Annotated in this window: 112 protein-coding genes and 3 pseudogenes (2 of these 115 cut by a window edge); 71 read left to right on the top strand and 44 right to left on the bottom strand. The window is 60.8% G+C overall.

Annotated features, from left to right (window positions below; genetic code table 11):
• On the bottom strand, positions 1-759 hold the 5' portion of the coding sequence (locus tag B5E41_RS10715; protein ID WP_088393424.1) for a sensor histidine kinase. Its footprint begins 615 nt before the window's first position; the window shows 759 of its 1,374 coding nt (coding positions 1-759); it begins with the start codon at positions 757-759; its stop codon lies off the left edge, out of view.
• A gap of 234 nt (positions 760-993) precedes the next feature.
• Here B5E41_RS10715 and B5E41_RS10720 point away from each other — a divergent pair, with 234 nt between their 5' ends.
• Positions 994-1,722: a Crp/Fnr family transcriptional regulator gene (locus B5E41_RS10720; RefSeq protein ID WP_088393426.1), complete on the top strand. Its 729-nt coding sequence runs from the start codon at positions 994-996 to the stop codon at positions 1,720-1,722.
• Between the two features lie 37 nt (positions 1,723-1,759).
• Here B5E41_RS10720 and B5E41_RS10725 read toward each other — a convergent pair whose 3' ends face one another.
• Positions 1,760-2,020: a hypothetical protein gene (locus B5E41_RS10725; protein WP_088393428.1), complete on the bottom strand. Its 261-nt coding sequence runs from the start codon at positions 2,018-2,020 to the stop codon at positions 1,760-1,762.
• Positions 2,021-2,209: 189 nt separating this feature from the next.
• Between B5E41_RS10725 and B5E41_RS10730 the strand changes: the two genes are divergently transcribed.
• The 5 genes from B5E41_RS10730 to B5E41_RS10750 all read left to right on the top strand — a co-directional run bounded on the left by B5E41_RS10730 (position 2,210) and on the right by B5E41_RS10750 (position 7,193).
• Entirely contained in the window at positions 2,210-2,968 is a 759-nt protein-coding gene (locus B5E41_RS10730; RefSeq protein WP_086084051.1) for a FadR/GntR family transcriptional regulator, read from the top strand.
• Positions 2,969-2,992: 24 nt separating this feature from the next.
• Positions 2,993-3,967 (top strand): sialic acid TRAP transporter substrate-binding protein SiaP, encoded by a 975-nt coding sequence (locus tag B5E41_RS10735; protein ID WP_088393430.1) that lies wholly within the window; start codon positions 2,993-2,995, stop codon positions 3,965-3,967.
• A 198-nt stretch (positions 3,968-4,165) separates the two neighbouring features.
• Positions 4,166-4,738 (top strand): TRAP transporter small permease, encoded by a 573-nt coding sequence (locus B5E41_RS10740; protein WP_088393432.1) that lies wholly within the window; start codon positions 4,166-4,168, stop codon positions 4,736-4,738.
• A gap of 4 nt (positions 4,739-4,742) precedes the next feature.
• The gene (locus B5E41_RS10745; protein ID WP_064807345.1) at positions 4,743-6,149 is read left to right on the top strand and encodes a TRAP transporter large permease; all 1,407 of its coding nucleotides are present in this window, start codon (positions 4,743-4,745) and stop codon (positions 6,147-6,149) included.
• Between the two features lie 9 nt (positions 6,150-6,158).
• On the top strand, positions 6,159-7,193 hold the full coding sequence (locus B5E41_RS10750) for an L-idonate 5-dehydrogenase (RefSeq protein WP_088393434.1): 1,035 nt from the start codon (positions 6,159-6,161) through the stop codon (positions 7,191-7,193).
• Positions 7,194-7,261: 68 nt separating this feature from the next.
• Here B5E41_RS10750 and B5E41_RS10755 read toward each other — a convergent pair whose 3' ends face one another.
• The 4 genes from B5E41_RS10755 to B5E41_RS10770 form a co-directional block, all read right to left on the bottom strand.
• Positions 7,262-7,675, bottom strand: a complete 414-nt coding sequence (locus B5E41_RS10755; protein ID WP_176439373.1) for a curlin — start codon at positions 7,673-7,675, stop codon at positions 7,262-7,264.
• Positions 7,676-7,844: 169 nt separating this feature from the next.
• Complete coding sequence (gene csgH / locus B5E41_RS10760; protein WP_088393438.1) at positions 7,845-8,243, bottom strand: curli-like amyloid fiber formation chaperone CsgH; 399 nt, start codon at positions 8,241-8,243, stop codon at positions 7,845-7,847.
• A gap of 63 nt (positions 8,244-8,306) precedes the next feature.
• Positions 8,307-8,744 carry a curlin gene (locus B5E41_RS10765; RefSeq protein WP_088393440.1) on the bottom strand — a complete coding sequence of 146 codons (438 nt, stop codon included), beginning with the start codon at positions 8,742-8,744 and terminating at the stop codon, positions 8,307-8,309.
• Positions 8,745-8,959: 215 nt separating this feature from the next.
• Complete coding sequence (locus tag B5E41_RS10770) at positions 8,960-9,853, bottom strand: alpha/beta fold hydrolase (RefSeq protein WP_088393442.1); 894 nt, start codon at positions 9,851-9,853, stop codon at positions 8,960-8,962.
• A 300-nt stretch (positions 9,854-10,153) separates the two neighbouring features.
• Here B5E41_RS10770 and B5E41_RS10775 point away from each other — a divergent pair, with 300 nt between their 5' ends.
• Positions 10,154-10,558, top strand: a complete 405-nt coding sequence (locus B5E41_RS10775) for a hypothetical protein (protein WP_064807357.1) — start codon at positions 10,154-10,156, stop codon at positions 10,556-10,558.
• A 242-nt stretch (positions 10,559-10,800) separates the two neighbouring features.
• On the opposite strand, the pseudogene B5E41_RS10780 reads toward B5E41_RS10775, so the two are convergent.
• Positions 10,801-11,145: pseudogene (locus B5E41_RS10780) on the bottom strand (alpha/beta fold hydrolase); the annotation flags it as partial.
• Between the two features lie 126 nt (positions 11,146-11,271).
• On the opposite strand from B5E41_RS10780, the gene B5E41_RS10785 reads away from it, so the two are divergent.
• Positions 11,272-11,475, top strand: a complete 204-nt coding sequence (locus tag B5E41_RS10785) for a hypothetical protein (protein ID WP_245303075.1) — start codon at positions 11,272-11,274, stop codon at positions 11,473-11,475.
• Positions 11,476-11,586: 111 nt separating this feature from the next.
• Here B5E41_RS10785 and B5E41_RS10790 read toward each other — a convergent pair whose 3' ends face one another.
• Positions 11,587-12,885 (bottom strand): GGDEF domain-containing protein, encoded by a 1,299-nt coding sequence (locus B5E41_RS10790; RefSeq protein WP_088393444.1) that lies wholly within the window; start codon positions 12,883-12,885, stop codon positions 11,587-11,589.
• Between the two features lie 152 nt (positions 12,886-13,037).
• On the opposite strand from B5E41_RS10790, the gene B5E41_RS10795 reads away from it, so the two are divergent.
• The 3 genes from B5E41_RS10795 to B5E41_RS10805 all read left to right on the top strand — a co-directional run bounded on the left by B5E41_RS10795 (position 13,038) and on the right by B5E41_RS10805 (position 15,374).
• The gene (locus tag B5E41_RS10795) at positions 13,038-14,726 is read left to right on the top strand and encodes a sensor histidine kinase (RefSeq protein ID WP_088393446.1); all 1,689 of its coding nucleotides are present in this window, start codon (positions 13,038-13,040) and stop codon (positions 14,724-14,726) included.
• Between the two features lie 2 nt (positions 14,727-14,728).
• Positions 14,729-15,085: a response regulator gene (locus tag B5E41_RS10800; RefSeq protein WP_011428390.1), complete on the top strand. Its 357-nt coding sequence runs from the start codon at positions 14,729-14,731 to the stop codon at positions 15,083-15,085.
• A gap of 103 nt (positions 15,086-15,188) precedes the next feature.
• The gene (locus B5E41_RS10805; RefSeq protein ID WP_088393448.1) at positions 15,189-15,374 is read left to right on the top strand and encodes a hypothetical protein; all 186 of its coding nucleotides are present in this window, start codon (positions 15,189-15,191) and stop codon (positions 15,372-15,374) included.
• Positions 15,375-15,414: 40 nt separating this feature from the next.
• Here B5E41_RS10805 and B5E41_RS10810 read toward each other — a convergent pair whose 3' ends face one another.
• The 4 genes from B5E41_RS10810 to B5E41_RS10825 form a co-directional block, all read right to left on the bottom strand.
• Positions 15,415-15,933 carry a hypothetical protein gene (locus B5E41_RS10810; protein ID WP_088393450.1) on the bottom strand — a complete coding sequence of 173 codons (519 nt, stop codon included), beginning with the start codon at positions 15,931-15,933 and terminating at the stop codon, positions 15,415-15,417.
• Positions 15,934-16,018: 85 nt separating this feature from the next.
• Positions 16,019-16,561: a GXWXG domain-containing protein gene (locus B5E41_RS10815; RefSeq protein ID WP_088393778.1), complete on the bottom strand. Its 543-nt coding sequence runs from the start codon at positions 16,559-16,561 to the stop codon at positions 16,019-16,021.
• Complete coding sequence (locus B5E41_RS10820) at positions 16,561-17,058, bottom strand: metallophosphoesterase family protein (protein ID WP_088393452.1); 498 nt, start codon at positions 17,056-17,058, stop codon at positions 16,561-16,563. The genes B5E41_RS10815 and B5E41_RS10820 overlap by 1 nt, the downstream gene beginning before the upstream one ends.
• 47 nt (positions 17,059-17,105) lie before the next feature.
• Positions 17,106-17,927 (bottom strand): DUF1206 domain-containing protein, encoded by an 822-nt coding sequence (locus tag B5E41_RS10825; RefSeq protein WP_088393454.1) that lies wholly within the window; start codon positions 17,925-17,927, stop codon positions 17,106-17,108.
• Positions 17,928-18,022: 95 nt separating this feature from the next.
• Here B5E41_RS10825 and B5E41_RS10830 point away from each other — a divergent pair, with 95 nt between their 5' ends.
• The gene (locus tag B5E41_RS10830; RefSeq protein WP_088393456.1) at positions 18,023-18,496 is read left to right on the top strand and encodes an NUDIX hydrolase; all 474 of its coding nucleotides are present in this window, start codon (positions 18,023-18,025) and stop codon (positions 18,494-18,496) included.
• Positions 18,497-18,503: 7 nt separating this feature from the next.
• On the opposite strand, the gene B5E41_RS10835 is transcribed toward B5E41_RS10830, so the two are convergent.
• Both B5E41_RS10835 and B5E41_RS10840 read right to left on the bottom strand, forming a co-directional pair.
• On the bottom strand, positions 18,504-20,789 hold the full coding sequence (locus B5E41_RS10835) for a cation:proton antiporter domain-containing protein (RefSeq protein ID WP_088393458.1): 2,286 nt from the start codon (positions 20,787-20,789) through the stop codon (positions 18,504-18,506).
• 204 nt (positions 20,790-20,993) lie between these two features.
• On the bottom strand, positions 20,994-21,992 hold the full coding sequence (locus tag B5E41_RS10840; RefSeq protein ID WP_088393460.1) for a LacI family DNA-binding transcriptional regulator: 999 nt from the start codon (positions 21,990-21,992) through the stop codon (positions 20,994-20,996).
• A 442-nt stretch (positions 21,993-22,434) separates the two neighbouring features.
• Here B5E41_RS10840 and denD point away from each other — a divergent pair, with 442 nt between their 5' ends.
• The 6 genes from denD (at position 22,435) to B5E41_RS10875 (ending at position 28,845) form a co-directional block, all read left to right on the top strand.
• Complete coding sequence (gene denD, locus B5E41_RS10850; RefSeq protein ID WP_088393464.1) at positions 22,435-23,421, top strand: D-erythronate dehydrogenase; 987 nt, start codon at positions 22,435-22,437, stop codon at positions 23,419-23,421.
• Entirely contained in the window at positions 23,418-24,191 is a 774-nt protein-coding gene (locus B5E41_RS10855) for an SDR family oxidoreductase (protein ID WP_088393466.1), read from the top strand. Before denD ends, B5E41_RS10855 begins: the two co-directional genes overlap by 4 nt.
• Before the next feature lie 68 nt (positions 24,192-24,259).
• A complete protein-coding gene (locus B5E41_RS10860; RefSeq protein WP_088393468.1) occupies positions 24,260-25,327 on the top strand; it encodes an ABC transporter ATP-binding protein in 1,068 nt (355 codons plus the stop codon).
• A gap of 191 nt (positions 25,328-25,518) precedes the next feature.
• Positions 25,519-26,823 carry an ABC transporter substrate-binding protein gene (locus B5E41_RS10865; protein WP_064807389.1) on the top strand — a complete coding sequence of 435 codons (1,305 nt, stop codon included), beginning with the start codon at positions 25,519-25,521 and terminating at the stop codon, positions 26,821-26,823.
• 184 nt (positions 26,824-27,007) lie between these two features.
• Entirely contained in the window at positions 27,008-27,934 is a 927-nt protein-coding gene (locus B5E41_RS10870) for a carbohydrate ABC transporter permease (RefSeq protein ID WP_064807391.1), read from the top strand.
• Between the two features lie 11 nt (positions 27,935-27,945).
• The gene (locus B5E41_RS10875; protein ID WP_064812401.1) at positions 27,946-28,845 is read left to right on the top strand and encodes a carbohydrate ABC transporter permease; all 900 of its coding nucleotides are present in this window, start codon (positions 27,946-27,948) and stop codon (positions 28,843-28,845) included.
• Positions 28,846-29,034: 189 nt separating this feature from the next.
• Here the strand turns inward: B5E41_RS10875 and B5E41_RS10880 are convergent, their stop codons facing one another.
• From B5E41_RS10880 to B5E41_RS10910, 7 genes are all read right to left on the bottom strand, one after another.
• Positions 29,035-30,081, bottom strand: a complete 1,047-nt coding sequence (locus B5E41_RS10880) for a hypothetical protein (protein WP_088393470.1) — start codon at positions 30,079-30,081, stop codon at positions 29,035-29,037.
• Positions 30,078-30,839 (bottom strand): ATP-binding cassette domain-containing protein, encoded by a 762-nt coding sequence (locus B5E41_RS10885; RefSeq protein ID WP_088393472.1) that lies wholly within the window; start codon positions 30,837-30,839, stop codon positions 30,078-30,080. Before B5E41_RS10885 ends, B5E41_RS10880 begins: the two co-directional genes overlap by 4 nt.
• Before the next feature lies 1 nt (position 30,840).
• Entirely contained in the window at positions 30,841-31,863 is a 1,023-nt protein-coding gene (locus tag B5E41_RS10890) for an ABC transporter permease (protein ID WP_086084075.1), read from the bottom strand.
• A gap of 70 nt (positions 31,864-31,933) precedes the next feature.
• Positions 31,934-32,875 carry a substrate-binding domain-containing protein gene (locus B5E41_RS10895; RefSeq protein WP_088393474.1) on the bottom strand — a complete coding sequence of 314 codons (942 nt, stop codon included), beginning with the start codon at positions 32,873-32,875 and terminating at the stop codon, positions 31,934-31,936.
• A 95-nt stretch (positions 32,876-32,970) separates the two neighbouring features.
• Positions 32,971-33,798, bottom strand: coding sequence for a 3-methyl-2-oxobutanoate hydroxymethyltransferase (locus B5E41_RS10900; protein ID WP_176439374.1), 828 nt, complete (start codon positions 33,796-33,798; stop codon positions 32,971-32,973).
• 5 nt (positions 33,799-33,803) lie between these two features.
• Positions 33,804-34,166, bottom strand: coding sequence for a MocE family 2Fe-2S type ferredoxin (locus B5E41_RS10905; protein WP_425350124.1), 363 nt, complete (start codon positions 34,164-34,166; stop codon positions 33,804-33,806).
• Positions 34,163-35,308 carry a fatty acid desaturase family protein gene (locus tag B5E41_RS10910; RefSeq protein ID WP_088393478.1) on the bottom strand — a complete coding sequence of 382 codons (1,146 nt, stop codon included), beginning with the start codon at positions 35,306-35,308 and terminating at the stop codon, positions 34,163-34,165. The genes B5E41_RS10905 and B5E41_RS10910 overlap by 4 nt, the downstream gene beginning before the upstream one ends.
• A gap of 392 nt (positions 35,309-35,700) precedes the next feature.
• On the opposite strand from B5E41_RS10910, the gene B5E41_RS10915 reads away from it, so the two are divergent.
• The 13 genes and pseudogenes from B5E41_RS10915 (at position 35,701) to B5E41_RS10980 (ending at position 48,537) form a co-directional block, all read left to right on the top strand.
• Positions 35,701-36,726 carry a LacI family DNA-binding transcriptional regulator gene (locus B5E41_RS10915; protein WP_086084079.1) on the top strand — a complete coding sequence of 342 codons (1,026 nt, stop codon included), beginning with the start codon at positions 35,701-35,703 and terminating at the stop codon, positions 36,724-36,726.
• A gap of 342 nt (positions 36,727-37,068) precedes the next feature.
• Positions 37,069-37,953: a dihydrodipicolinate synthase family protein gene (locus tag B5E41_RS10925; RefSeq protein WP_088393482.1), complete on the top strand. Its 885-nt coding sequence runs from the start codon at positions 37,069-37,071 to the stop codon at positions 37,951-37,953.
• 7 nt (positions 37,954-37,960) lie between these two features.
• A complete protein-coding gene (locus B5E41_RS10930) occupies positions 37,961-38,638 on the top strand; it encodes a GntR family transcriptional regulator (RefSeq protein WP_170965813.1) in 678 nt (225 codons plus the stop codon).
• Between the two features lie 54 nt (positions 38,639-38,692).
• Positions 38,693-40,021 (top strand): ABC transporter substrate-binding protein, encoded by a 1,329-nt coding sequence (locus B5E41_RS10935; protein ID WP_088393484.1) that lies wholly within the window; start codon positions 38,693-38,695, stop codon positions 40,019-40,021.
• Entirely contained in the window at positions 40,021-40,959 is a 939-nt protein-coding gene (locus B5E41_RS10940) for a carbohydrate ABC transporter permease (protein WP_088393486.1), read from the top strand. The genes B5E41_RS10935 and B5E41_RS10940 overlap by 1 nt, the downstream gene beginning before the upstream one ends.
• Positions 40,959-41,774 (top strand): carbohydrate ABC transporter permease, encoded by an 816-nt coding sequence (locus tag B5E41_RS10945; RefSeq protein ID WP_088393488.1) that lies wholly within the window; start codon positions 40,959-40,961, stop codon positions 41,772-41,774. The genes B5E41_RS10940 and B5E41_RS10945 overlap by 1 nt, the downstream gene beginning before the upstream one ends.
• 19 nt (positions 41,775-41,793) lie before the next feature.
• Entirely contained in the window at positions 41,794-42,780 is a 987-nt protein-coding gene (locus B5E41_RS10950) for a sugar kinase (RefSeq protein WP_088393490.1), read from the top strand.
• Positions 42,781-42,873: 93 nt separating this feature from the next.
• Positions 42,874-43,113, top strand: coding sequence for a type II toxin-antitoxin system ParD family antitoxin (locus B5E41_RS10955; RefSeq protein WP_088393492.1), 240 nt, complete (start codon positions 42,874-42,876; stop codon positions 43,111-43,113).
• Entirely contained in the window at positions 43,110-43,442 is a 333-nt protein-coding gene (locus tag B5E41_RS10960) for a type II toxin-antitoxin system RelE/ParE family toxin (protein ID WP_088393494.1), read from the top strand. Before B5E41_RS10955 ends, B5E41_RS10960 begins: the two co-directional genes overlap by 4 nt.
• A 433-nt stretch (positions 43,443-43,875) precedes the next feature.
• Complete coding sequence (locus B5E41_RS10965; protein ID WP_088393496.1) at positions 43,876-44,538, top strand: ZinT family metal-binding protein; 663 nt, start codon at positions 43,876-43,878, stop codon at positions 44,536-44,538.
• 256 nt (positions 44,539-44,794) lie between these two features.
• Positions 44,795-45,525 (top strand): annotated as a pseudogene (repC, locus tag B5E41_RS10970) (plasmid replication protein RepC).
• Positions 45,526-45,794: 269 nt separating this feature from the next.
• Entirely contained in the window at positions 45,795-46,361 is a 567-nt protein-coding gene (locus B5E41_RS10975; protein WP_088393780.1) for a sugar transferase, read from the top strand.
• 124 nt (positions 46,362-46,485) lie between these two features.
• Positions 46,486-48,537 carry a polysaccharide biosynthesis protein gene (locus B5E41_RS10980; RefSeq protein ID WP_082929700.1) on the top strand — a complete coding sequence of 684 codons (2,052 nt, stop codon included), beginning with the start codon at positions 46,486-46,488 and terminating at the stop codon, positions 48,535-48,537.
• On the opposite strand, the gene B5E41_RS10985 is transcribed toward B5E41_RS10980, so the two are convergent.
• From B5E41_RS10985 to B5E41_RS10995, 3 genes are all read right to left on the bottom strand, one after another.
• Positions 48,513-49,787 (bottom strand): O-antigen ligase family protein, encoded by a 1,275-nt coding sequence (locus B5E41_RS10985; RefSeq protein WP_088393498.1) that lies wholly within the window; start codon positions 49,785-49,787, stop codon positions 48,513-48,515. The two genes, B5E41_RS10980 and B5E41_RS10985, sit on opposite strands and share 25 nt — an antisense overlap.
• A 357-nt stretch (positions 49,788-50,144) precedes the next feature.
• Positions 50,145-50,396, bottom strand: coding sequence for a hypothetical protein (locus tag B5E41_RS10990; protein ID WP_088393784.1), 252 nt, complete (start codon positions 50,394-50,396; stop codon positions 50,145-50,147).
• Positions 50,397-50,513: 117 nt separating this feature from the next.
• On the bottom strand, positions 50,514-50,804 hold the full coding sequence (locus B5E41_RS10995) for a DUF2934 domain-containing protein (RefSeq protein WP_245303076.1): 291 nt from the start codon (positions 50,802-50,804) through the stop codon (positions 50,514-50,516).
• A 187-nt stretch (positions 50,805-50,991) separates the two neighbouring features.
• On the opposite strand from B5E41_RS10995, the gene B5E41_RS11000 reads away from it, so the two are divergent.
• Together B5E41_RS11000 and uxuA are read left to right on the top strand one after the other, a co-directional pair.
• Positions 50,992-51,714, top strand: a complete 723-nt coding sequence (locus B5E41_RS11000) for a GntR family transcriptional regulator (RefSeq protein WP_088393500.1) — start codon at positions 50,992-50,994, stop codon at positions 51,712-51,714.
• A 44-nt stretch (positions 51,715-51,758) separates the two neighbouring features.
• Positions 51,759-52,946 (top strand): mannonate dehydratase, encoded by a 1,188-nt coding sequence (uxuA, locus tag B5E41_RS11005; RefSeq protein WP_088393502.1) that lies wholly within the window; start codon positions 51,759-51,761, stop codon positions 52,944-52,946.
• Between the two features lie 12 nt (positions 52,947-52,958).
• Here uxuA and B5E41_RS11010 read toward each other — a convergent pair whose 3' ends face one another.
• Positions 52,959-53,825: an aldose 1-epimerase family protein gene (locus tag B5E41_RS11010; RefSeq protein ID WP_088393504.1), complete on the bottom strand. Its 867-nt coding sequence runs from the start codon at positions 53,823-53,825 to the stop codon at positions 52,959-52,961.
• Positions 53,826-53,911: 86 nt separating this feature from the next.
• On the bottom strand, positions 53,912-54,241 hold the full coding sequence (locus tag B5E41_RS11015; protein ID WP_088393506.1) for a DUF6665 family protein: 330 nt from the start codon (positions 54,239-54,241) through the stop codon (positions 53,912-53,914).
• Between the two features lie 143 nt (positions 54,242-54,384).
• Between B5E41_RS11015 and B5E41_RS11020 the strand changes: the two genes are divergently transcribed.
• The 5 genes from B5E41_RS11020 (at position 54,385) to B5E41_RS11040 (ending at position 58,389) form a co-directional block, all read left to right on the top strand.
• Positions 54,385-56,007, top strand: a complete 1,623-nt coding sequence (locus tag B5E41_RS11020) for an ABC-F family ATP-binding cassette domain-containing protein (protein WP_088393508.1) — start codon at positions 54,385-54,387, stop codon at positions 56,005-56,007.
• Between the two features lie 210 nt (positions 56,008-56,217).
• On the top strand, positions 56,218-56,745 hold the full coding sequence (locus B5E41_RS11025; RefSeq protein ID WP_088393510.1) for a hypothetical protein: 528 nt from the start codon (positions 56,218-56,220) through the stop codon (positions 56,743-56,745).
• A gap of 98 nt (positions 56,746-56,843) precedes the next feature.
• Positions 56,844-57,008, top strand: coding sequence for a DUF1328 domain-containing protein (locus B5E41_RS11030; RefSeq protein WP_003571841.1), 165 nt, complete (start codon positions 56,844-56,846; stop codon positions 57,006-57,008).
• 316 nt (positions 57,009-57,324) lie between these two features.
• Positions 57,325-57,846: a DUF992 domain-containing protein gene (locus B5E41_RS11035; RefSeq protein WP_011427480.1), complete on the top strand. Its 522-nt coding sequence runs from the start codon at positions 57,325-57,327 to the stop codon at positions 57,844-57,846.
• Between the two features lie 75 nt (positions 57,847-57,921).
• Complete coding sequence (locus tag B5E41_RS11040) at positions 57,922-58,389, top strand: GNAT family N-acetyltransferase (protein WP_088393512.1); 468 nt, start codon at positions 57,922-57,924, stop codon at positions 58,387-58,389.
• Between the two features lie 57 nt (positions 58,390-58,446).
• Here B5E41_RS11040 and B5E41_RS11045 read toward each other — a convergent pair whose 3' ends face one another.
• Positions 58,447-59,376: a LysR substrate-binding domain-containing protein gene (locus B5E41_RS11045; protein ID WP_088393514.1), complete on the bottom strand. Its 930-nt coding sequence runs from the start codon at positions 59,374-59,376 to the stop codon at positions 58,447-58,449.
• Between the two features lie 73 nt (positions 59,377-59,449).
• Here B5E41_RS11045 and B5E41_RS11050 point away from each other — a divergent pair, with 73 nt between their 5' ends.
• The 10 genes from B5E41_RS11050 (at position 59,450) to glpK (ending at position 70,612) form a co-directional block, all read left to right on the top strand.
• Complete coding sequence (locus B5E41_RS11050) at positions 59,450-60,367, top strand: DMT family transporter (RefSeq protein ID WP_088393516.1); 918 nt, start codon at positions 59,450-59,452, stop codon at positions 60,365-60,367.
• A gap of 111 nt (positions 60,368-60,478) precedes the next feature.
• Positions 60,479-61,252 carry a DeoR/GlpR family DNA-binding transcription regulator gene (locus B5E41_RS11055; protein WP_004673604.1) on the top strand — a complete coding sequence of 258 codons (774 nt, stop codon included), beginning with the start codon at positions 60,479-60,481 and terminating at the stop codon, positions 61,250-61,252.
• Between the two features lie 110 nt (positions 61,253-61,362).
• Positions 61,363-62,877, top strand: coding sequence for a glycerol-3-phosphate dehydrogenase (gene glpD / locus B5E41_RS11060; protein WP_088393518.1), 1,515 nt, complete (start codon positions 61,363-61,365; stop codon positions 62,875-62,877).
• 42 nt (positions 62,878-62,919) lie between these two features.
• Positions 62,920-63,999: an ABC transporter ATP-binding protein gene (locus B5E41_RS11065; protein WP_088393520.1), complete on the top strand. Its 1,080-nt coding sequence runs from the start codon at positions 62,920-62,922 to the stop codon at positions 63,997-63,999.
• 9 nt (positions 64,000-64,008) lie between these two features.
• A complete protein-coding gene (locus B5E41_RS11070; protein WP_064812421.1) occupies positions 64,009-65,079 on the top strand; it encodes an ABC transporter ATP-binding protein in 1,071 nt (356 codons plus the stop codon).
• Between the two features lie 2 nt (positions 65,080-65,081).
• The gene (locus B5E41_RS11075; protein WP_012489874.1) at positions 65,082-65,948 is read left to right on the top strand and encodes a carbohydrate ABC transporter permease; all 867 of its coding nucleotides are present in this window, start codon (positions 65,082-65,084) and stop codon (positions 65,946-65,948) included.
• Position 65,949: 1 nt separating this feature from the next.
• Positions 65,950-66,861 (top strand): carbohydrate ABC transporter permease, encoded by a 912-nt coding sequence (locus B5E41_RS11080; RefSeq protein ID WP_088393522.1) that lies wholly within the window; start codon positions 65,950-65,952, stop codon positions 66,859-66,861.
• Positions 66,861-67,157 carry a DUF2160 domain-containing protein gene (locus B5E41_RS11085; protein ID WP_003595821.1) on the top strand — a complete coding sequence of 99 codons (297 nt, stop codon included), beginning with the start codon at positions 66,861-66,863 and terminating at the stop codon, positions 67,155-67,157. Before B5E41_RS11080 ends, B5E41_RS11085 begins: the two co-directional genes overlap by 1 nt.
• An 80-nt stretch (positions 67,158-67,237) precedes the next feature.
• Positions 67,238-68,962: an ABC transporter substrate-binding protein gene (locus tag B5E41_RS11090; RefSeq protein WP_037145939.1), complete on the top strand. Its 1,725-nt coding sequence runs from the start codon at positions 67,238-67,240 to the stop codon at positions 68,960-68,962.
• A gap of 147 nt (positions 68,963-69,109) precedes the next feature.
• Complete coding sequence (gene glpK / locus B5E41_RS11095) at positions 69,110-70,612, top strand: glycerol kinase GlpK (RefSeq protein WP_088393524.1); 1,503 nt, start codon at positions 69,110-69,112, stop codon at positions 70,610-70,612.
• A 102-nt stretch (positions 70,613-70,714) separates the two neighbouring features.
• Here the strand turns inward: glpK and B5E41_RS11100 are convergent, their stop codons facing one another.
• The 5 genes from B5E41_RS11100 to B5E41_RS11120 all read right to left on the bottom strand — a co-directional run bounded on the left by B5E41_RS11100 (position 70,715) and on the right by B5E41_RS11120 (position 76,303).
• Positions 70,715-71,560, bottom strand: coding sequence for an alanine--tRNA ligase-related protein (locus tag B5E41_RS11100; protein WP_245303080.1), 846 nt, complete (start codon positions 71,558-71,560; stop codon positions 70,715-70,717).
• 145 nt (positions 71,561-71,705) lie between these two features.
• Positions 71,706-72,692, bottom strand: coding sequence for a 4-hydroxythreonine-4-phosphate dehydrogenase PdxA (gene pdxA / locus B5E41_RS11105; RefSeq protein ID WP_088393786.1), 987 nt, complete (start codon positions 72,690-72,692; stop codon positions 71,706-71,708).
• Positions 72,693-72,722: 30 nt separating this feature from the next.
• Positions 72,723-73,856, bottom strand: coding sequence for an iron-containing alcohol dehydrogenase (locus B5E41_RS11110; RefSeq protein ID WP_088393528.1), 1,134 nt, complete (start codon positions 73,854-73,856; stop codon positions 72,723-72,725).
• Between the two features lie 346 nt (positions 73,857-74,202).
• Positions 74,203-75,390, bottom strand: coding sequence for a sialidase family protein (locus B5E41_RS11115; RefSeq protein ID WP_088393530.1), 1,188 nt, complete (start codon positions 75,388-75,390; stop codon positions 74,203-74,205).
• Between the two features lie 10 nt (positions 75,391-75,400).
• Entirely contained in the window at positions 75,401-76,303 is a 903-nt protein-coding gene (locus tag B5E41_RS11120) for a dihydrodipicolinate synthase family protein (RefSeq protein WP_088393788.1), read from the bottom strand.
• A 303-nt stretch (positions 76,304-76,606) separates the two neighbouring features.
• On the opposite strand from B5E41_RS11120, the gene B5E41_RS11125 reads away from it, so the two are divergent.
• From B5E41_RS11125 to B5E41_RS11155, 7 genes are all read left to right on the top strand, one after another.
• A complete protein-coding gene (locus tag B5E41_RS11125) occupies positions 76,607-78,244 on the top strand; it encodes an ABC transporter substrate-binding protein (protein WP_088393532.1) in 1,638 nt (545 codons plus the stop codon).
• A gap of 131 nt (positions 78,245-78,375) precedes the next feature.
• Positions 78,376-79,332, top strand: a complete 957-nt coding sequence (locus tag B5E41_RS11130) for an ABC transporter permease (protein WP_029531769.1) — start codon at positions 78,376-78,378, stop codon at positions 79,330-79,332.
• 2 nt (positions 79,333-79,334) lie between these two features.
• Positions 79,335-80,294: an ABC transporter permease gene (locus tag B5E41_RS11135; protein WP_064812429.1), complete on the top strand. Its 960-nt coding sequence runs from the start codon at positions 79,335-79,337 to the stop codon at positions 80,292-80,294.
• On the top strand, positions 80,291-81,295 hold the full coding sequence (locus B5E41_RS11140; RefSeq protein ID WP_088393534.1) for an ABC transporter ATP-binding protein: 1,005 nt from the start codon (positions 80,291-80,293) through the stop codon (positions 81,293-81,295). Before B5E41_RS11135 ends, B5E41_RS11140 begins: the two co-directional genes overlap by 4 nt.
• Positions 81,295-82,287, top strand: a complete 993-nt coding sequence (locus tag B5E41_RS11145) for an ABC transporter ATP-binding protein (protein WP_088393536.1) — start codon at positions 81,295-81,297, stop codon at positions 82,285-82,287. The genes B5E41_RS11140 and B5E41_RS11145 overlap by 1 nt, the downstream gene beginning before the upstream one ends.
• Positions 82,284-83,348, top strand: a complete 1,065-nt coding sequence (locus tag B5E41_RS11150; RefSeq protein WP_088393538.1) for a four-carbon acid sugar kinase family protein — start codon at positions 82,284-82,286, stop codon at positions 83,346-83,348. The genes B5E41_RS11145 and B5E41_RS11150 overlap by 4 nt, the downstream gene beginning before the upstream one ends.
• Positions 83,349-83,479: 131 nt before the next feature.
• Positions 83,480-84,244, top strand: coding sequence for a FadR/GntR family transcriptional regulator (locus B5E41_RS11155; protein WP_064806492.1), 765 nt, complete (start codon positions 83,480-83,482; stop codon positions 84,242-84,244).
• A gap of 84 nt (positions 84,245-84,328) precedes the next feature.
• Here the strand turns inward: B5E41_RS11155 and B5E41_RS11160 are convergent.
• The 4 genes and pseudogenes from B5E41_RS11160 to B5E41_RS11175 form a co-directional block, all read right to left on the bottom strand.
• Positions 84,329-86,113, bottom strand: a pseudogene (locus B5E41_RS11160) (thiamine pyrophosphate-requiring protein).
• A gap of 102 nt (positions 86,114-86,215) precedes the next feature.
• Positions 86,216-86,623 carry a DUF2934 domain-containing protein gene (locus B5E41_RS11165; protein WP_088393540.1) on the bottom strand — a complete coding sequence of 136 codons (408 nt, stop codon included), beginning with the start codon at positions 86,621-86,623 and terminating at the stop codon, positions 86,216-86,218.
• 44 nt (positions 86,624-86,667) lie between these two features.
• Entirely contained in the window at positions 86,668-87,195 is a 528-nt protein-coding gene (locus B5E41_RS11170; protein ID WP_088393542.1) for a DUF4142 domain-containing protein, read from the bottom strand.
• A gap of 103 nt (positions 87,196-87,298) precedes the next feature.
• Complete coding sequence (locus tag B5E41_RS11175) at positions 87,299-89,281, bottom strand: protein-L-isoaspartate(D-aspartate) O-methyltransferase (RefSeq protein WP_088393544.1); 1,983 nt, start codon at positions 89,279-89,281, stop codon at positions 87,299-87,301.
• A 356-nt stretch (positions 89,282-89,637) separates the two neighbouring features.
• Here B5E41_RS11175 and B5E41_RS11180 point away from each other — a divergent pair, with 356 nt between their 5' ends.
• From B5E41_RS11180 to B5E41_RS11190, 3 genes are all read left to right on the top strand, one after another.
• Positions 89,638-91,536, top strand: coding sequence for an APC family permease (locus B5E41_RS11180; RefSeq protein ID WP_088393546.1), 1,899 nt, complete (start codon positions 89,638-89,640; stop codon positions 91,534-91,536).
• Positions 91,537-91,612: 76 nt separating this feature from the next.
• Positions 91,613-91,858 (top strand): hypothetical protein, encoded by a 246-nt coding sequence (locus tag B5E41_RS11185; RefSeq protein ID WP_064806502.1) that lies wholly within the window; start codon positions 91,613-91,615, stop codon positions 91,856-91,858.
• Between the two features lie 32 nt (positions 91,859-91,890).
• Positions 91,891-92,154 carry a hypothetical protein gene (locus B5E41_RS11190; protein WP_088393548.1) on the top strand — a complete coding sequence of 88 codons (264 nt, stop codon included), beginning with the start codon at positions 91,891-91,893 and terminating at the stop codon, positions 92,152-92,154.
• Between the two features lie 52 nt (positions 92,155-92,206).
• On the opposite strand, the gene B5E41_RS11195 is transcribed toward B5E41_RS11190, so the two are convergent.
• Both B5E41_RS11195 and B5E41_RS11200 read right to left on the bottom strand, forming a co-directional pair.
• On the bottom strand, positions 92,207-93,007 hold the full coding sequence (locus B5E41_RS11195; RefSeq protein WP_088393550.1) for an SDR family NAD(P)-dependent oxidoreductase: 801 nt from the start codon (positions 93,005-93,007) through the stop codon (positions 92,207-92,209).
• 46 nt (positions 93,008-93,053) lie between these two features.
• The gene (locus B5E41_RS11200; protein WP_088393552.1) at positions 93,054-94,223 is read right to left on the bottom strand and encodes a zinc-dependent alcohol dehydrogenase; all 1,170 of its coding nucleotides are present in this window, start codon (positions 94,221-94,223) and stop codon (positions 93,054-93,056) included.
• A gap of 266 nt (positions 94,224-94,489) precedes the next feature.
• On the opposite strand from B5E41_RS11200, the gene B5E41_RS11205 reads away from it, so the two are divergent.
• The gene (locus B5E41_RS11205; RefSeq protein WP_064813171.1) at positions 94,490-94,696 is read left to right on the top strand and encodes a hypothetical protein; all 207 of its coding nucleotides are present in this window, start codon (positions 94,490-94,492) and stop codon (positions 94,694-94,696) included.
• A gap of 18 nt (positions 94,697-94,714) precedes the next feature.
• Here the strand turns inward: B5E41_RS11205 and B5E41_RS11210 are convergent, their stop codons facing one another.
• Together B5E41_RS11210 and B5E41_RS11215 are read right to left on the bottom strand one after the other, a co-directional pair.
• Positions 94,715-95,437 carry a metallophosphoesterase family protein gene (locus tag B5E41_RS11210; RefSeq protein ID WP_020922670.1) on the bottom strand — a complete coding sequence of 241 codons (723 nt, stop codon included), beginning with the start codon at positions 95,435-95,437 and terminating at the stop codon, positions 94,715-94,717.
• Positions 95,438-95,447: 10 nt separating this feature from the next.
• Positions 95,448-96,209: a nucleotidyltransferase family protein gene (locus B5E41_RS11215; protein ID WP_425350125.1), complete on the bottom strand. Its 762-nt coding sequence runs from the start codon at positions 96,207-96,209 to the stop codon at positions 95,448-95,450.
• A gap of 242 nt (positions 96,210-96,451) precedes the next feature.
• Here B5E41_RS11215 and B5E41_RS11220 point away from each other — a divergent pair, with 242 nt between their 5' ends.
• Complete coding sequence (locus tag B5E41_RS11220; RefSeq protein ID WP_064812439.1) at positions 96,452-96,673, top strand: hypothetical protein; 222 nt, start codon at positions 96,452-96,454, stop codon at positions 96,671-96,673.
• 190 nt (positions 96,674-96,863) lie between these two features.
• Positions 96,864-97,034: a hypothetical protein gene (locus tag B5E41_RS31650; protein WP_176439375.1), complete on the top strand. Its 171-nt coding sequence runs from the start codon at positions 96,864-96,866 to the stop codon at positions 97,032-97,034.
• 4 nt (positions 97,035-97,038) lie between these two features.
• Here the strand turns inward: B5E41_RS31650 and B5E41_RS11225 are convergent, their stop codons facing one another.
• On the bottom strand, positions 97,039-98,064 hold the full coding sequence (locus B5E41_RS11225) for a Gfo/Idh/MocA family protein (RefSeq protein ID WP_088393554.1): 1,026 nt from the start codon (positions 98,062-98,064) through the stop codon (positions 97,039-97,041).
• A complete protein-coding gene (locus B5E41_RS11230) occupies positions 98,061-99,050 on the bottom strand; it encodes an MDR/zinc-dependent alcohol dehydrogenase-like family protein (protein WP_064812441.1) in 990 nt (329 codons plus the stop codon). Before B5E41_RS11230 ends, B5E41_RS11225 begins: the two co-directional genes overlap by 4 nt.
• Positions 99,051-99,229: 179 nt before the next feature.
• Here B5E41_RS11230 and B5E41_RS11235 point away from each other — a divergent pair, with 179 nt between their 5' ends.
• The 10 genes from B5E41_RS11235 (at position 99,230) to B5E41_RS11280 (ending at position 110,983) form a co-directional block, all read left to right on the top strand.
• A complete protein-coding gene (locus tag B5E41_RS11235; RefSeq protein ID WP_064812442.1) occupies positions 99,230-100,333 on the top strand; it encodes an NAD-dependent epimerase/dehydratase family protein in 1,104 nt (367 codons plus the stop codon).
• Positions 100,330-102,372, top strand: coding sequence for an NAD-dependent epimerase/dehydratase family protein (locus B5E41_RS11240; RefSeq protein WP_088393556.1), 2,043 nt, complete (start codon positions 100,330-100,332; stop codon positions 102,370-102,372). Before B5E41_RS11235 ends, B5E41_RS11240 begins: the two co-directional genes overlap by 4 nt.
• Positions 102,369-103,481 (top strand): glycosyltransferase family 4 protein, encoded by a 1,113-nt coding sequence (locus B5E41_RS11245; protein ID WP_342588077.1) that lies wholly within the window; start codon positions 102,369-102,371, stop codon positions 103,479-103,481. The genes B5E41_RS11240 and B5E41_RS11245 overlap by 4 nt, the downstream gene beginning before the upstream one ends.
• 2 nt (positions 103,482-103,483) lie before the next feature.
• Positions 103,484-104,614: a CgeB family protein gene (locus tag B5E41_RS11250; RefSeq protein ID WP_088393558.1), complete on the top strand. Its 1,131-nt coding sequence runs from the start codon at positions 103,484-103,486 to the stop codon at positions 104,612-104,614.
• The gene (locus tag B5E41_RS11255) at positions 104,611-105,699 is read left to right on the top strand and encodes a CgeB family protein (protein WP_088393560.1); all 1,089 of its coding nucleotides are present in this window, start codon (positions 104,611-104,613) and stop codon (positions 105,697-105,699) included. Before B5E41_RS11250 ends, B5E41_RS11255 begins: the two co-directional genes overlap by 4 nt.
• Positions 105,696-106,796, top strand: coding sequence for a CgeB family protein (locus tag B5E41_RS11260; protein WP_088393562.1), 1,101 nt, complete (start codon positions 105,696-105,698; stop codon positions 106,794-106,796). The genes B5E41_RS11255 and B5E41_RS11260 overlap by 4 nt, the downstream gene beginning before the upstream one ends.
• A gap of 12 nt (positions 106,797-106,808) precedes the next feature.
• Complete coding sequence (locus B5E41_RS11265; protein WP_088393564.1) at positions 106,809-107,855, top strand: UDP-glucuronic acid decarboxylase family protein; 1,047 nt, start codon at positions 106,809-106,811, stop codon at positions 107,853-107,855.
• A gap of 20 nt (positions 107,856-107,875) precedes the next feature.
• Positions 107,876-108,610, top strand: a complete 735-nt coding sequence (locus B5E41_RS11270) for a TIGR04290 family methyltransferase (RefSeq protein WP_088393794.1) — start codon at positions 107,876-107,878, stop codon at positions 108,608-108,610.
• Positions 108,611-108,737: 127 nt separating this feature from the next.
• Complete coding sequence (locus tag B5E41_RS11275) at positions 108,738-109,649, top strand: cytochrome c (protein WP_088393567.1); 912 nt, start codon at positions 108,738-108,740, stop codon at positions 109,647-109,649.
• 194 nt (positions 109,650-109,843) lie between these two features.
• Positions 109,844-110,983, top strand: coding sequence for a helix-turn-helix domain-containing protein (locus tag B5E41_RS11280; RefSeq protein WP_088393569.1), 1,140 nt, complete (start codon positions 109,844-109,846; stop codon positions 110,981-110,983).
• 82 nt (positions 110,984-111,065) lie between these two features.
• Here the strand turns inward: B5E41_RS11280 and B5E41_RS11285 are convergent, their stop codons facing one another.
• Both B5E41_RS11285 and B5E41_RS11290 read right to left on the bottom strand, forming a co-directional pair.
• On the bottom strand, positions 111,066-111,488 hold the full coding sequence (locus B5E41_RS11285; protein ID WP_088393571.1) for a c-type cytochrome: 423 nt from the start codon (positions 111,486-111,488) through the stop codon (positions 111,066-111,068).
• On the bottom strand, positions 111,463-112,227 hold the 3' portion of the coding sequence (locus tag B5E41_RS11290; protein ID WP_088393573.1) for a cytochrome c oxidase assembly protein. The gene runs 129 nt beyond the window's last position; the window shows 765 of its 894 coding nt (coding positions 130-894); its start codon lies off the right edge, out of view — the gene reads right to left on this strand; it ends in the stop codon at positions 111,463-111,465. Before B5E41_RS11290 ends, B5E41_RS11285 begins: the two co-directional genes overlap by 26 nt.

Here is a 112,227-nt window from a genome sequence, read left to right on the forward strand (position 1 = left end):
ACGCGCGGTATCGTCCCGGAGCACTTTGAGGTAGCCGGCGCGCTGGGAGCGAAGCGGCATTGTCAATCCGCTGCCCCAGAATGTCGAACAGTCCTTGCGTAAGTGAAACCGCTCGTTCTCCGCGCGGCCGCGCTCCAACGCCGTCTTCATCTCGCGCTCCAGGGCGCCGTCGTCCCGGTCCTCGGGAAGAAAGAGTATATGGGCGTCGCAACCGAGAATCTCGTCTTGCTCATACCCGAAGATTCGGCAGGCGCCGGTGTTCCAGCTGATGATCCGCCCATCCCGGTCGAAAGCGAAGATCGCATAGTCGATCGCGCTTTTTAGAATAAGCTGGAGACGCTCTTCGCTGGCGCGCCGAGCTTCGTCCTCATGAAGCATCTGCGTCCGGTCGCGGACGATTTTCAGAAGGCCGTAAGTCTCGCCGGCATTGTTGCGAAGCGGCATCATCAGTCCCGAAGCCCAGAACGAACTGCCGTCCTTTCTCACATGCCAGCGATTGTCGTCGGCGCGTCCGGTGGTTAACGCAAGCCTGATTTCCTTGAGCATCGCCCCTGCAAGCTGATCATCGAACGTGAAGATGGCGGCACTGCTCTGTCCAATGATTTCGGGCGCCGAATAGCCGAAGAGATTTGTCGCACCGGCGCTCCACGTCACGACGGTGCCGTCGCGATCCATCGCAAAAATCGCATAGTCCCGGGCGCTCTCGACGATGTGCCGATAGATTTCCGCCTCGTCGCTCGAAAGGGGATATTGATCCATGCCTGCGCCCCATGGAATTGCCGTCAGCTACATTAGCACTTACTACAGTAAGTTCTCAACCGAGTTCGCTTCCGTACAAAAGTGGCCTCCGGAACCTTCCGTCGATCATAGGAGTTTACGGCGACGTGCCTTGCAATCGGCCATCGCGGGGTTCATAGTTTTCGTACGGTCGAGCGGACCTTGTGGCGCCGGCGGCTGGAAGACAGTGTCCTCTTGCCAAACAAGAGCAGAGCGATGCGTGCGTTCCAAAGCGAAAATCTCATTCTGTCACAGTTGGCGGATCCGGAGCTTCTGGCTCTGGAACGCATATTGGAACCGCTTCTTCTTCCACGCGATTTCGCGCTCGTCCATTTGGGTACGCCTGTCAGCCATTATTATTTCCTGGAAAGCGGCATTGCTTCCATGGTGGCGACAAGTCCCGAGGGCAGGAAGGCGGAGATCGGCGTGCTCGGCAGGGACGGAATGTCGCCGCCGGCCCTGACGGTGGGCGCGGAGCGGTTTTCATTCGACGTCATGATGCAGGTTGGCGGTCACGGGCGCCGCGTGGAAGCCGGCGCTCTGGCATGTTTCCTCGCCGACCGGCCCGCCGTCGGCCGGCTGCTCTCCCATTTTCTCCATAGGTTTTTCGTGCAGGTCGCCAATACCGCACTGTCGAACGCCGTTCACAAGATCGACGTTCGGCTGGCGAAATGGCTTCTGATGTGCCATGACCGCCTCGACAGCGAAAGAATTGAAATCACGCATGAATATATGGCCACGATGCTGGGAGTCCGCCGCTCCAGCGTCACTGATGCCTTACACATCCTGGAGGGTGAGCATCTCATTTATTCCACCCGCGGCTTGGTAATCATCCGCAACCGCGCATCCCTCGAAGCCTTCGCAGCAGACGCCTACGACCTCCCTGGCATCACAGGACGTGGCTGGCCGGTGATCGACCGCCCGTCTCTGGCACTGAGGCGCTGAAGTACGTCGCGCACCGGGATCGACGATCTCTCAAGGGTCACTTTCCCGGCAGATCCTTTTCGGTCGTCGCAGCCGCCGGAAGGTTGTTCTGCGACCCCTCCCTATCGGAGGCGCGCAATGGAGCTGTGGGCGCCTTCTGGACATAGATGCCGAGTCCGAGCGCGCCGATGGCCACCACAAAAGCGCAAGCGATGGCGGCAACCGACCGGCGCCCGTCCTGCTTGATCATTCCGAAAGCAAGCGCAATTCCGAGAAGGGCCGCCCCTCCCGCCACTGCAAAAAGCCAGAGATAATTCATCGTGATGCTCCCAATGTCGGGCCTCGAACCTGTGAAGACGGTGAAGGTTCCCACGGTCGCCGACGCCGACTATGCGCGTTCGAAGTTCATGCGACGCATTGACGCACAACCGCCACGGTGCTATTAATCGAATTGGTCAGGCCAGTTGACCAGTTGCGTGCTTGAGGAGAAGCCGCCGAGGAGGCCAGAATGTTTTCGCCCGTTGAATCGCGCCGCCTCTACAGACAGGTAGCGGATCAGATTCGTTCGATGATCGCCGGCGGCGAGCTTGTCGTCGGTCAGAAGTTGCCGGCCGAGCGCGAGCTGGCGGAGCAATTGTCGGTCTCGCGCCCGACCGTCCGCGAGGCGCTGATCGTTCTCGAGGTCGAAGGTCTCGTCAACATTCGCATGGGCTCCGGCATCTATGTGGTGCGCCGGCAGGGCATCAGCATGGCGACAAGCGAAAGCGAGCCGGTGGAGGGACCTTTCGAATTGCTGCAGGCGCGCGCCATCATCGAGTGCGCCATCGCCGAAGAGGCGGCAACCCGCGCCGGGCCGGAAGACATCGCCGTGCTCGATGAGGCGCTGATGCGCATGAGCGGTGGCCTCGACGATGCGGCGACTGTGCTCGCCGCCGACCGCGCCTTCCATACCGGAATTGCCGCCATCATCGGCAATGCCACCCTGATCCGCGTGACGGGCGAGATGTTCGACATGCGCATGACCCCTTATTTCGCGAAGCTGGCCAGCCATTTCGAGGGGCCGCCGACATGGCGCAGTGCCGTCGATGAGCACCGGGCGATCCGCGATGCAATAGCCGCCGGCGATACGGCAGGCGCAAAAGCTGCGATGCGTGCCCATCTCACCCTGTCGCAGAAAAGATTTTCCGAGAGCTTCGGGGAGGAGTTTTCGGGAGAGGAGGAGCGCGGCCGCGACAAGGCGGCTGCGAAAGGAGCCACCAAGACTTAAACCCGAGCTCGGGAGGAGAGAGCAATGAAGAGCAGACTGGCAACGATACTGTGCACTGCAGCCGCGATCATGGCGACGACAGCGGTCGCGCATGCACAGACGGTATTGAAATGGGCGCATGTCTATGAAACCTCGGAGCCGTTCCACACGGATTCCGTCTGGGCTGCCGAAGAGATCGCCAAGCGCACCGACGGGCGCTACAAGATCGAGGTCTATCCGGCCTCGCAGCTCGGCAAGGAAGCCGACATCAACCAGGGCCTCAAGCTCGGCACAGTCGACATCATCATCTCCGGATCAAGCTTTGCCGCACGCGACTACAAGCCGATCGGCGTCACCTATTTTCCCTATATCTTCCGTAACCCGGACCACCTGATCGCCTACACCAAGAGCGACGTCTTCAAGCGGCTTGCCAAGGGTTATGAGGACAAGACCGGCAACCACATCGCCGCCGTCAGCTATTACGGCACGCGCCACACCACCTCGAACAAGCCGATCGCCAAATGCGCCGATATGCAGGGCCTGAAGATCCGCGTGCCTGATGTTCCCGCCTATCTCGCCATGCCGCGCGCCTGCGGCGCCAACACGACGCCGATCGCCTTTGCTGAAGTCTATCTCGCCTTGCAGAATGGCACGGTCGAGGCGCAGGAAAATCCGCTGACGACGATCGAGGCGAAGAAGTTCTACGAGGTCCAGAAGAACATCATCCTCACCGGCCACATCGTCGATCACCTGAACACCGTGATCTCGAAACAGCTGTGGGCGAAGCTCTCCGACGAGGACAAGAAGATCTTCGGTGAAGTGATGCAGCAGGCGGCCGAGCGCACGACCAAGACGATCGCCGGCAAGGAAAACAGCCTGGTTGCGACCTTCAAGGAAAAGGGCCTCAACGTCACCGAGGTCGACAAGGGCGATTTCGAGAAGAACGTGATGGAACAGGTAAAGTTTGAGGACTTCGGCTACGAGAAGGCCGATTGGGAAGCGATCCGGGCGATTCAGTAAGCGCCTTGGGCGCGACATCCGCCAACTCTTCCTTCGTCATGCTCGGGCTTGTCCCGAGCATCTGCCTCAGATCGATGGGGCAGCAGATCCTCGGCACAAGGCCGAGGATAACGTCGAGCGAGGAGCGAGCCCAGCAGCCTCAAGCCGGGTGCCATCTGCGTCCTGCGCTCTCCTTCTCCAACCGGAACAAGACCGATCATGTCGCAAGAAATTCACACGCCAATCACGGCCGAGGAAATCGGTCACGAATTCGAAGGGCACGCGCCGACGGCGAACGTCGCGGACTATGCCGTCGAGGACTGGATCACGCTGATCGTTTTCTGGCTGATGGCCGGCTGCGTCTTCCTGCAATTTTTCACGCGTTATGTGTTGAACGACAGCTATGCATGGACCGAGGAAATCGCGATCAACTGCCTGATCGGCGTCGTCTTTCTAGGCGCCGTCATGTGCGTGCGCACCTCGCGGCATATCCAGGTCGACGTGTTCTATCACTATATGCCGTCGGGGCTGGCGCGCGTGCTCGCCACTTTCGTCGATATCGTCCGCATCGGCTTCTTCGCCTATGGTTGTTATCTGATGTGGCGTTACGTCGATATCGTCGCCGACGAGCAGATGGTCACCATCGAGCTGCCGCGCAACATCGTCTTCTACTCGGTGCTAGCCGCCTTCGTGCTGATGCTGATCCGCGCCGTGATCGTCTTCATCGCCAATATGCGCCGCGGCTACTCTGTCCTGGAGCGCCCGGAAGAATTCCAATCCGTCGAAGGATGACCCGATGCTGCTGCTTCTTGGCTCGTTTCTGCTGCTGATGCTGGTCGGGGTGCCCGTCGCCATTTCGATGGCCGTCGCCTCCGTGCTTTACATCGTTCTTTACGGCGTGGCGCCCGACATCATCGTCGCCCAGCGCATGATCGCCGGCGTCGAGAGTTTTCCGCTGCTCGCCGTGCCCTTCTTCATCCTGGCCGGCAATCTGATGAATTCCGCCGGCGTCACCGGCCGTATCTATTCCTTCGCGGTCGCGCTGGTCGGCTGGATGAAGGGCGGGCTGGCGCAGGTCAACATCATCGGCTCCGTCATTTTCTCGGGCATGTCGGGCACCGCGCTCGCCGATGCGGCCGGCATCGGCACGATCGAAATCAAGGCGATGAAGGACCATGGCTATCCCGTCGAAGCGGCGGTCGGTGTGACGGCCGCCTCCGCCACGCTCGGGCCGATCTTCCCGCCGTCGCTGCCCTTCGTCATCTACGGCATGATGGCGAACGTCTCGATCGGCGCTCTCTTCATGGCCGGCATCCTGCCCGGCGTCGTCATGACGCTGCTGATGATGATCACCGTCGCCGCCTTCGCCTATCGCAAACGCTGGGGTTCCGACGCGCCGTTCAATGTGCGCGAGCTCCTGTCGGCCGGCATGGAAATCCTCGTCGTCCTGATGGTGCCTGTGGCGATCTATCTGATGATGCGCGCCGGCCTCTCGATGAACGCCGCGGCGGGTATTGCCCTCCTCGTGCTCCTGGCGCTCGACTGGTATTTCGGCTTCTCCGCTGTCATGGCGCTGATGACTCCCGTCATTCTGATCGGCGGTATGACGATGGGCTGGTTCACGCCGACAGAGGCAGCGGTCGCGGCTGTGCTCTGGTCTCTCTTCCTCGGCCTCGTGCGCTACCGCACGATGACGCTCTCGACGCTCGCCAAGGCGAGCTTCGATACGATCGAAACGACGGCGTCGGTGCTCTTCATCGTCACCGCCGCGTCGGTCTTCGCGTGGCTCTTGACGGTCAGCCAGGCCGCGCAGCTACTCTCGGATGCGATCCTGTCGATCACCGACAATAAATGGGTGTTCCTGATCCTGGTGAACCTGCTGATGCTCTTCGTCGGCTGCTTCCTGGATACGATCGCCGCGATCACCATCCTCGTGCCGATCCTTCTGCCGATTGTCGCCAAGTTCGGCATCGATCCCGTTCAATTCGGCCTGATCATGACCTTGAACCTGATGATCGGCTTGCTTCACCCGCCGCTCGGCATGGTGTTGTTCGTGCTCTCACGGGTGGCGAAGCTTTCGGTCGAACGCACGACAATGGCGATCGTACCGTGGCTGGTGCCGCTGTTCCTGGCGCTGATCCTGATCACCTTCATTCCCGCCGTATCGCTCTGGCTGCCGCAGCAGCTAGGACTGTTGAGATAGGAGGATAGGATGCAGACGCGTCTGGCGCGGCTTTACCAAAAAGGCGATCTCCGAGTGGAAATGGACACAGTCCCGGCTCCCGGTCCAGGCGAAGTGCTTCTCAAGATGGCGGCCGCCGGCATCTGCGGCTCCGACCTCCATTACTATCAGGACGGCGGCTTCGGGCCGGTCAGGGTGCGCGAGCCGATCATCCCCGGCCACGAGGCCTCGGGGAGGGTTAGCCAGGCGGGCGAGGGGGTCGAGCTCAAAGCCGGCACACTGGTCGCGGTCAATCCAAGTCAGCCTTGCGGCCATTGCGAATACTGCGTGAAAGGACTGCCGATCCATTGCCTCGATATGCGTTTCATGGGCAGCGCGATGCGCCTGCCGCATGAGCAGGGCATGTTCCGGGAGTGGCTGGTGGTGCCGGCCCGGCAATGTTTCGAAATGGGAGCCGAGACGACCGCTGCGGAAGCGGCCTGCAGCGAGCCGCTCGCCGTCTGCCTGCATGCCGCATCGCGCGCCGGCGAGATATCCGGCAAACGCGTCCTCGTCACCGGCGCCGGCCCGATCGGCTGCCTGATGGTTGCCGCCGCGCGCCATCATGGTGCGGCCGAGATCGTGGTGACCGATCTGGCCGATGCGGCGCTCGCAAGAGCCAAAGCGATGGGCGCCAGCCGCACGATCAATGTTTCCGAAGGGGCTGCGGCACTTGCCGAATTCGAAGCGGGCAAGGGTTATTTCGATCTCGTCTTCGAATGCTCGGCCGCCGCACCCGCGATCCGCAGCGCAATCGCCGCCGTCCGGCCGCGCGGCACCCTCGTCCAGGTCGGCGTCACGGGCGAGATCCCGGTCCCGCTCAACGCCATTGTCGGCAAGGAGCTGCATATCCACGGAACGCAGCGGTTCCACGAGGAATTCGCCACTGCCGCCAAGCTGATTGCAAGCCGCAAGATCGATGTCCGGCCGATCATCAGCCACAGCTTACCCTTGGAAGAAGCCGCCGCCGCCTTCACCCTTGCCGGCGACCGTACGGCCGCCTGTAAGGTACAGCTTACATTTTAGCGGCTTAATACTCGCTGTAGAGATTCCGCATGGGGCGCTGACCGGTCGCGCCCGGGGTGTAAACTGCCTTACCAGCCATAGCTGAAGGTAGCACCACTGCCGTTATCCCCATCCTGCACGACGTCCGTTTCAGTATTTCGCCCATACTGGAAAATGCCATAGGCATTGTTGTTGCCGTTCTGCCGCAAGGTTGCGGAATGACCATTGCCCCGTTGCCTGACGAAGCCGAGATTGCCGCGGCCGGCCTGAGCGATACCAGCCGCGTTACCCCGACCCAGCTGCCGGATGTCAGCATCTTTCAGACCGCGGTAGAGGGAATAGACGCGCAGCCCGGTTGAAAAAAGTCGGGCATCCTGGGCATTGTCCGGTGCGAGGTTGAACGAGATCCGGCCGCCGGCATAGGCTGGCGCAGACAAGGCTACTTGGCCCAGGCTCCCGGCAAGAAGGGTGACGGCAAGGATCTTAAACACGTTGCGGGTCATTCTGATCTCCATTTCCGGCTGCCTCAGCCGATGATCAGCTTTCGCATCTTGCAGCTGAACCCAGTCGGAATTGCCCGTTCAGTTGTCGTTCAGTCGTTTCGGCCTGATTGAATGCAAAAGGACGCCGGAAACGGCGCCCTTTTGGAAAACTGTAGAACGTGGAGGCCGATCAGTTGCCGCCGATCTGCTTCACGCAGCTGAAACTCTCATCCCCGACGACGACGTTCAGGGTGGCTTTGTATTTGGCTCCTTTCGAGTCGAGCGAGACCGAACCAAGGATTGCCGCATGTCCCTCGATGGCATCAAAATCGCCACTCTGGTTGATCGTGGAGCTTCCGCCGTTTCCCACCTTTTCGACATGGAAGGTGTAAGTCCCGCCGACATGCTTGTCAGCGTGGACGAGCGCGTCCAGTCTCACCATACCTGCCCCAGGGGTCGCTTTGATTTCGCAAAGCTGCGCCCGGTCAGATTGGTTGGCTGTCGTCATGGCGGAAACCGCGCCGACGGGAAGCAGGACCAGCGCGAGAATCGTCATCGCGCGGCGCGGATGTTTGATGCTATTTGGCATGGTCGATTCCCCTGGTGGTCTGCTGTTGCGATCCTGACCTGTTTCACGGCATCCTGCAGCCGCTTACGGGCAGGCCTGGACGAAAGCGGCGACATTGCCGTTGCCGCCCTGGCTGACATTGGCGCTGCAGCCGTGGCCGACCTGGACGCCGGCCGCGATGTTGCCATTACCATCCTGGGTAAGGATGGTCGTATGGCTGGAGCCGAATTGGCCAATGCCCGCTACGTTGCGGTTGCCGTGCTGATAGGTGGCGCCATAGTTGTCGTTGCCTTCCTGACCGACAGCTGAAAGATTATGATGACCATATTGACGGCCGAGAATTCGGTTGTAGCCACCGTTCTGGTAGGTTCTGATCCGGTTTCCGTATCCTTCCTGTGCCCCACCGGCAGAGTTCGACCAGCCATATTGTTCGATACGAACATCATTGGCTATGGCGGGGGCTGCGGCGGTAATGCCGACGAGAGCGACGAGTGCGGTTGCAATGACAGACGTGCGGATCATGAATATGTCTCCTGAGGCGGAAAAGACCGCGGTTGAACGTCTTTCTTCTAGACGCTCCCTTCGGAACGGAAGCTGAAGGCATCATTCAGTCGGGGTTCATTCGCAGAGATCGGCGCAGTGTCAGCCATGGGTGACGAACGGCTGCAGCGTCTTTCAGCGAGATATTGTGCACCGCATCCCGCTCGAGAGTTGAGGCGAGGGATAGGAGCGCCCACTCACGCGACACCAGCCAAATGCTGCCGCTTGGAAGATTGCTGTGCTCGCTCCCTCACAAGGTCGCTCAGCATCTGTCGGGCTACGGCTGGCACAACATGATGTGGAAGGTGGCCGACGCCCTCGATCACCCTGATCATCGGCCTCGGATGTTTCTGCCGAAGGCCATCGATATGCCAGGCCGGCTGAACTATGCGATCCTCCGAACCGAACAGGACGTGCAGTGGCAGATTGCCGGGCAGCTTCGGCAGCAGTTCCATGTCTTTGTTGAAGGCCCGCAGCTCGTTAGCCATTGTTTCAATTGCGCCCGGATTGACCATATGAGCGGCCGGCAACACCGACAGCTGGGGAGGCAACGTGTTTGGAAAGGATGACGACCGCAGACCACGGTCGAGAAAAAACGCTGCCCATCGGCTGATTACATGCTGGCGGATCAAGGATCCCACAACCGGAGCAACGGATGCCCGGAGGATGGGCAGCGGTTTCGGTGGGACGGGCCTGCAGCACGGCGAAATCAGAAGCAATCCGTTCACCAGCTCCGGCCGACGCGCTGCCAGATGAAGTGCCGGCGCGCTGCCGATGGAGTGGGCTACGATCGAGACGCAATGCAGGTCCATTGCATCAATTAGGCGCTCGAGCCAAAAGGATTGGCCTATCGGTCCTCGTTCAGCAAGAGGAAGAGGGCTGCTGAAACCGTAGCCCGGGCGATCGGGGGCCACCATGCGGAACGTGCTCTGAGCAAACGGAATCAGAACCTCTTCAGCCAGGCTCCCACAGCCATGGAGGACAAGGATCGGTCTTGCGCTCAAGTCGCCGCTCTCCAGAACATGCACCTGCTGCTTGTCGAACTGGTAAATCGTGCCGATCCGGGGGCAAAATGCCTGCTGCTTCAACATGATCCAACAAACGCCCACAGTTGGTTCTCGGTTCCGTGACGCTTTTGGCTTAGTTCAACCAACCTGTTCTACCCGGAGCGTGCCTGCGGCAGGCCGCCGTAACAAATTCCATGGACACGTGCCATCCGGATTAGCCTGCTTCGCCCGTCGGCAATGTTGTTCTAGTGTCGTCTCGCCGCCCGGCAATATTTATATTCTAATATTGATAACAGGGCTGGTGCTCCAAAGATCCTCTGATGTGCTCGTTCTCAGAAGCTTGAAAACATGCTAAGTTTCGTCGGCAACAGAGGGGGAAAACCAATGCCACGCATCGCAAATCTTTACTTCAAGACCGCCATCATTTTTCTGATCGCCGGCATCTCGGTCGGCCTTCACATGTCGATCTCGGGTAATCACGCACCGACCGGGGCCCATGCCCATGCCAACCTGCTCGGCTGGGTCACCATGGCGCTCTTCGGCGTTTACCACGCGCTCAATCCACACAAGGCCGAGAAGCGCCTGGCGATGATCCAGTACGTCGTCTACACCTTCGGTGTCGCGGTGCTGATCCCGTCCCTTTATCTGCTGCTTTCTGGAAACACGGCGATGGAACCGATTGTCGCCATTTCCTCGCTCATCGCCTTCGCCGGCGTGCTGATGTTCGCCGTCATCATCTTCTCGGGCAGCGAAGCTTCGAGTCCGGCCGGCGTCTCCCGGGCGCGCTGATCCAATCGGGAAATAGACTATCTCGATTGCCACGTCGCATGTTCGAATTCTCCTCGTGCATCTCGTACTTTTGCATTGAGAATGACGAGGAGTTTTCGGGCGGCCAACGCGGATCGTGCCAAGGTGCGAGGTCTTGGATTCAGCCGATCGCCGTCACGTCGGCCCCGCGAGAGCGGAGAACTCCTAGAATGCTCTGAAGCCCGTTCAGAAATCCGATCGGCAGGACGATCAATGTGTTCGTGCCCCTGACGCCACCAGTTCTGGATCACGCCTTCCTGCGCCTTGGCGCCATCTCGATTGAAGCCGTAGAACGGCCCAGCTGGAACGTCGCGGAAGAACTGCGCGCGGTTGGCGGCAAGTGCGGAGCGGAAACCGTCGAACACTTCCATCGGCAGGCCCTCGGGATTGGCCTCGGTCTTGAGCATCAGCGGCGGCACGGCCGAAACGAGAACGGCCTTGGCGACGTGGCCGGCAGGCTCGCCATGCTTGGCCACATAATGGGCGACCTCACCGCCACCGGTGGAATGGCCGACATGCACGACATTCTTCAGGCCGAGCGCCTCGACGACGGCAAAGGCATCGGCTGCTGCGCGATGAGGTTCGCAATGCGAAAGCGCGATGCCGCGCGGAAACAAAAAGGCGGCTGTGTTGTTACTGATAGACACACGCAGGAGCGTTTCCCTTGCGAGGAAAGTAGCCGTAACCGGAGCAAGATGATGGACACAGCAACACACTGGGCGCTTCTCCTCGGCATATTGACCTTAGCGAGTTGGTTAGCCGGAGGCTTCGCGGCGGTGCTTGGAAACGTGGAGCTTGGCCATCACGGACAAAGGGCAGCCGAATATCTGACGTTCGGTCTGAGCGTCACCGGCTTCATCTCCGCCGTCGCGATGGTATTGATCCTGGTGATCCGATGACCTCGATCATCCGAGTGGCCATAGAGCCGACCTTCCCGCGATCGTCGATTATGTTGGCTACGAGTTGGATGATCGATCGCGAGAGGGAACTCTGATCGATCTGCCTATCCGCTACCCCTGGCGTCGCGCGGCGGTCTGCCCGGCGGCAGCAGGCGGACGACGAAAGATCGAGACCTGGTTGCGTCCGGCTTCCTTGGCGCGATAAAGCGCCATGTCGGCTTCGTGCTGGAGATTAGCCAGGGAAACACCGGTGTCGGCCCTCGACTTGAACGCCACGCCGACGCTCAGCGTCACCGAGGGGCCGACGCTGGAGGCCGGGTTCGGCAGGGCGGCCGCTTCTACGCTCTCGCGTATTCGCCTGGCGACCGCGACGGCCTCTTCTTCATCGACATCCGGAAGCACGACGAGAAACTCCTCGCCGCCATGTCGTGAGACGAGATCGCGATCGGCGCGCACGCAGCTCTGGATGATGCCGGCAACCTTGACGAGGCAGCGATCGCCTTCGCCATGTCCGAGCTTGTCGTTTAGCCCCTTGAAGTGATCGATGTCGCACATCAGCATGGCGACGATGCCGGTCTCACGGCCGTGGCGCCAGAGGCTCTCGAGCGTTTCCATCATCCAACGGCGGTTGGCGATCCCGGTCAGCGGGTCGGTTCTGGCCAGCCGCTCCAATCGGGCGTTCGCGTCGGCAAGCTCCGCGACACGGCGCTGATCCCTGCAGTCCAGAAGAAATGTCTTTTGCGCCAGGATGTTCATCGTGCGTCTGGCGACCACCGTCGCGATGATCCCACAGGAAAAGAACAGGGTCGCGGCGACGACACTGCCCGCTTCCAAGAGCGGGTTGTGCCATTGAAGGATGAAGTAGAGACAAAGGGCATAACAGGCGATTGCGATCGTCCAGGCCAGCGGCACGCTGAAGATGGTGATGGCGCTCGTCGCGACGAATAACATGATGCTCAGATGCCGCTCGTAAAATTCGCCGCCGGCAAAAACGCCGACGAGCCCGACCGAGAGGAGAATCAGGAACATTCCCACAAGCAGCGACGCCCGCTGAACGGCCGCCGGGCGCGGCTTGTTCCAAACGACTGCGGTCAAAATTGCCGCCGGCGGCAAAAGGCAGGCGGGAGCAATCATCGACAGAACGATCTGTCTCGGAAGCAGGACGGCGTTCAGCGCCAGCGTCAGAACATCGACAAACGCGACCCAAATCATCCAGGAGCGGATGACCTTCGCCGTCTGCCGCCACAACCTTTCATCAAAACGACGGCGCAGCTCGCCCGTCAGGCGGATATCGCGGGTTCGGCCCGATAAAAGACGTTCGACCTCATCCGCCATTGCGCCAGTCAACGGCCGTGGCGGCACAGACCCGGCTGGAGAGGTTTCATAGGAAGTGCTTTTGGCATCTCTCATCTTTGATTTAACTAGCCGCGATGCAACGCTCGGCAAGGCTTACGCAACCGCATCGGGATTCGTATGTTGATATTTTGTAAACAAGATTGCGCGCGCGGTCTGGGCCGGATCGTCGCGATCATGCTACCAACCCTCTTCCGGGAGGGGACAGTATGAGACTCAAACTGGTTGCAGTTGCGGTCGCGGCGCTGGCGCCGGTGGTTGCGATGCTCTTCTACAACGAAGTCGCGCTCCGCCGCCAGCGCAACGAGGAAGTGCGCACCTCCGCTGCGCAGGCGGCGAGGCAAGCCTCGTCGGAAGTCGAACGGATTATTGAGGGCCTGCACGCCCTTCTCGTCTCCGTGTCATCAATGCCTTCCGTCCGGCACCTCGACGTCCCGGCTTGCAACGACGCCCTGAAATCGGTTGCCGAAAACATTCCCAACATCCGCACCATCTTCGTCGCCGGGCTCGATGGGCGGCCGATCTGCGGAAGCATGGCTTTCCCGAAAGGCGTGGTCTTTTCCGACCGCGATTATTTCAAGCAGACTTTGGAGACCAAGAACTTTTCCGTCGGCACCTATACGCAGAGTCGCCTTTCCGACCGCCCAGTGCTGCCGCTCGCGATACCCCTGATGGAAGGCGATATCATCAAGGCCATCATCGTCAGCGGGATCCGGCTGGACTGGCTGCAGAACCGCATCACCGAACGCGAGGTTGCTCCCGGCAATGCGGTGACCATCGCCGACGGCAAGGGAACCATCGTCGCGCACGTCCCCTCTCCCGATCAGTTCGTCGGTACGATTTTGCCCGAGGAATACCAGCGGCTGATCCACGCCGAACAGCCTGATGTCATCGAGATCACCAGCCAGGACGGAACAGCGCGCATCCTCGGTTACCGCCCGATAGCCTTGCCTTCCAGCCCCCTCTATGTCAGCGTCGGCTTTTCGAAGACGGAGGTCTTCGCGCCGATCGATCGGGCGACGCTGATGAATACGCTCGCCATCATCGGCGGTGCGCTTTTCGCCTTCGTCGCCGCGATCTTTATCGGTAACCGCTTCATCCTGGTACCGATCTCCAGGATCGCAGATGTGATGGAAAGTTGGCGCAGCGGTCAGACGACGGCGCGGACGGGCATGAAGGGACCGGGCGAGCTGGGGCTCGTCGGCGCAACCTTCGATCGGCTGCTCGACGAACTCGAAGACCGCAGGCGCCAAAATCAGCAGGCGGAGGAGGAACGGAGCCTGCTCGTCCGCGAGCTGGCGCATCGCGTCAAGAATGGCTTCACGCTCGTGCAGGCGATTGCCAGACAAACCTTCTCGCGGTCCGATCCGGAGAGATACAATTCCTTCGCCGAGAGGCTCGCAGCCCTCGCCGGTACCTATGACCTCATCCTGTCGCGGGAGGGGTCGGCTTCGCCCATTCGGGATATCCTCTCCGCAGCCCTGCGGGCGCATGTCGCCTCGCAAGCCGAGCGCATTCTTCTCGACGGACCGGACGTGGTTCTTCCGGCGGACACCGCCCTGCCGCTCTCGCTCGTGATTCATGAGCTGGCGACCAACGCAACCAAGTATGGAAGCCTCAGCAGCGAAAATGGAACAGTCACCATCGAATGGAAACACGACGATGGACGTGTCCTCCTTCTGTGGACGGAAGCCGGTGGACCGCCGGTCTCGACGCCGACGAAAAAGGGCTTCGGCTCGGTGCTCATTGAACGTGCCTTCCCGTCGAAGGCGCAGGCGCGATCCCGCGTGGACTACCACACCGAAGGCCTCATCTTCGAAGTAATATTTTCAATCGGGGAACCGGTTGCCAGAGGCGAAGTTGACCTTCTGAGCCGGGATGTAAAGCATACGAGCTAGAGATGAAAACCAAGGTGGTCGTGGTCGAGGACGAGGCTCTGCTGCTGATGACGGCGGTCGCCATCGTCGAGGAGGCAGGCTTTGAAGCGCTGGAGGCACGCAATGCCGACGAGGCAATCATGCTCTTCGAAAGAGTGCCCGGCATCAGGATCCTGTTTACAGATATCGACATGCCGGGCAGCATGGATGGCTTGATGCTCGCAAAGGCTGTCCGTGACCGCTGGCCGCCCGTGGAAATCATCATCGTCTCCGGCATGAAGCAGCCGGACGCCGGCGCTTTGCCCGAGCGCGTCGTCTTCTTCTCCAAGCCCTACGATATCCGGCAGCTTACCAATGCGCTCGTCAGCATGGCCGCGTAGGACTTCGGCCGCGGCATGGCTGCTCGACTGGAAATGACGCGGCCGATAATGCATCCTTTTGGAATCTCCCGCGTTTTCCCTACTGCAACAGCAGGAGACCACCATGTCCAAACGCGAACTCATCGATACAGGCACAGACAAGCGCTACGTCCGCCGCGACGACCGGGGTCGCTTCACCGAGTCAGCGGACGTTAGCCGCTCGCTCTCGGCAGACAAGCGGCGCCGGGCAAAAAATGATGTGAAGCCCGGAGAAGGCGACCGCGGCGACCGTCACGCCAAAAGGCACTGAAATCGAGTCGTCGCTCCGCTGAGTGCAGCGGCCCGACCGGCTATCTTTCTGCCATGGAAGGCCGCTGCAAATCGATGCGGCTGGTTACGACCGGCTGGCCGGAAGCAGGGTCTTTGTCGACGGTCTGCAGTCGAAGCCTGTTCTGCCCGACCTTCTCAATCGTTAAAATTGCATCTCGGTCGCCGTTGACCAGCCGCGCCCAGGTCACACGCAGGTTGAGGGCGGCGCCTTTCCTGCTCCCGGCAAGCTTCGACGGCAGCCCCGATGGTCCCACGTACTTGCCGGTATAACGCTCTCCGGCGGCATTTACGGTCGCCGAGAAGCTCCTGGTGAAAACGGCAAGGCTGCGACACGTCCCATTCATCGAGACGGCAGATGCACCCGCATCAGATCGCAGGGTGCAGGAGACCTTCAGATTCGCGCCGCCTATCTTGGTGAGGACCATTCCGGTTCCGCTCCACTCACCGGCCAAAGACTGGAGAAATCCTGCCTCCGACGCCGTTGCCTCGGCCGGCAAGCAGGAGAGCGAAAGCAAAGTCGCGATCAGAGCAGCACGCATGAAATCCCCCAGGGTTGCATGGCCTAACTCACGAGAGGAGCAGATTGTTCCCCGTCGCGGCACTCGTGCAACCATTGCCCTCGCCTCATCCACTCCGTCGCTGCGATGCGGCATCGATCCTGCGGAGCTCGAAGAAATAACGACGGGCATCGCCGTCGACGCACATCATACCAGCGACCTCGTCGTCTCCCGTTCTGCGGAAATAGTCGGCGATCGGCTGCCTGTCGTAGATCATAGCAGCTGTGGCGAAGTTATCGAAGGTCTGAAGCCTCAGCGACGCGGTCGTACCCCGCGCCCGCAGCGCCTTCTGCAGGTAGGAGAACCAGTTCCGAGCGATCCGGGTGCGGCCGAACGGCGCCGCCTTGATGGCCAGGCTGATCGGGAAAATGCCGGGGTCGATCGCCACCAGCCGATCCGACCGCCACTGAAAGAGGAGGGCGTCGGCGCGCATGTCGGCGTGAAACCGCTTGCCGAACCAGCCGAGGTTCTCGAGCACACCGTCGAGCGGGTGATCCGATGGGATGCCCGCACCTCGCCACAGGCCGAGCATCTCGATCGGCTGGACCGGAGCCAGCGAAGAGAACCAGGCCGTCATTTCGTTCTGTCGCTTAGCGCTTTTCAGCGGCATCATGACCCCGGCTTCGTTGACAACAGGGCTTGCAGCGACACCGGCCTGAGGCCCTGCGCATCGACGCCGACATCGTACTGGCGGGGCAGGGGCTTGAGGCGGCCATGGGAATGTCCGTGCAGATTGATCGACTTCTTGCCCATCTTGTTCCAGGTGCGGAATGGGTAATGGCACAGGATCAGCAGATGATCGTCCAGCGTCATCTCGCTGTAGTGCTGAACGCTTGCCCAGCCTGTCGCCTCGGTCGTCGTCGGGGGATCATTATTCCCGATGATGAGGTGCTTCCGCCCGTTCAGCATCGAAAGGAGCTGGTCGCAATCGCCGCCGCGGAAGGACATGAAGTCGCCGAGATGCCAGATGTCGTCCTGCGCATCAACGATCTCGTTCCAGTTGCGGATCAGCGTTACGTCGTGGGACGCCATGTCGGGAAAGGGGCGTCGGTCGATGCGAAGGACGCGGGGATCTGCAAAGTGGGTATCGCCGGTAAAATAAATCATCTGACAGAGATGGCGCAGTCCGCCCACTTGGGAAGCCGACGTGTTTGCTAACGGCCGGATGTAGGAATCGAATGTTTCACGTCGTCAAGGGACGGGCTATGCACGACGCGATAACGCGCTTCGACGAGGTTATAGATCCCGAAGGCCGCCAGGCCGATCGCGATGGCGATGTGGAGGATCGCGCCGAAAGGAAGCCGTCTCACCCATTCGAGAGCGTCCGCCATGCTACCTGCCTGCTCAGGGTCAACACGAAAACCTGCATAGACGAAGAATATTCCGGTGATCACAAAGACGACGCCGCGGGCGACGAGGCCGTAGACGCAGACCGAGGTCACCAGGCCGCTTGTGTCGGCGAGCCTGAGATAGCGTTCGAATTTCCTGGTAATGCCCTTGGCTGCCGTCACGGCCCCGCCGATGATGAAGCCGAGACCGATGGCCATGGCCAGATAGGCGCCGAACGGCTGCGACATGATCCATTCTGCTAATCCCTTCTCACCCGATCCCTGACTTCCGCCGCCGCTGAAGAGTGCGTGCCCCAGCGCGTATCCGGCAAGCCCAAGATAGACGACGGCGCTGCCGAAGAAAACCGTGCGGATGGCGATGGCCTTGGCGTCGCGGCCGTGGCCGTCGCTGTCGGCCAGCGACTGTGCCAGTCGCCAGGCGACGAAACCCAGAAGTCCGATGCCGATGAGCCCAACCCAGACGCGGCCGAAGGGCTGTCCGAGAAGCGTCGAAAGTGCCGATTTCGTTTCCGACTTTCCCCCGGCGACGCCGGAGAAGAGGGCCAGGCCCGCCACGAGGAGGAACACGATACCGCGGGCCACATAGCCGCTCTTGGCAAGCAGGTCGAAACGAAATCCTTTGGGCATGATATTCTCCGCGTCCGTGTGGCTGTCAGCTCTAACGCGCTACCGCGTGGAAAGTTGTCATCGAGGAAAGACCATGATCATTGAGAGCGTTGCCGATGCCGGTCCGTAGCGCCGGGCTTCTCATCTACCGCCTTTGCGAGAAGAGACCGGAGGTCCTGCTCGTCCATCCCGGCGGTCCCTTCTGGGCGAAGAAGGACGAGGGCGCCTGGTCGATCCCGAAAGGATTGATCGAAGCCGGCGAAGACGAATTGTCGGCAGCGATCCGGGAGGCGCAGGAGGAGCTCGGCGTCGAAATTCAAGGAAGCTTCGCCCGGCTCGGAGAATATCGCCAGCAGGGCGGAAAAGTGGTGGTCGTCTGGTCGGTGGAGGCGGACGCCGCGCTTGACGTCGAGACAGTGCGGAGTTCGGAGTTTCAGATCGAATGGCCACCGCGATCGGGCCGCATCCAGAATTTCCCCGAGGTCGACCGCGCCGGCTGGTTTCCCATCGCAGAAGCTGAAATCAAGATTCTCAAAGGCCAGGTTGCCATGCTTGCCGATCTCGCAAAACAGCTCGGCCAGGACCAGTAAACGCTCATCATTCTGTTTCGACAAGAATAAAGGAGCGGTCGGCGGCCTCGAGCAAAGTATCAGCGATCGGTCCATATGACAGCATCTCGCCGGCCCGTCGGCTGACGCCGAGCACGATAAGATTGAACCTGCCTCGGCGCGCCTGACGCAGGATCGACAGATCGGGTGCGCCGCTCGACTGGGTGATCTTTTCGACCGAAATGTCGTTGTAGCTCGCGATTTCGTCAATCTTCCTGAATGCGGCCAGATGCGCGTTGGCGATATCGCTCACACGCGGCGCCAATGACGCCTGTTGCGGCTCACGGATGTAAATCGCAGCTACGTGCGCGCCGCTGGCCTTGGCCACGACCAACGCGAATTCCGCCGCTCGCATGGACCGTTGTGTCCCGCTGATCGGCACCAAGATGCGCAGCCTTCCGTCATCGTCGGGCAAGGCGCCACGTTGCGAACAGATGGCAGTTGTTCCTTTGAACGACTTGCTCATCCTCGAAATTTTCTGGTCAAGACCTCCCTCGGGCGCTGCGGTGGGTTCGACCCCGACAAAGAGCATGTCATGACCCTTTTCGGCACTCTCGGCCAGCAGTGCTTCGAGGTCTCCGCTCGTCCCACTCGTTGTAACGTGAAGGTCGCCATCGATGGCGGCTTCCTGACTGCCGAGGCGGCCGACGGTTCGCTGCGCGCTCTCCCTCACTTGTTCGGCAATCGCCGTGGCGGTGTTATCGATTGTCCGTCCCGCTTCGTCCCTGTTGCCGCCGGATTGGGCTTCTGGGCCTTGGGGTTTTCCATCGATGTTCAACACGGTGATCGGCATCTTTCGCAAGGCAGTAAAATGGCCGGCAATGCGGGTCGCAAGGCCGCTGCTGACGGAATTGTCGACGGCAAGAAGGATGCGTTCAAATTTCGAGAGGAAGCTTTGCTCTTCGAATCCTTGACGGGCCAAACGATCACGCTCGTCCTCCCGCATCGGCAGCCTTGCAAGCGCCCAACGCAGCGATGGCGGCATGGCCATGGTCGTGACCACCGCCATCGTCACAATGACGGAAAACAGCCGCTGATCGAGAACCCCGATGGAAAGACCGATCGATGCGACGATGACCTCGGTGGAGCCGCGGGCGTTCATTCCGCAGCCAAGCGCGACGGCTTCCGGATTGGTAAAGTCGCTGAATTTGGCGCCGGCAAAGGCGCCTCCGAACTTTCCCAAGCTCGCAATCAGGATAAGGCCGAGCGCCAGGAGCAGGATGGCGGGATCGCTGAGAACGCCGAGATCCGTCTCCAACCCGGTCAGGCCGAAAAAGACCGGCATGAACAGCGCCGTTGTCAGCGCCCGAAGCTGGCTGTCGATCTGGCGGGTCAAAATCGGCGATTGACCGACCAGAATGCCGGCGACGAACGCGCCGAGAACCGTGTGCACACCGATTAGATCAGTGATGATCGCCATGGCGCCCATGATGGCGATGATGGCGCTAAGCACCGGCAGATCGCTTTTGAACTTATCGTGCGTCAGTCGGATGATTTCGAAGACGATGCGGCGCCCGATCGTGAAGCTGAACGCCATGAAAGCGAGCGTGCCGGCTACGCTCCTCACCAATATCCACAGATCGACGGCGCCATGTTCGGCAAGGCTGAACGTCACGGCGATGATCACCCAGCCGACGGTATCGTCGATGATTGCCGACGCGACGATCAATTGGCCGATATTGCGTCGCATGAAATCCATTTCCCGGACGACGGATGCCACGATCTTGACGGAGGAGATGGAGAGAGCCGTTCCAAGAAACAGCGCCGTCACCAGCCGCGCCTGCGGATTCGGCAACAGCGAGGCAGGGAGGAGCTCTCCCAGAGTAAAACCCGCGGCGAAGGGGATGAGAATACCGCTTAACGAAACGCCGAAGGCGGCGCGGCGCAGCCGGACCGCCAGGCCGAGATCCGTTTCCATACCGGCGAGAAGCAAGAGGAACAGGATGCCGAGCTGGGCAATGGCGTCGGTCATGCTTTTTTGTGCTTCCCCCGCCGGGAATAGCTGATGCTGAAGGTCAGGCCATAGAGAGCCGAATACAGATGGCCCGAGGAGGACACCGCCGATGATCTGACCCATGATGGAGGGCTGGCCGATGCGCACCATGAACTCGCCGAGCAATCGCCCGATGGCGACGAGCACGATGATCTGGACGAGAAACAGCGTTTCGGATGGCGCGTCCCGGTCGGCGACGCCTGCTGCCGAGGCCGAGGCTGCAACGAGGAGAAGCAGGACTGCCAGTGCAACTTGCCAATGCCAGGCGCCTTTCAGGCTCATCTGCACCGACTCCCTGGAACTCCGATCACCATCAGCCTCGAAGCGACATATTCGAGCGTGGCATCATTTCAATGTTCGACACCAAACAACGTTCCGAGGACTGGCAGGGCCACGGGTCTTTGCATGCGCGCAACGGCGGCTGCAATTCTGCAAACCGACGCATCGAGCCAACTCTTCTGGAGGCGAGCACGTGGCATTCAGACTTCAATCCACGCCGGTTATCTCCGGAGTGAAGGCAATGATTTTTTCGGATATCTGGCTGCCGTCTCCGCTGCTCGCAGCGAGCAGAAGCGCGGCGGCGACTTCGCCCATCTGACGCCGTGGCGAAATCGAGGTTGCGATCCTGACGGGGAGGGCGCTGGCGACATCCAACCCGTTGAATCCGGCGATCAGGATTTCCGCAGGGCTGGCAATGCCGAGTTCCAGGCAGGCAAAGGCGCCGCCCGTCGCCATGTCGTCGTTGGAATAATAGATGCAGTCGAGATCCCTGGTCGCGGCGAGCATCGACATCGACAGCCGCTTGCCGTGCGCCACCGAGGAATAGGCGGCGTTGAACCGCTCGTCCACGAAAGCAAGGCCGCTCTCACGCAGCACTTTCTCGAAGCCGGCTTTTCGCTTGCCGGCGCGCAGATCCCTGTCGATCGCGCTGCCGATATAGCCGAACCGCCGCCGGCCGGCCGCCAACAGCGCTTTTGCCATCTCTTCTCCGGCTTTGCCATGAGAAAGACCAACGTTGAAATCGATGGGCGTGCCGTCGAGGTCCATGATCTGGATGACGGGGATCGCGGCATTCTGCAACATTCTCACCGTTTCTGTCGGCTGATCGAGACCCGTTACAATGATGGCGGCAGGGCGCCAGGAGAGCATGTCGCGGATGATCTCGCGTTCCTTCGCCATATCGTAATCGGAGATGCCGAACACCGCCTGCATGCCTGATCCACGCAGCCCGGCGGAAATGCCCGCCAGCATCTCGGGAAAGACGATGTTGGACATGCTGGGAACGACGACGGCGACGAGGTTGGTGCGCTGCGACGACAGTGAGAGCGCCAGCCGGTTACCGACGTAGTTTAGCCGCTCGGCCTGCTGAAGCACTTTTTCGCGGGTCTCCTTGGAAACGTCGGCGGCGCCGCGAAGGGCGCGCGATGCCGTCATCTTGCTGACGCCTGCCGCAGCGGCAACCTCTTCCAGTGTGGATTTACGCATCGCACCGACCCCATCGTCGAACTGCCTCGCCAGCGGGCAACGTCAGACTCATAGGCTCTTTTCCAAAAAAGGAAAACACTCGCTACTTGACATGCACGGTAAAAATAGGCGTTGTTACCGATACCGGTATCGATACCAGCCATCGGAAACGGGAGAAAAGCCGTGCGGGAGACAGGGGAAGCCGTGGTCATCGAATCGAAGTCGATGGGCGCACAGGCAGCGCTTCGGAGGGTCCGACATCTGATTAACGTTCGATAGCGATGCGGATCAGGAAAGGTGACTTGACCCGCAGGTTGCAAACCTATCTGAATTCGATCGGGCATATGCCGATCGGGCTGGTTCCAGATCGCGGCGCGAGCCGGCCCGGGAGTGACCACAAGGACAATAAGACCAGTAGCGCGATCTTGACCGAAGAGACCGGCCGACGGGAGGAAGAGCCGATATGCATGTGATGATCTTGGGAGCAGCCGGCATGGTCGGCCGCAAGCTGGTCGAGAAGATTGCGCGCGAGCCGCTCGCTTTCGGCCGGCCCATCACCCGTCTGACGCTGGCAGATGCTTTTCAGCCGCCGGTGCCGGAGACGCTCCAGTCCGTCTCCACGACGCAGACAGTCGACCTTGCCGCCGCCGGCGTAGCTGACAGGCTGATCGAAAGCCGGCCGGATCTGATCTTTCACCTGGCCGCCATCGTGTCGGGGGAGGCCGAGGCAGATTTCGACAAGGGTTACGCCGTCAACCTCGATGGCACGCGCGCTCTCTTTGATGCGATCCGCCAGCTCGGCCTCAAGAGCGCCTATGTGCCGCGCGTCGTCTTTGCATCCTCGATCGCCGTCTTCGGCACGCCGTTCCCGGAGGTCATTCCGGATGAATTCTTTACCACGCCGCTGACGAGCTACGGCACCCAGAAGGCAATTGCCGAACTGCTGCTTGCCGATTATTCCCGCCGCGGCATCTTCGATGGCATCGGCATCCGGTTGCCGACCATCTGCGTGCGCCCCGGTGCGCCCAACAAGGCGGCCTCAGGTTTCTTCTCCAATATCCTGCGCGAGCCGCTGGTCGGTAAGGAAGCCATATTGCCGGTCAGCGACAGCGTCCGGCACTGGTTTGCCAGTCCGCGCGCGGCTGTCGGCTTCTTCGTCCATGCCGCGACGATCGATACGGCGAGGATCGGCGCGCGGCGCAACCTGACCATGCCGGGCCTTTCCGCGCTGGTCTCCGAAGAGATCGATGCTCTGCGCCGGGTGGCCGGCGACAAGGCGGTCGCCCTCATCAAACGCGTGCCCGATCCTGTGATCGAACGCATCGTCGCCGGCTGGCCGACCCAGTTCGATGCGACGAGAGCCTCTTCGCTCGGTTTCATGGCGGAAACGAGCTTCGACGAAATTCTGCAAGTGCATATCGAGGATGAACTCGGCGGGAGGATTGCGTGAGCGTATCGGCGAGCGGAGAAGCAAGGATCGCGCTTGTCACCGGCGGTGGCACCGGCGTCGGGCGTGCCATATCGCGGGGACTCGGCGCGGCCCGCTACAGGGTGGTGATTTCAGGACGACGGGCCGATGTGCTTGAAAAGGCGGCGCGCGAGCTTGGCAGCGAAACGGGGGCCGAGTTTTTCGCGGTTCCCGCCGATGTCGGCGATCCCGCTTCGGTGCGGGCTCTCTTCGATGCGATCGCGGAGAGATACGGACGGCTCGACCTCCTGGTCAACAATGCCGGCGTCACCGTACCGGGCGTACCGCTCGAGGAGGTTTCCTTCGAGCAATGGAACGCCATCGTCGCCGCCAATCTCACCGGCGCCTTCCTCTGCACGCAGCAGGCCTTCCGGCTGATGAAGAGCCAGAGCCCGCGCGGCGGCCGCATCATCAACAACGGCTCCGTCTCGGCCACGACGCCGCGCCCGAATTCGGCGCCTTACACAGCGACGAAGCATGCCATTACGGGCCTGACCAAATCCACCGCGCTCGACGGGCGCGAATTCGACATCGCCTGCGGCCAGATCGATATCGGCAACGCCGCCAGCGACATGACGACGAGGATCGCGGCCGGTGTGCTGCAGGCCAACGGCAGCATTGCCGCGGAGGCGACGATCGACCCGGCCCATATTGCCGACGCGGTCGTCTACATGGCAGGACTGCCGCTCAGCGCCAATGTGCTGACCATGACCGTGATGGCGACGAAAATGCCCTTTGTCGGGCGGGGCTAAGGCCTGCTGTCGCGGCCGAAGCGACATATATGCAGTTATGCAGTGCTCATGATCTGGGAGGAGGGAGTATGGCAAACGTTCAGTTCGCGGATGTCCGGAAATCGTTCGGCGCGCATCCCGTCATCAAGGGGGTGGACATCGATATCGCCGACGGCGAATTCGTCATCCTCGTCGGCCCCTCGGGCTGCGGCAAGTCCACACTTCTCCGGATGCTGGCCGGGCTCGAGAATATTTCCGGTGGCGAGATCAAGATCGGCGGGCGCGTCGTCAACACGCTGCCGCCGAAGGACCGCGACATTGCCATGGTGTTCCAGAATTATGCGCTTTATCCGCATATGACGGTGGAGCAGAACATGGGCTTCTCGCTCATGCTCAACAAATCGCCGAAGGCAGAAGCCGAAAAGCGGGTAAAATATGCCGCCGGCATCCTCGGTCTCGACAAGCTGCTCGACCGTTATCCGCGCCAGCTTTCCGGCGGTCAGCGCCAGCGCGTCGCCATGGGCCGGGCCATCGTACGCAATCCAGAGGTCTTCCTGTTCGATGAGCCGCTGTCCAACCTTGATGCGAAACTGCGCGTCGCCATGCGCGCCGAGATCAAGGAACTGCACCAGCGCCTGAAGACGACGACCGTCTACGTCACCCATGACCAGATCGAGGCGATGACGATGGCCGACAAGATCGTCGTCATGCATGACGGCATCGTCGAGCAGATCGGCACGCCGCTTGAGCTTTACGACCGCCCCGCCAATCTCTTCGTCGGCGGCTTTATCGGTTCGCCGGCGATGAACATGATCCACGGCAGGCTCGATCCTGAGAACCCCAGCCAGTTCGTCGCCGCCAACGGTACGCGGCTGCCGGTCGCCAAACCGCCTGCAAGTGCTGTGGGCCGCGACCTCGTTTACGGGCTGCGCCCCGAATATATCTCGCTCGATCCGAACGGTGTGCCGGCCGAGATCGTGGTGATCGAACCGACCGGCTATGAGACGCATCTGACCGTCCGCCTCGGCGGCAGCGATGTCAGCTGCGTCTTCCGCGAGCGTGTCGATGCGCGCCCGGGCGAAGCCATCCGGGTGGCGATCGACGCCAAACACGTCCATATCTTCGACGCCGAAGGCGGCATGCGATTGACCGACTGACGCCATCCGGCGGGATAAGGGGAGAGGAGGAGTCTCCCGTTCCGCCGGAGCGCAAGCATTCGAGGGGTGAGCCCCACGGGAGCGCAAACCTCCCTGGGGAGCTTGCGCCCCCGGGATGCCAGGCCGCCGTTCACCAAGCGGGAGGTGAATGCCGGAGAATTGCTCCCGCTGTTTCAATGAGGAGGAATCTCATGACGATCAAGAGACGTGAATTTCTTGCTGCATCGGCAGCCGTCGCCGGTGTCGCCGGCCTCGGCATCAAGCCGTCCTTTGCGCAGGCCGAACCGACCTACACGCCGGAAAGCGGCGCGAGCCTGCGTCTGTTGCGCTGGACGCCTTTCGTGAAGGGCGATGAGGAGGCCTGGCTTGCCAATACCAAGAAGTTCACCGAAGCCACCGGCGTGGAAGTGCGCATCGACAAGGAGAGCTGGGAGGACATCCGTCCGAAAGCCGCCGTTGCGGCCAATGTCGGCTCCGGTCCGGATCTCATCATGTGCTGGTTCGACGACGCGCACCAATATCCGGACAAGCTGGTCGATCTCACGGAACTCGGCAACTATCTCGGCAACAAGTACGAGGGCTGGTACGACGGCCTGAAGGGTTATGCCACCCGTGACGACAAGTTCATCGCCATGCCGCTGACGACGATCGGTAATGCCGTGGTCTATCGCGACAGCCATGTGAAGGCTGCTGGCTTCAACGAATTCCCGAACGATACCGCAGGCTTCCTCGAGCTTTGCAAGGCGATGAAGGCAAAGGGCACGCCCGCCGGCTTCCCGCACGGCAAGGCGGTCGGCGACGGTAACAACTACGCCCATTGGCTGCTCTGGAGCCATGGCGGCAAAATGGTCGACGAAAGCGGCACGGTGACGATCAACAGCCCGGAAACGCTCGCCTCGATCAACTATGCCAAGGAACTCTACGCGACCTTCATTCCGGGCACGGAAAGCTGGCTGGATGTCAACAACAACCGCGCCTTCCTCGCCGGCCAGGTATCGCTGATCGCCAACGGCGTCTCGGTCTATTACACGGCCAAGAACGATCCGAAGCTCGCCGAGATCGCAAAGGACATTCGCACGACGAACTTCCCGATCGGACCGGTCGGCAAGAGCGTCGAGCTTTTCCAGACGAGCTCGCTGCTGCTCTTCAAGCACAGCAAATATCCGGAAGCGGCCAAGGCCTACATCAAGTTCATGATGGAAGCTGATCAGATGAATGCCTGGATCCAGGGCTCCAGCGCCTATTGCTGCCAGCCACTCAAGGCCTTCGCCAAGAACCCGGTCTGGACCGCCGATCCGGTTCACGCGCCCTATGCGCGCGCCTCGGAAAAGCTGCGCCCGAACGGCTATGCCGGTCCGCTCGGCTACGCCTCGGCGGCAACCATGGCCGACTACGTGCTGGTCGACATGTATGCCGCCGCCGTCACCGGCCAGAAGTCGCCCGAGGACGCGATGAAGGAAGCCGAACGCCGGGCAAACCGCTACTACCGCGTCTGATCCGGAGCCGGGGACATGCGGCATGCCTGATATCGGCATGCCGCAGGCCTCTAAAGCGCGTCACATCAGATTTGATCCATGCGCCGCGCTTTAGTTCCTTGTTTTTACGCATGTCGTGGTCCCGGAACCGCTGCACACTTCCGGGCGACATGCATCAGGACTGAATGCAATCTGGAGACAAGCAATGTCGACCTTGAAATCCGGGGATACGCGCGGCCCCTCGCTGATGCAGAACAACAATGTGCTCGGCTTCCTGTTCATGCTGCCGGCCGCCGTGTTCCTTGTCTGCTTCCTCACCTATCCCCTGGGGCTCGGCGTCTGGCTTGGCTTTACCGACACGCGGATCGGCAGGGATGGCATCTTCATCGGCCTGGAGAACTATGAGTTCCTGGCCGATGACGCCGTTTTCTGGCTGTCGGTCTTCAACACCATCCTTTACACGGTCATCGCCTCGGCTCTGAAATTCGCGCTCGGCCTCTGGCTGGCGCTGCTCCTGAACCAGCACCTTCCGTTCAAATCCTTCTTTCGGGCGATCGTGCTGTTGCCCTGGGTGGTGCCGACGGTGCTTTCGGCGCTGGCCTTCTGGTGGATCTACGATTCCCAGTTCTCGATCATCTCCTGGTCGCTGATGAAGCTCGGGCTGATCAGCGCGCCGATCAACTTCCTCGGTGATCCCACAAATGCGCGGATATCGGTCATCGTCGCCAATGTCTGGCGCGGCATCCCCTTCGTGGCGATCTCGCTGCTTGCCGGCCTGCAGACCATTCCGGCTTCGCTGCAGGAGGCGGCCTCGCTCGACGGCGCGACGAGCTGGCAGCGCTTCCGCTATGTGACGCTGCCGATGCTGACGCCGATCATCGCCGTCGTCATGACCTTCTCGGTGCTTTTCACCTTCACGGATTTCCAGCTGATCTACGTGCTGACCAAGGGCGGACCGGTCAACGCCACGCATCTGATGGCCACACTCTCGTTTCAGCGCGGCATTCCGGGTGGCCAGCTCGGCGAGGGGGCGGCCATCGCGGTCGCCATGATACCCTTCCTGCTCGGTGCCATCATGTTCAGCTTCTTCGGCCTGCAACGCCGCAAATGGCAGCAGGGCGGCCAGGATTAGGGAGGAAAAAGATGTCGACCAATCTCAAAACGGCCGATGAGGTCCTGACCGACAATGCCGAGGGCATGAGCTATCTGAACCGCCTGCCGCGGCGCGTAGTGATGCTCTACCTGCCGATGGCGGTCTTCGTCTTCGTTCTGCTTTTTCCCTTTTACTGGATGGCGATCACCGCCGTGAAGCCGAACGAGCAGTTGACCGACTACAACAATTACAGCCCCTTCTGGGTGGTCGGGCCGACGCTCGACCACATCAAATACCTGTTCCTCGAGACGTCCTATCCCGGCTGGCTGTGGAACACGATGCTGGTGGCCGTGGGGTCGACGGCGCTGTCGCTGGTGGCCTCGGTGTTCGGCGCTTATGCGATCGAGCGCATCCGCTTCACCGGCTCGCGGCAGATCGGCCTCGTCATCTTCCTCGCCTATCTCATTCCGCCGTCGATCCTCTTCATCCCGCTCGCCTTCATCGTCTTCAAGCTCGGGATCTACGACTCGCGCCTGGCGCTGATCTTCACCTATCCCACCTTCCTCATCCCCTTTTGCACCTGGCTGCTGATGGGCTATTTCCGCTCGATCCCGTTCGAGCTCGAGGAAAGCGCGCTGGTGGACGGCGCCAACCGCTGGCAGATCCTGGTCAAGATCATCCTGCCGCTTGCGGTGCCGGGCCTGATCTCCGCCGGCATCTTCGCCTTCACGCTCTCATGGAACGAATTCATCTATGCGCTGACCTTCATCCAGTCCTCGGAGAACAAGACCATTCCGGTCGGCGTCCTGACCGAACTGGTGCGCGGCGACGTCTTCGAATGGGGATCGCTGATGGCCGGGGCGCTGTTCGGCTCGCTGCCTGTCGTCATCCTCTATTCCTTCTTCGTCGACTACTACGTGTCTTCGATGACGGGCGCGGTGAAGGAGTAGTGCGCAGACCCACTTATCAGCGTCGGGCAGGGCAAAGTTCTCTCCTGCGGACGCTGCCGCGGGATGAAAGGCAAGCTTCCGGACGATTCAGTAAGGAGACAGCAAATACGAGAGACCAGCGCGGTCCAACGCTGACCGACCCACACGTGTTTTCAGAGAGGAGCCACTCACCGATCTTACACCTTCGCGTCAGTCGAGAAAGTGCTTGCTGAAGGCCAGGTGCCGGAACACTCCTCGATCGCCGCACACTTCGATGGCATGGTCTACCATGCGCACATCCTTCACCCGTTCACCCGAAGGCCAGCGGATGGCGCCTATGGCATGCCTGACTTCGGTTTCCCCGTCCCGGATCAGGGTGAGGGCACCCGGACCTGAGAGATCGTCTTCGCTGGAGTGGCTGAGCAAGACTGCCGCTGCACTCTCCTCGACCCCCAAACAGCCAAAGTGGCGGCCAGACCAGGGAGGATAGTCGCGGCCACCGTTGGAATGCCAAAGGACCGTCATCGGCAAGTGGCGGGCATTCCGGAGAGACAGGAACAGATCCCCCTCGATCGGCCGCGTCACCGCCGTCCAGCCTAAGCTATGCTCTCGGGCTTCGATGCCGATGACGACGTCTTCATGCCGCGGGTTCCACGGGAACCGGGTGAGATCGACCGACCCGTCGGTTCCGGGAAATCGCTCGGGCGTGGTTGATCGCTCCGGATAGCGCAGGCCGGAACGCCCGCGCGCGGACTCGGCTTCGGGCGGTGCCGGCGGCGTCTCCCAGGCCGATTTGGGCGAGCAACTGATCAATCCGCCCTGAGGCAACGACACATTGGCATGGTTCGAAATGGCAATGCGGCCACTGCCGCCGGTAAAGACATGGCGCTGGTAGACGAACGGGTGCCCGTCTTCGATCTGGAGTTCCTTGCTGACGATCGCGCCGCAGACGGTGCATTGCAGCCTCGCCCGGAGCCGCGTCGCCTCCTGTTCGACGACCTCCCACGGCGAATTGGCCGTCCAGCCATGAAGGGGCGATCCTTCTTCACTGCCCGCGAAGGGGGCGCAGAAGAAATCGCCGCCGAGCGTCGCAAGATGCGGCGGTGTGCCGGGCGGCATCGCCTCGTCGGTGCCGACCCAGGGCGCACGGTGCAACGGAGTGATCTCGTGGCCTTCATCCTCCACTGTGAAGCCGTCGAGGAGACCGGATCGCGCATCGAAGCCGAAGCGGATTCCCTTGGCGCCGAACTCGATCATGCGGCGATATGTTCGCCGGTGATGATGTTTTCGACCTCCTGGATCGATGCGGTGGCAGGGCTTAGATCGTCGGCGACGACGGTGCCGCGCCGCATCACCACCATGCGGTCTACCACCTGGAAGACATGATGGATGTTGTGTGCGATGAAAATGCAGGAGTGGCCGGTGTCGCGCGCCTCGCGCACGAAGCGCAGTACGCCCTGGGTTTCGGCCACGCCGAGATTGTTGGTCGGCTCGTCAAGGACGATCAGGTCGCTGTCGAAATACATGGCGCGCGCGATGGCCACGGCCTGCCGTTCACCTCCGGAAAGCGATCCGATCGGGGTGGTGGGCGGAATATTCTTGGAAATGCCGACTCGCTTCAGAAGATCGGCGGCAACTGCATTCATCCGCTCCTGGTCCAGCCGGTCGAGGAAGCCGGGGCCCGTCCTGAGCTCCCGTCCAAGAAAGAGGTTGCGGGCGATGGAAAGCTGTGGGACCAGGGCGGAGTCCTGATAGATGGTCTCAATGCCGCTGCCGATCGCGTCGTTGGTACTGCGCAGTTGCACTTCGCGTCCCTTGATGAAGATCTGGCCGGATGTGTAGGGAACCGCGCCCGACAGAACCTTGATCAGGGTTGACTTGCCCGCGCCGTTATCGCCGAGAAGGCCGACGATCTCGCCCTTCCTTATGCTGAGGTTGACATCGCGCAAAGCGTGGACCCGACCATAGAATTTCTCGATGTGCCGCATCTGGACCAGGGTTTCGCTATCGCTCATCTCAGACCCCCGTATTGTGCCGGCGTTCGAGACCGGCATGGAGCGCCATCATTGCCAGAATGATCGCACCGATGAAAATATTGTAGGCGAGACCGGGCACTCCGATCAGAACGATCCCGTTGCGCATCAGCCGCAGGATCAGCACGCCGAGCATGGTCCCGAGGATCGTCCCGCGGCCGCCGGTCAGCACGGTGCCGCCGATCACGACCATCGCGATGACTTCGAGTTCATAGCCGGTACCGGCATTCGGATTGGCGGCCGAGACGCGAATCGACGAGATGATGCCAGCAAAGGCCGCCATGGCCGCCGACAGCATGAACAGGATCACTTTGACCCTTGCGGTCGGCACCCCGCGGTTTCGGGCGGCGTTGGGATTGCCGCCGGTCGCCTGGATCCAGTTGCCGAACCGGGTGCGGGTCAAGACGTAGTGGAGCACCAATGCCAGCGCTACGAACCAGATCAGGCTCATGAAGACACGCAGGTTGCCGATATAGAAGTCGCCGACCAGCAATTGCGCCAGCCATTGTTCGCCGGCTTCCCAGGTGCGCTGCGGAAAGCCGGCCGTCAGCCACAAGGCCGTGCCGCGGATGACCAGCAGCGTTCCAAGCGTCACCAGGAATGACGGGATAGCCAGACGGGTGACGAAGAGGCCGTTGAAAAGACCGATCGCCAGAGCGACGGCTATTCCCGCAAGGAATGCCAACGGCAAGGGCAGGACGTCCGCATTGAACAATGTCCACATCACCACGGGGGCGAAGCCGAAGACAGAACCGACCGAAAGGTCGAATTCTCCAGCGGTCATCAGCAGCGTCATCGCCAGCGCAATGAGGCCGAGTTCGACGGTGAAGGTCAAGGCATTGCCGATATTGATCAGCGACAGGAAGGCGGGGTTAATCGCCGTGAAAACCACCAGCATCGCGATCAGAAGGACGAAAGGCCCGAATTCCGGATAGGCGATGAAGGTCCTGACAAGGCTCGGCCTTTCACGTGGCGGGGTGAGAGCATCGCTGCTTTGCTCGATCATGGTGCGCACTCGCGTTTGGGGCTGGAACAGGCATCCGCGGCAGCATACCGCGGATGCCAGGATGGCATTCTCATTTACCGCCCATGATCTTGGCGTAGAACGGCGCCTTGTCCGCTTCATAGAGAGCGCCGGTAATGATGTCGAAGTTGATCGGAATGCCGCTCGCTTCAGACATAAGTGCCGAGAGGCACATGTAAGAGGTTGCCAGTGGATCCTGCCACATGCCCGCATTCACATACCCTTCGCTGACCTCTGAGGTCGTGTCCAACGAGTTGCCCCATCCGACCACCGGAATCTCGCCCTTGGCGATGCCGGCCTGATCCCAGACGCGTTTGACCGAACCGGTTACCAGATCGCCGAGGCCGATCACGGCATTGATCTTTTTGCGGTTGGCGGTCACGTAGTCGGTCATTCGGTTGATGGCCTCGGCCTGGTCATAGGAAGCGTCCTGGATTTCCCAGGTGATCCCGAGCGGCTTGAACACTTCGTCGGCACCCGCTGATTCCTCTTCACCATAGCCTGCCCCCGGAACTTCGAGCGGCATCCAGACAAAATCCCCCTTCTTCACCAGCTTATGGTCGACCAGATACTGTGCCCACGTGCGGCCGACGACCTTGAGATCGACGCCGACATAGGCTCTCCAGGCCGGCGCCGGGTCCTTGGTGTTGAAGTTGATGACCGGGATGTTGGCCCGGTTGGCCTCGTTGACAACATCCACCAATGTGCCGGGCCCCGGGCTCGTGGTGCAGATGCCGTTCGCGCCGGCGGCGATGGCGGCTCGGATGGCTTCCTGATGGCTCGGTACATCATTCGAATGGAACGAGGTGTTTACTTTCACTCCGGTATCGGCAGCGAATTTCTCGGCACCCTGAAGAAAGTAGGTCCAGACTGGATCGGTTGGGGAGCCATGCGATATCCAGTAAAAGGTTTTGTTCGCGGCACTCTGCGCCATTGCTACTGCCGGCATCAGCGCCAACGCGGCCGCCGCGCCCAGAAAAGTTCGTCTCAGCATGTCCTGTCTCCTCCCGTTGGTGGCCGGTCTCTATGCTCCTCCCGGCCGGTGAAATCTGTTGTATGACGAGCGACGTATTGGCTCGGTCGGCCTCCTCATTGCCGATCGGCCGCGTCGATGAACTTCTCCAATTCACGCGGATCCATGCGGATCAGATGGCGCTCCTCCGGGAAGGCGCCGTCGGCGACATCCGCGGCATATTCGCTGAAAGCCGCGATCCGCTCGCGTTGCAGCCGCGCATATTCCGAGCCGAAATCGCGATAGGCTCGGGCGTGGCGCGGAACATGACCTTCGGTGTAGCCCAGTATGTCGTTGGCGAAGAGATATTGCGCATCGCAGCCCGGGCCGGCGCCCATCGACCATAACAGGATTCCGACCCGTTTGCTGATCTCGGCGGCGACCTCGGCGGGCACGACCTCGATTTCGACCGCGAAGGCACCGGCGCTCTCATAGGCCTTAACCTCCTCGAAGAGCCGCAACGCCGCCTCGGCAGTCTTGCCGACCGCTTTGAAGCCACCGGTCCAGGTGGAACGGGTGGGAACCAGCCCCACATGCCCGACAACGGGGAAATATTCACGAGAGAGCTTTTCGACCGTCGTCAGCGAGCCCGAACAGTAGACCGCGTCGGCGCCACGATTCAGCGCGTTGCCGCACCAGCGAAGATAATCGTCCGGTGTGCCCATCTCGAGATGGGTCTGCCCGGTCATCGAGAAGACGGTCGGCGCAACCGCGCGGTAGCGCGGATCAAGGACGATCTCGGTCGGCACGGAGGCGATGTCGATGCCCGCCGCTTCGGCGGCCGCCGCCTCATCGAGACTGAAATAGCGCAGCATGGTCAACTGGCGCCGGCCCTTCCAGGCGCGCAGGTCCGCTACCGTCGGCAAACGGCGCGATGTGGGCCCTTCGCCTCCATGTCGCGTCATGTCTGTCATTCGACCAGCACCAGGATCTGCCCATCCTCGCGACGGACAGGGTAAGTTCGCAGGTTCTCGCATGCAGGCGAGCGCTTGGCCTCTCCTGTGCGATAGTCGAATTGGCCATTATGCTTCGGGCACTCGATCACATAGTCGAGCACCAATCCGTCTGAGAGCTCCACCTGCTCGTGGGTACAGAGCCCATCGGTGCAGAAAAATTCGTCGTTGGGGCTCCGGAAGATTGCAAAGCTCCGTCCGCCGTGGTCCCAGCCCCAAACGTCTTCCTTGTCAATGGCATCTTCGGCGCAGGCAGCAATCCAGGGCATATGATCCTCGTCTCGATGTTGATTGGCACTCTTTGACGGCGCGGCGATCATGCGTGGGATCTTTCCGGCACCGCCGCATGCAGCTCTTCACGATAAGGCTTGGCCCCTTGCGGCAAGGCACGCTTGAGATAGTAGCCGGGCTCTCGCCTCTGCCGCATGATCGCCTGGAACATCTCGCGATAGCCGTCCCAGATCGAGGTGTTGGCGGGCGGCAGGTCGTGCTTGATCGCCTCGTGCAGCCTTGCCAACGCGTGATAGGGCACCATCGGGAACATATGGTGTTCGACGTGATAGCCCATGTTCCAATAAATGAAGCGGCTAATCGGGTTCATGTAGACGGTGCGCGAATTAAGCCTATGGTCGAGCACGTCCTCCGCAAGCCCACCGTGCTGCAGGAGCCCGGTCATCACCATATGCCAGCAGCCATAGATGCGTGGACCGCCGATCAGCAGAAGCGGGATCGTGGCCTTCCAACCTGCGCCCGCCATAAGCATGCCCAGGGCGGTCAGCACGGCGGCTGCGTAGATTGCCATATGCACCCGCGCCCAGAACACCGCCTTGGGCCATTCGCTTTCGGGTACATAGTCCTTCTCGTCCGGCGAAAGGGTCCCGGCCGCATTGCGCGCGAGGGTCCCGAGGTTCTGCCAGACCTCGACCACGCCGGTATAGGCGAGGGCTTTCAGCGTTAACGCGATCGGATGCATCCAGGCGATCTCGGGATCGCGGCCGACGATGATCGTGTCAGTATGGTGGCGGGCATGGCTCCAGCGCCAGTTCACCGGATTGCGCGCCACCTGGAACGAACAGATGTGGTAAAGCACATCGTTCATCCAGCGGGTGCGGAAGGCTGTTCCGTGGCCGCATTCGTGCCAACGCGCATCGCAGGCCGAGCCGTACATCACACCATAGGCAAACCAGAACGGCAGCGCCCACCAGCTCCCCCAAAACCAGATACCGCCACCAGCGAAAGCCATGTGGAGAATTGCCCAGAGAATCGTGTCGCGGATCGCCGGCTGGTCGCTGCGCTGCATCAACTCCTTCATCAGCTTGCGCGGCACTTCCGTATGGTACCATTCGGCCGCTGCAAGGCCGGCCTCAACGGCTCGGAGAGAAGAAGGCCCGGTCAAGCTGTAGTCGCGAGGGAGTGCTGGGTCCGGTCCAACTCTTTCGACGTCGTTCGAATGAACGCTCATGCGATCGCCTCTGGCTTTGCGGACAAATGGCTGGTGCCTAAGATGGCTCGACTGGTGTCGCCCGCGCAGGGCTGATGTGTGCTGTCCCGCTGTGAACCCGTCACCCCTTTTGCCCCTCCATACGATATTTGCCCATCACGTCGAGCGGCGGCCGGATCTGGCGATCCCGCCCGGATTACCTTCATGCTGTGATGATCCCGAGCGTGGCGCGTTGGTCGGATGTTCGCAACTCGATATCACATCACATTACATCAGAAGGTTCTTACCGCTTATGATATTTATTGGTGGTAGATCTCTAAAATTACCAGCTTTTACGGTAGTTTACGGATTTAATGTCGGTGATGGAAATTGGCTGTAGCGGCATCATCTTCTGTGGAAGCCTGAGGGAGATCATGAAGAAAACGACGATCACAGATATCGCTCGAAAATCCGGTCTCTCGACTGCAACAGTCGACCGGGCACTGAACGACCGCGGAGGTGTCACTGCCGCCAACCGCCAGAGAGTGTTTCGCGCCGCGAAGGAACTGGGCTATCTCCCGACCGAGGGAATGCTCGCCTTGCCTTCGCGACCGGCGCATCTGGAGTTCTTCATTCCGTTCGGGCACAACTCGTTCATGCAGGATGTCGCCAGGAAGATCACCGCCTTCGCATCGTCCTTGCCGCTCGTGGCGTCGTGTAACGTCACGGCCCTCGACGGCATTGATCCCGACGCGCTCGTGATGGCGCTCGAAGACCTTCCGCTCCAGACCAATGGGGTCGGGGTAATTACCGTCGACCATCCGAAGACGCGGCACGCCATCCGGCGCTTGTGCGAATCCGGGGTCCGCGTCGTCACCATCGTGACGGATGTTCTCTCGACGCCACGATCCGCATTCGTAGGCGTCGACAATCTGGTGGCGGGCCGAACGGCGGCCCTGATCATGGGGCTCATGTCACGGAAAGCGACGGGATCGATAGGGCTATTCCTGGGATCGCGAACGCTCCATGGGCACCAACAGCGGGAATATGGATTCCGGACCCTGCTGGAGGAGCAGTTCAAGCATCTGACAATCCTTCCTGCTATCGAGACCCGCGACGAGAACAAGCTGTCCCGGCCGGCGATGGAACGGATGCTGCACGACACCGACGATCTCGTCGGCGTCTATTGTGTCGGCGCAGGCAGGGCCGGCATCGCCGAAGTGCTGCAAGCGGCGACAGGAAACAAGCGTCCCTTCGTGATCATGCATGACCTGACCGATGCGACGCGGGCATGGCTCGCCGAAGATCTGATCGATGTCGTGATCGACCAGAATGCGCGCCTGATCGGCGAGCAGGTCGTCATACGGCTGCTCGGCTCGATCGCGGCAAGCACGCCGACCTTGTCTTTGAAGAATATCGAGCCACGGGTCATTTTTCGCGAGAATATACCACTCGTGTAGCGCAACGCGATTGCGTGAAAACGTGGAGGAAGCGATAGCGCTTGAAATAGACGCGCCGAATTTTTCCTTCGACAGCAACTCGTCACACAACGCGCGATGGACGGCCTCGCGGAGACATGCGCTGCGAGCGCGCGAAATCGCCGGGCACGACAACGATGCGCAGGTCGCCGAAAGGGTCCTGAAAAGAGTCCAGACAGCGAAGGAAAGACGGTGGGAGCATCGCCGGTCGCCTTGATTGCGATGACTCCGACAACAACAGCCGAGGAGAACACTGAACAATCGTCGCTTTACAACTAACATGTCAGTCTGCTACACCTGACCCATTAGCTGGGAGGAACAAAGTTGACATCAAGATTCGGGCTTTCCGTCGCTCTCGCCACGCCGTTCGACAGCGATGGCAATATTGCGATCGAGGCGATGATCGCGCAGGCGCGGCGCTGCCTTGCGGCCGGCTGCTCCAGCGTGACGCTGTTCGGGACGACGGGTGAGGGCTCCTCCATCGGGAATGGCGAACGGGAACGCGTGCTGGCGGCCTTCCTCGATGCCGGCATTGCGCCTGGCAACATCATCGTCGGCGTGTTGGTCGATGCCGCAGAGGACGCGGCGATGCAGGCCGGTCAGGCTCTTTCGCTCGGCGCCCGTAATATCCTTCTTGCCCCGCCGTCCTACTTCAAGAATGTCAGCGACGACGGCGTCTTCCAGTGGTTTTCCGCCGTATTCGCCCTGTTGGGGGACAAAGCACGCGACATTATCGTCTATAATCTTCCGTCGGTCACCATGGTGCCGCTGAGCGCGTCGCTGATCGGCCGGCTGCGGACGGCCTTTCCGCATATCGTCACAGGCGTCAAGGATTCCTCCGGCGACTGGCCCTACACCGAAGCGCTTCTCGAAGCGCATAGTGATCTCATCATCCTGGTCGGCGACGAGCGGCACCTCGCAAGGGCCGTGCGCCTCGGCGGCCAGGGCGCGATCTCGGGCATGGCGAATTTCGTGCCCCACGAACTCAAGCCGATGGCCGAAGAGGGTAAGGACGATAGCCGCGTCGCCGATTTCGTCCTTGAATTGCTGAAACATCCTGTCGTTCCGGCCGTGAAGGCGATGGTCGCGCGCACGACGTCGGAGGAGACATGGATCGCGGTCCGTCCGCCGCTTACTTCGATATCCGGTGAAGCGCGGGCGCAACTCGCTCTGGCATTCGATAATCTTTTCCGCTCGAAAGCCGCATAGGTCGGGCATGTTTCTGGAGAAGGCGATGGACGGAACGGAGGAGCAGCCGACACTGCGGGAAAAGGCGTATGCGAGCTTTACGCGCCACCTTCTTGCACGTGACGTGCGCCCTGGCCAGTTCGTGTCCCAGCGCCGTCTCGTGGAACTGACGGGGCTGCCGCTCGGCGCCATCCGAGAGCTCATCCCCAGGCTTGAAGCCGAAGGGCTGATCAAGACCGTGCCGCAGCGGGGTTTGCAGATCGCCCATATCGATCTCAACCTCATCCGCGAGGCCTTCCAGCTGCGCGTGTTCCTGGAGAAGGAAGCCGTGGCCCTCTTCACCCGGTCCGCGTCGGACGAGACGATCGCAAAGCTCGTGAAACAGCATCGGGATATCGCCGACGCCATCCGCAGCGGCGACGGATCGCACGAATTGGAGCTGCGCGCGCAGGCTGTCGACTGGGGCATGCATGATGCCTTTATCGACGCCCTTGGCAATACTATCATTTCGAACGCCTATCGCGTGAACTCGATCAAGATGCGGCTGATCAGCCAGGACCGCTTTCGCATCGACGGTCACGTCGGACCCGTCATGGGCGAGCATCTGAAGGTGCTCGAGGCGATCGAACGACGTTCGGCGGAGGACGCCGTCAACAGCCTTGTCGCACACATCAATCATGCAAGGGATCGTGCGCTCGGGATATAATCGAGAATGAACAGCCGGAGATGAGGAGATCGCCGGCAAAAGGAGGAGGATTACATGTCATCATTCTTCAACCCGACGCGGCGCGGCTTTCTGGCCGGCACGGCCGCCCTTGGGGCTAGCAGCGTGCTCGGCATGCGGCCGGCAGCGGCTGCGGTCGACTGGAAGCGCTTCGCCGGCACCACGCTCGAAGTCAATCTGGTCAAGAGCCCGCGCAGCGAAATCCTGACCAAGTATCTGTCCGAGTTCGAGGAGCTCACCGGCATCAAGGTCAATGCCGAAGCAACGCCTGAACAGCAGCAGCGCCAGAAGACGACCATCGAGCTGAGCTCCGGAAAACCGAGCTTCGACGTCGTGCACTTGAGCTACCACGTCCAGAAGCGGCAGTTCGAGAAAGGCGGCTGGCTTGCCGATATCAGCGGCTTTCTCAAGGACGCCTCGCTGACTGACCCCTCCTTGGTGGAAAGCGATTTCGCTGAAGCAGGTCTCGCCTTCGCCAAGGATGCCGACGGCGTTCTGCGTTCGCTGCCTTTTTCGGTCGATTACTGGATCATCTACTGGAACAAGGCGTTGTTCGAGAAGAAGGGGCTTGCCTACCCCACGAGCTTCGAAGAACTGGCAAGCGCCGCAGAAGCGCTGACCGATCCCTCGACCAACACCTATGGCTTCGTCGCCCGCGGCCTGAAGAACGCCAACACGCCGGTCTGGACGACGTTGCTGCTCGGCTATGGCTCGAGCCCGCTCGGCCCGGACGGCAAGCTTCGCACGACATCGCAGGAAGCGATCGACGCGGCCAAGCTTTATCAGAGGCTGATGACCAAGACCGCTCCTCCCGGCGTTTCCGGTTTCAACTGGGCCGAAGCGCAGTCGGCCTTTCTGCAGGGCAAGATCGGCATGTGGCTGGATGGCGTCGGTTTCGCCCCGCCGATCGAAAATCCGGAAAAGTCACGCGTCGTCGGCCAGGTCGGCTACGGCGTCATGCCGAAAGGACCGAAGGCGCAGGCCGCCGGCACCTTCGGCGACGGCCTCGGCGTCGTCGCGGCAAGCCAGAAGAAGGAAGCCGCCTACCTGTTCTGCCAATGGGCGATTTCGCACGACATGGGCGCGCGCCTGCTGCAAGCTGGCGCCGGCGTTCCGTTCCGCCAGTCCGTGCTCGAGGATGCGAAGGTCCGCGAAGGCGTAAAGATGCCCGGCACATGGCTGGATGCCGTTGCCGGCTCCGGCAAGATTTCGCAGCTCGCCCTGCCGGTCATCATTCCGGTCACCGAGTTCCGGGACATCTATGGCGTCGGTCTCACCAACATGATCGGCGGCGCCGATCCTGAAACCGAACTGAAGGCGGCAACGGCACAGTTCGAACCCGTCCTCGCGAAAAGCGAGGGATAATGGCTTCGGCAGGCATCGAAACGGCCGCCATGGCCAAGGCGTCGAAAGAAAGGAGCAAACCGGATCGGTTTGCTCCCAACTACTGGCCCTTCGTCATCCCGGCGCTCATCGTCATCTCAGCCGTCATCGTCTTTCCATGGGTGTTTACGGTGTGGATGAGCGTCAACAGCTGGACGCTCGGCCAGTCGCAGGTCTTTGCGGGGCTGGACAATTATATCAGACTCGCCGCCGACATGCGCTTCTGGGAGTCGCTGTGGCATACGGTGCTCTATACGGCGCTCTCCGTGCTGGTTCCCCTTTTTCTGGGGACGCTCGCCGCACTGATCTTCGATGCCCGATTCCCGCTTCGCGGCCTCATACGAGGCATATTCGTGATGCCGATGATGGCGACCCCCGTCGCCATCGCGCTCGTCTGGACGATGATGTATCATCCGCAGCTCGGTGTGCTCAACTATCTCCTCTCCTTCGTCGGCATCGGCCCGCAGGAGTGGATCTACAATCAGCGCAGCGTCATTCCCTCGCTGGTCCTGGTCGAAAGCTGGCAGTGGACGCCGCTCGTCATGCTGATCGTGCTCGGCGGCCTGGCGGCGGTCCCGCGCGAACCTTATGAAAGCGCTGAGATCGACGGCGCCAATGTCTGGCAGAAATTCCGCTATCTGACGCTGCCGATGATCGCGCCCTTCCTGATGATCGCCGTGATCATCCGCAGCATCGATGCGGTGAAGAGCTTCGACATCATCTACGCAATGACCCAGGGCGGCCCCGGCACCGCATCGGAAACGATCAACATCTATCTCTACAACACCGCCTTCGCCTATTACGACATCGGCTATGGCTCAGCCATGGCGGTCGTCTTCTTCATCCTCATCGTGCTGATTTCCTTCGTCCTGATGATGATCCGGCAGCGCGTCAACTGGTCCGACGGGGAGGCACGCTGATGAAGCGCAAGACGCTCGATCGCATCGGACTGCTGTTCGTTGCGCTGGTGATGATCTCGCCGGTCGTCCTGTTCTTCCTCTGGATGATCTCGCTGTCGCTGAAATATGAGATCGACAATGGCGCCTATCCGCCGATCTTCATCCCCGAGCGCTTCGCCTGGTCGAACTATGTAAAGGTCTTCGAGGAGAACAACTTCTTCCTCTATCTCTGGAATTCACTGCTGGTGACGGGCGCCGCCACGCTTCTGGCGCTCGTGATCGGCGTCCCGGCCGGATACGGCATCGCGCGCCTGAAGGCGGAGAAGTCGGCGATGGTCATCATGATCGCCCGCATGACGCCGGGCCTGTCCTTCCTCATTCCGCTGTTCCTGCTGTTCCAATGGCTGAACCTGCTCGGCACGCTCATGCCGCAGATCATCATCCATCTCGTCGTCACCGTGCCGATCGTCGTGTGGATCATGATCGGCTATTTCGAGACGACGCCGATGGAACTGGAAGAGGCTGCGAGCATCGACGGCGCCACGCCCTGGCAGGTTTTCCGCCTGGTCGCCCTGCCGATCGCGAGGCCCGGCATCGTCGTCGCCTTCATCCTGTCGGTGATCTTCTCCTGGAACAACTTCGTCTTCGGCATCGTGCTCGCCAGCCGCGAGACGCGCACGCTGCCGGTCGCCGTCTACAATATGCTGTCCTTCGAACAGGTCAGTTGGGGGCCGCTCGCGGCAGCCGCGCTGATCGTCACCTTGCCGGTGCTGATCTTGACCGTGTTTGCGCAACGACAGATCGTCGCCGGGCTGACGGCCGGGGCCGTCAAGTGAGCAGGTGAGGCGACCGCTAATGAGTTCCTCTGCCTTCGGACCGCCGCCAGGTCCGCCACGCCGCGTGCTTTGCATCGGCGCGGCGGTGCTCGACACCCTGTTCAGGGTGCGCTCATTGCCAACAGGGCAGGGCAAGATCTTGCCCTATGAGATGCTGCAGGTCGCCGAAGGCATGGCGTCGAGCGCGGCATTCGCCGTCGCCCGGCTTGGCGGCCATGCCAGCCTCTGGGGCGCGGTCGGCGACGACGCCACCGGCGCACGGATCATTTCCGACCTCGGCGACAGCGGCATAGACACGAGCGGCATGACGGTTGTGCAGGGCGCCCGCTCCGCCGTCTCGACGATCCTCATCGATGATGAGGGCGAACGCCTGATCGTGCCTTTCTACGACGAGAGGCTCCACGATACGGTCAGGTTGGTCACCGAGCAGGAGATGTCTGCTTTCGATGCGGTGCTTGTCGATGTCCGATGGCCGAAGCTTGCACTGCGGGTGTTGATCGCAGCTGGCAAGGCCGGCAAACCGGCCATACTCGACGGCGACGTTGCCGGCGAGGGGGTTATCGAGATGCTGGCGCCGGCCGCCAGCCACATCGTGTTTTCACAGCCCGCGGCCGAGCGGCTTGCCGGGACGGCGGATCTCGTCGAGACCGTCGGCCAGCTGAAACGGAAATTCGAACATGCCTTCATCGGCGTCACGGCTGGCGAAAACGGCTCCCTGTGGTCCGATGATCCAAGCGGCGACATCCGTCACCTTGCCGCGCCGAAGGTGAGAGCGATCGACACGCTTGCAGCCGGCGACATCTTCCACGGCGCCTTCGCGCTGGCCATCGCGGAAGGCATGCCGATCGAAGAGACGATGCGACTGTCATCTATGGCGGCGGCTCTCAAATGCCAGGTGTTCGGCGGACGCATCGGCGCACCCACCAGAGCCCAGGTCTGCGATGCCCTGCGGGATTGGAACGTCCGCGTTTTCCCGAAGGTGAGCGATATCGAGTTCAATAGATGAGGCCGGACGCCGTGTTGCCGACCGCGAGATGCGCTTCCGCCATACGAAGGGCAGATCTTGCCAAATTTTGCCATGCTAGCTATCTTCGGTCCCATGGGCACTATGAATATCTCGCTGCCGGACTATCTGAAGCACTTCGTCGACCAGCAGGTCGCCGCTAGAGGATATGGCACGAGCAGCGAGTACGTGCGCGAACTGATCCGTCGCGACAAGGATCGGCAGCAGTTGCGGAATCTTCTGCTGGAGGGCGCATCATCCGAGACAACCGAACCCATCGATACCAGCTATTTCGATAGCTTGCGCGAGCGCGCAGCGAAACAAAGCTCCAAGTGACCGCGAAACCTATCGTCCCCCGCCAGTCGGCTCGCGGGGATGTCGAGAATGCCGTGGACTATTACGCTCGCATGGCGGGAGCGCAGATAGCGGTAGGCTTCATCGATGCACTGCAATCGACCTATACTTTGATCGCAGAGCATCCTGCATCGGGCTCACTGCGCTACTCATATGAACTCGGTCTACCCGATCTGCGCTGTACGACGATCAAGGGTTTTCCCTATGTGGTCTTCTATCTTGAGCGGGCCGACCACGTCGATGTGTGGCGGGTTCTGCACGCCAAGCAGGATGTTCCGGCGTGGCTGCAGGATTCAGAAGCATCGGGTTAGCTCGGCGTATTTGTGATAGGCCTCTTCTGCTAAGTTCCATAAGCTATCTTACGCCAGATTCGCCTGTAGCCGCAAAGTTAGAATGTCCTGTTTCCGCAAAGTTGGAATGTCACACTCCCCGCATTTGCTGACGTGGGAGACAAGCGGATGGGATTGATTGCGATGAGCGAGCGCGATCTGCAGCGGATCGACGAGGAAAAGACGGCTCCTGCCTGTGATCCCGTCACTGGACCGTCCAAACACGTGCTCGCCGACCGCGCCTAGCGACGGGCACCTCCTGAATTGACTGGTGTCGTGCATGGTCACCCAAGCGATGCGTCTCACCGGTTACCGCCTTGCGCTTGCCGTCAAATGGCGCTAATTCGCGTTTGTAATGTTATTACATCACTGACCAGGCACGAACCGTGCTGGCAAATCGAAAGGGTTTCAGTGAATGAACAAGGCGATGACAACACTCAGCTACGCACTGGCTGTATCCGCAATATTGACTTTTGCAGGAATGGCAGGCGCTGAGACATCCTCGGGAAACAATCACAACCACAGCCATACCCACGATGAAAAGGGGTCGGTGTATGATGGGTATTTCGATGACGACCAGGTAAAGGCGCGTGAACTGTCGGACTGGGAAGGCGACTGGCAGTCAGTCTACCCCTATCTTGTCGACGGAACCTTGGATCCGGTGATGGCCGACAAGGTGAAACACGGCGACAAGAACGCCGGGGAATATCGGGCCTACTACGAGACGGGATACAAGACCGACGTCGACCGGATCGTTATCAACGGAACGAAGGTCACCTTTTTCCGCGGCAAGGACTCCGTGATCGGAGACTATGAGACGGACGGGCACGAAATCCTCACCTACAAGAAAGGTAATCGAGGGGTTCGTTTCATCTTCAAGAAAAGCGCCGGTGATGACGCGGCACCTCAGTTCATCCAGTTCAGCGACCACATCGTCGCCCCCGAGAAGGCCGACCACTACCATCTATATTGGGGCAATGACCGCGCCGCGCTACTGAATGAGGTCAGCAACTGGCCGACCTACTACCCCTCAAGCCTGAGTGGGAAGCAGATCGCCGAGGAAATGCTGAGCCACTGAGTTGAGCTTTTCGGGCTAGCTTGAACCACCCTGCCGGAGCAGGTTTTCGTCAGGGCAAAGGCGATTGGCGAAGGCATATCCATTGGTACGTTCGAGCCGATCGCCTTTGATCCTGGCTAGGGATGCCCGGCTAGAGCTTTTCCGGGTTAGCTTGAAGCATTCTGCCGGAGCAGGGTTTCGTAAAGGGCAGAGGCGATTGGCGATGGGCATACCTCCAGGTACGTCCGAGCCGATCGCCTCTGATCCTGGCGGAAACATGCCCGGCCCGACGCCCTTCGGGCGGCGGCCGATGACGTTTGGCATGTTGGCAAGTCAGGCCGCTGCTCGAAAAATCGAGCCGGGCGGATCGATTGATAAATGGAAACTCTATCGCGCTATGTGCGAGGCCAGGCCGCTGCTCGGCATTACCGACCGGGCGCTTTCCATCCTGAACGCCTTGCTGAGCTTATATCCAAAGGCAGAGCTCTCCGAGGACAGCGGGTTGGTTGTTTTTCCTTCGAACATGCAGCTCTCTCTGCGCGCGCATGGAATGGCGGAGCAGACGATCCGTCGCCATCTGGCGGCGCTGATCGAGGCCGGATTGCTGGGAAGGGCAGACCCGTGCCGGCGGCAAACTCAGCCTCGGTTGCCGGCGGCGGGCTCAGATCCTTCCCGCTGGGCCTAGTGCTGCAGGCCTGCCCAGAGATCACCGCCTATGGGCCGCAGGGTTCGGTGGGCACATGGCGCGATCTGATGGCGGCGGCTGTCGTCGTGCGCTCGATGCTCGGAGTGAGCCCCTCGGCCTATGAGCAGGCCTGCGAGGTCATGGGGCCTGAAAATGCGGCTACCGTCATAGCGTGCGTCCTTGAAAGGGCAGGGCACATCAATTCCGCCGGTGGTTACCTCCGTGACCTGACCCGCCGCGCCGAGAGAGGCGAATTTGCCATCGGACCGATGCTGATGGCGCTCGTCCGCACCAATTCGCCAATCAGGGGCAAGACCGGATGAAAAATGTCGTGTCATTTGTCCGCGCCGATCTATGGTTAACGAAAGGTGACGGAAATAAACAGAGAAATAACTTCTTGTTAGGATCTTTTTCCTTTGAGATCATGAAGTTACAAGATTTTTGATCGGCAAGGCGAGGGAAGGACCTGATCGACGATCGGTCGGCGTTTTCTAGAGAAACGGTGCGGTTGGAGTTGACGTGAAACGCCTTTTTGACGATAGGGCGCGGGTGGCGGAAATCCGCTGAAGAGGCAATGGAAGAAGTGCTGGGCATGGGCTTGAAACGGGCGGTGGATTTTCTCCTGGCTTTGATAGCTTCGGTCATCCTGCTCGTTCCGATCCTTGTCGTCGCTCTTAGTGTCCGGCTAACGTCGCCAGGACCGATCCTCTACTGGTCAAAACGTATCGGGCGGTTCAACCAGATCTTCCTGATGCCGAAATTCCGCAGCATGCGCGTCGACACGCCGACAGTCGCCACACATCTGCTCGAAAACCCCGAGCGGTTCCTGACGCCCATCGGCTCGTTTCTGCGCAAATCCAGCCTCGACGAACTGCCCCAGCTCTGGTGCATTTTGGCGGGCAAGATGAGTTTCGTCGGGCCGCGCCCAGCGCTCTACAATCAGTATGATTTGATCGAATTGCGGACGGCCCACGGTGTCGACAAGCTCCTGCCCGGATTGACCGGATGGGCGCAGATCAACGGGCGTGATGAATTGCCAATTCCGGAGAAGGTGAAATTCGATGTCGAATATCTTGAGCGGCGCTCCCTCGGTTTCGACATGCGCATCCTCTTTCTGACGGCCGACAAGGTAGTCCGCCGTAAGGGAATAAGGCACTAAAGTTACCTACTTCTGATAGATAGGCGGTGCGGAAGACTTTGATTTCCGATTATTTCAGTTGCGCTCGTTGTAGAAAATGACAAGAAGGTGGTTGTCTGATTGATCCGCGAGACGCTGGGAAGCAATGCCTGAAAATACCCCCACTGAGACGCCACGCTCGAGATGGTTCTTGGTGCCGATGCAGGCGCTCGTCGCCCCTCTGCTGGCCATGCCGCGTGCTGCCAAACGCGCGCTCGCCTTGCTGGTGGATTCCGGTCTTTGCGTCCTGACGATCTGGCTGGCTTATTGCTTCCGTCTGAACGAATGGACGGTGCTAACCGGCGTGCAGTGGTTGCCGGTCTTCGTCTCCTTGTGCATGGCGCTTCCTATCTTCATCGTCATGGGCATGTATCGGGCGATCTTCCGTTATGCCAACATGGCCGCTTTCATTGCCGTTCTAAAAGCAATTGCGATCTACGGCGTCGCCTTCATGACGATATTTACGGCGCTGAGCGTCCCGGGCGTTCCGAGAACCGTCGGCATTCTCCAGCCCTTCCTGCTGCTGATTGCGATCGGCCTGTCACGGTTGGGCATCCGTTATTGGCTCGGGGATACCTATCAACGTATTCTTCACCAGAATACGCTCGCCAAGGTGTTGATCTATGGGGCGGGAAATGCCGGACGGCAACTCGCCGGCGCTCTGACGAACAGCGCCGAACTCAATGTCGTCGGCTACCTCGATGATGATCCGCGCCTTAAGGGCGGCATCATGGGGGGTTTGCCGATCTATGACCCGTCGGATCTTCCGGTGCTCGCCGAAGCACTTGGCGTGCACAACGTGCTTCTTGCTCTTCCATCCGCATCGCGACAGCGTCGCAATGAAATTCTCGAGCATATCCGCAAAGCCAGGGTGAACGTCCGGACATTGCCGGATCTCACGGCGCTGGCTCAGGGACGAGTCGCGGTCTCCGATATTCGTGAGCTGGAGATCGAAGATCTGCTGGGTAGGGAAGCGGTTGCGCCACGGCAAGAGCTGCTCGACAAGGCGATGCGCAACAAGGTGGTGATGGTCACGGGCGCCGGCGGCTCTATCGGCGGCGAGTTATGTCGCCAGATTCTGCGCAACGCGCCTTCGAGCCTCATCCTCATAGATCAGAACGAGTTTGCGCTTTATAATATTCATGCCGAATTGCTGAAGCTGGCCGAAGTTTACAAGCATGAGAGCCTGCAGATCGTGCCGATCCTTTGTTCCGTCCGCGACCAGGATCGCATGGAACATATCATGCAAAGCTGGCGGCCTCAGACGCTTTATCACGCTGCTGCTTACAAGCATGTGCCTCTCGTCGAACACAATGCCGTGGAAGGCATCAAGAACAATGTCATGGGGACATTGATCACCGCACGTGCGGCAAATAAATGCGGCGTCTCGAATTTCGTGCTGATCAGCACGGACAAAGCCGTGCGCCCGACGAATGTGATGGGCGCCAGCAAGAGGCTGGCCGAGATGGTGCTGCAGGCGCTTGCGGCAGAGCTGACCGCTGACAGATTGCGGACGAACTTCTCGATGGTCCGCTTCGGAAATGTCCTCGGTTCCTCCGGATCCGTCGTGCCGCTGTTCCGGCAGCAGATCAAGGACGGCGGCCCGGTTACCCTGACGCATCCGAAAATAACCCGCTACTTCATGACCATTTCGGAAGCCTCGCAACTTGTCATTCAAGCGGGCGCCATGGCCGACGGCGGCGATGTTTTCCTGCTCGATATGGGCGAGCCCGTCCGCATTGCGGATCTCGCCCGCAAGATGGTCGAACTGTCCGGATTGACCGTCCGGGACGTTGATAATCCAGAAGGGGACATCGAGCTTGCCGTTACCGGCCTGAGGCCCGGTGAGAAGCTTTATGAAGAACTGTTGATCGGGGATAACCCCGAGACAACTGAACATCCGCGGATTATGAAGGCGCGTGAGGATTTCCTGTCCTGGGCGGAACTTTCAAAGAAGCTCAACTCGCTCAATGCGTCATTGGACCGAAACGACATGGTCGCGGCACGTGCGACTTTGGCAGAACTCGTTTCCGGCTATTCCTCGACGGGCGAGGTTTCCGATCTTGCGTTTACCGGCGCCGAAACCAATCCGGCGCATGAAGATGTCAACGCGCTAGCCTCAGCCGCAGGAAATCAGCTTCGAACGACAGGTGCATAACGCGTGCTGCCCCGGTCCGCGCAAATAAGAGTGACCATATAGGCGAAGATCGGATCCAGAGCTTTTTGGTTGAACATGATACCGAAGCTGCCCGTTATAATGTAGCTGCTCGTCAGCAAGAGAGCGAGCGCTATGGCCAAATCGCGGCCAGGGCCAGGTTCCTTTTTCCAAGCACCGATCACGGGCGTCAGGAGCAGCAGCGAAAGCGCTGCGATGCCGAAAAGGCCGGCGTCAATTCCCGCGGTCAGAAAGCCGTTATGGACATGCGAATAGGGCAGTTGCTGCCTTAGGCTCTCCGGGACTTCTGCCAAGACAGCAGCCATACGGTTTTGCGGGCCATAGCCGGTCAACGGATCCTTGGTGATTGCCGATAGGGCGCCCTTGTAAAGAGCAACCCGCGCGCTCAGCGATGTGATATCGCCATTGGTGCTTTCGAGCGATGACAGATTGTCCTGGAGCTCACGGACGCGATAGACGACCTGGTCGCTGCCCAAGGCGAGAAGTGCCAGCAACAGTACCGATCCGGTGATGGCGAGGCTGCGCAGACTGATATGAAATCGGTTTTTGGGAAAATACCAGAGAAAGATGACGAGCTGAACGGGGATGACAAGCCAGGCCGAGCGTGTTCCGGAAAGCAGCGCGCAGCCGAGGCCCGCGGCATATCCCAATATCGCGATCTTTTGCTCCATGCTTTTGGGAGATTGAATATTGAGTAGCGCGACGCCGCCGAAAAGCACGCCGATAACGCCCAGCAGCGCCGCGTTCGAGGTTCCCGCCTCCGCCCTCGGCATCAGGAACAAGACCTGAAGCAGGCTGAAAAGAAAGGTAACGATCATGCCGAGACCCGCGCCGAGGATAAAGAGCGGCATAAGGCGGCCATCGGGAGATTGACGCATACGCGGCAAAATTAGCCAGATCGAAAAGAACGGCAGGAGCCGGAAAATCCAATCCAGTTCTTCCGAGAAAGGCGGATTGACGAATATGCTGACGATCATCACCACCGGGTAAATCGTCATGCAAATGGCAACCACTCGGTCGGACTTCGACAGGTTCAGAGGAAAGCGGGCTCTTGCCAAACAATAGAGGCCCGAGACCATCGACCCGAGGAGGATGAAGGAGTTGAAGTTAGGCGAAAGTCCGGGCAGGATTGCAAAGAGAAAGACCGCAATGCCATTGGTTCGATCAAGCGCGCTTCCTGACCCGTTCCCGGGGTGAAGCACCGCAATCACGAGTTGCCTGAAATAATTCACTTTGGTAGCCCTGACGTGTCGCTTTCCAGCCTCGCTAAGGACCGTTGTCACCGCTGTCAAGCCGTGAAGACAGGAGGAACCTGCGCTTTTTTCACTGTCGTATTCCGGCAACAGCAGATTCGATGCTCATTGCTCCTGCTCGACGACGGTCGCAACAGGCTGCAACAGCAAAGCTGTTCCGAACAGAAAACACGTTTGAGGTGCGAACTATTGAGAAGCTTTGTCATCTGGCGGCGCATTCCCGCTATCAGGGAACGCCTGCAGGCACAGGATCTGAATCTCTCGCCATTCCAACCAAAGTGGCCGGCCGTTGTAGGACAGCGAAGTGCCAGCGCGCCGCCATGTTTGGGCCTGCAGCTATCGCCAATATGGGCGCGGCGCGCTTTCCACCGATGACCGGCCGAGGAGATAGCCGAACCCGAATGCGAGAATACCAATACTGAGCAACAATGCGCTGGCGGTGTGCGGGTGGTTTCTGGCCCCGGCCGTGACTGCATGGACCTCACCTTTCGCCACGCTGGCCGCCGATTGCACAACCTTGGCCAGTCCTTCCGGCGGCTCGACGGGGGTGCCGGTAAATCCGGCGTCCAAGTCCTTTTTGTCGACCATGTCGGGAGACCTTTCCTGCATTGGCTCAAGACCGCAATTTATTTCTGCTCGCGTGTGCCGGGTGAGGCTTCGCGTTGGTCCGCGTCTTCGATATCCGTCTTGACCAAGAAGGCATCGCTATGTTGGCGCGAGGCCTCTCGCAGCGCTTCCAGCTTGGGAGGATTGTCGGTCTCGCCATATTGCGGCGCGGATCCAGTGATCTCGATGCCTGCCCTCCGGCCTGCCTTCCTTCTCCCACAGCGCATGTGCTCTTTTCCGGATCTCCTCCTCGCGGAGCACCGCCGGGCCGGTTTCGTGTGTGGTTTGCCGCGCCATCTTCCCTTTCGGCGCGCCGGTGAGGGAGGATTCCTTCAGCCGTGTGTCGTCGGTCGTGTCTTCATTTTTTGTGCTTCGTACCGGGTTCTTCATCGGCGCCTCCTTGATTGGATCTCAACCAATTCGGCTGATCTAAGTTCCAACCAACAGTCTCGACAGCATCGAAACGCGCGGCGAAACGACCGCGAACCTCCAAATGTGATCCAATTCCTCCGTAGGTCTTGGCAGGGTGTTGCGACTGATATACTAGTATGCCAGAACACGATCGCTGGTTTTGATTATGCGGCAGTCCTCAGAAGCCCAAGCGCCTGCGGTTTCGATTTTTCAGGAAGTCGGTGCGAGGTTGCGACGCGTCACCACGGCCGGTGCCATCTACGAACGTCTCTATGCCGACATCGTCTCGCTCAGGATGCCGCCTGGCCTGTTGCTGCAGGAAAAGCGGATCGCCGAGGATTTCGGGGTGAGCCGCACGCCGGTGCGCGAGGCACTGCTCAGGCTCTCTGAAGGCGGGCTGGTCGACATCTATCCGCAGTCGGGCACGGTCGTATCGCGTGTGCCTGTCGCGTCGATCCCGGAGGCGGTGGTCGTGCGCAAAGCGCTCGAAGGTACGACCGTCGAGACTGCGGCCGAAACCGCCAGCGCTGCCGATATTGCGCATCTGGATGCGATCATCTCCCGGCAGCGCTCGCTTGCCGCGGTCGGCAACGCCTCGAACTTTCATGAGGAGGACGAGGCCTTCCATGAGGCGATCGCTGAGATAGCAGGTTATCCCGGCATCTGGGCGCTTCTGAAGACGGTCAAGGTGCAGATCGACCGGGCGCGGCGGCTGGCGCTGCCGGCGCTTGGGCGCATAGACAACATTGTCCGCGAACACATCGTCATTCGCGACGCGCTCGCCGCCCATGATGCTGCGGCTGCGCGCGGCGCGATGATCCATCACTTGAGCGCCGTCATTCCCGACGTCGACGAATTGCGTTCGCGCTACCCCGATTATTTCTGCTGACGGCAGGATCACTATGAAACGAAAAGGCGAGGAAAGGAACAAGGATGCGGCAGGGTTGGAGATGGTTCGGGCCGGAAGCGCCGGTGACGCTGGATGATGTCCGTCAGACCGGGGCGACCAACATCGTCTCGTCGCTGCATCAGGTGCCGATCGGCCGGGCTTGGACGGAGAAGGAAGTGCGCGAACGCCAATCGCTGATCGAGACGACGCCGGCCGATCGCTCGTCGCTCGTCTGGTCGGTCGTCGAAAGCATTCCGATCCCGGATGCCGTCAAGCGCAGGGGCGGGGAGGCGAAGGCCGAAATCGAGGCGTGGATCGCCAGCCTCGAAGCGGTCGCCGCCTGCGGCATTCCGATCGTCTGCTATAATTTTATGCCCGTCGTGGACTGGACCCGCACCGAACTCGATTACGTGACGCCGACCGGGGCCACCGCCATGCGCTTTGATCATGAGCGTTTCGCGGCCTTCGATCTTTTCATTTTGGAACGGCCGGATGCGGCACGAGACTATTCCGATGCGGATCGCGAACGGGCGCGCATCATCTTCGAGGCAATGTCGGAGGATGAGATCGCCGAAATCACCCGCATCATCACATCGGCTCTGCCGGGTTCGACCACTGAACCTCTGACCATTCCGGCCTTCCGGGAAAAGCTTGTCGCCTATAGCGGCATCGATGCCGCAAAGCTGCGCCGGCACCTGATCGAATTCCTGGAGGCGGTGACGCCGGCGGCGGAAGCACGCGGCGTCAAGCTGACGCTGCATCCCGACGATCCGCCGCGGTCGCTGTTCGGCCTGCCGCGCATCGCCTCGACGGCCGATGATTATGCTGCTCTCTTCGATGCGGTGCCATCGAAGGCGAACGGGATGTGCTATTGCACCGGCAGCCTTGGCGTGCGCGCCGATAACGATTTGCCGGCGATCGCCCGCCGTTTCGCCTCACGGATCTATTTCGCCCATCTGCGCGCAACGACGCGAGAGGGCGATGGCCGAACGTTCCATGAAAGCGCGCATCTGGAAGGCGACGTCGACATGGTCGCGGTTCTCCGGGAACTGGTCGCCGAAGACCGTCGTCGCGGTGACCAGGATACCATCGTCTTCCGCTCGGACCATGGCCACCGCATGCTCGACGATCTCGACAAAACAGTCACGCCCGGCTACCCGGCCATCGGCCGCATGCGCGGCCTTGCTGAACTGCGCGGCATCCTGCATGCGCTAGGCGCTCCGCCGAGCTGAGGGCGCGGACTGTCATGAAATCTCGACCGTAAAGGCGAAGCGCGTGCTCGCGCCGGGCGCTAATATGTTCGTGTACGGCCGCCGCGACAGTTCGCTTGAGCCTCCCGCTTCCGCAGCGGTTCCGTGCCATGGTTCGACGCAGATGAAGGGCGCCCCCGGCTTCGTCCACAGGGCAAGATTCGGCAGGTTTTCGAAATGGAAACGCAAAGTCGGCCCGCCCTCGGCGCCGTAGCGCAGCCCTTCGCCCGCGCCTTTGGGGAAGATCATCGCATCCTGGGCGAACAGGGCATGATCCAGCACCACCCGGCCTTTGTCGAAGGGCGAGGGCAACGGCGCTGGATTGATGAGGCCGCCCTCCAGCCGCACAAGCTCCGGCTCACGCTCATTGTCGAGCGTGACGGTGTGGGCGCGCCCGGAGGCACCCGGCAGCGGCCAGGCAAAGGCCGGATGGAAGCCGAATCCGAACGGTATCGCCTTCTGGTCGCGGTTGCTGACTTCGGCGGTGACGGTCAACGCGCGGCCCTCGACCGCATGTTCCACGGCCAGCAGAAAGTCGAAAGGATAGCTCCTCTGTGTAGCCGCAGAGGCGGCAAGCTCGTACCGGCAGGCCGTTGCCGTAGAGGCTGCGAGGGCAAATTCGCTGCGCCGGGCAAAACCGTGCTGCGCCAAAGGATAGACCATGCCGTCGATCGCGATTTTGTCGTCCGGAGCCTTGCCGACGATCGGAAACAGGATCGGCGAGCGCCCTGTCCAGAAGGTCGCGTCGCCCGTCCACAACCAAGAGCGCCCGTCATTGGTGGTCAGCGCCTGCATTTCTGCGCCGAGGGAAGAGATGTCGACGGTGATATCCCGATTGCCGATCCGGATTGTGCTTGACATAGCAATTCCTTTCACGCTGGTTCGGTACAAGCATAGCTGCCTGCACCGCGGTTTCTATCTGTAGGTGAGAAGACGCACGTCAGCCGTTATTTCCGTATTGCGCCCAGTCTCGCGATCACTTCGTTCGGGATGCCGTGGCGCTGGATGGCGTCGCGGTTGTTGCGCAAGCCGCAAATCTCCCGCTGAATGAAGAATGCCCAGACGGCGTCGGAGGCGTCATTGACAAGCCTCTCGCGTTCCTCTGCGCTTTGATGCTCGCCGGTCCAGGCTTTCAGCGCGGCGAGTGCCGCCTCCACCTTCAGCCCGTGACGCCCGAGCGCATCGGCGCGTTCCGACATCAACTCATATTCGAGGACGTCGAAGCCGTTTCTATCCTGCTGGGATCGTCTGAAGGATTGCGGCGGACGAACGCTCATGGGTGCGGATTCCTTGATCGGCGTAGGCCAACAACATTATCCAATGCGGCCTTCGAGATCGAGAGGGTAAGGGAACGCACCTATCCCGCCGTTTCCCTGCGTGGTAAGGGCGCCATAACTTTTTTTCAGGCCCCGCACACATCATGATTCGTATCGAAAATATCAGCAAGCAGCTCAGCCACCGCATCCTCTTTATCGAGGCTTCGGCAGCCCTCAACAAAGGCGAGAAGATCGGCCTCGTCGGCCCGAACGGCGCCGGCAAGACGACGATCTTCCGGATGATCAACGGTGAGGAGCAGCCCGACGAGGGACAGGTCTCCTGCGAGAAGGGCGTCACCATCGGCTACTTCAACCAGGACGTCGGCGAAATGTCAGGCCACAGCGCCGTCGCCGAGGTGATGAACGGCGCGGGGCCGGTCAGCGTCGTTGCCGCCGAGCTGCGGGAGTTGGAGGCTGCCATGGTCGACCCCGAAAGGGCCGGCGACATGGAGGAGATCATCGAGCGCTACGGCGAGGTGCAGGCGCGTTACGAGGAGCTGGACGGTTATGCGCTCGACGGCCGCGCCCGCGAAGTGCTTGCGGGCCTGAGCTTCAGCCAGGAGATGATGGACGGCGACGTCGGCGCGCTGTCGGGCGGCTGGAAGATGCGTGTGGCGCTTGCCCGCATCCTGCTGATGCGCCCCGATGTCATGCTGCTCGACGAACCGAGCAACCATCTCGATCTCGAAAGCCTGATATGGCTCGAAGAGTTCCTGAAGGGCTATGAGGGTGCGCTGCTGATGACCTCGCATGACCGCGAGTTCATGAACCGCATCGTCAACAAGATCCTCGAGATCGATGCCGGCTCGCTGACCTCCTATTCCGGCGACTATGAATTTTACGAGCAGCAGCGGGCGCAGAACGAAAAACAGCAGCAGGCCCAGTTCGAGCGCCAGCAGGCGATGCTCGCCAAGGAAATCAAGTTCATCGAGCGGTTCAAGGCGCGCGCGTCGCATGCTTCGCAGGTGCAGAGCCGCGTGAAGAAGCTGGAGAAGATCGACCGGGTGGAGCCGCCCAAGCGCCGCCAGTCGGTCGCGTTCGAATTCCAGCCAGCCCCGCGCTCGGGCGAGGACGTGATCAGCTTGAAGAACGTCCATAAGAAATATGGCAGCCGAAGCATCTATGAGGGACTGGACTTCATGGTGCGGCGGCGGGAACGCTGGTGCATCATGGGCATCAACGGCGCCGGCAAATCGACGTTACTGAAGCTGGTGACGGGCACCACGACGCCCGACGAAGGCAGTGTCGCTCTCGGGGCGAGCGTCAAGATGGGTTATTTCGCCCAGCACGCCATGGATATTCTCGATGGCGAGCGCACGATCTTCCAATCGCTGGAAGATCGGTTTCCCCAGGCAGGGCAGGGGCCTTTGCGGGCTCTCGCCGGATGTTTCGGTTTTTCCGGCGATGATGTCGAGAAAAGGTGCCGGGTGCTGTCAGGTGGCGAGAAGGCCCGATTGGTCATGGCGATGATGCTGTTCGACCCGCCGAACCTGCTCGTGCTCGACGAACCGACCAACCATCTCGACCTCGACACGAAGGAAATGCTGATCAAGGCGCTCTCGCAATATGAGGGCACCATGCTCTTTGTATCCCACGACCGGCATTTCCTGGCTGCCCTTTCCAACCGCGTGCTGGAGCTGACGCCGGAGGGCGTCCATCAATATGGCGGCGGTTACACGGAGTATGTGGCGCGCACGGGCCATGAGGCGCCTGGCCTGCGCAGCTGACGGCTACTTTTTCGTCGGCAGGTCGAAGCATCGAAATCGAAACGACCAGCAGAGCGCCGTCCGAAATAGTGTTGGATGGCCCGAGCTTTATCGGCGGTTTTATGTGAGCGAAGAAGAGCGCCAGCCGACATTGCCGGCGCTCTGCCACGATGATGACCCATTTCCGTGGTGTTCGGGCCTTCTTCAAACAATCGGGGCGGGCACATCAGCATGGACTGGATCAATCGTCACATCGATCAGCCGTTATTGAACGGCGCGGCAGGCTTGCTGCGGCAGTGGCACATTCGTACGCGGCAGTCGCCGGAGCTGCTGGAGCCGACATGGAATCTCGTCGTACTGTCCTTTCTCTTTATCGCGAGCGGACAGGTTATGGCGGGCAAACCTTTCGCGCTCAGCATCGCCGCGCTGATCATGCTGGCCCTGCCTTCAGCCAAAAAATTGCTTTCGGCGGTCAAGGCAGGGGGAAGCGCCTATGGCGCCCGGGAATACAAGTCGTCGAGGGCGCGCGCCGTCGCCAAACGGGAGGCGGAATGGTCGGTGCGGATTATCGTGCTGTTTTCATCCGCCTGCCTTCCATTCATCGCCCGCATCGACGATCCGGTGGGCGCCTGTTTCATGCTGGGGGCAAGTATCTGGTTCGTGCTGACCGGGCCGCTCAAGACCTATCTCGATGCCGCCGAACCTCCCGAACCGACCGAAGGCGACCGGATGTACAGCGGCGTCTTTCATTTCGGTTGAACAAAGCCAATGCCACGGTCCATCCGCAGGCCGTGAGAGTGAGGGAACCAAACCGGGCGGTCGCCGTTATCTCCGCAGCAACGTAAAAGGAGATTGCGATGCTTTACTACGCTCTGGTGTTTCTCGTTGTGGCCTTGATTGCCGGTGTCCTCGGATTTGGCGGCATCGCAGGGGCTTCAGCTTCCATTGCCCAGGTTCTGTTCTTCATTTTCCTGGTGTTGTTCGTCGTCTCGCTTGTCATGCGCTTCATGCGCAGAGTATAGTGAAGATGGGTCAAGTATAAAACCCGGTGATAATTATCACCGGGTTTTGTTTTTCTTGACGGGCCTCGCCGGCCGGTGGAGACCGAATGTGCTTTTCGTGCAACCATTCCTAACAAGATCGTGAAAGACCGCATGCTGGTCGCATATGCCTTCGAAATGTCCCAATGGGGCTGAACCGTGGGGCTGTCGCTTGCGCCTTCCCACGCGCTTTGAGACGCGACGCGAAAACGGCGCCGTCCGGGATTGCTTTGCCGTCCCTACGATATCCGGTGCCGCCAGCCGGGTGTTCCCGTCACGATTTGAGAAGGAGAGACTTATGAAAAAAACTCTTGCGACGGCGTTTGCCGCGGTATCGTTGACGTTTGTCGGCGCGGGGGCGGCCAATGCCGCCGACCCCGTCACCAGAACCTATGAAGAGCCGGACCTTCGCAACGGCGTGAAGATCGGTTATCTCACTTGCGATATCGGCGGCGGCACGGGTTATGTGCTCGGTTCGTCCAAGGAAGCCGATTGCGTCTTTCAGTCCATTGTCGGCAATGAGCTTTTCGATCATTACACCGGCGAAATTCGAAAGCTTGGCATCGATCTCGGCTTCACCACGCGCAGTCGCCTGATCTGGGCGGTGTTTGCACCGACGGCTGGTTATCACCGCGGGTCGCTCGCCGGACTTTATGTCGGCGCCAGCGCAGAGGCGACGGTCGGTGCTGGCGTCGGCGCCAACCTCCTGGTCGGAGGCACCTCCGGTTCAATCCATTTGCAGACGGTTAGCCTGACCGGCCAGCTCGGCCTGAACGTTGCGGCCGGCAGCGCATCGATGACGTTGACCCCGGCGGATTGACGGGTTTTGTCGCCCCCGCCGCGACGCGGCGGGGGCGTCACGAGATTATTCGGTTGGCTTGCTGGCGACGAAACGATGGATATCCGAATTGCAACGCCCGACGAGGATGAGATCCTGGTCGGCCACTACCTGAAAATCTGGGACAGCTATGGCACGCCGCCCGAACATTACAGGCTGGATGCAGCGGCGCGGATATTGTCGTTTTTGAGAAGCGGGCGCGAGGAGCGACGCCTTGCCTCGTTCCTGGCCGTTGTGGGCGATGAAATCGCCGGTTCCGTATCTTGCCAGCTGCACCAATCGCCGTTTCCGGAAGTCATTCGGCCGGAGCAGCGGTTGCACGGTTACATCTGGTCCGTCTATGTCGCCGAGGCCTTCCGCCGGCGCGGCATTGCTTTGGCGCTGACGAACAGGGCCGTTGATTATCTGAAATCCATCGGCTGCACGACTGCCGTCATCCATGCCTCGGATGTGGGGGAACCAGTCTATCGCAGCGCTGGCTTCGAGCTGGCGAAGGAAATGCGCCTGAAGTTTCCTGTGGAGTGAGCCGCGTAGCCGAAGCGCCTACAGACGGCTGAGGAATGTGCGCGGCGCGTTTTCTGTTTATGTTTTCGGCTTGCCAGGTGCGATAAAGGCTTTGATCGACGTCTCGTTATGCCCGGCTTCGCGCAGGAAGCGGCTGGCGAATTCGATGGCAGGGCTTCTCAATGCATCGTCCGGCCGGATCAGGTGAAAAGCGACATGGGAATCGAGGGTACGCTGTGACACTGCGACAACGCGCCCGGCGGCAAGCGCGGCATCCGACAGCGGCGGCCGCGCAAGCGCAATGCCGAGCCCTTGCGCGCAGGCATCGACCACCAGATTGTAATCCTCGAAGCGTCGGTCCTGACCACGCGGCGTATAGTCGACGCCCTCACGCGCTAGCCAGCGACGCCAGCCCTCGATATTGGAGTCGTGAAGGATCGGCAGATCGAGCAGCGAAAGCGCATCCGAGCGCTGCCCGAGTCGCGCTGCCATCGCCGGTGAGGCGATCGGAAAAGATTTCTCCTGCCAGAGCGGCAGGGCGCGCACGCCGGCCCATGGTCCCTTGCCGCAGCGGATGGCAAGGTCCGTGCCTTCGCCAAAGTCCGCCAGGCGATGCTCGAGCGTCAATTCGACATGCAGCTCATTTCCTTCGAGCTTCGCCAGGCGCGGAAACAACCATAGAGAGGCGACGGACGGGGTAACGGAAAGGCGCACCATCGCTTTGTTCGGCCGTGGCAGCCAGCGCTCGCCGGTGTTGCCGAGCAGGGAAAGGGCTTCTTCGGCACGGGCGAAGAAGCGCATGCCCTCCGGGGTGAGGCGCACACCGCGAGCTTCACGCGCGAAGAGCCGCACACCCATCCAGCGCTCGAGCCGTGAGACCTGCCGCGATACGGCGCCATGGGTGATTCCGCTTTCCTCGGCCGCGGCCGAAAACGATCCGAGTCGGGCGGCGCGGGCAAAGGTCTCGAGCGTATCGAGCGGTGGGAGCACTGGCGAGCTGTGAACCATGCGCACATTTGATCATCGATTGCGGTGCTTTTCAAGCATGCGTCCAAGGCCTAATCCATTGTCGCACGCACAGATGGAGGCGAAAATGAGCATGGCGGCAAGCGCACCGGTTTCGGCAAAAGAGCAAGGCGGCTTCGATCTGATCGCCTTTGCGGCGATTGTCGTCACCATTCTCTTCTGGGCCTCTTCCTTCGTGGTCATTCGCATCTGTCTCGGTCCGCTGACGCCGATCGAACTGGCAACGGCGCGTTATGTGGCGGCCGGTGTTCTCGCCCTTGTCTACCTCGCCATCTACCGGCCGATGCCGGAAAAGCGTGATTTCGTCCGCCTCTCGGTCGCTGCCGTCCTCTTCATCGCCGCCTATGCGGTACTCCTGAACACCGGCGAGCAGACGGTGGCGGCGGGGCCGGCGAGCTTCATCATCAATACCATGCCCGTCTTCACCGCCCTGATTGCCACATTCGCGCTCGGCGAGCGCTTCGGACGCTGGGGCTGGGCGGGTACTGCAGTTTCCTTCGGCGGCGTGGCGCTGATCGCCGTCGCCTCCGATGGCGGCTTTAAGCTCGATCCGAACGCTGTGTTGATCCTCGGCGCAGCGCTCTGCTCGGCGATATCAAGCGTGCTGCAGAAGCCGCTGCTCGCTCGCCTGCCGGCGCTTGCCGTCACCGCCTGGATCCTGCTGATCGGCTCCGTGCCGCTGTTTCCGGCCGTCCCATCGACGATCCGCGCGCTGGCGGCGGCGCCGGCAGAGGTCAATTGGGGCGTTGCCTATCTCGTCATCTTCCCGACTGCGATCGGCTATCTCACTTGGGCCATCGCCTTGAAGCGGCTGACGGCCGCGCGCGCCTCGAATTTTCTCTACGGCGTCCCGCCGGTCGCAACGCTGATCGGGTTCGTCTGGCTGGGCGAGACGCCGACGGCACTGGGTGCTGCCGGCGGCCTCATGGCGATCCTTGGCGTGCTCGTGGTCAACGTCATGCGGAAGCGATAACTGCATCGCGCTTCCGCGACGTTCGGAGTGCGGAAGCCGGGCGACTGACAAATAGGCATTGCGCCGCCGTTCGCTTTCTTTAAAAACGAAAGCAGAGCGAAAGGGGCGCCGATGTTCTTGACCGACCGACAAACTGAAATCGTGGCGATTGCGAAATCGAGCGGCAGGGTTCTGGTCGAGGAGCTCGCCTCCCGCTTTTCGGTGACGCCGCAAACGATCCGCAAGGATCTGAACGATCTCTGCGATGCGCAGGTCCTGACGCGCATCCATGGCGGCGCAACTTTTCCGAGCGGAACGGAGAACGTCAAATACGAGGCGCGGCGCCAGATCGCCGCTTCGGAGAAACAGGCGATCGGCATGGCGGCCGTCGAACTGATCCCGAGCGGGGCCTCGCTCTTCATCAATATCGGCACGACCACCGAGGCGGTGGGCGAGGCGCTCGCCAATCATCACGAGCTGATGGTGATCACCAATAATATCAACGTCGCCAACCGGTTACGTCTCTTTCCGGCAATCGAGGTGGTGATCGCCGGCGGAGTCGTGCGCGGGTCGGACGGCGGTATCGTCGGCGAAGCGGCGGTCGATTTCATCCGCCAGTTCAAGGTCGATTATGCCGTTATCGGCGCTTCGGCGATCGATATCGACGGCGCGCTTCTCGACTATGACTTTCGCGAGGTGAAGGTCGCACAGGCGATCATCGCCAATGCGCGCCACGTCATTCTCGTTGCCGATTCCACGAAGTTCGAACGCACCGCGCCGGTCCGGATCGGCCAGCTCTCCCAGGTTCACACCTTCATCACCGACCACTGTCCGGTGCCGTCGATCCGCAATCTCTGCCTGGAAAACAATGTGAAGCTGATCGAAACAAACAGCAGATCGCGATAACGCGACAACATTCGTTTGACATTCGTATTTCTTTCGTTTTAACTGATGCCACTTTCGCAATCGCGCAAATTTTGTGCGATGCGAAATCTGCAGCAGGCTCGGAGGGGCAATTGAGCCGGGAGATATACGATATTTTCGTCATTGGCGGCGGCATCAACGGCTGCGGCATCGCGCGTGATGCCGTCGGGCGCGGCTATTCCGTCGCGTTGGCGGAGATGAACGATTTCGCCTCCGGCACCTCATCCGGCGCCACCAAGCTGATCCATGGCGGCCTGCGTTATCTCGAGCATTACGAATTCCGCCTGGTGCGTGAATCGTTGATGGAGCGCGAGATCCTCTGGGCGATGGCGCCGCACATCATCTGGCCGCTGCGTTTCGTATTGCCTTATCATAAGGGCGGCATTCGCCCCGCCTGGCTGATCCGGCTCGGCCTCTTGCTTTACGATCACCTCGGTGGCCGCAAGCTGCTGCCGGCGACGTCGGTGCTCGACATGCGCAGGGATCCGGCCGGCAAGCCGCTGAAGGCGCTGTTCACAAGGGCGTTCGAATATTCCGACGGCTGGGTCGACGATGCCCGCATGGTCGTGTTGAACGCCCGCGACGCTGCCGACAAAGGGGCGACGATCATGCCGCGCACCAAAGTGGTGTCGGCGCGGCGCGAGAGTGGCCTCTGGCACATTGAAACAACCGATACGGTCACTGGCCGCAATGACAGCCATCAGGCCCGCATGCTGATCAATGCCGCCGGTCCCTGGGTCGATCATGTCATCCGTTCCGCCTTCGGCCAGAATGGGGCTCATCATGTCCGTCTCGTTCAGGGCAGCCATATCGTCGTCAGGAAGAAGTTCGACGGCCCCCGTGCCTATTTCTTCCAGAATCCCGACAACCGCATCATCTTCGCTATTCCCTATGAGGGCGACTTCACCCTGATCGGCACCACCGACCGCGACTATACCGCCGATCCAAAAGATGTCCGGATCTCCGAGGAGGAGACCGTCTACCTCTGCAACGCGGCTTCGGAATATTTCAAGGAGCCGGTGCGGCCTGAGGACATCGTCTGGACCTACTCGGCAGTCAGGCCGCTTTTTGACGACGGCGCCTCGAAGGCGCAGGAGGCGACGCGCGATTATGTGCTGAAGCTGGAAGGCGAGGGCGGGGCTGCGCCGCTGCTCAACGTCTTCGGCGGCAAGCTGACCACCTATCGCCGGCTTTCAGAACATGCGCTGGAGAAGATCGGCGCCGCGATCGGCGTGAAGGGTGCTCCTTGGACGGCCAAAAGCCATCTGCCCGGCGGCGACTTCCCGGTCCGTGGCTACGAAGCGGAGGTCGCCGGTCTGAAGCGGCGCTATCCGTTCCTTGCCGATGCACACGCCCGCCGGCTGGTGCGCCGCTACGGCACGCGGGCTGTGACGCTGCTTGGCGCTGCCCGCGGCCTTGAGGACCTCGGACGGCTGTTCGGCGGCGATCTCTACGAGATCGAGGTCAAATATCTCGTCGAGCATGAATGGGCCCGGCACGCCGAAGACGTGCTGTGGAGGAGAACAAAGGATGGTCTGCGCCTTTCGAAGGAACAGGCTCAGTCACTGGAGGAGTACATGGCTGCCATACCGGCGATGGCCGGATAAGGCGGCGTGTGGTCCCCGCTGCGTGGAGGCACGGGAATCGGAATGCTGGAACTGCGAAACGCCGCCAAGATGGTAGGCGCGGACTATCACATCTATCCGACCGATCTGGTCCTTGAGCGGGGCACGCTGAATGTCCTGCTCGGGCCGACGCTGTCGGGCAAGACGTCGCTGATGCGGCTGATGGCCGGGCTCGACCGTCCGACCGCCGGCTCCGTGCATTTCGACGGCGCCGATGTCACCGGCATGCCGGTGCAGAAGCGCAATGTCGCCATGGTCTACCAGCAGTTCATCAACTATCCGGCATTGACCGTTTATGAAAACATCGCCTCGCCGATGCGCATCTCGGGCAAGGACGCCGCCACGATCGACCGCGACGTGCGCAAGGCCGCCGAGCTTCTGAAGCTCACGCCCTATCTCGACCGCACACCGCTGAACCTGTCCGGCGGGCAGCAGCAGCGTACCGCGCTTGCCCGCGCGCTCGTCAAGAATGCCAGCCTCGTGCTGATGGACGAGCCGCTTGCCAATCTCGATTACAAATTGCGCGAAGAACTGCGTGAGGAGCTGCCGAAGATTTTTGCCCAGTCCGGCGCGATCTTCGTCTACGCCACGACGGAACCCTCGGAAGCCTTGTTGCTTGGTGGCAATACGGCAGCGCTCAACGAGGGCCGGATCACACAGTTCGGGCCGACGATCGAGGTCTACCGCAATCCGCTCGATCTGACGACGGCGAAAACTTTCGCCGATCCGCCGCTGAATTTTATTGATCTGGTCAAATCGGACGGCAATTTCCTGCGCGATGGCGATGTGATTTTTGCCGTGCCGGCGCATCTTCAGAACGTGCCGGACGGGCCGGCAACGATCGCGTTTCACCCGCATCATCTTGCTCCAACCGCCCAGACGGCCAATTCGGCGCGGCTGACGGCACGGACACAAATTTCGGAGATCACGGGGTCGGAAAGTTTCGTGCATCTGCAATTTGCCGATACCCGCTGGGTGATGCTCGCGCACGGCATCCACAACATCGACCCGGACGCGGACCTCTCCGTTTTCATCGACACGCGCCACCTGATGGCGTTCGGAGCGGACGGCCGGGCGATCACTACCGTAGGGCAGAGGGGCTAGGAGAAGATCATGGCACGTATCACCCTCGATCATATTCGACACGCCTATGGGCCGAACCCGAAGAGCGAGAAGGACTACGCTCTCAAGGAAGTGCATCACGAGTGGAACGATGGCGGCGCCTATGCGCTGCTCGGACCTTCAGGCTGCGGAAAGACCTCGCTGCTCAATATCATTTCCGGCCTTATCCAGCCGTCCGAAGGGCGAATTCTCTTCGATGGACACGATGTTACGGACCTGCCGACGCAACAGCGAAATATTGCGCAGGTATTCCAGTTTCCGGTCATCTACGACACGATGACCGTCTATGACAATCTGGCTTTCCCCTTGCGCAACCGCGGAGTGGCGGAGCCGGATGTTGATCGTCGTGTCCGCGAAATATTGGAGATGATCGATCTTGGAGGCTGGGCCAAGCGACGTGCCCGCGGTTTGACGGCGGACCAAAAGCAGAAGATTTCGCTCGGCCGCGGCCTCGTGCGCTCGGATGTGAACGCGATTCTCTTCGACGAGCCGCTCACTGTTATCGATCCGCATATGAAATGGGTGCTGCGATCGCAGCTGAAGCGGCTGCATAAGCAGTTCGGTTTTACCATGGTCTATGTCACGCATGACCAGACGGAGGCGCTGACCTTCGCCGACAAGGTCGTGGTGATGTACGATGGCCAGATTGTGCAGATCGGCACGCCGGCCGAACTCTTCGAACGTCCGAGCCACACCTTCGTCGGCTACTTCATCGGTTCTCCGGGTATGAACTTCATGCCGGCCAAGGTGGAAGGCCGCACGGTTCGGGTCGGCGAGCATGCGCTGACGCTCGACTATGCGCCGAAAACGGCGGCAGCCGCCAAGGTAGAGCTTGGAATCCGGCCCGAGTTTGTTCGGGTCGGCCGCGAAGGCATGCCGGTGACCGTCAGCAAGGTGGAAGACATCGGCCGGCAGAAGATCGTCCGCGCGCAGTTTGCCGGCCAGCCAATCGCGATCGTCGTTCCTGAGGACGAGGAAATTCCGGCTGATCCCCGGGTGACCTTCGAGCCGTCGGGTATCAGTATCTATGCCGACTCTTGGCGCGCTGGACCGGAGGCTTGATCATGGAAAAAACCTGGAACAACAAAGCGTGGTTTCTGGTCCTGCCGGTCCTCGTGCTAGTGGCGTTCTCGGCCGTCATCCCCTTGATGACGGTTGTGAACTATTCCGTTCAGGACACTTTCGGAAACAACCAGTTCTTCTGGAACGGAACGGACTGGTTTACCCAAGTCCTGCATTCCGACCGTTTCTGGGCCGCCCTGCAGCGAAACCTGATTTTTTCGCTGATCATTCTCGCTCTCGAGATCCCGCTCGGTATCTTCATTGCGCTCAACATGCCAAAATCGGGCATTGGCGTGCCCGTGTGCCTGGTTCTGATGGCACTGCCACTGCTGATCCCGTGGAACGTTGTCGGCACGATCTGGCAGGTGTTCGGCCGCAACGACATTGGTTTGTTCGGCTATTACATCAATGCCATCGGCATCGATTACAACTATGTGCAGGATCCGCTCGATGCCTGGGTGACGATCATCATCATGGATGTCTGGCATTGGACGAGCTTGGTCGTCTTGCTCTGCTATGCCGGCCTCGTTTCCATTCCAGATGCCTTCTATCAGGCAGCCAAGATCGACGGTGCGTCTCGTTGGGCCGTATTCCGCTATATCCAACTGCCAAAGATGAAGCGCGTTCTTCTGATCGCCGTGCTGCTGCGTTTCATGGATAGTTTCATGATCTATACCGAGCCGTTTGTCGTTACGGGCGGCGGTCCGGGCAACTCGACCACTTTCCTGTCGATCGATCTGGTCAAAACCGCGCTCGGACAGTTTGACCTCGGTCCGGCCGCTGCCATGTCGCTGATCTATTTCCTCATCATCCTGCTGCTTTCGTGGGTGTTCTACACCGTCATGACAAGCCACGACGCGGAGAATTGAAATGAGCGCCTCCAACGAAACGACAGCGAGCCGAAAAGTCTCGGGCGTTACCAATGTCGCAAGCGGTCTCTCCTCCGATGAGGTCAGCCGTCTGATGCGCCGGCGCGGCGAGGAATCGCGCTGGTGGTGGCTGGTTCCGACGATCTATATCTTCGTGCTGCTGCTGCCGATCTACTGGCTCGTCAACATGAGCTTCAAGACCAATGCGGAAATCGTCAATTCTCTGACGCTTTATCCGCATAACCCGACGATCGCCAATTACGTGACGATCTTTACGGAGAAAGCGTGGTATTCCGGCTATCTCAATTCGATCACTTATGTCGTCATGAACATGGTGATCTCGGTCGCGGTCGCGTTGCCGGCGGCCTATGCCTTCTCCCGTTATCGGTTCCTCGGCGACAAGCATCTCTTCTTCTGGCTGCTGACGAACCGGATGGCGCCGCCGGCCGTCTTTGCCCTGCCGTTCTTCCAGCTCTATTCGGCGTTTGGACTGATCGATACGCACATCGCCGTGGCATTGGCCCATTGCCTCTTCAACGTGCCGCTGGCGGTCTGGATTCTTGAAGGCTTCATGTCGGGCGTGCCGAAGGAAATCGACGAAACGGCTTATATCGACGGCTACTCGTTCCCACGATTCTTCCTGAAGATCTTCACGCCGCTGATCGCGAGCGGCATCGGTGTCGCCTGCTTCTTCTGCTTCATGTTCTCCTGGGTCGAGTTGCTGATCGCAAGGACGTTGACGACGACCGACGCGAAGCCGATCGCTGCCACCATGACCCGTACCGTCTCGGCATCCGGCATGGATTGGGGTCTGCTCGCCGCTGCGGGTGTTGTGACCTTGATCCCAGGGGCGCTGGTGATCTGGTTCGTGCGCAATTACATCGCCAAGGGCTTCGCCCTGGGGAGGGTTTGATGAGCTTTTCGCTTCCCGATTTTTCATGGATGGCATGGACCTGGCCGACGGCCGCTTTCTTCATCGTCATCGTATTGCTGCTGATCGGCATGGGGGTCTGGGAGTATGCCGTGCCGGGCGGCAACCCGCGGATCGGAATCCTACGCTTCGAGACGACGCGCGGTGACCGGCTTTTCCTTTCGCTGCTCGGCAGCGCCTTTATCCATCTTGCCTGGCTTGGTCTCGCGGGATCAAGCCTCTGGTGGGCTCTCGCCCTCTCCGTCGTCTACGCCGTCGGCGTATTCCGTTACGTGTGAGGCAAGCTGATGCAGATGGCCGGGGTATTTCTGGCCACCTGAGACGTGAAGACTGCAATCGCAAACCCTGGGAGGACATTATGCGAAGGCATTTATTGACGACGACAGCAGCGGTACTGCTGGCCATGACCGGGTCGGCCTATGCCGGCATGGACGAGGCAAAGACTTTCCTGGATAAAGAGATCGGCGACATGTCGACGCTCTCTCGCGCCGACCAGGAAAAGGAAATGCAGTGGTTCGTCGATGCTGCGAAGCCCTTCGCCGGCATGGAGATCAAGGTCGTTTCGGAAACCTTGACCACCCACAAGTATGAGTCCGAGGTTCTGGCTCCGGCCTTTACTGCGATCACCGGCATCAAGGTCACGCACGACGTCATTCAAGAGGGCGACGTTGTCGAGAAGATCCAGACACAGATGCAGACCGGTCAGAACCTTTATGACGGCTGGGTCAACGACTCCGACCTGATCGGGACCCACTGGCGCTATCAGCAGGTGCGCAACCTGACTGACTGGATGGCCGGCGAAGGCAAGGACGTTACCAACCCCGGCCTCGATATCGACGACTTCATCGGCACCAAGTTCACGACGGCGCCGGATAAAAAGCTCTACCAGCTTCCTGACCAGCAGTTCGCCAACCTCTACTGGTTCCGCTACGACTGGTTCAACGACGAGAAGAACAAGGCCGATTTCAAGGCTAAATACGGCTACGACCTCGGCGTTCCGGTCAACTGGTCGGCCTACGAGGACATTGCTGAATTCTTTACCGGCCGTGACGAGAACGGCAAAAAGGTCTTCGGCCACATGGACTACGGCAAGAAGGACCCGTCGCTCGGCTGGCGCTTCACCGACGCCTGGCTTTCCATGGCCGGCAACGGCGACAAGGGCCTGCCGAACGGTCTTCCGGTCGACGAATGGGGTATCAAGGTCGACGAAAAGTCGCGTCCCGTCGGCTCATGCGTCGCGCGCGGCGGTGATACCAACGGCCCGGCGTCCGTCTACTCGATCCAGAAATATCTCGATTGGTTGAAGGCCTACGCACCGCCGGAAGCTCAGGGCATGACCTTCTCGGAATCCGGTCCGGTTCCGGCACAGGGTAACGTCGCGCAGCAGATCTTCTGGTACACGGCGTTTACAGCAGACATGGTCAAGCCTGGCCTGCCTGTCATGAACGAGGACGGTACGCCGAAATGGCGCATGGCACCGAGCCCACATGGCGTCTACTGGAAAGACGGCATGAAGCTTGGTTATCAGGACGTCGGTTCCTGGACGCTGATGAAGTCGACTCCGACGGACCGTGCGAAAGCGGCCTGGCTCTATGCGCAGTTCGTGACCTCCAAGACGGTTGACGTGAAGAAGAGCCAGCTCGGTCTCACCTTCATCCGCGAATCCACCATTCGCGACAAGAGCTTCACGGAGCGTGCTCCGAAGCTCGGCGGTCTGATCGAGTTCTATCGTTCGCCTGCGCGTGTTCAGTGGTCGCCAACCGGTACCAACGTTCCGGACTATCCGAAGCTGGCTCAGCTTTGGTGGCAGGCAATCGGCGATGCGTCCTCCGGTGCGAAGACACCGCAGGAAGCCATGGATTCTCTCTGCGGCGAGCAGGAGAAGGTCATGGGTCGTATCGAGAAATCGGGCGTCCAGGGCGATATCGGCCCGAAGCTGGCCGAAGAGCATGATCTCGCTTATTGGAACGCGGATGCGGTGAAGAAGGGCAACCTTGCGCCGCAGCTGAAGATCGAGAACGAGAAGGAAAAGCCGGTCACCGTCAACTACGACGAACTCGTCAAGAGCTGGCAGTCGAAGTAAGGCGGACCTCGGCCGGAGGCGACGAGGCTTCCGGCCGTTCACTTCCCGCCACCGGCAGCAGGCCGGTGGCACTCACAATCTTTCTCTCATGAAATCCCCGCATCCGCCCTCCTGGGCGGAGCGGTTTCGTGCGAGCCGGAGACGGATATGAGCGGCTATATTCTTTCGATCGACCAGGGTACGACGTCTTCACGCGCCATCATCTTCGATGGCGACATGAAAATGGCCGGCTCGGCGCAGGCGGAGATCACCCAATATTATCCGCAGCCCGGATGGGTGGAGCATGACGCCGCCGAAATCTGGCAGTCCGTCCTTAATACAGTGCGCAAGGCGATCGCCGATGCCGGCATCGATGCCGCCGTGATCGCGGCGATCGGCATCACCAATCAACGTGAGACGGCGGTCGTCTGGGATCGCAAATCCGGCACGCCGCTTCACCGCGCGATCGTCTGGCAGGACAGGCGCACCGCCGAAATGTGCGAGAGCCTGAAGGCCGACGGATATGAGAAGCTGTTTTCCGCCAAGACCGGCCTGCTGCTCGACCCGTATTTCTCGGGAACGAAGCTGCGCTGGCTGCTCGACAATGTCGATGGCCTGCGCGAGAAGGCCGAGGCGGGCGAGGTCTGCTTCGGCACGATCGACAGCTGGCTGATCTACAAGCTTACTGATGGTCGTGTGCACGCCACCGATGCGACCAACGCGTCGCGAACGCTGCTCTACAATATCGATGACGGCGCATGGGACGAGGAGCTTCTCGGCATTCTCGGCATTCCCTCAGCCATGCTGCCCGAAGTCAGGGAATGCGCCGATGATTTCGGCCTAGTCGACGAGGCTCTGTTCGGGGCCGCGCTTCCGATCCTCGGTGTCGCCGGCGACCAGCAGGCGGCGGCCGTCGGCAATGCCTGCTTTGAGCCGGGCATGATGAAATCCACCTATGGCACCGGCTGCTTCGCTCTGTTGAACACCGGCCGGGACCGTGTTTCCTCCTCCAACCGCATGCTGACGACCATTGCCTGCCGGCTCGACGGCGAGACGACCTATGCGTTGGAAGGCTCCATCTTCATTGCGGGTGCCGCCGTACAATGGCTGCGCGACGGCCTCGGTATCATCAGCCAGGCTTCCGAGGCCGGGGTTCTTGCGACCAAGGCGGACCCCGGCCAGCAGGTCTATATCGTTCCGGCCTTCACCGGCCTCGGCGCGCCCTATTGGGACCCGGGCGCGCGCGGCGCGATCTTCGGCCTGACGCGCAACAGCGGCCCGGCGGAATTTGCCCGCGCCGTGCTCGAGTCCGTCGCCTATCAGACGCTCGACCTGCTGGTGGCGATGAAGAAGGACTGGGGCGCTAACCAGTTGGAAACGGTATTGCGCGTCGATGGCGGCATGGCGGCTTCGGATTGGACGATGCAGTGCCTGGCCAACATCACGGGAAATCCGGTCGACCGCTCGGCGATCCGCGAGACGACGGCGCTGGGCGCCGCCTGGCTCGCCGGCTCGAAAGCCGGTATCTGGCCGGGCAGGCGGGAGTTCGCGCGGGCCTGGGCCTGCGACCGCCGCTTCAATCCCTCGATGGAGGAGGGCGAGCGGCAGGCCAAGATCATCGGTTGGAAGAGCGCCGTGTCGCGCATGATTTCGGACACAGCGGCGGGATAGCGCCGGATCGGGTTTGGACTGTCTGACGCAGGCATGTGCCCAGAGGGCGTTCGGCGTATGCCATGGCCGCCTGTCATCGCCTGTCAGGCGGCCCTATCCTTGTTATTCGCCCATGGTCTCCTGAACGTCGGCGAGATCAATGCCATGGGTGTCAAACCACCAATCCGCACTCATGGCGGAATAGCGGTCACGCAGGCGCAGATATTTAGCGCGGAGCCGCGTCTGGCGTTCGACCTCGTCCTTAAAAAAGGGATGGTCGAGCGCGCCGCCCATTTTATGGATGCGGCGGAGCAATTTGCGCAGAACATATCCCTGCTCCTTGTTGCCCGGCCGATAACCGCTCTCCACGATCGTCATGACCGTCTCGCGCAATGTGTCAAGCGCATCGCTTTGCGGCGTGCCGTTGACGATCATGTCGAGACGCTCCGCGCCAAAGCCGACGTCTATGCAGCTTCCGAGCGGATTGACGATGTTTCCAATCTCGACGCCATCCTTGTAGAACTCGGTACAGTATCCGGTGATGCTGCCATCGCTCCAAATGCATTCCGGATCTGGAATGACGGGCACGCGCCCGCGATAGAGCGGTGTCCATTCGAAAAGGCGGTCCGGATGGATCGTTACGTGATCCGGCATGAAGCCCAGCGTTCCCAGAAACGCAAGCCAGAAGTCGATGGCATCGCCGACTGTCATTTCTCTGAAGGAGAAAAGCCCGAGCATGGTGAAGTGGAGAAGATGAGTCCCGTCGCCGATCTCATCGAGGTCGCCCATGCGCAGGCAAGCCTGGCTGTTTGCGACGGTTCCACGATATGAAGGATCGGAGAAGAGAGATTTGTACCGCTGCATTCCAGCGCTGCAGAAGAGCGTTGTATCGTCGTGCGGCCGTACGGATTCAATGCATGTGAAATCGATGCCTTTGGAAAGGCAGAAGTCTTGATAGTGCTGGATCAGGCGTCCCGCGATGACATAGGCAACCTCCTTTGCTGTTCGTGCCTTTCTGCAAGATAGCGATATCGCGCGTCTGCGGCAATCTGCCGGCACCAAAGGCAGAGCATGATGACGCTGTCCTGCATCTGCGCAGCTCAGGATCTTGTAATTACGTCCTCTGCCGTGGCGAGCGGGCCATGAGTCTCGCATAGGCGATTGCCGAGAGCATATTGACGTGATTGGCCTTACCGGTACCGGCAATGTCGAAGGCGGTGCCGTGATCCACCGAGACACGGTCGATCGGCAGGCCGAGCGAGACGTTTACGGCCGTCTCGAAGGCGACAAGCTTGATCGGGATATGGCCCTGATCGTGATACTGGGCAATGACCAGATCAAAGGCGCCGTTATAGGCGCGGGCGAAGACCGTGTCGGCGGAGATCGGGCCAATAACGTCGATACCCCTGGCCTGCGCCTGCTCGACGGCCGGCGCCAGGAATTCCATGTCCTCGGTGCCGAACAGGCCGTTTTCGCCGCAATGCGGATTGAGGCCGGCAACGGCGATGCGCGCTTTCTTGCCGAGGCGCAGGAAATGGCGGTGGCCAGCCTCGATGGTGGCGAGCACCCGCTCGGTCTTGGCGCGTTCGATCGCGCCCTTCAGCGAGATATGGGTCGAGACATGGATGGTGTTCAGCCGCTCGGAAGCAAGCAGCATGAAGGAGCTCTTCGAGCCTGTGAGGTGTGCGAGAAGCCCGGTATGGCCGTCATGGTGATGGCCGGCAAGGTTCATCGCTTCCTTATTGATCGGCGCGGTGACGATGACATCGGCCTGCCCGGACATGGCAAGATCGACGGCGCGGGTGATGTAGCGCACCGACGCATCGCCGGCGACGGGGCTGACCTTGCCGATCTCGGGCAGGGCCGCGCCGAGCGGAACTTCATCGACGGCGATCCTGTCATCGCCGGGGGTATCGGCCGGCCCGAATTTCAGCCCGGTGCCGCTGACACGGTCGGCGCGTTCCAGCGCTTCGACATTGCCGATGATGACGAAATCGCGGCGCTCTTCGCTCGGAAGAGCCGCTAGGGCCTTGACGATCACCTCGGGGCCGACGCCGGCGGGATCACCGAGCGTGACGGCGACTTTCGCATTTCTATCCATCATCGAAGTCCCTTCTGAAAACCGCGCCGCCTAAAAAGCGGCTGCGTAAATCGAGCGAATGTCGGCGCGGGTAAGATCGCGCGGATTGTTGTCGAGCAGGCGGCGAATGGCAAAGGCGTCGTCGGCCATGGCGTCGAGATCGCTTTCCGGCACGCCGAGGCCTGACAGTTTCATCTCGATGCCGAGTTCGGCGCAGAAAGCATAGGCCGCATCGAAGACGGGGCCTGAGTTTTCCGAGGTTTGACGCCCAAGCGCTGCCATCACCGCTTTCGTCTTCTCGGGCGCAGACGGCGTGTTGAAGGCGAGAACATGCGGGAAGATCAGCGCATTCGCAGCGCCATGCGCCACATGCCAGCGTGTGCCGAGCGGATAAGCCAGCGCATGGCCGCCGGCGGTATTGACCGGACCGAGGCAGAAGCCGCCATAGAGCGAGGCGAGCGACAGGCCGGAGCGCGCTTCGGCATCGTTGCCGTCCCTGACGGCGCGGGCGAGATATTTGCCGACCAGCCGCGTTCCCTCGATCGCGTAGATATCGACCATCGGATGGGCCTTGCGATTGGTGAACGCCTCGACGCAATGGGCCATGGCGTCGACGCCGGTGGCGGCCGTCGTGCGCGGCGGCACGCTGAAGGTGAGCGCCGGATCGATGACGGCGATATCGGCTAGCATATGCAGGCTTTCGACAGCGAGCTTCGCCATCGTCCTGGGGTCGGTGACGAGCGCGCGGATGCCCGCCTCGCTGCCGGTGCCCGATGTTGTCGGCACCTGGGCGAGCGCCACCTTGCGCGGCCCGTGCACCTTGTTCGGGCCGACGACGTCATGCAGCGTCTGTGCGGAGCCGGCAAGAACGGCGGCGAGTTTTGCCAGATCCATGGCGCTGCCGCCGCCGAAGCCGACGATCAGTTCGGCGTCGGCGCCGTTGGCCGCCGCCAGGACTTTTTCGAGATTGGCGGTATCCGGCTCGGGCGTCACTTCGGCAAAGACCGTCACCCCGCCCTTTAATTCCAGCAGGTCGATGCGCGAGGCATTGAAAGCATCGGAGATGACGAGCGTGCGCCTATAACCCTTTTCGGCAGCCCATTTGCCGAGCTTTGCCGCCGTGCCGATGCCGAATTCGATCAGATGCGGCCGAACGATCGTGATTGGCGAATCCAAGCTGGCCATGAACCAGTCCTCCTGCAAGATCTTGCGGCGATAGTGTCACTCCATTTATTGTAAAGTTGTAATATCAATGTCAAGCCGACAATCCAGATCGGCGGAAATTTTATCGCCGAGCATGTCGCAGAACAGGCCTACGGCCATTTCTGCGTTCCAGTATATGATTTAACATCAGATGCTTATAATGTGTGTGGATCGAACGGTCGGTTAAAAGGTTAGCCGCCATCATGTCGGCGGCGGCGAGGCCAAACCTGTTGTCAAATCCTCGGCGTGACCGGCCGATCTCCCTGTGTCCCGCATGGTCTCATGCGGGATCGGAAAGCAGATTTACAATTCCAGGCCGGCATTTTGCTTACGGCAGCGCTTGCGAGGCGAGCCGCACATATTTGATGGCTCGCCGGTAATAGGTGTAGGCGACATGGAGCGTGCCGTCGCTGCCCTGGATGACCGAGGGATAGGAGAATTCGCGGTTCAGCGAATCCTTGGAATTGTTGCTGAGACAGAAGCCGTCGCCTGTATCGAGATCCATGCGATGCGGAAAGGTCCTGCCGCCATCCCTCGAAATCGCCAGGCTGAGCGGTGCGCGCGGCACACCCCAGACCGCCTTGCGGCCGGTATCGGCAACAGCAACAGCGGGCTCTCCAGCCTCGTCACCCTCGATTTCGTCGTAGAGAGACTGACGCCGCGCATCCGACATATCAGCATTCGAATGGTTGTAAACCATTGCAATCCCTCCATTATCCAGAACAGTGGCCTGGATTGAGGAGTTGTTGTTCGGCAGTTCGGTCGGCTCGGGCGGGCTCCAGGTTTCGCCGCCATCCGCCGATCGGCTGGAAAGAATGGTTTCGGCGAAACGATTGCGGTAGAAGGCGACCATGTCGCCGCCGCCAAGCGGCAGAATGTTCATGTGGACGGCGCCGATGCTGTCGGGAATATCGCGCATTTGCCAGCTGGCGCCGCCGTCGCGCGAGATCAGCACCGCTGCCGTATCGGCATCGCCACTCCAGCGTTGGCCCTCAAGCCCGACGCAGCGGAAGATCGGCAGCAGCCAGTCGCCACGGTCGTTGACGACGATCTGTTGGCGAACGAAGGTACCGGGGCTGTCGCAGAGGATCTGGACCGGACCGAATGTCTTGCCGCCGTCACCCGAAATCCGGCATTTGACAATCGAGCCATCCTGGTTGCCGGAGGTCTGCGATGTGTAGAGCAGCCATGTCGTTCCGTCCGGCGCGTTGAAAATCAATGGGTTCTGCTCTGATTTCTCCGGATCGTCGCTCATCTTTTCCGGTTCCGACCACCGCTCGGAGCCCGGTGGCAGCCGCGACATGTAAATCGAAATATCTCCCATGCCCTCCATCGTGCCGCCGAACCAGACGCAGCTCAGCGTGCCGTCGGGAAGAAAGGCGAGATTTGCTGCATGGTTTTGGATGCAGGGCGAGGGCAGGTAGGCATCGGCGCGGCCCGCGACAGAGGGGTGCGGGGTGACGGCCCCGGTCATCAGAGCGGGCACGTCTTCCGGAGGCAGGCCGGTAAATGTCATGGCGATCTCCTCAAGGCAGTTTGGCGTAGCTACCGGCGAGGGCGGCATAATCCGCCTCGCTCAGCGGCATCAGCGGCGCGCGCGTACGCTTCCAGGCGGGGTTCCCTGTCTTCAGCCCGACCATTGCCTTGATGGTCGGGATCTGGACGTAGGAGTTGGACAGCGTGCGATAGGCGTGGATGCGCGCCTGCGCCGCCTCGACATCGGCGGCGCGCGCTTCGTCATGAACATGGTCGTATACGGTGCGGAGCGAATCCGCCACCAGATTGGAGGTGGCCGTGATGCAGCCTGCGCCGCCGGCCTTCATCAGCGGCAACAGCAGCGGATCGGCGCCGGCCAGGACCGAGAAACCGGGATGAGCGGCGATGATGGCCTGCATGTTATTGAAATCACCAGCCGATTCCTTGATGCCGACGACGGTTTCGGGGAAGGCCGCAATCAGCCGGCCGATCAGCGGAATGGAGAGCGGCACACCCGAGACCTGCGGAATATGATAGAGGATGACCTGCAGGCGGGTGTCGGCGACCTTTTCCAGAACCTGTGAATAGGCGGCGAACAGGCCGTCGTCCGAGACGCCCTTGTAATAGAAGGGCGGCAGCATCACCACCTTGGTGACGCCGAGCGACAGCGCGTGCCGGGTCAGTTCCACCGTCTCGGGAACGGCGACGACGCCGGTGCCCGGCAAAAGTCTGTCGGCCGGAATGCCGGCCTTCACCGCCGCCTCCAATATGGCGCGGCGCTCGGCTCCGGAGAAGGAGTTGGCCTCTCCGGTGGTGCCGAGCAGGGCGACGCCATGGCATCCCTCGGCCAGCAGCCGCCGGCAGTGATCGGTGAAAAGAGTGAGGTCGGGCGTATTGTCTGCCGTCAGCGGCGTTGCGGCCGCGCTGAAAACGCCTGTAATCCTGTGGCTCATTCCGCCCTCCTCGGTGCGTCCCGTCTTTTCCGGCTGCACGGGCAATTGTCATGTCTGTCGCGATGGATTGCGAAAAACTTTTCCATTGCAGCGCTTTTGTCAAGAAGACAAAATGCGTTCATTCCTGACGGAAAAATTATCCGATTGAAATTGCTATTGTTTTTCAAGAGATAAATTTTGCTCGAATGAAAATCGCGATTTTTTGTTGACATATTTACAATAACGAGAGAACGATAGGCGATGGATTGTGCTGCGCCTGGCAGCGCAGGGAGAGCGCTGCCGATTTCACCTGGGAGGAATGCCATGTCTCTTGATCAATCTGACAAAACCAATTTATCGCGTCGCAATGCATTGAAACTCGGCCTCGCCGCCGGCGTCGGGCTGACCGTGTTCGGGATGAATGCCCGCATCGTGCTGGCCGATGAAGGCCAGGTCCTGAAGGTCGCCCATCCGGCCTTCGACCAGGACTGGTCGCCGATGCGTGGCGGCGGCAGAACCTTCCGCTGGAACTCGATCTGGTGGGCTTCGCCGATGTATTTCGACAGTCAGGGCAATATCAAGCCCTACGTCTTCACCAGCTGGGAATCGGCCGACAACACGGTCTGGACCTTCAAGATCGACCCCAAGGCCGTCTTCTCCGACGGCAGCAAGATCACCTCGGCTGACGTAAAGGGATCGTGGGAAGTCGCCTCGATGCCGAACACCAAGAGCCAGCGCGCCGACCAGGTGCTGAGCAAGGTCAAGGGCTACGCCGAAATCGCCGCCGGCTCGGGCAATGAGCTGACCGGGGTCGCGACGCCCGACGAAGCTACGGTCGTCGTGACGCTCGCCGCCGCCGATCCGATCTTCTTCATGCGCCTCGCCAACCATATCGCTCCGATCACAAAGGCGTCGCAGTCGCGCGGCAGCGACGGCGAGGAAATTATCGACTGGTACAAGCCGGAGAACAAGCCGGTTTTCTCCGGCCCGTTCAAGCTGACGAGCATCGATATCGATGCCGGCAAAATCACCTTCGAGCCGAATGAGAAATTCTTCGGGCCGAAGCCCAAGCTTGCCCGCATCGACATCACCTCGATCGAGGATAATGTCACTGCGACGTCGCTGATCAAGTCGGGCGAGTTCAACGCCCATACCGAGCTTGTCACCTCGACGATCATTCAGGATCTCGGCCCGGAATTCTCGGCCGGCCCGCTGATCCCGACCAGCCAGCACTTCTGGTTCAACACTTCCCGCGCGCCGATGGACGATCCGAAGGTGCGCCAGGCGCTGATCATGGCGGTCGATCGCGACGGCCTGTTCAAGGCGTCCTATCCGGATGGGCCGCACAAGAAGGCCGACCAGATCCTCAACTCGGTGCCCGGCGCCGACAATTCCGGCTTCGAGCCTTTTCCCTATGATCCGGCAGCCGCCAAGAAGCTGCTTGCCGAATCGAGCTATGGCGGGCCCGAGCGCCTGCCGAAGCTCCTCTTCGTCGGCATCTCGGCGCCGGCCATTCAGGCGGCCGCCCAGTTCATCGCCGAGCAGTGGCGCCAGAACCTCGGTATCACGGCCGTCGACATGAAGCCGCAGCAGGACGCCTATGCCGGTCCGGATCAGAACTCGGTCCAGATCTTCCGCGACGACGTCGGCACCCGTGTTCCAGACGCCGTTTCCTATCTGGCGGGCAGCATCGCCTCGACCTCGTCGAACGCGCAGAACAAGCTCGGCGGATACAAGAACGACAAGGTCGACAGCGCCCTTGCCGAAGCGGCGACCAAGGCTGCGGACGATCCGCAGCGCGTTGCTCTCGCCCAGCAAGCCCAGAAGGCGTTCCGCGAGGATTGGGCCTTCATTCCATGGTATTCTCAGGCGATGTCGCGCTGGGCCACCAAGGAGGTCAAGGGCATGGAGAAGAACCTCGACTGGCAGATCGCCGAACCCTGGAACATTTCGATCGGCTGATTGGACCTATCGTTTCTGACAATGAGCGCGCGAGGGCCGCAAGGCCTTCGCGCAAGTTCGAGAAGAAGAGATGCGATCTGCCGGGCTTTAGCAAAGGGCGGGAACGCATCGACAACAGGTGGGAGGTGGCCTTGCTGCGCTACGTGCTAACCCGGTTCGCCATCTGGATTCCGTCCGTTCTCGTGGTGATGCTGGCCGTCTACGCGCTGGCCTTCTACGGCGCCGGCGATCCGATCAAGCTCATCTTCCTGCGCGCGCCGGGCGACGTCGCCTATAATCCGCAGCGCATCGAGGCCATCCGCGAAAGTGCGGGGCTCAACAGGCCCTTCATCGAACAGTTCGGCCTTTACATCTGGAACCTGCTGCACGGCCAGTTCGGCAATTCGCTAACATCAGGCCGCGCCGTCTGGGCGATGGTCTCGGCTGCCGCCCCGGTCTCGTTCCAGCTTGCCCTCTGCGCCATCATCCTGACGGCTGTCGTCGCGATCCCGCTCGGCATGATCGCCGCGCTGAACCAGAATTCGCGCCTCGACTATGCCATTCTGGGCTCGGCGCTCTTCCTCTGGGCGATCCCCGCCTATGTCGCCGGTCCGCTGCTGATGGTCGGCCTCATCGTGCTTTTGCCGGGCACGAGCGTGCCTTATGGCTGGGGCGGCGTCTTCGATGTCCGCATCCTGCTGCCGCTGCTCGTGCTTTCCTTCCAGCCGATTGCGCTGATCGTGCGCCAGACGCGCGCCGCGGTGATCGAGGTGCTGTCGGAGGATTTCGTCCGCACCGCCCGCGCCAAGGGTGTGCCGGAGATCATCGTGGCGCTGCGCCATATTCTGCGGCCGGTGCTGACCCCTGTCGTGACCCAGCTGGGCCTGATCATGATTACCATCGTCAACGGGGCGATCTTCGTCGAGCTCGTCTTCGGCCTGCCGGGGCTCGGCCGGCTGACGGTGCAGGCCCTGATCAATTCCGATTATCCCGTCATCCTGGCGATCACACTGATCGGATCGTTCCTGGTGATGGTGTCGAACCTCCTGGTGGACGTGCTCTATCCGCTGCTCGACCCGCGCGCCAATGATTCAAGAAGGAGCCGCTGACCATGTCCGCCATCCCTCTTTCCACCACCGAAACCGTCGAAGAGCCGCCGGTCAGCCTGTGGCGCGACGCCTGGCATCGGCTGCGGCGCAACAAGCTCGCCGTCTTCGGCCTCATCGTCGTCCTGATCCTCGCCTTCACGGCGATCTTCGGGCCGTATCTCACGCCCTATGATTATCTCAGCCAGGACCTCAACGCGCGCAACGCGCTGCCGTCGATGAGCCACTTCTTCGGAACCGACGACCTCGGCCGCGATGTCTTCAGCCGCGTCGTCTTCGGCACGCGTACCGCCTTCCTCGTCGCCGTCATCGTCACCTTCTTCGCCGTGCTGATCGGCCTCACGCTCGGCGCGGTCGCCGGCTTCTTCGGCAATCCCTTCGACCGCGCCATCATGTGGCTGACCGACGTCACGATGTCTGTTCCCAACCTGCTGCTCGTCGTCGTCATCAATGCCTCGCTGAAATCGCCGATCACCCGCTGGATGGAGGCGCGCTACCTCGAGACCCTCAATCCTTTCTACCGCCAGACGATATGGGTGGATTTCATCCTCGTCTTCGGGTCAATGGCGCTGATCTCCTGGCCGCCCTATGCCCGTCTGGTGCGCGCCCAGGTTTTGTCGATCCGCAGCAGGCCTTATATCACCGCTGCCCAGGCGCTCGGCCTGTCGAACTGGGTCATCATCAAGCGCTATGTCGTACCGAATGCACTCGGGCCGCTGATCGTCTCGGTCAGTGCCGGTCTCGGCACGGCGATGGTGCTGGAAAGCGCCTTCAGCTTCCTCGGGGTCGGGGTCAACCCGCCAACGCCGAGCTGGGGCAACATGATCTCGGACGGCCTTCGCGTCTGGCAGCATTATCCGCATCTTCTCGCCGCTCCGGCGGCCGTGCTCGGCCTCGCCTCGGTTGCCTTCAGCTTCCTCGGCGACGGCCTCAACGACGCGCTCAACCCGCGGGGCAGCAAATGATGAACACGAAAAGCACAGAACGCCTGCTGGATGTCAGGGGTCTCACCGTCGAAATCGACGGCCGCAACGGTCCCGCCGTCGTCGTGGACGGCATCGATCTCCATGTCGACAAGGGAGAGACCCTCGGCGTCGTCGGCGAATCCGGTTGCGGCAAGAGCCTCACCATGCTGAGCCTGATGCGGCTCCTGCCGAACAAGATCAAGGTCACCAAGGGATCGGCGACCTTCGACGGCCGCGACCTGCAGACGATGTCGAACGGCGAATTGCGCAAGGTGCGCGGCGGCGACATCGGTTTCGTCTTTCAGGATCCGATGACCTCGCTCAATCCCGTGATGCGTGTCGGCGACCAGATCTGCGAGCCGCTGATCTACCACCGCGGCATGAAGAAGGCGGGAGCCCGCGCCCGTGCCGTCGAGCTTCTGCGCCTGGTCGGCATTCCGGGTCCGGAAGAGCGCCTGCAGGCCTTTCCGCACGAACTATCAGGCGGCATGCGCCAGCGCGTGATGATCGCAATCGGCCTTGCCTGCAATCCGAAGCTCCTCATCGCCGATGAACCCACGACGGCGCTCGACGTCACCATCCAGGCCCAGATCGTCGATCTGGTGAAGGATCTGCGCGCCAAGCTCGGCATGTCCGTCGTCTGGATCACCCATGATCTGGCGCTGATCGCCGGCCTCGTCGACCGGGTCGCCGTGCTCTATGCCGGAACGGTCGTCGAAGACGCTCCAGTCGACGAGCTCTATGCCCGTCCGAGCCATCCCTATACGCGCGGTCTGCTGTCCTCTATCCCGAAACTGTCGGATCCGCCGGCAAGCCGGCTCTCCTCGATCGGCGGCACCCCGCCGGAGCCCGGCCGCCGGCCGAAGGGCTGCCCCTTTGCGCCACGCTGCCCGCTTGTAGAGGCGGTCTGTCACGAAAAGGTGCCGCGGCTCGAACCTTTGAGCGGCAGCAGCCATCGCGCCGCTTGTTTCGTCGTCCAGAGAATGCAGGAGGCCGCGTGATGGCTGCTCAACCGCTGCTCAAGGTCGAAAACCTGGTCAAGCATTTTCACGTCAAGCTTGGCGCATTCGGCGAGCGCTCGGCGACCGTCTATGCGCTCGACAATGTCGACCTCGACATCATGGAAGGCGAGACGCTGAGCCTCGTCGGCGAATCCGGCTGCGGCAAATCGACGACCGGTTTCACCATCCTTAACCTCTACAAGGCGACCAGCGGCAGGGTCGTCTACAAGGGTCAGGACCTCGCGACGCTCGACGAGAAGCAAATGCGGCCCTTCCGCCGCGACCTCCAGATCGTCTTCCAGGATCCCTATTCGACGCTCAACCCCCGCATGACCGTGGGCGAAGCGATCGGCGAGCCGATGCTCTTTCATAAGCTCTGCACCAAGGCTGAGCTGAAGGAGAGGGTAGCGACGCTGCTCACCGATGTCGGCTTGCCCACACGCTTTGCCCAGCGCTATCCGCACGAACTTTCCGGCGGCCAGCGCCAGCGCGTCGTCATTGCCCGCGCGCTTGCCTGCCAGCCGAAATTCATCGTCTGCGACGAGGCGATCTCGGCACTCGACGTTTCGATCCAGGCGCAGATCATTAACCTGCTGCTCGATCTGCAGGAAAAATACGGGCTGACATACCTCTTCATCGCCCATGATCTTGCCGTCGTGCGCCACATCAGCACCCGCGTCGGCGTCATGTATCTCGGGCGGCTGGCCGAACTCGCCACCCGCGAGGAGCTTTTCGACAATCCGCTGCATCCCTATACAAAGGCGCTGCTGTCGGCCGTTCCGGAGACCGATCCGGAACTGGAGCGCACCCGCCAGCGCCAGATCCTGCAGGGCGACGTGCCGAGCCCGCTGAACCCGCCGTCCGGCTGCCGTTTCCACACGCGCTGCCCGATCGCCATGGATGTCTGCAGCAAGGTCATCCCCGCTTGGAAGAAAGCCAGGCCCAGTCATCTCGTTGCGTGCCACGCCGTCAATACGGAGCAAATCGCATGATCCTGAAGGCTGCGATCATTGCCGACGATCTGACCGGTGCGCTCGATACCGGCACGCCCTTCGTCGAAGCCGGCCTTTCGGTGGCCGTCGCCATCGATATAGAGGCGGCGCAGGAGGCGGTCGCCACCGGCTGCGATGTCGTCGTCATCAACACCGCCTCTCGCGCACTGGACGAGCGCGAAGCCGCCGAAAGAGTACACTCGGCGGCGGCGGTCTTTCGTGGCGAGAAGCCTGCGGTCGTCATGAAGAAGATCGATTCCCGGCTGAAAGGCAATGTCGCGGCGGAAAGCATGGCGCTGGCGAAGGCATTCGACCTCAAGACCGTCCTCGTCGCGCCCGCCATTCCCGATCAGGAGCGGTTGACCTACCGGGGCTGTGTCGTCGGCCGCGGCGTCAACCGGCCGCTGCCGATCGCTGAGCTGTTCAAAACCGGCGCGGACCGCGTTGTCGTTGCCGATGCCGAGGACGATGCCGATCTTGACCAGATCGCCGAAGGGCATGACTGGCAGACGACCCTTGCGGTCGGCGCCCGGGGTCTCGGCGCCGCACTTGCGCGCCACCTCGGCGAGGCAGGTCAATCGATCGGGAGGGAATTTGCAGCAAGCCCGCGGACCCTGTTTGCCTTCGGCTCGCGCGATCCGATCACTGCCGCTCAGATGAACCGACTTGAAGGCACGGGTGCATTGCGCATGGTGGTGGACGCGCCGATGGGCGAGATCGAATGTGGAGAGGGCCTGGCGCTGCCGGTGCTGTTGCGTTGCACAGGCGATATGGCAGCCGATGCGGGGCTCGTCGCCCGCAACTTTGCGGCAGGCGTCAAGGCCGTCATCGACGACACGAGGCCTGATATGCTGATGGTCGGCGGCGGCGATACGGCTCTTGCCGTTTTCCGCACATTGGGCGTGAGGGTTTTGGCGCCCAAGGGCGAGATCGAGGCTGGCATTCCCTGGTTCGATGTCACGGCCGCCGATGGCCGGCGTTTTCGGTGCGCCGTCAAGTCGGGGGGCTTCGGCAAGCCCGATAGTCTGCTAAAGCTGGTTCTTCGGAATCAGGCGGCATAGAACAGGATGATTTAGGCCAACCAGCCTAAATCGTTCTGTTCTAAATTCTGGAGTGAGAGCATGATGTCGTCCGAAAACCGCTCACACTTTTCGGCATCATGCTCTAGTAAGATACCGTCGGGGAGAATGACGTGGTTGAAGCGAATGGCGAATCTTTGAACGCGGAAACCGGCCCGCCGGGCAAGCCCGAACGCGGCAAGGCCGTCAAGCTGGTGGATCGTGTCTTCGACCAGTTGCTCGAGCGGATTCGTGGCGGAAATTATCCGCCGGATTCACGCCTTCCCGGCGAACATGAACTTGCCTCGATGCTGGGTGTTTCCCGGCCGATCGTCCGCGATGCGCTGGCGCGCCTGCGTGATCAGGGCATGGTCTATGCCCGACAGGGGGCCGGCACCTTCGTCAGTGCGCATGGATCGCCGACAACGCAGCTTGCCTATTCGCCGGTCAAGACGATTGCCGATATTCAGCGCTGCTACGAGTTTCGTCTGACCATCGAGCCAGCCGCGGCCTATTTCGCCGCCAAACGCCGCAATGAGCAGGCGATCCAGAAGATCGCCAGCGCCCTTGCCGATCTGCGCGAAGCGACCAGCCATCAGCTGCACCGCACCGACGCCGATTTCATCTTCCATCGCGCCGTGACGGAGGCAGCCAACAATCACTATTACACGGCCTCGATCGATGCCCTGAAAGCGCATATCGCCGTCGGCATGCACCTTCATGGCCTTTCCTTGCTCGGTCCCCGGCAGGGGCTGGAACAGGTCTATGAGGAGCACAACGCCATCTACAAGGCGATCGCCGATGGCCGGGCTGATGATGCGCAACGGCTGATGAAGGCACATCTCGAAGGCTCCCGGGACCGGCTGTTCGAAGGCAGGGTGCTCGACCTGTCCTTTTAACCTTGTCGCCGAGCCGCATACGGGCATCAGATGTCATTCCCCAGTCCGAGCCGCTTTAAGTGATATTTTGAAGCGGTAATGAGGTTATCGCCGCAAAAGAATGCCGGCAAAGAGCTGGCGGAAAGTACCGGCAATGACACCCTCCTGATGCGGATCCCCCGTCATTAAGGCCGAGGTGAGATTTCGCATCTGCTCGAAGGTGATGTGCGGCGGCAGCGGCGGCACTTCCGGGTCGGTCTTCACCTCGAGGATGACGGGGCAACCGGCGGTCAGGGCTGCTTCTCATGCGGCGCCGAGCCTATCCGGCTGGTCGACGAAAATGCCGCGCATTCCGATGAGGTCGGCGAACTTGTGATAGGCTATGTCAGGAATGGACTGCGACGCGTCGAATTTCGGATCGCCCTCCATCACTCGCTGCTCCCACGTCACCTGGTTCAGATCCTGGTTGTTGAAGACGCAGATGACGAAAGTCGGATCGGCCCAGCTCTTCCAGTATTTGGCAACGGTGATCATCTCGGCGAGATTATTCATCTGCATGGCGCCGTCGCCGACCAGGCCGACGACGGGGCGATCGGAATGAGCGAATTTGGCGGCGATCGCGTAAGGGACGGCAGCTCCCATCGATGCCAGGCCACCGGAAAGCGATGCCTTCATGCCGCGGCGCATCTTCAGGTCCCGGGCATACCAGCTTGCGCAGGAGCCGGAATCGCTGGTGACGACGGCGTTTGCCGGCAGCCGCGGCGAAAGTTCGGTGACGACGCGCTGCGGATTGACCGGATTGGCGTCGACATGGGCGCGCTCGTCCAGGGTCTTCTACCAGGAGGCGACGTCTTTCTCGATCGTTTGCCGCCAGCTGGTATCAGGATTTTCCCACAAGAGAGGCAGCAGCGCGCTGAGCGTTTCGGCCGCATCACCGGTCAAGTTGAGCTCCATCGGATAGCGCAGCGACAGCATGTCGGGATTGATGTCGATCTGCACGCCGCGCGCCCGGCCTTCTTCCGGCAGGAATTCGGAGTAGGGAAAACCGGAACCAATCATCAACAGGGTGTCGCAGTCGCGCATGAGGTTCCATGAGGGCTCTGTCCCGAGCAGGCCGATCGAACCTGTCACCCATGGCAGGTCATCCGGCAGCGCTGCCTTGCCGAGTAGGGCTTTGGCAGCGCCCGCCTGCAGGCGGTCCGCAACGGCAATGACCTCGTCCGTGGCGTTGAGCGCGCCGGCGCCGACGAGGATCGCCACTTTCTTTCCCGCGTTCAGAATATCGGCCGCAGCCTGAAGATCGTCTCCATGCGGAAAGACCCGCGGCGGGTGGTAACCCGGTCCCGAATGCACGGTTCCATGCTTTCGCGCTGGCTCCTCATAGGGCATTTCCTGCAGATCGTTTGGCAGAATGATTGCTGTCACCGCCCGGTTTGCGAGCGCGATGCGAACCGCGCGGTCGATCAGATGCCGCACCTGCGCTGGAGCGGAAGCCTGCTGCACGAAATCGCTCGCGACGTCCTTGAAGAGGGCGGCAAGGTCGAGCTCCTGCTGGTAATGTCCGCCGAGGGCACGGCGCGCCTGTTGGCCGACGATGGCGAGAACCGGCTGGTGGTCCATGCGAGCGTCGTAAAGACCGGTGATCAGATGGGTGGCACCAGGTCCCGAGGTTGCGATGCAGACACCGAGCTCGCCTGAGAATTTCGCATAGGCGGCTGCCATGAAAGCCGCCATTTCCTCGTGTCGCGCCTGGACGAACTCCATCTTGTCGGATGCGCGATGGAGCGCCCCGAAGACGCCGTTGATGCCGTCGCCGGGATAGCCGAACAGACGCCGCACGCCCCATTCGCCAAGCCGTGCCACAAGGAAATCGCCGACAGTTTTCGCCATGGATGCTGTTCTCCCGGGATCGTGTGGATGTGCGGGAAGCGGATCTACTCCGGGTCAGCCAGCAGTTTCAGTGCCGGGCCAACCGGTGCGGCCCGGTCTGCTTCAGCCGTGGGTTTGATACCGGAGGCGGCCCCACGACGGGTCCCATTCGACGTCCTCGACAAGTTCGACGAAGACGGGCTGGCCGCTATTGCCTCTATGGGACTCCGCCAGTTTGAATGCCGCCTCGGGCTCCATTTCCTCGCCGGGATAGACCGTGTCATCCAGGTCGGTCTCCGCGACCTTGCGGACATATCCCCGGATCTGGTCACCCGATCGATAAAGTTTAATGATCAGCGACCCTGCCGGCGCCGCGCCACGGGAATATCGCATATATTCCCGACCATCCTCCGCCGGCTCGACCGTATCGTCACCCGCTCGATACCAATGTTCGAGGTCCTGACCTTCCGGGCGTCCCTCGCTCTCCCAAATCCGGTAGGCGCGGGTTCTTCTTGTCTCCTCATCGATCATTCTTGCCTCCCGGCGGACCTCATGATCACCTTGACCATTGCCGCTTACTTGTTGAGCTCTTTGGCCATCTGCAGATGATGTTCCAGAGCGGGGCGCGTGTTTGCCGCCCATGCCTTCAGTTCGGGATTCTCCCCTTCGTCGCCATAGCGCTTGAAGAGATCGACCGCGTCCTCGTGCGCAGATTCCTGGTCGGAGTGATATTGCTTGTTGAAATCGGCTCCTTGCAGGCCGTTCAGCTTGTCGAGCATGCTTTGCTGATCCGACGTCATGGCGCGCGGAAGCGTCGCCTTGACCTTGCCGCCGGAAACCAGCGCCTTGAGTTCCTCGCTGGTCTTCTGGTGGTCGGTGAGCATCTGCTGCGCGAAGGCCTTCGTCGCATCGTCGCCACGCTCGGTCGCAAGCTTGCTGGAGGCGATTTCGAACATGTCGCTTGCGGCTGCTTCCTTGACGAAATCTTCCGTTTTCGGCGGCACACCGATCAGGGAATTAACCCCGCTTTTTTCGGCAGCCGATTGCGCGAAGGCCGGGACAGCAAGCGAGAGGGCGAGCGAAGCGATAACAAAGCGTTTCATAAGGATCTCCTGGGTTAGTGATCGCCAAACTTGCGGACAGGCGCAGAGTTCCCGTCTTATCGCGTTGCTGATGATCGCTGTTCGTTCGACAGAGGCCGGGGCTTTAGAGCCCAAAGGGAAAAGTTTCTGGATCCAATGTACCGGACTCCGGTGTCATGAACGGTGAAAGCGCCTGGGTTTCATCGAACCAGAGAAATGCATCATATTGCCGCGACAGCGATGTCGACATGTAATGGCTCAGCCGTTCCGTTTCCGGCCGGTAGATGACGCCGATGAAGCGCTGAAGCCGCTGGTCGACGAGGCTTGCATGCAATTCCTCATCGGCCGCGAGGTCGAGGAGAAATCGCGGCTTTCCGGAATCGTGACAGAGACGCTCATAGCTTTGCGGCAGGGACGGATTGACTCGCTTCTTCTCGGCCTGTCCATCCCAGTCGTTTGCCGCAATCACCTCGCCGGAATGCGTTCCCAGTCCAATGAGGCTGGTCATTCCATCGAAACGCTGCCGGCACAGCTGGCCAAGGTTCAGTTCGTCGCGGGCGGCTGCCATATCGGTATAGCGGGCATCGCCGATATGCGAGTTGTGCGCCCATATGATGATCTTTGCCGTCGGACCGTGGAAATCGAGGAGGTGCTCGACGGTATCAGCCATGTAGGTGTCGCGGAGATTCCAGGCTTGAGAACCGCCGTAATACATGATCCGGTAATACCGCTCGGCTGCGGCAAGCAACCGCGCCGACTGGGCGGCGTTCAGAAAGTCATGACCGTCTGAGGCGGCATCATCCAGGGATCGCGCCAGCAGCTCCGTGCATTGCTTCAGCACCGCCTCCTCGCATGACCTATAGGCATCGGTAAGCACGGCCCGGCCATAAGTCGCCGGATCGCTCTGCCAAGGACTGAGGCAGCCGTAGCGTTCCCTGGCAATCTCGGCGGTTTCCGGGCTGACATTTTCGAGATAGTCGAGGACGGAGCGGATCGATCCCGACATGTTGTAGAGATCTAGACCGTAGAACCGGACCGGATCGGCGTGTAAAGCCTTGCGACGCTCGTTATCCCCCTTCAGCCAGCCGAGGAATCGCGAAAATTCCAGGTTCCGCCACATCCACTTGGGAAAACGGCTGAACGGCTGATCGAATTTCGACGGCTGGCCGTTTATCCAGCGGTCGATCGCCGCGGCGTCCGGCCAATCCGCTTCGACCGCCACCATATTAAATCCGTGATGTTCGATCAGGTGACGGCTGATGGCAGCGCGCGCCTCGTAGAACTCGGCCGTGCCATGGGTGGATTCACCAAGCAGAACGATGCGGCTTTCGCCAAATCGATCGAAAAGGGCGGCAAAGCTCCGGTCGTCGACCGAGGGAAATTCTTCCGCCACGGCGGCGATGAGTTCGTAGGGCGTTTCCTCCATGCGCGATGACGAGGCTGCCGCCGTGTACATCGGATGTGCGGCAGTCCAGGCATCCTCGCCGATCAGGGGCACGAAGAAGACGCCGCCGAGATCCTCCTCCTCGAAGGTGGTTGCACCGGTGCGCGTGATGCGTTTCAGGCGCTGCTCGTCACCTCGGCCGACCGGGATAACGAGCCGCCCACCAAGATCCAGCTGCTCCTTCAGGGCGGCCGGCACTTCGGGTGCGCCCGCCGAAACGATAATGGCATCGAAGGGAGCGGCTTTGGCCCAGCCCTTGCTGCCGTCGCCCACTCGGACGTCGATGTTGCGGTATCCGAGCTTCTCGAATCGCTCCCGAGCCTGAACCGCCAGCCTTTCATGCCGTTCAATGGAATAGACGTGTCTTGCGATCCGGCTGATGAGGGCCGAGGCGTAGCCGGAACCGGTTCCGACCTCCAGAACCTTGTCGCCAGCGTCCAGATCGGCTTTTTCGATCATCAGTGCGACGATGTACGGCTGCGAAATTGTCTGCCCCTCGCCGATCGATAACGGCGCATCCTCATAGGCGAATTCCTCGAAACCAGGATCGACGAATTTTTCGCGCGGCACCATCCGCATCGCCCTGGTGACGCCTCGATCGCGAATGCCGCGACGCATGACATGATGTTCCACCATGTGGTCTCGGCTGCGGGTCATATCCATGGGTCACCTCCGTTCTCGGGGAGAACAGCTGAAAGCAGGTGGTTGTTCCCCGGCAATGCGGCCTTGGCCTTGGTAGGGCTTACACTCGTTTGCGGCCATGGCTTGCGGGTTCAACCGGATCGCAGCGCCCGTCAGCACGGCTGATATCAGGCGCGCGTCGTAGATGGTCGAACACAATACTGCACGCAAGGCCGATTGTTCCGCACAATTCGTGAGTTTTGCAATTTCTGAGCGGATGCAATCGGCGGCAGGGCTGACGGGCCAGCTGCCTGGGTCCTTCTATGCCCTTGGCTCCGGGAACCCGAGCGGCCGTTCGTTGTTGGTTATCGCCCCAGCCCCCGGATAAGGAATAGAACTTGAACCTCAGCACCCTCCTGTTCGGTCGGCGTCTCGCCAATCGAGAGCACGAAGACAAGAAGATCGGTTGGATAGAAGCCGTGCCCGCCATGGGGCTGGATGGCCTCGGCTCATCATCCTACGGGCCGGAGGCAGCGCTCACCATCCTCATTCCACTCGGCGCGCTCGGCGTTATCTATATCGGCCCGGTGATCTTCTGTATCGTCGCTCTGCTGGGGATCCTTTATTTCTCCTACCGGCAGACGCTCGCCGCTTACCCGACGAATGGCGGCGCCTATGTGGTGGCGAAGGAGAATCTCGGAGAATATCCGAGCCTGCTTGCCGCCGCGGCGTTGATGATCGATTACGTCCTGAATGTCGCGGTCGGCGTTTCGGCAGGGGTTGGGGCACTCGTCTCGGCGGTACCGAGCCTTCACCCCTACATTCTGCCCCTCTGCCTTGGCATCGTCCTCCTCGTTATGCTGGCCAATTTACGAGGAACGGGAGAGGCCGGCTGGCTATTCGCATTGCCGACCTACCTCTTCATCATCTGCTTCCTGGGCGCCATCGGCTATGGGCTAGCCGGGATCGTTCTGGCGGAGAAACCTGCACCCGTCGTCCTGCCGCCTCCGCTCGGTCTGGCAGCACAAGGCGCGACGATATGGATTCTCATGCATGCATTTGCCAGCGGTTGCACCGCGATGACCGGGGTTGAAGCGGTTTCCAACGGAATGGGTTCGTTTCGGCAACCGGTCATGCGCAACGCCTACATCACCCTCACGATTATCGTCGTCATTCTCACTTTGTTGCTCGGCGGCATCGCAACCATCGCCACCGTCTTCGAGATCGGCGCAATGGATCAGACGAAGGAAGGATACCAGAGCGTGCTGTCGCAGTTGATTGCCGCCGTTGCCGGCCATAGCGCCTTCTACTATATCGCGATGGCAAGCCTTCTCAGCGTCCTTTGCCTCTCGGCCAATACCAGCTTTGTCGGTTTTCCGCGTCTCTGCCAGATGGTCGCTGCCGACGGCTACTTGCCTAAGGCCTTCGCTCAGCCGGGGCGCCGGCTGGTGTTTACCGCCGGCATCCTCTTCCTTTCCGGCTTCGCCGCACTGCTTCTGATCGCCTTCGGAGGGATCACCGACCATCTGATCCCGCTCTTTGCAATCGGCGCATTCTCGACGTTCACGATTTCTCAGGCAGGCATGACCGTGCACTGGCGCCGCCAATCCAGAGGATACGCGGCAAAACTGACGATGAACGCCGTCGGTGCGGCAGCGACCGGTGTTGCGCTTGTCATCATCCTGGCCGCAAAATTTGCCGAAGGCGCGTGGATCACATTGATTACCGTGCCGCTGACGATCGCCATTCTGAAGTCGATCAAAAACTACTACCGATCGCTTCAGCGCGAATTGCGAAAGCCCGGTCCGATCACCGTCGAAGACGTCGAGCCGCCGACCGTCATCGTTGTCACCGAAACGTGGAACAGATTGAGCGAACGCGCCATCAAGTTTGCCTTGACGATTTCGCCTGATGTGGTCGCCGTCCATTTGATCCGTCTCGGCGGACCGGAGCGGGATGAACGTGAAAACGCGCTTCGCGAGGAATGGCGTGCCGAGGTGGAAGAACCGATCGCTGCGCACGGACTGAAGCCGCCCAGACTCATGTTCATCCCCGCGCCTTATCGGCAACTGCATGAACCGCTCCTGCGACTGATCGAAAAGCTCGATGCCGATAGTCCGGAACGGCGGGTGGCGGTTCTCATCCCCGAAACGGTTAAAGACAAGTGGTGGCAGAAGCTGCTGCATATGAACAGGGCAGGACGGCTCAGGGCAAAACTGGTCAAGCTCGGCGGGCCTCGTCTGACGGTAGCAACGGTTCCCTGGCGATTATATCGGGAAGAGCAGGAGGCGGGGTAATCGCTCTTTTGCCCGGCCTGTCGGTGGAACTTAGTATAAGAAGCGAAGTTGGACAGGCATCAGCAAAGAGGCGCCAATGTCCACCAATCCACTTACCAGCGAACCGGTCGAAGATTTCGTCTCTCGTCTTGAGGTGATGACGGACGACGAATTGTTCGTGATCATGAATGATCTGGAAAAAGCGAGCGAGACCGCCAAGGGCGGCGCAGCAGAGGAGGTTCTTGCCCGGATCGCTTTGGCCGAAAGCGAGATCGAACGGCGTTATCCCGGCCGGTTGCTCGCCCCGTATCGCGACTGGAAGCAACGACAACCGCTCCTGTAAGCGTTTGCGATATCATGTGAAAGGAAGCTTCAATGAGCAGTTCTGAGACAACGACGGATCACAAGAAAATCCGCAAATGGGCGGAGGAAAGGGACGGCAGGCCGGCGGCTATCCGTACCCGCGGCAAAGGCGGCGTTCTCCGGATCGATTTCGGAGAAAAGGAAGAGGAGTTCGACGAGATCGACTGGGACGAATTCTTCAAGATCTTCGACGACAACAAGCTCGCCTTTCTCTACCAGGACAAGACCAAGGACGGAAAGACGAGCCGCTTCAACAAATTCGTCGAGCGCGACTGAGCGCTCATGACGCGGCGATCGGACCGCCGCGTCGCTGCTGGCCGAGCAGCCGTTATTTGCGGCCGGAACCCGGTTCTGCCATTTTCGAATGCTGATGGGCGAGCACGCTTGCCGGCGTGACATTGGCGACGGCCGCTTGAAGCTTGTTCTTCCAGCCGCTTACGACATCGCCTTCACCATCCATCATCGCGTCATAGCCAATGCGCGCGACTTCGCCCGCATCGTCCTTTTTCGCTTGTCCGATCGCCGTATCCGTAAGACCGGCTCGCTTGAAGAATTCAGTTTCCGTCGCCCCGGGCATAAGGCAACTGACGGTGACGCCGGAATCCTTCAACTCCTCGCGCAGCGCAAAAGAGAAGCTGTTGATGAAGGCTTTGGTGGCGTTATAGACGGCCTGGTATGATCCCGGCATGAAGCCTGCGATCGAGCCTGTCAGCAGGATGCGCCCCTGGCCGCGGCTGCGCATCTGATTGCCGATTGCATGAATCAGGTGGATCGTTCCGGTGACGTTGGTATCGACAACCCTACGCGCCTCGGTGAAGTCCTGGTCGAGGAAAGCCTTGCCGAGGCCGCATCCCGCGTTGGCCATCAGCAGGTCCACCGACCGGCCGCTGGCCGTGATCCGCTCCACAAGCCGGTCCACGCCCTCCGGCGTTGAAAGGTCGGCTTGAACGGCGTCCACTGCGATGCCGAATTCCTTCAGTCGGGCCGCCGCCTGGTTGATGCGGTCCTCATCGGCGGCAATGATGAGATCATATCCATCGCGGGCTGCGCATTTCGCCAGTTCGTAGCCGATGCCCGTGGAGGCGCCGGTGACAACGGCGACGCCCTTGCCTGCTTCCTTATCAGCCATGATGCTTCTCCTTTAGAGCCTTCCGTTCGAAGGAAGCGCATGAAGTTCAGGGTTTGAGAACGACCTTGATGCATCCGTCCTGCTTGTCGCGGAACCTCTTGTAGAGGGCCGGACCGTCTTCCAGCGTGCCGCGATGGGTGATGACGAAGGACGGGTCGATGTCGCCGTTTTCAATACGCTCCATCAAGATCGGCAGATAATGCTGGACCGGCGTCTGCGCCATCTTGAAGGTCAGGCCCCGATTGATTGCCGAACCCATCGGGATCTTGTCGAGAAAACCGCCATAGACGCCGACGATCGAGACCGTGCCGAAGTTGCGGCAGCATTGGATGGCCTGACGCAGCACATGCGGGCGGTCCGTTCCCATGAACATGGCGACCTTGATGCGATCGAGGCGTGAACCCCAGCTAGCAGCTGCCTCGGCTTCGGTTCCCACCGCGTCTATGCAGGCATCCGCACCGCGACCGTCGGTCAATTGCATGATCTGGTCGTAGACGTCCTTGTCCATGAAATCGAGGATGACGGCGCCGGCCGCTTCAGCAAGCGCCATCCGCTCGGGCACTGCATCGATGGCGATCACCCGTTCGGCACCGAGCAGGAAGGCCGAGCGTATTGCCATCTGGCCGACCGGGCCGCAGCCCCAGATCGCGATCGTATCGCCGGTCTGGATGTTGCAGAAGTCGGCTGCCATATAACCGGTCGGGAAAATATCGGAAAGGAAGAGCACCTGCTCGTCGGAAAGCCCCGCCGGCACCTTGATCGGCCCGACATCGGCATAGGGGACGCGCAGATATTCCGCCTGTCCGCCGGCATAGCCGCCGAGCAGATGCGAGTAGCCGAACAGACCCGCCGGCGAATTGCCCCAGAGTTTCGTAACCTTGGCTCGATCGGGATTGGAGCGCTCGCACCCGGAATAGAAGCCACGCTTGCAGAAGAAACATTCGCCGCAGGCAATGGTAAAGGGCACGACGACGCGGTCGCCGACCTTGAGCTTGGTATTGTCCTTTCCGACTTCCACCACTTCGCCCATCGTCTCATGACCCATGACGTCGCCGCTGTGCATCTCCGGCATGACGCCGTCGTAGAGATGCAGATCCGATCCGCAGATCGCGCAGGCCGTGACCTTGATGATGGCATCGCGCCCATCCTGGATCTGAGGATCGGGGACACTGTCGCAGCGGATGTCATGCTTGCCGTGCCACGTCAGAGCTCTCACGGTGGTTCCTCCTCTCTGGTCGCCAGCGCATCGGCCCCGGAAATCGGAATCGATTTTCGGGAAGCCCGATGCGCAGATTCAAGGTAGCGCCTTTGAGCGTCCGAAAGGATGCGTGGCGCTCTAATGGCGCTTCAACCTCAGCTTCGGACAAATGTTCCCGGCGTGCAGGGCTTTCATGGTCACGGATTCATCGGCCGCTTCAGGGGAACCAGGGGCTATGCAGTGAGTTCACTCCGGAAGGGTTGCAGCGTTTCAAGGAGAAAATCATGACCTCCCCCAAACATGCCAAGACCACCAAGCCTAGCGATATCGACCTATCGAACGACCCGGGCATAAGCCGTTCGCGTGGCATCGTCTCGCCGCCGGACGACGAAGTGATGCAGGCCGAAAACACAGTCGAAGGCGATACAGCCAACGATACGACGCCCCAGGGCGGTGTAGATCCACGCCATCGTGGACGCACCAACAAATAGCCGTGACGCTCGGCCCGGTCAGAGATCAAGCAACGCGTAAGTCTTGCCGGTGGGTTTCTCGATATGGGCCGCGACATTGTAGACGGGGGCGCCGCCCGGCGTGCGGCCCTCATAGGATCCGCGGTGGGCATGACCGTGTACGACCGCATTGACGCGGAATCGGTCGATCGTTTCGGCCAGCCGTGAAGAGCCGAGAAACGGGTAGATTTCCAGGGGTTCGCCCACCACTGTTTCGGCAATCGGCGCGTAGTGCAGCACGACGAGGGAACGATCAGAGCGGACCTGGCGCATCGCGTTTTCCAGGCGCATCGACTCCTCGACGCTTTCGGCGACCATTGCCTTAATCGCCGCCTCGCCGAACGAGCCGAGCATGTGTCGCCCGAAGCCGCCGGCAAAGCCCTTGACGCCGACGAAACCGACTCCGGCGACTTCGGCCGCCTGGCCGTTGAGCAGTTTCACGCCGGCATCGGTCAGGACCCGGCAGACGTCATCGACCTGGCCGCTCTCGTGATCATGGTTGCCGAGGACGGCGACTGTCGGCACCGTGCAATGGCGCAGATCGCTCGCAAGCAGTTCGGCTTCCCTCGGCTTGCCGAGATCGGTCAGGTCGCCGGCGATGACGAGAACGTCGGCCACTGAGGAAATCTCCGCGAACAGATCCTTGTAGGACTTGGCGCCGTCTTCCGTCACATGAAGATCGGCCACCGCCGCAATTCTCACGCTCTTTCGCTGATCATCCATTGGGGTTCTCCTAATCTCCTCGCAATTCACCTTCGCCGCCGACATCGGCAAAACCCCACTCCCTCACGTCGATTTCGAAATCCACGCGGGAATACATCCGGCCGCGGCATATTTTCATTTGCGGCAGCGGCAGGTCCTGCTGCGCCTTGAGCCGGTCCAGCAGCTCCTCCAGCAGCCATTGCGGAATCTTGTCTCGCTCGGTCGGGTAGATCCACCTGAAATTGAGGAGATGGATGAGGAGGACTTCCCAGTGGACTTCCAGATAAGCCAGCAGCTTGCGCCAATCGATGGAGTCATGTGATTTCAAGATGACGTGCGCGATATCGGCACCATCATAGCGGTGGCGCAGCTGGACGAAGCATTTCGACCAGATCAGTTCGGTCGGGCTGACAATCCTGACCGTGTGGCCGCACATCTTGACCCTGCGCGCATCCTCGAACCAGTCGTCGCCGACCGGCATCGTTCCGTTGGAGGAGGCAAAGATGACGTCGAAGAAATGGTTGCCCTTGAAGACCTTTCCGAGCCAGCGCTCGTCTTCGACTTCGACTGTGTAACCCTTTGCCTTGAAGTGGCCGAGAATGCGCGCGTAGTCGCCCGCTTTGCAAAATATGTCGAAATCCTTCGTCTGGCGTGAAATACCCGTATAGGCGCAGACAGCATAGGTGCCGGCGACCAGAAACGGGATCTGCGATCCGACAAGTTCTCGGACCACCTGGGTCACGAACGGTTCGGCGTCTGGATCGATGAGTTCCGGAACCGCCTTCACTTTCATGAGCGTATTGTTGTTTTTGCCTCTTTCGGTACTTCGAGCGGTCATCGTCGATCCCAGCATTGATAGGAAAAGCAACACTTGGATGGCTTCTATGTTCCGCCGCGCCTGTCCGGGCGATGAAGCTGCGATAATGGCAGGGGCCGACGAAAGCTCTCGAATCATTCGGAACTTCGCTACCGGCGCGTCGTTTGGACCATAACAAGCATCGCAGAAACTTTCCCGAGATCTGAACGGAGGATGTCATGGACAAGCGAGCGAAAATATCGACCGGCACCAACGACAGGCCCAGAAACGAGACCATTGCTGAAAGCGGCCCCGGCATTCCCGATGATAGCGGCCGGATGGTTGAGGTGCCGGATGCGGAAGCAAGGCGTATGAAAGCATCGCTGCTGCGCGATCGGCTCGACGAACTCAAGGAGAAGCTCGATGAAGAGACCGAGCTTCCGCAAAGGGGTTCTCCATGAGCGAGGTGAGGAAAGGTGGCCCCAACCCTTCAGGAATGAGCCACGATAACTCCGAACCGCCGCGGCGTATGATGATATTCGTCGTCACCATCTTCCTGATCGCCTGCCTTGTCGCACTCGCATTCACATGGATGAGACATCCCGGCGAACCGGACGAGAAACCACCTGCGGCGACGACGGAGCAGACACGATGAGCGAGGGGGATCGAGATCCTGATCAGCGGCCATCGTCCTCTTCCGTAGGCAAGCGCACCAGGCTCAATGCCGGCAGAATAGCCCTGATCCTGGTCGGCACGGTCGCCGTTGTCGCATTCACCCTTTATGCGACAATTGTTCTCTACGGGCTCATCAAGGGCTCCTGATTAATCATATGCCGGCGCCATAGATGCCGTCGATCGCCTCCGCGACCGCAATGAAATTCTCGCAAGCGGGATCGTAGCGCTGGCCTCCGGCGAGCTTTCGTGCCCAATCCACGGCAGCCCGTCCGCCCCAGTCGTCGGGGGGGAGGGCGAGAGTTTCGCTCGAAGTGCCGAACATCCTGACGGCGGTAAAATCGTAGAACGAACCATCGACATTCCTGAAGGAGGCGCCTCCCTCGGTTCCGAAGAAATCGGCGCCGATCTCGGCGTCACAGCCGGCGTTGAGGCGCCAGGAGCATGTCAGTCGGATGATTTCGCCGCCGGCAAGCGTCAGCGTTGCGGCCGCAAAATCCTCGACCTGACCTTTGTTTTCAAGCCGTTTCCCGCCCGCTCTCAAGGCGCTCGTGACGTTGCTGACGGAAGGAAAATCGAGGCACCATAAGGCGAGGTCGACGAGGTGGACCCCGAGATCGATGACGCAGCCGCCGCCGGACTGGTTCTTGTCGTAGAACCAGGGCTTGTCGGGGCCATAAGCATTATGAAAGGTCAGATCGGCCGCAAAGATCGTTCCAAGAGCGTTCGAGCGAATGAGCTGCCGGATCTGCTGCATGCCTTGCGTGTGTCGATAGGAAAGGTCGACGCCAAGCAGCCTGTCGGCGGTTCTGGAAGCATCGACAACGGCCCTGACCTCGGACGCGGTTCGGCCAAGCGGCTTCTGGCAGAAGACGGCAAAGCCCGCCCCGAGGGCGCGGATGGACTGTTCTGCATGTGCGGCGCTCGGCGTTGCGATGACGATTCCATCGAGCTCCAGGTCAAGCAACGCGTCGAGATCGGAAACGATCCCGGCATCGGGGGCGAGTGCCGCGGCCTCCCGCGCCATGTCTGCGGAAGGATCGGCGATAGCGGCCGCCTCGGCCGCGCCGCTGTCGAGGATCGCTTTCATCCTATGCCGGCCGATCCATCCGACGCCGAGAAAGCCGAGCTTCGGCCGTTTGACGGTCGCCGCATGTTCTCCGGAGATCCACGCCTTCATGAATATTGCACCAGAGCCTTGAGAAAACCGTCCGGCCGGTCGCGCGTCGTGTTGAGGGCGTCGTCCAGCCTCTCCAGTGGAAAGACATGCGTGTAGAGCGGCTGCGGATCGATCCGGCCCTGGCGCACGGCTTCTATGGCGTCGCGAATGCCTTTGATATAGACGGCCGGCTCCCGCTCATGAGCGTTGATGACGTCAAGCCCGCGCCAGTTCCAAAGCTGCATGTTGATCTGGCGGGGTCCATCCTGGTGATAACCGGCGATGACCAGTCGCCCTCGTTCCTTCGTAAGCTCGCCCGCTAGGTCGAGCGGCCATTGTTTGCCGACGGCTTCGATGACGCGGTCGCAGAATTTTCCGTCCGTGAGTGTTTTGACGCGCTCGATGATGCGCCAATGATCGTCCATCGGAATGGTCTCGGCCGCTCCCATCTCTCTCGCCACCTCGAGCGAATAGGACCGGCGCGAGATGGCGATCACCCTTACGCCGGCTGCCGCGGCAAGCCGGGTGAGGAGAGAGCCCAAGAATCCGATGCCGATGATGGCGACGGTCTGGCCGCGCTCGATGTTGCTGCGGCCGAAGATGTTCATGGCGCAGCCGAGCGGTTCGCCCGGAAAGGGCTTGCCATCCAACTCCTTCGGCAGTGATGCGACCATCGCGGCATCGGCAATGTCGTGCGTGGCGTAGGCATGGTAGGAAAGAGCGGCAACCCGCTCTCCCATCCGAATCCCCGTGACATCGGGACCCATGGCGTCGACAATACCCCAGCCCTCATGGCCTAACCCACCTGCCTCAGTGGGGAACGTCATCCAGTCCGGTCCGGCCCAGGGCGTGAGGTTCGAGGCGCAGACGCCGCATCCTTCCAGTTTCACCCTGACCTGGCCCGGACCGGGTTCCGGCAAGGGGCGGGTCTCCACCGAAATATGTCCTGGGCCGGTGACGATCGCAGCCCGCATGAGCCCGGCCCTCTGTCTCGCCGCAATGTCCATGAGATGTCCTCCAATGTGGCACCCCTAGAACAACAGGCCTCCTGAAGAGTTCCAGTAGAGGTCAAAGAAGTCATAGATGATGAAGTCAATAAAGATGTCATTGAAGAAGGAACTTTTCCATCCGCGTTCGGTTCGGCGCCTATCTCCGAAGCAAATTATTCAACCGGACGGATCTCATAATGACGATTTTGATAACTGGAGGATGCGGCTTCATTGGCCGCCACGTTGCTGAAGAACTTCTGAACAATGGCTATGACGTGCGCATTCTCGATGCGCTGATCGATCAGGTGCATGGTGATGCCGAAGTCAGCGTGCCTCATGGAGCCGAGATCATCCAAGGCGATGTCAGAGACAAGGACGCTGTGCGTGCGGCTCTTGCCGGTGTGAACGGCGTCATTCATCTCGCCGCCGAAGTCGGCGTCGGGCAGTCGATGTATGAAATTGCCCGCTATGTCGGCTGCAACGACCTCGGCACCGCGGTCCTCCTGGAAGCCATGATCGGACTTCCCGTCAAGACGATCGTCGTCGCCTCATCGATGAGTGTCTATGGAGAAGGGCTCTATCGGACGGCGGATGGAAAGCGGCTCGGCTATGTCAGGCGGCGCATGCAGCATGTCAAGCAGGGCCGGTGGGATCCGCTTGATCAGGATAACCAGCCGCTGACACCGGTCGCCACTGATGAGGAGAAACCGGTCGATCTTGCGTCCATCTACGCTTTGACGAAATACGCGCAGGAGAGGCAGGTTCTGATTTTCGGCGAAGCCTACGGGCTGGATGCCGTCGCGCTGCGCCTCTTCAACGTTTTCGGCGCGGGCCAGGCGCTTTCCAATCCCTACACCGGCGTGCTCGCCAATTTCGGTTCGCGTCTTGCCAACGGCCAGCCGCCGATGATCTTCGAGGATGGTAGGCAGCGGCGCGATTTCGTCCATGTCCGCGATGTAGCGACAGCCTTCCGCCTGGCCCTGGAAAAATCCGCGGCAGCCGGTCACGTGATCAATATCGGCAGCGGCCAGGCCTATTCGATCGCCGATGTCGCGATGCTTCTCGCCGATGCCATGGGCGTGCCCGAGATCGGCCCCGACATTATGAACAAGGCGCGTTCGGGGGACATCCGCAATTGCTTCGCCGACATTTCCAAGGCGCGCGAACTGCTCGGCTTCGAACCGAAATATCGTCTCGAAAACGCGCTCGCTCCCTTCGCCGAATGGGTGCGGCAGACCGGGGCGGTCGACCGTGCCGCCGAAATGAAGCGGCAACTGGAAGAGCGGGGGCTGGTTTCATGAACAAGGCCGGCGCTCGAGCATCCGATCACCAGGAGACGAGGCGGTTCGGTTTCGTCGAGTGGTTCCGGCCCGGAGACTATGAGCGGGCTGAGGTCGCCTTGCCGGACATCCTGGAGAGCGGCGCCAGTTATCTGCGTACGCATCTTTCCTGGGCCGAATATTTGGCCCCCGGCGGCCAGCAATGGTTCGATTGGCTGATCCCGCGTATCGGCAGCGAAATCGATCTTCTACCCTGCATCCACTACACGCCGCCTTCCCTGTCCCGGACGGGCAGGTCTTCCGGTCCGCCGGTCGATCTCAAATCCTACGCCGACTTCGTCGATCATATCCTCACACGCTATGGCCACTATATCAGTCACATCGAGCTCTGGAACGAGCCGAACAACCTGCTTGACTGGGATTGGCGCCACGACAACGATTTTCTGCTTTTCTGCGAAATGGTCGGAGGTGCCGCCTACTGGGCGAAGCGGAGGGGCTACAAACCGGTGCTGGGCGGCCCGTGCCCTTTCGATCCCTACTGGCTCAATCTGATGGGCACGCGCGGCGTGCTCGGTGTTGTCGACGCCGTCGGCTTTCACGGTTTCCCTGGAACCTGGGACAGCGAGGAAGCAACCTGGGGCGGCTGGGACATGCATCTCGGAGAGATGCGTGGGATTATCGATCGTTATAATGCCGATGCAGAAATATGGATCACCGAAACCGGCTACTCCACCTGGCGCAATGACGAGATCGAACAGGCGCGGCGCTTCATCAACGCGCTGAAAGTACCGGCCGATCGCATGTATTGGTATTCATGGCGCGACGTGCCGCCGGATGTTCCGGTTCAGGAAGGCCTGTGGTTTGATCCCAGGCATTATCATCTGGGCGCTGTCAGTCACGATAGTAAACCGAAGCTGCTTGCCCGCCTTCTCAAGGAAGGAGGCGTCAAGAGGCTGGAGGAGGTCGCGGCCCTTGCCGCTCCCAACATCGCCTCCGGCGCCGCGCCGATCGTCGTCACCGGCGGCAGCGGGTTTGTCGGCTGCAATCTCGCCGACCGCCTCCTCAGCGACGGCGAGGACGTCGTCATCCTCGACAACCTGGCGCGGTCGGGGGTCGATCAGAATCTATCCTGGTTGAAAGAGCGCCATGGCCGGCGGGTACATCCGGTCCTCGCCGACGTTCGCGATCTGCTGGGCATCGAAGCAGCTTTCAGGGATGCCAAGGCCGTCTTCCATTATGCTGCGCAAACGGCGGTGACCACCAGCCTCGTCGACCCGCTGGAAGATTTCGAAACGAACGCGCGCGGCACGCTCAATGTGCTGGAATCGGTGCGCAGGGCAGGCAAACGGGCGCCGGTCATCTTCGCCAGCACCAACAAGGTCTATGGCGCTCTCGACGATCTCGGCATGATCGAACTCGACGATCGTTATCTTCCCGAAGACGAGACCGTCAGGAGGCAAGGGATCGGCGAGGACCGGCCGCTGGATTTCTGCACGCCTTACGGATGTTCGAAGGGTGTGGCCGATCAGTATATTCTCGACTACGCGAAGTCCTACGGCATCCCTGCCGCCGTCCTGCGGATGAGCTGCATCTACGGACCGCGTCAGTTCGGCACCGAAGACCAGGGCTGGGTGGCGCATTTCCTGATCCGCGCGCTCGGCGGCGAACCCATTTCCATCTACGGCGACGGCAAGCAGGTGCGGGATATTCTTCATGTCGATGATGCCGTTGCTGCCTATCGACTGCTGCTTTCCAATATCGAGCGGGTCAGCGGCAAAGCATTCAACCTCGGCGGCGGGCCGCGCAACGCCGTCAGCGTGCTCGCGGTGCTGCGCGAGATCGAAGAGCTTGCGGGCCGTCCTGTTGAAACCAGCTTTGGCCCATGGCGCGCCGGCGATCAGCTCTATTTCGTGGCCGACACGACGAGACTTGAACAGGAAACCGGCTGGCAAGCCGGAATCGGATGGCGTCATGGTTTGCGGCACCTCGCCGAATGGCTGATCGCCCATCGTTTCGGCGGCCGGCAGATCCGCAGAGAAAAGCGGAAGGCATCGGCATGAGCGAACATGGACGAAGCAAGGGGCACCGCCGCGTGCTGATGACGGTTGACGCCATCGGCGGCGTCTGGCGCTACGCCATGGACTTGGCCGCAGCTTTGAAATCGAACAACATCGAGGTTGTCTTTGCGGGGCTGGGGCCCTTCCCGGCAGACGACAAGGTCGCCGAGGCCGGCCGGGTCGGCAAGCTGGTCTGGCTGGATGCGCCGCTCGACTGGACGGTCGAGAATGAAGAGGCAGTTGCCGAAGTTCCTCGGCTGATTGCCGATCTCGCGCGCCGGGAACAGGCCGATCTTCTGCATCTCAATCTGCCGTCTCAGGCGGCGGGCATGGAAACAAAGCTGCCGATTGCGGTGGTTTGCCATTCCTGTGTCGTCACGTGGTTTGCCGCCGTCCGCGGACGTGAGGTGCCAAAGGACTGGCAATGGCAGTACCGGCTGAACCAGGAGGGCTTTGCTTGCGCGGACACGGTTATCGCGCCAAGCCGCAGCCATGCGAGAGCGATGGAAGCGGCCTATGGAACGATTGGAAATCTTCAGGTCGTTCATAACGCCAGCGGCCTTGAGGCTTCGGATGAGCCCAAGCAGGACTTTGTTCTTGCTGCCGGGCGCTGGTGGGACGACGGCAAAAACGGCGACGTGCTGGATAAGGCTGCAGCTATGACGCGATGGCCGGTGGCGGTGGCCGGCGCGACTACCGGTCCCAATGGCCAGACCATGCGATTTCGCCATGCCGATCACCGCGGAGAGCTTTCGCATGAGCGGATGAGCGCCTTGTTGCGGCAGGCGGCCGTCGTTGCCTCGCCGTCGCTCTACGAGCCTTTCGGTCTCGCCGCTCTCGAGGCGGCGCGGGCGGGCGCGGCCTTGGTGCTTTCTGATATCCCAACCTATCGCGAGATATGGGACGGGGCTGCTCTTTTTGCCGATCCGCATCGCCCCGATGCCATCGCCGATACTTTCAATACGCTTGCCGACGATCCGCAGCTGCGGGCAGCGTTCGGACGAAAAGCGCGTGCCAGGTCCGCCGCCTTCAGCGTCGAGGCTCAGGCAGAGGCGATGTGCTCGATCTATTGCGGCATGTGCGCCCGCGATTTTTCAACAGCAGCGGAGTAATCATGAAGTTCGTTTTCTACACCCATTCACTGGTCTCCGACTGGAATCACGGCAATGCTCATTTTCTTCGCGGCGTCATACGCGATCTCCAGCGGCGCGGTCATGAGACGCTGGCGCTGGAGCCGCACGATGCCTGGAGCCGGGCCAATCTGCTGAGGGACCAGGGGGCGGCTGCGGTCGAGGCATTTCACCAGGCATTTCCGCAGCACCGTTCGCGGACTTATGGCTTCGAGTTCGACCATGAAGCAGCGCTTGCCGATGCCGACGTCGTTATCGTCCACGAATGGACGGAGCCGCAATTGGTCGAGAGGCTCGGCCGCATCCGACGCGATGGCGCGACCTTCACCCTGCTTTTCCACGATACGCATCATCGCGCCGTCTCCGCCGAAGGCGATATCGCGGGGCTGGCGCTTGACGATTATGATGGTGTGCTGGCCTTCGGGCAGACCTTGCGTGAACGTTATCTCCGAGCCGGCTGGGGAACGTCGGTCTTTACCTGGCACGAGGCGGCTGACGACGCCCTGTTTCGGCCGCTGCCGGACATCGAGAAAACTGGAGACCTCATCTGGATCGGCAACTGGGGCGACGATGAACGGTCGGCCGAAATCGGCGAATTCCTGATCCGTCCCGCGAGAGATCTCGGCTTGAACACGGTGGTCCGCGGCGTTCGCTATCCCGATCATGCACTGGACGAACTGCGCAAAGCGGGCATCGCCTATGGCGGCTGGATCGCCAATGCCGATGTTCCCGAGGCCTTTGCCCGCCACAGGGTCACCGTACACATTCCGCGCCGACCTTACGTCCAACATCTGCCGGGTATACCGACCATCCGCGTGTTCGAGGCGCTTGCCTGTGGAATACCCCTGATCTCGGCGCCCTGGAGCGACGCCGAACACCTGTTCGAACCTGGCAGGGACTATTTGGTCGTCGGTGACGGTGAGCAGATGAAGAAAAGCCTCCGCGACGTCCTCTCCGATTCCGATCTGGCTGCGAACCTTGCCGCCGCCGGCTTCGAAACGATCAAGTCCCGTCACACCTGCCGCCACCGCGTCGACGAGCTTTTCGCCATTCTGGCGCGCTGCGGCACGCATAGGGTCACCGCAAACCTGCAATCCAGGGAGGCTGCCGAATGAAGATCGCCTTTTATGGATCAAGCCTCGTCTCCGCCTATTGGAACGGCGCCGCCACATATTATCGAGGCCTGCTGCGGGCGCTGGCGGAGAAAGGTTACGACATCACCTTCTACGAGCCCGATGTCTATGACAGGCAGAAGAACCGCGACATGGACCCGCCGGACTGGTGCAGGGTCGTCGTCTATGAAGGCACGATTGATGCCCTCAAAGCCGTCACAAGCGAGGCGGCCGAAGCTGATATTGTCGTCAAGGCGAGCGGTGTCGGCTTCGAGGACGATCGATTGCTGGAAGAGGTGCTGCGCAACGCCCGACCTCATGCATTGAAGATCTTCTGGGACGTGGATGCACCGGCGACGCTTGCCGAACTCAGGGCCAACCCCGATCATCCGTTGCGTCGTGCGCTCGCCGGGCTGGATCTCGTGCTGACCTATGGCGGCGGCGACCCCGTCGTGAACGCATACCGTTCCGTCGGAGCGGCCGAATGTGTGCCGATCTACAATGCGCTGGACCCACAAACGCATCATCCGGTGCCGCAGGACTACCGCTTCGCCGCCGACCTCGGGTTTCTTGGCAACCGCCTGCCGGATCGCGAGGCGAGGGTCGAGCATTTCTTCCTGGAACCGGCGTCGCTTCTGCCGAACCGGACATGCCTGCTTGGCGGTTCGGGCTGGCAGGACAAGCCGATCCCTTCAAACGTCCGCTATATCGGCCATGTCCCGACGCGCGATCACAACGCCTTCAACGTGACGCCGATGGCGGTCCTCAACATATCGCGCGCCAGTATGGCGGAGAATGGTTTTTCCCCTGCGACGCGGGTCTTCGAGGCCGCCGGCGCCGGAGCTTGCCTGATTACCGACTACTGGGAAGGCATCGATGTCTTTCTGAAGTCCGGCGAGGAGGTCCTGGTCGCGCGCGACGGACAGGACGTGGCTGCCCTGCTCGATGGTTTGTCCCGCCAAGCCGCACGGGAAATCGGAGAAAAGGCGCGCCGGCGCGTCCTGGCCGAACATACCTATGTCAATCGCGCCGAAACGGCAGACGAGATTTTTCGCGCCCGGCTCGGCGGACGGGAGGCGGCCGAATGACGAGATTGCTCGACATCGTCCTCTTCGGGCTTTCCCTTTCCTCTTCCTGGGGGAATGGCCATGCCACGACCTATCGCGCCCTGATCAAAGGCCTTCGGCGGGCCGGCCATAAGGTGCTGTTCCTGGAGCGGGACGTGCCGTGGTATGCCAGCCACCGGGATCTCCCTTCGCCTGACTTCTGCGAACTCGCCTATTATTCTGATATCGACGCAATGATCGAGCGTTACGGCGAAAGGCTGCGCCAAGCCGATGCCGTCATCGTCGGATCCTATGTTCCTGATGGTGTGCCTCTCATCGACAGGCTCGAGGCGTTGCAACCGAAACGCTTCTGCTTCTATGACGTCGACACGCCCGTCACCCTCGCGAAGCTCGATCGCGGCGACGAGGAATATCTGGCGCTGCGGCAGATTCCGCTGTTCGACACCTATTTCTCCTTCTCCGGAGGAAAGGTGTTGACGCGGCTCGAACAGAGATTTGGCGCGCGCAGAGCCATGGCACTCTATTGTTCGGTCGACGAGAACCGCTATGCCAATACCGGCGAGCCCACTTGTTGGGATCTCGGCTATCTCGGAACTTATAGCCCTGACCGGCAGCCGACACTGGAGCGCCTTCTGCTGGAGCCGGCCCGCCGCCTGCCGTCGATGCGCTTCGTCGTGGCCGGCCCGCAATATCCCGCCGAAATCGAGTGGCCGGCCAACGTCGAGCGCATCGAGCATCTGCCGCCCAGCGATCATGCAAGCTTTTACAGCCGGCAGCGGTTTACGCTGAACGTGACCCGTAGCGATATGATTGCCGCGGGCTGGTCTCCCAGCGTGCGGCTGTTCGAGGCTGCCGCCTGCGGGGCGCCCATTGTCAGCGACTTCTGGCAGGGTCTCGATGAGCTGCTGCCGGACGGTAAGGCTTTGTTCATTGCGCGCGCGCCGGAGGATGTCGTGGCGCTGCTGACGGAGCTTCCCGACAGCAACCGCCTGGCGGCCGCCGCCGCAGCGAGAAGGCTGGTGATGAGCAGTCATACCGGTGTGGCACGTGCCGGCGAGCTCGTCAGGGCTATTTCCGACCTGCCCACCAAGCCAGCTTTCGACCGTATGTCAGCGTGAAGGAGAGTATCGATGCTTCAAGTCAATCGTCGCGGAAAAGGCAAGACTGTTCTGGTGGCAGGAGGCGCCGGCTTTGTCGGCTCGCACCTCTGCGATGCTCTGCTCGGCCGTGGCGACACCGTCATTTGCGTCGACAGCTATATTACCGGCTCACCGGACAATGTCAGGCCGTTGATGAACCATCCGGGCTTCCGGCTCATCGAACAGGATATCTGCAAATTCATAGAAATCGGCGAACCGCTCGACCAGATCTATAATCTCGCCTGCGCCGCGTCCCCGCCGCAATACCAGGCGGATCCCGTTCACACGATGATGACGTGCGTCGCCGGTACGGGCAATCTGCTGGCGCTTGCCGAGCGGCACGGGGCTGCCTTTCTCCAGGCCTCGACGAGCGAAGTCTATGGCGATCCCGCCGAGCATCCGCAAAAGGAAGACTATCGCGGCAATGTCAGCTGCACAGGGCCGCGCGCCTGCTATGACGAGGGAAAGCGCGCCGCCGAAGCTCTTTGCTTCGATATGCTGCGTGCCGGCCGCGTCGACGTGCGGGTCGCCCGCATCTTCAACACCTATGGGCCGCGAATGCAGGCCAATGACGGCCGGATCGTCTCCAACCTGATCGCGCAGGCACTCTCGGGGAATCCGCTCACCATCTACGGAAGCGGCATGCAGACCCGGTCATTCTGCTACGTCAGCGATCTTGTCGGCGGCCTTACGGCGCTGATGGATGTGCGGCCGAACCCTGGTGTTCCCGTCAACCTCGGCAATCCCGGGGAGTTTACCATCAACGAGCTCGCGCAGATGATCCGTTCGATGGTGTCGGTGCGAACGGCTGTTGCCTACCGACCTTTGCCGAAGGATGATCCTCAACGCCGCCGGCCCGATATTTCTCGCGCGACAGAACTTCTCGATTGGCAGCCGACAGTGCCCCTCGCCGAGGGGCTCAGATATACGATCGACTGGTTTGCCGCCAATTTGGATGATCGTCCCCGTAAACGCGTCGCTGCGCCTCGCCGTCATCGCGCCGCGGCTGCCTCGCAGGCTGCCCCCTTGGACAACTAACCGAGAAGCGGATGCACGCGATGATGAACCTGGCTTTGCAACAGCGTATCAACGAACTGGGCCCCTGGTTTCAGAATATGCGGTTCGGAGAGATCGAAACCGCGCCGGATCATTTTCTCGGCGACTATCCGGCGTTCAAATGGGAAGGGTTCAAGCATGTCGTGCCGAAGGATCTGCAAGGACGCAGCGTTCTCGATATCGGCTGCAATGCCGGCTTTTATGCGCTCGAGATGAAACGCCGAAATGCCGGTCGGGTGTTGGGCATCGACAGTGATCCACGTTATCTCAAGCAGGCCCGTTTCGCTGCCGATCATTTCGACCTTGATGTCGAGTTCAGGCAGATGTCGGTTTACGAAGTGGCGAAACTCGGCGAGAGATTCGATCTGGTGCTCTTCATGGGCGTGCTCTGCCACTTGCGCCACCCGTTGCTGGCATTGGATCTGCTCTACGAGCACGTAGTCGCAGATCTAATGCTGTTCCAATGTCTGCAGCGTGGCGAAGAGCCTATTGCCAAGCTTGAAGAAGATTACGACTTTTCGGAATGGAAGATTTTCGACCGATCGGATTTCCCGAAGCTGTTCTTTGTCGAAGAGCACTTTGCCGCCGATCCCACCAATTGGTTCATTCCCAATAAGGCAGCGGTCGAAGCGATGCTGCGCAGCTCGGGCTTTGTCATCGAGGCCAATCCCGAGCGTGAAGTTTATCTCTGCCGCCGAGGCCGGCGGCCATACATGGTCGAGCCGCCGTCCGGTTGAGGCATTGTTCATCCAGAGCGATTGAGCATTTCATGGAAACGCGGAACTGCTCCAAGTTATTATTCGCAACTCCGGATGGAAAGCTATTTCGTAGTTTTCCCCGGATTGCACTAGCGGGTCAAGAACGTTGAAAGGTGCCCGACTGTTTTCGACCGCTGTCGCCGCGGTCCTCCTTGTCGTCCTCGCGACCTGGCTGCTGACGAGGCCTCATCCCCGTTTCGCTGCCGGCGACCCCGCGCTGACGCCGGGAGATGCCGGGCGCGGCAAGCTGGTCTTTGCCGCAAGCGGCTGCGCCTCCTGTCATGCTTCCCCAGGCCAGCCGGACCGCTTCAGGCTGGGGGGCGATCTTGCGCTGGCCTCACCCTATGGAACTTTCAGAGTGCCCAACATCTCGCCCGACCCGGCGGCCGGCATCGGATCGTGGTCGGTTGCCGATCTCGCCAATGCGCTGATATCAGGCGTTTCTCCGTCAGGGCAGCATTATTACCCGGCATTCCCGTACGCCAGCTACACCGGCATGACGCTTGACGATATCCGAGATCTCTACGCCTTTCTGCATACGCTTTCGCCCGTGCCGGAGCGCCCGCAACCGCACGAGATTTCCCTGCTCTTTCGCGTCCGCCGGTTCGTCGGCTTCTGGAAGCTCCTATTCTTCCACGAAGGCAGATCGGAAGGAGCGCGGAACGGCGATCCGGTGCATGATCGCGGCTCCTACCTCGTGGAGACGCTTGGCCATTGCGCCGAATGCCATTCCTCCCGTAATATTTTTGGTGCAATAAAGCCAAAAACGCGATTTGCCGGCGGGGTGAGTTCGGAAGATATCGGCTTCAATCCCAATATTACACCCACTGACATAGGCTCGTGGTCGGAGCAGGATGTAGTAGAAATGCTTCACAGCGGCAGGACGCCCGACCACGGCTATGTCGGCTGGTCCATGGCGGATGTGGTCGAGAATACAGCGGAACTCCCGGAGGCCGACCGGATGGCCATCGCCCGATACCTGAAGTCGCTGCCCCCGCGCCCCACGCCCCATCCTTGATGCATGTGGCCCACGAGTGCACCGGTTCGCACACTCGCCGAAAACGCGATCTTCTGGCAGCGGAGTTTTCGAAGAATGCGAGGACGCGGCCAACGCTTGAAGCTATTATCCATGGTAACGCCATTCAGCCCTGACAGAACAGGGGCAGTCGGGGAAAGTTTTAATCGAATAAGGGCTGGGGGAGGCAGATCGTCATGAATACGGCTATTGACGAACGCGCGTACAAGGCTGTCCTCCTCGTTGAGGACGATTACGCTGTTGCCAGCGAGCTCGCGTCGAAGCTGACCGCAACCGGACTCAAGATTGTTGGGCCGGCCTCCAGCGTCGAACGAGCGCTGAAATATATAGAAGATTCCCAAATCGAAGTTGCCATCTTGGACATCAATCTCGGTGGAACGATGGTGTTTCCTGTCGCCGACGAGTTATCGAGGCGCAATATCCCCTTCTTCTTCGCGACCGGCTACAGCCGGGACGTCGTTCCTCCTCGGTTTGCGGATCGAATCTTCGTGGAAAAACCGCTGGAGACGAGCGCGATTTACCGTGCTCTTTCCGATTGTCAGGGTTCCGCCGCGAAGGCATCGGGCGGCCACAAGAATTTCGTTCTTTCTGCCCTTTCCGCCGGTGAAATCGATCTTATCCGGCCCCTCCTTCAACCGGTTCGGCTGGCTCAAGGCGAAGTTCTTGAGCGGCAGTTCGAAGAGATAACGACGATCTTCTTCATTGAAACCGGGACGGTTTCGCTGCTCGCCTCGTCTCTCGACGGCTCGCAGGTAGAGGTTGGACTGATCGGGCGTGAGGGCGTGACCGGCACCGGGCTGTTAGAAGGTGATTGGCGCACGCCCTACCATCTCGTGGTGCAAACCGAAGGGACCGCACAGCAAATCGACATCGATAGTTTCCTTCGTCTGACGCAGAGGGCGCCGCAATTGCGTTCTCTTTCGTTGTCGTTTTCACGGGCGCTCGCAATTCAGATAGGATATACGGTCTTGGCCAATAGCCGGTACTCCATCGAACAGAGGCTGGCCCGCTTGCTGCTCATGCTCGATGATCGATCGGAAGATCAGGTGCTGCGGCTCACCCACGAACAGATGTCTTCGATGCTCGGCGTCCGGCGTTCCGGAATTACCGGCGCGCTTCCCATCCTGGAGGGTGAAAAGCTCATCAGGTCAGTAAGGAGCAAGGCAATAGTCCTCGATCGAGAGGGCCTCATTCTGAGGGCCAAGGGCTCCTACGGCATTCCTGAGGCGGAATACAAGCGTTTGATGGGTTTTTCATTGAGAGGCACGGCGAACGCTAAAAAGCCATTCAGCCGATCACATCCTAATTTATGGTAGCCTGTAATTTCGAACCAAGCCGTATCGCTTCCACTACATCGGCGCCGCGCTAGTGGCCTGAGGACACCGGAAACGGATGTATTCAGCGAGCATAGAGATAGGCTGCGAGATCGCGGGCCTCCTGTTCGGATATTCCGGTAGGCGGCATCGCCGTTCTTGGCGACTGGGCCTGCGGCGCGACGATCCAGCCAATGAGGTTGTCGGCGGAATTGTTGAGCACGCCGGCAATGTAGACCCTCTCGCGCAGACCGGAGAGATCGTCGCCGACCTTGCCGTCGGCGCCCTCGATGCCGGGAATGGTGTGACATCCGGCGCAGCCATATCGGCGAAAAATCGCCGGCGCCCGCGCCGGATCGCCTTTCGTCATGGCGACGGCAACAGCTTGCCTTTCGGACCGCTGCCGGTAGATGTCGGTCAAAGTCAATGCCGCCGTCAGGCTCACCACGCAGGCGGCGATCACAAAGGCGGAGCGAAGGGAATTATGGGGCGACGATACGTGTTCCATCTGCGCCTCCTTTTCCGGAATCCCTGATCCACAGAGCCGTCAGCGCCAGCGCAACAGTAGCGTAGACGAGGCCGGCAGGAACCCACATTACCAAGCCTGCCATCTGCTGGTCTTCGAGCGGCGACAGCCCCCAAGCCCCGGACGATCGGGTCTGCACGGCGTAGAGCACGTTCGGTGACAGGGCGATGAGGGCCCCGAGAATGCTCATATGGAGCATCGTCAGGAACAGATGCCAGGCCGCCAGCCCCCTGTTCGTCTTCCAGACGACAGGCCACCAGAACAGGACGGCACTTAGGAAAAAGGAAAGATGTTGCAGACGGTGGAGCGGCGTGCTTTCGATCGCGGCGTCGAACAGGACGGGCGAATGCCATCCCCAGATTGCCATCCCGTGCAGCAGCGTCGCGACAGTGCCGTTGCTCAGCAACGTCCAGGTCCTGCGGACCATGCTCGAGGCGAGCACCTGTGCCGCCCGGCGCCTGACGATCCTTGGCAGGCCCCAGAGCAGCACCGCCGATGGGCGTGCCAATACGATGAGCGGCGCGGCGATTGCCATCACCAGTTCATGTTCGATCATATGGACGGTGAAGAGCTGCTCTCCCAGCCAATGCAGGGGAGAGACAAGCGCGCCGGCAAGCACTAGCCAGCCGGCCCAATAGGCCAAAAGCCGGCGCGCGAAGACGCGCCGGCCCGCGGATGATCGCGACATGAAGCGAAGGCTTCCGCTTGCATAGAGGCCTGC

It is taken from the genome of Rhizobium esperanzae (assembly GCF_002204185.1).
Classification (GTDB): Bacteria; Pseudomonadota; Alphaproteobacteria; order Rhizobiales; family Rhizobiaceae; genus Rhizobium; species Rhizobium esperanzae.

Excerpts from the sequence above, each read along its gene's own strand:
- B5E41_RS10720 (WP_088393426.1), top strand. The coding sequence starts at position 994 with ATGCGTGCGTTCCAAAGCGAAAATCTCATTCTGTCACAGTTGGCGGAT.
- B5E41_RS10725 (WP_088393428.1), bottom strand. The coding sequence starts at position 2,020 with ATGAATTATCTCTGGCTTTTTGCAGTGGCGGGAGGGGCGGCCCTTCTC.
- B5E41_RS10730 (WP_086084051.1), top strand. The coding sequence starts at position 2,210 with ATGTTTTCGCCCGTTGAATCGCGCCGCCTCTACAGACAGGTAGCGGAT.
- B5E41_RS10735 (WP_088393430.1), top strand. The coding sequence starts at position 2,993 with ATGAAGAGCAGACTGGCAACGATACTGTGCACTGCAGCCGCGATCATG.
- B5E41_RS10740 (WP_088393432.1), top strand. The coding sequence starts at position 4,166 with ATGTCGCAAGAAATTCACACGCCAATCACGGCCGAGGAAATCGGTCAC.
- B5E41_RS10745 (WP_064807345.1), top strand. The coding sequence starts at position 4,743 with ATGCTGCTGCTTCTTGGCTCGTTTCTGCTGCTGATGCTGGTCGGGGTG.
- B5E41_RS10750 (WP_088393434.1), top strand. The coding sequence starts at position 6,159 with ATGCAGACGCGTCTGGCGCGGCTTTACCAAAAAGGCGATCTCCGAGTG.
- B5E41_RS10755 (WP_176439373.1), bottom strand. The coding sequence starts at position 7,675 with ATGACCCGCAACGTGTTTAAGATCCTTGCCGTCACCCTTCTTGCCGGG.
- csgH (WP_088393438.1), bottom strand. The coding sequence starts at position 8,243 with ATGCCAAATAGCATCAAACATCCGCGCCGCGCGATGACGATTCTCGCG.
- B5E41_RS10765 (WP_088393440.1), bottom strand. The coding sequence starts at position 8,744 with ATGATCCGCACGTCTGTCATTGCAACCGCACTCGTCGCTCTCGTCGGC.
- B5E41_RS10770 (WP_088393442.1), bottom strand. The coding sequence starts at position 9,853 with ATGTTGAAGCAGCAGGCATTTTGCCCCCGGATCGGCACGATTTACCAG.
- B5E41_RS10775 (WP_064807357.1), top strand. The coding sequence starts at position 10,154 with ATGCCACGCATCGCAAATCTTTACTTCAAGACCGCCATCATTTTTCTG.
- B5E41_RS10785 (WP_245303075.1), top strand. The coding sequence starts at position 11,272 with ATGATGGACACAGCAACACACTGGGCGCTTCTCCTCGGCATATTGACC.
- B5E41_RS10790 (WP_088393444.1), bottom strand. The coding sequence starts at position 12,885 with ATGAGAGATGCCAAAAGCACTTCCTATGAAACCTCTCCAGCCGGGTCT.
- B5E41_RS10795 (WP_088393446.1), top strand. The coding sequence starts at position 13,038 with ATGAGACTCAAACTGGTTGCAGTTGCGGTCGCGGCGCTGGCGCCGGTG.
- B5E41_RS10800 (WP_011428390.1), top strand. The coding sequence starts at position 14,729 with ATGAAAACCAAGGTGGTCGTGGTCGAGGACGAGGCTCTGCTGCTGATG.
- B5E41_RS10805 (WP_088393448.1), top strand. The coding sequence starts at position 15,189 with ATGTCCAAACGCGAACTCATCGATACAGGCACAGACAAGCGCTACGTC.
- B5E41_RS10810 (WP_088393450.1), bottom strand. The coding sequence starts at position 15,933 with ATGCGTGCTGCTCTGATCGCGACTTTGCTTTCGCTCTCCTGCTTGCCG.
- B5E41_RS10815 (WP_088393778.1), bottom strand. The coding sequence starts at position 16,561 with ATGCCGCTGAAAAGCGCTAAGCGACAGAACGAAATGACGGCCTGGTTC.
- B5E41_RS10820 (WP_088393452.1), bottom strand. The coding sequence starts at position 17,058 with ATGATTTATTTTACCGGCGATACCCACTTTGCAGATCCCCGCGTCCTT.
- B5E41_RS10825 (WP_088393454.1), bottom strand. The coding sequence starts at position 17,927 with ATGCCCAAAGGATTTCGTTTCGACCTGCTTGCCAAGAGCGGCTATGTG.
- B5E41_RS10830 (WP_088393456.1), top strand. The coding sequence starts at position 18,023 with ATGCCGGTCCGTAGCGCCGGGCTTCTCATCTACCGCCTTTGCGAGAAG.
- B5E41_RS10835 (WP_088393458.1), bottom strand. The coding sequence starts at position 20,789 with ATGAGCCTGAAAGGCGCCTGGCATTGGCAAGTTGCACTGGCAGTCCTG.
- B5E41_RS10840 (WP_088393460.1), bottom strand. The coding sequence starts at position 21,992 with ATGCGTAAATCCACACTGGAAGAGGTTGCCGCTGCGGCAGGCGTCAGC.
- denD (WP_088393464.1), top strand. The coding sequence starts at position 22,435 with ATGCATGTGATGATCTTGGGAGCAGCCGGCATGGTCGGCCGCAAGCTG.
- B5E41_RS10860 (WP_088393468.1), top strand. The coding sequence starts at position 24,260 with ATGGCAAACGTTCAGTTCGCGGATGTCCGGAAATCGTTCGGCGCGCAT.
- B5E41_RS10865 (WP_064807389.1), top strand. The coding sequence starts at position 25,519 with ATGACGATCAAGAGACGTGAATTTCTTGCTGCATCGGCAGCCGTCGCC.
- B5E41_RS10870 (WP_064807391.1), top strand. The coding sequence starts at position 27,008 with ATGTCGACCTTGAAATCCGGGGATACGCGCGGCCCCTCGCTGATGCAG.
- B5E41_RS10875 (WP_064812401.1), top strand. The coding sequence starts at position 27,946 with ATGTCGACCAATCTCAAAACGGCCGATGAGGTCCTGACCGACAATGCC.
- B5E41_RS10880 (WP_088393470.1), bottom strand. The coding sequence starts at position 30,081 with ATGATCGAGTTCGGCGCCAAGGGAATCCGCTTCGGCTTCGATGCGCGA.
- B5E41_RS10885 (WP_088393472.1), bottom strand. The coding sequence starts at position 30,839 with ATGAGCGATAGCGAAACCCTGGTCCAGATGCGGCACATCGAGAAATTC.
- B5E41_RS10890 (WP_086084075.1), bottom strand. The coding sequence starts at position 31,863 with ATGATCGAGCAAAGCAGCGATGCTCTCACCCCGCCACGTGAAAGGCCG.
- B5E41_RS10895 (WP_088393474.1), bottom strand. The coding sequence starts at position 32,875 with ATGCTGAGACGAACTTTTCTGGGCGCGGCGGCCGCGTTGGCGCTGATG.
- B5E41_RS10900 (WP_176439374.1), bottom strand. The coding sequence starts at position 33,798 with ATGACGCGACATGGAGGCGAAGGGCCCACATCGCGCCGTTTGCCGACG.
- B5E41_RS10905 (WP_425350124.1), bottom strand. The coding sequence starts at position 34,166 with ATGATCGCCGCGCCGTCAAAGAGTGCCAATCAACATCGAGACGAGGAT.
- B5E41_RS10910 (WP_088393478.1), bottom strand. The coding sequence starts at position 35,308 with ATGAGCGTTCATTCGAACGACGTCGAAAGAGTTGGACCGGACCCAGCA.
- B5E41_RS10915 (WP_086084079.1), top strand. The coding sequence starts at position 35,701 with ATGAAGAAAACGACGATCACAGATATCGCTCGAAAATCCGGTCTCTCG.
- B5E41_RS10930 (WP_170965813.1), top strand. The coding sequence starts at position 37,961 with ATGTTTCTGGAGAAGGCGATGGACGGAACGGAGGAGCAGCCGACACTG.
- B5E41_RS10935 (WP_088393484.1), top strand. The coding sequence starts at position 38,693 with ATGTCATCATTCTTCAACCCGACGCGGCGCGGCTTTCTGGCCGGCACG.
- B5E41_RS10940 (WP_088393486.1), top strand. The coding sequence starts at position 40,021 with ATGGCTTCGGCAGGCATCGAAACGGCCGCCATGGCCAAGGCGTCGAAA.
- B5E41_RS10945 (WP_088393488.1), top strand. The coding sequence starts at position 40,959 with ATGAAGCGCAAGACGCTCGATCGCATCGGACTGCTGTTCGTTGCGCTG.
- B5E41_RS10950 (WP_088393490.1), top strand. The coding sequence starts at position 41,794 with ATGAGTTCCTCTGCCTTCGGACCGCCGCCAGGTCCGCCACGCCGCGTG.
- B5E41_RS10955 (WP_088393492.1), top strand. The coding sequence starts at position 42,874 with ATGGGCACTATGAATATCTCGCTGCCGGACTATCTGAAGCACTTCGTC.
- B5E41_RS10965 (WP_088393496.1), top strand. The coding sequence starts at position 43,876 with ATGAACAAGGCGATGACAACACTCAGCTACGCACTGGCTGTATCCGCA.
- B5E41_RS10975 (WP_088393780.1), top strand. The coding sequence starts at position 45,795 with ATGGGCTTGAAACGGGCGGTGGATTTTCTCCTGGCTTTGATAGCTTCG.
- B5E41_RS10980 (WP_082929700.1), top strand. The coding sequence starts at position 46,486 with ATGCCTGAAAATACCCCCACTGAGACGCCACGCTCGAGATGGTTCTTG.
- B5E41_RS10990 (WP_088393784.1), bottom strand. The coding sequence starts at position 50,396 with ATGGTCGACAAAAAGGACTTGGACGCCGGATTTACCGGCACCCCCGTC.
- B5E41_RS10995 (WP_245303076.1), bottom strand. The coding sequence starts at position 50,804 with ATGAAGAACCCGGTACGAAGCACAAAAAATGAAGACACGACCGACGAC.
- B5E41_RS11000 (WP_088393500.1), top strand. The coding sequence starts at position 50,992 with ATGCGGCAGTCCTCAGAAGCCCAAGCGCCTGCGGTTTCGATTTTTCAG.
- uxuA (WP_088393502.1), top strand. The coding sequence starts at position 51,759 with ATGCGGCAGGGTTGGAGATGGTTCGGGCCGGAAGCGCCGGTGACGCTG.
- B5E41_RS11010 (WP_088393504.1), bottom strand. The coding sequence starts at position 53,825 with ATGTCAAGCACAATCCGGATCGGCAATCGGGATATCACCGTCGACATC.
- B5E41_RS11015 (WP_088393506.1), bottom strand. The coding sequence starts at position 54,241 with ATGAGCGTTCGTCCGCCGCAATCCTTCAGACGATCCCAGCAGGATAGA.
- B5E41_RS11020 (WP_088393508.1), top strand. The coding sequence starts at position 54,385 with ATGATTCGTATCGAAAATATCAGCAAGCAGCTCAGCCACCGCATCCTC.
- B5E41_RS11025 (WP_088393510.1), top strand. The coding sequence starts at position 56,218 with ATGGACTGGATCAATCGTCACATCGATCAGCCGTTATTGAACGGCGCG.
- B5E41_RS11030 (WP_003571841.1), top strand. The coding sequence starts at position 56,844 with ATGCTTTACTACGCTCTGGTGTTTCTCGTTGTGGCCTTGATTGCCGGT.
- B5E41_RS11035 (WP_011427480.1), top strand. The coding sequence starts at position 57,325 with ATGAAAAAAACTCTTGCGACGGCGTTTGCCGCGGTATCGTTGACGTTT.
- B5E41_RS11040 (WP_088393512.1), top strand. The coding sequence starts at position 57,922 with ATGGATATCCGAATTGCAACGCCCGACGAGGATGAGATCCTGGTCGGC.
- B5E41_RS11045 (WP_088393514.1), bottom strand. The coding sequence starts at position 59,376 with ATGGTTCACAGCTCGCCAGTGCTCCCACCGCTCGATACGCTCGAGACC.
- B5E41_RS11050 (WP_088393516.1), top strand. The coding sequence starts at position 59,450 with ATGGAGGCGAAAATGAGCATGGCGGCAAGCGCACCGGTTTCGGCAAAA.
- B5E41_RS11055 (WP_004673604.1), top strand. The coding sequence starts at position 60,479 with ATGTTCTTGACCGACCGACAAACTGAAATCGTGGCGATTGCGAAATCG.
- B5E41_RS11065 (WP_088393520.1), top strand. The coding sequence starts at position 62,920 with ATGCTGGAACTGCGAAACGCCGCCAAGATGGTAGGCGCGGACTATCAC.
- B5E41_RS11070 (WP_064812421.1), top strand. The coding sequence starts at position 64,009 with ATGGCACGTATCACCCTCGATCATATTCGACACGCCTATGGGCCGAAC.
- B5E41_RS11075 (WP_012489874.1), top strand. The coding sequence starts at position 65,082 with ATGGAAAAAACCTGGAACAACAAAGCGTGGTTTCTGGTCCTGCCGGTC.
- B5E41_RS11080 (WP_088393522.1), top strand. The coding sequence starts at position 65,950 with ATGAGCGCCTCCAACGAAACGACAGCGAGCCGAAAAGTCTCGGGCGTT.
- B5E41_RS11085 (WP_003595821.1), top strand. The coding sequence starts at position 66,861 with ATGAGCTTTTCGCTTCCCGATTTTTCATGGATGGCATGGACCTGGCCG.
- B5E41_RS11090 (WP_037145939.1), top strand. The coding sequence starts at position 67,238 with ATGCGAAGGCATTTATTGACGACGACAGCAGCGGTACTGCTGGCCATG.
- glpK (WP_088393524.1), top strand. The coding sequence starts at position 69,110 with ATGAGCGGCTATATTCTTTCGATCGACCAGGGTACGACGTCTTCACGC.
- pdxA (WP_088393786.1), bottom strand. The coding sequence starts at position 72,692 with ATGGATAGAAATGCGAAAGTCGCCGTCACGCTCGGTGATCCCGCCGGC.
- B5E41_RS11110 (WP_088393528.1), bottom strand. The coding sequence starts at position 73,856 with ATGGCCAGCTTGGATTCGCCAATCACGATCGTTCGGCCGCATCTGATC.
- B5E41_RS11115 (WP_088393530.1), bottom strand. The coding sequence starts at position 75,390 with ATGACATTTACCGGCCTGCCTCCGGAAGACGTGCCCGCTCTGATGACC.
- B5E41_RS11120 (WP_088393788.1), bottom strand. The coding sequence starts at position 76,303 with ATGAGCCACAGGATTACAGGCGTTTTCAGCGCGGCCGCAACGCCGCTG.
- B5E41_RS11125 (WP_088393532.1), top strand. The coding sequence starts at position 76,607 with ATGTCTCTTGATCAATCTGACAAAACCAATTTATCGCGTCGCAATGCA.
- B5E41_RS11135 (WP_064812429.1), top strand. The coding sequence starts at position 79,335 with ATGTCCGCCATCCCTCTTTCCACCACCGAAACCGTCGAAGAGCCGCCG.
- B5E41_RS11140 (WP_088393534.1), top strand. The coding sequence starts at position 80,291 with ATGATGAACACGAAAAGCACAGAACGCCTGCTGGATGTCAGGGGTCTC.
- B5E41_RS11145 (WP_088393536.1), top strand. The coding sequence starts at position 81,295 with ATGGCTGCTCAACCGCTGCTCAAGGTCGAAAACCTGGTCAAGCATTTT.
- B5E41_RS11150 (WP_088393538.1), top strand. The coding sequence starts at position 82,284 with ATGATCCTGAAGGCTGCGATCATTGCCGACGATCTGACCGGTGCGCTC.
- B5E41_RS11165 (WP_088393540.1), bottom strand. The coding sequence starts at position 86,623 with ATGATCGATGAGGAGACAAGAAGAACCCGCGCCTACCGGATTTGGGAG.
- B5E41_RS11170 (WP_088393542.1), bottom strand. The coding sequence starts at position 87,195 with ATGAAACGCTTTGTTATCGCTTCGCTCGCCCTCTCGCTTGCTGTCCCG.
- B5E41_RS11175 (WP_088393544.1), bottom strand. The coding sequence starts at position 89,281 with ATGGATATGACCCGCAGCCGAGACCACATGGTGGAACATCATGTCATG.
- B5E41_RS11185 (WP_064806502.1), top strand. The coding sequence starts at position 91,613 with ATGTCCACCAATCCACTTACCAGCGAACCGGTCGAAGATTTCGTCTCT.
- B5E41_RS11190 (WP_088393548.1), top strand. The coding sequence starts at position 91,891 with ATGAGCAGTTCTGAGACAACGACGGATCACAAGAAAATCCGCAAATGG.
- B5E41_RS11195 (WP_088393550.1), bottom strand. The coding sequence starts at position 93,007 with ATGGCTGATAAGGAAGCAGGCAAGGGCGTCGCCGTTGTCACCGGCGCC.
- B5E41_RS11205 (WP_064813171.1), top strand. The coding sequence starts at position 94,490 with ATGACCTCCCCCAAACATGCCAAGACCACCAAGCCTAGCGATATCGAC.
- B5E41_RS11210 (WP_020922670.1), bottom strand. The coding sequence starts at position 95,437 with ATGGATGATCAGCGAAAGAGCGTGAGAATTGCGGCGGTGGCCGATCTT.
- B5E41_RS11215 (WP_425350125.1), bottom strand. The coding sequence starts at position 96,209 with ATGAAAGTGAAGGCGGTTCCGGAACTCATCGATCCAGACGCCGAACCG.
- B5E41_RS11220 (WP_064812439.1), top strand. The coding sequence starts at position 96,452 with ATGGACAAGCGAGCGAAAATATCGACCGGCACCAACGACAGGCCCAGA.
- B5E41_RS31650 (WP_176439375.1), top strand. The coding sequence starts at position 96,864 with ATGAGCGAGGGGGATCGAGATCCTGATCAGCGGCCATCGTCCTCTTCC.
- B5E41_RS11225 (WP_088393554.1), bottom strand. The coding sequence starts at position 98,064 with ATGAAGGCGTGGATCTCCGGAGAACATGCGGCGACCGTCAAACGGCCG.
- B5E41_RS11230 (WP_064812441.1), bottom strand. The coding sequence starts at position 99,050 with ATGGACATTGCGGCGAGACAGAGGGCCGGGCTCATGCGGGCTGCGATC.
- B5E41_RS11235 (WP_064812442.1), top strand. The coding sequence starts at position 99,230 with ATGACGATTTTGATAACTGGAGGATGCGGCTTCATTGGCCGCCACGTT.
- B5E41_RS11240 (WP_088393556.1), top strand. The coding sequence starts at position 100,330 with ATGAACAAGGCCGGCGCTCGAGCATCCGATCACCAGGAGACGAGGCGG.
- B5E41_RS11245 (WP_342588077.1), top strand. The coding sequence starts at position 102,369 with ATGAGCGAACATGGACGAAGCAAGGGGCACCGCCGCGTGCTGATGACG.
- B5E41_RS11250 (WP_088393558.1), top strand. The coding sequence starts at position 103,484 with ATGAAGTTCGTTTTCTACACCCATTCACTGGTCTCCGACTGGAATCAC.
- B5E41_RS11255 (WP_088393560.1), top strand. The coding sequence starts at position 104,611 with ATGAAGATCGCCTTTTATGGATCAAGCCTCGTCTCCGCCTATTGGAAC.
- B5E41_RS11260 (WP_088393562.1), top strand. The coding sequence starts at position 105,696 with ATGACGAGATTGCTCGACATCGTCCTCTTCGGGCTTTCCCTTTCCTCT.
- B5E41_RS11265 (WP_088393564.1), top strand. The coding sequence starts at position 106,809 with ATGCTTCAAGTCAATCGTCGCGGAAAAGGCAAGACTGTTCTGGTGGCA.
- B5E41_RS11270 (WP_088393794.1), top strand. The coding sequence starts at position 107,876 with ATGATGAACCTGGCTTTGCAACAGCGTATCAACGAACTGGGCCCCTGG.
- B5E41_RS11280 (WP_088393569.1), top strand. The coding sequence starts at position 109,844 with ATGAATACGGCTATTGACGAACGCGCGTACAAGGCTGTCCTCCTCGTT.
- B5E41_RS11285 (WP_088393571.1), bottom strand. The coding sequence starts at position 111,488 with ATGGAACACGTATCGTCGCCCCATAATTCCCTTCGCTCCGCCTTTGTG.